General features: G+C 46.1%; 105 protein-coding genes and 1 riboswitch (2 of these 106 running past the window's edge). Of the genes, 68 read left to right on the top strand and 37 right to left on the bottom strand.

Going from position 1 to position 115,343, the window contains the following annotated elements; translation table 11 throughout:
* The 8 genes from AC1DFM_RS17870 to AC1DFM_RS17835 form a co-directional block, all read left to right on the top strand.
* Positions 1-789: the 3' portion of a fasciclin domain-containing protein gene (locus AC1DFM_RS17870; protein ID WP_477078102.1), read on the top strand. 264 nt of this gene lie to the left of the window's left edge; 789 of the gene's 1,053 nt are visible here — the last part of the coding sequence; the start codon falls outside the window, past its left edge; its stop codon occupies positions 787-789.
* Between the two features lie 21 nt (positions 790-810).
* The gene (locus AC1DFM_RS17865; protein WP_477078101.1) at positions 811-2,043 is read left to right on the top strand and encodes a fasciclin domain-containing protein; all 1,233 of its coding nucleotides are present in this window, start codon (positions 811-813) and stop codon (positions 2,041-2,043) included.
* Positions 2,043-3,038, top strand: a complete 996-nt coding sequence (locus tag AC1DFM_RS17860) for a fasciclin domain-containing protein (protein WP_477078100.1) — start codon at positions 2,043-2,045, stop codon at positions 3,036-3,038. The genes AC1DFM_RS17865 and AC1DFM_RS17860 overlap by 1 nt, the downstream gene beginning before the upstream one ends.
* A 24-nt stretch (positions 3,039-3,062) precedes the next feature.
* On the top strand, positions 3,063-6,323 hold the full coding sequence (locus AC1DFM_RS17855) for a TonB-dependent receptor (protein WP_477078099.1): 3,261 nt from the start codon (positions 3,063-3,065) through the stop codon (positions 6,321-6,323).
* A 25-nt stretch (positions 6,324-6,348) separates the two neighbouring features.
* The gene (locus tag AC1DFM_RS17850; RefSeq protein WP_477078098.1) at positions 6,349-8,535 is read left to right on the top strand and encodes an IPT/TIG domain-containing protein; all 2,187 of its coding nucleotides are present in this window, start codon (positions 6,349-6,351) and stop codon (positions 8,533-8,535) included.
* Positions 8,536-8,734: 199 nt separating this feature from the next.
* A complete protein-coding gene (locus AC1DFM_RS17845) occupies positions 8,735-9,586 on the top strand; it encodes a hypothetical protein (RefSeq protein WP_477078097.1) in 852 nt (283 codons plus the stop codon).
* A gap of 14 nt (positions 9,587-9,600) precedes the next feature.
* Complete coding sequence (locus tag AC1DFM_RS17840; RefSeq protein ID WP_477078096.1) at positions 9,601-10,266, top strand: tetratricopeptide repeat protein; 666 nt, start codon at positions 9,601-9,603, stop codon at positions 10,264-10,266.
* Positions 10,267-10,371: 105 nt separating this feature from the next.
* Positions 10,372-11,766 carry an MFS transporter gene (locus tag AC1DFM_RS17835; RefSeq protein ID WP_477078095.1) on the top strand — a complete coding sequence of 465 codons (1,395 nt, stop codon included), beginning with the start codon at positions 10,372-10,374 and terminating at the stop codon, positions 11,764-11,766.
* A gap of 5 nt (positions 11,767-11,771) precedes the next feature.
* Here AC1DFM_RS17835 and AC1DFM_RS17830 read toward each other — a convergent pair whose 3' ends face one another.
* The 3 genes from AC1DFM_RS17830 to AC1DFM_RS17820 are packed head-to-tail and all read right to left on the bottom strand — an operon-like array spanning position 11,772 to position 12,539.
* Positions 11,772-11,975 (bottom strand): helix-turn-helix transcriptional regulator, encoded by a 204-nt coding sequence (locus AC1DFM_RS17830; RefSeq protein WP_477078094.1) that lies wholly within the window; start codon positions 11,973-11,975, stop codon positions 11,772-11,774.
* A 10-nt stretch (positions 11,976-11,985) separates the two neighbouring features.
* The gene (locus tag AC1DFM_RS17825) at positions 11,986-12,336 is read right to left on the bottom strand and encodes a hypothetical protein (RefSeq protein ID WP_477078093.1); all 351 of its coding nucleotides are present in this window, start codon (positions 12,334-12,336) and stop codon (positions 11,986-11,988) included.
* 38 nt (positions 12,337-12,374) lie between these two features.
* Positions 12,375-12,539 (bottom strand): hypothetical protein, encoded by a 165-nt coding sequence (locus AC1DFM_RS17820; protein WP_477078092.1) that lies wholly within the window; start codon positions 12,537-12,539, stop codon positions 12,375-12,377.
* Positions 12,540-12,583: 44 nt separating this feature from the next.
* Between AC1DFM_RS17820 and AC1DFM_RS17815 the strand changes: the two genes are divergently transcribed.
* From AC1DFM_RS17815 to AC1DFM_RS17785, 7 genes are all read left to right on the top strand, one after another.
* Positions 12,584-13,174: a sigma-70 family RNA polymerase sigma factor gene (locus tag AC1DFM_RS17815; protein WP_477078091.1), complete on the top strand. Its 591-nt coding sequence runs from the start codon at positions 12,584-12,586 to the stop codon at positions 13,172-13,174.
* An 82-nt stretch (positions 13,175-13,256) separates the two neighbouring features.
* Positions 13,257-14,234 (top strand): FecR domain-containing protein, encoded by a 978-nt coding sequence (locus AC1DFM_RS17810; protein ID WP_477078090.1) that lies wholly within the window; start codon positions 13,257-13,259, stop codon positions 14,232-14,234.
* A 172-nt stretch (positions 14,235-14,406) separates the two neighbouring features.
* Positions 14,407-17,739 carry a TonB-dependent receptor gene (locus tag AC1DFM_RS17805; protein WP_477078089.1) on the top strand — a complete coding sequence of 1,111 codons (3,333 nt, stop codon included), beginning with the start codon at positions 14,407-14,409 and terminating at the stop codon, positions 17,737-17,739.
* A gap of 19 nt (positions 17,740-17,758) precedes the next feature.
* Positions 17,759-19,255 carry a RagB/SusD family nutrient uptake outer membrane protein gene (locus AC1DFM_RS17800; protein ID WP_477078088.1) on the top strand — a complete coding sequence of 499 codons (1,497 nt, stop codon included), beginning with the start codon at positions 17,759-17,761 and terminating at the stop codon, positions 19,253-19,255.
* A 36-nt stretch (positions 19,256-19,291) separates the two neighbouring features.
* Positions 19,292-20,356 (top strand): alkaline phosphatase, encoded by a 1,065-nt coding sequence (locus AC1DFM_RS17795; protein ID WP_477078087.1) that lies wholly within the window; start codon positions 19,292-19,294, stop codon positions 20,354-20,356.
* Positions 20,357-20,450: 94 nt separating this feature from the next.
* Positions 20,451-20,777, top strand: a complete 327-nt coding sequence (locus AC1DFM_RS17790) for a hypothetical protein (protein ID WP_477078086.1) — start codon at positions 20,451-20,453, stop codon at positions 20,775-20,777.
* A gap of 71 nt (positions 20,778-20,848) precedes the next feature.
* Positions 20,849-23,020 carry a TonB-dependent receptor gene (locus AC1DFM_RS17785; protein WP_477078085.1) on the top strand — a complete coding sequence of 724 codons (2,172 nt, stop codon included), beginning with the start codon at positions 20,849-20,851 and terminating at the stop codon, positions 23,018-23,020.
* 66 nt (positions 23,021-23,086) lie between these two features.
* Here the strand turns inward: AC1DFM_RS17785 and AC1DFM_RS17780 are convergent, their stop codons facing one another.
* Positions 23,087-24,421, bottom strand: a complete 1,335-nt coding sequence (locus tag AC1DFM_RS17780; protein WP_477078084.1) for an amidohydrolase — start codon at positions 24,419-24,421, stop codon at positions 23,087-23,089.
* Between the two features lie 185 nt (positions 24,422-24,606).
* Here AC1DFM_RS17780 and AC1DFM_RS17775 point away from each other — a divergent pair, with 185 nt between their 5' ends.
* The 5 genes from AC1DFM_RS17775 to AC1DFM_RS17755 all read left to right on the top strand — a co-directional run bounded on the left by AC1DFM_RS17775 (position 24,607) and on the right by AC1DFM_RS17755 (position 29,819).
* Positions 24,607-25,827 carry an amidohydrolase gene (locus AC1DFM_RS17775; protein WP_477078083.1) on the top strand — a complete coding sequence of 407 codons (1,221 nt, stop codon included), beginning with the start codon at positions 24,607-24,609 and terminating at the stop codon, positions 25,825-25,827.
* 277 nt (positions 25,828-26,104) lie between these two features.
* Positions 26,105-26,962, top strand: a complete 858-nt coding sequence (locus AC1DFM_RS17770; protein ID WP_477078082.1) for an AraC family transcriptional regulator — start codon at positions 26,105-26,107, stop codon at positions 26,960-26,962.
* Positions 26,963-26,976: 14 nt separating this feature from the next.
* Positions 26,977-27,429, top strand: a complete 453-nt coding sequence (locus AC1DFM_RS17765; RefSeq protein WP_477078081.1) for a hypothetical protein — start codon at positions 26,977-26,979, stop codon at positions 27,427-27,429.
* Positions 27,430-27,445: 16 nt separating this feature from the next.
* A complete protein-coding gene (locus AC1DFM_RS17760; protein WP_477078080.1) occupies positions 27,446-27,874 on the top strand; it encodes a hypothetical protein in 429 nt (142 codons plus the stop codon).
* 46 nt (positions 27,875-27,920) lie between these two features.
* Positions 27,921-28,132, top strand: a riboswitch (cobalamin riboswitch).
* A gap of 334 nt (positions 28,133-28,466) precedes the next feature.
* Positions 28,467-29,819 carry a DUF5074 domain-containing protein gene (locus AC1DFM_RS17755; protein ID WP_477078079.1) on the top strand — a complete coding sequence of 451 codons (1,353 nt, stop codon included), beginning with the start codon at positions 28,467-28,469 and terminating at the stop codon, positions 29,817-29,819.
* An 85-nt stretch (positions 29,820-29,904) separates the two neighbouring features.
* Here AC1DFM_RS17755 and AC1DFM_RS17750 read toward each other — a convergent pair whose 3' ends face one another.
* The 3 genes from AC1DFM_RS17750 to AC1DFM_RS17740 form a co-directional block, all read right to left on the bottom strand.
* Positions 29,905-30,402, bottom strand: coding sequence for a hypothetical protein (locus AC1DFM_RS17750; RefSeq protein WP_477078078.1), 498 nt, complete (start codon positions 30,400-30,402; stop codon positions 29,905-29,907).
* Positions 30,403-30,567: 165 nt separating this feature from the next.
* On the bottom strand, positions 30,568-31,680 hold the full coding sequence (locus AC1DFM_RS17745) for a tetratricopeptide repeat protein (RefSeq protein WP_477078077.1): 1,113 nt from the start codon (positions 31,678-31,680) through the stop codon (positions 30,568-30,570).
* A 150-nt stretch (positions 31,681-31,830) separates the two neighbouring features.
* Positions 31,831-32,385 (bottom strand): RNA polymerase sigma factor, encoded by a 555-nt coding sequence (locus tag AC1DFM_RS17740; RefSeq protein ID WP_477078076.1) that lies wholly within the window; start codon positions 32,383-32,385, stop codon positions 31,831-31,833.
* 120 nt (positions 32,386-32,505) lie between these two features.
* Between AC1DFM_RS17740 and AC1DFM_RS17735 the strand changes: the two genes are divergently transcribed.
* The 3 genes from AC1DFM_RS17735 to AC1DFM_RS17725 all read left to right on the top strand — a co-directional run bounded on the left by AC1DFM_RS17735 (position 32,506) and on the right by AC1DFM_RS17725 (position 38,660).
* The gene (locus tag AC1DFM_RS17735) at positions 32,506-33,669 is read left to right on the top strand and encodes a FecR family protein (protein ID WP_477078075.1); all 1,164 of its coding nucleotides are present in this window, start codon (positions 32,506-32,508) and stop codon (positions 33,667-33,669) included.
* A 71-nt stretch (positions 33,670-33,740) separates the two neighbouring features.
* The gene (locus AC1DFM_RS17730; RefSeq protein WP_477078074.1) at positions 33,741-37,118 is read left to right on the top strand and encodes a TonB-dependent receptor; all 3,378 of its coding nucleotides are present in this window, start codon (positions 33,741-33,743) and stop codon (positions 37,116-37,118) included.
* A 12-nt stretch (positions 37,119-37,130) separates the two neighbouring features.
* On the top strand, positions 37,131-38,660 hold the full coding sequence (locus AC1DFM_RS17725) for a RagB/SusD family nutrient uptake outer membrane protein (protein WP_477078073.1): 1,530 nt from the start codon (positions 37,131-37,133) through the stop codon (positions 38,658-38,660).
* Positions 38,661-38,713: 53 nt separating this feature from the next.
* Here the strand turns inward: AC1DFM_RS17725 and AC1DFM_RS17720 are convergent, their stop codons facing one another.
* Entirely contained in the window at positions 38,714-39,178 is a 465-nt protein-coding gene (locus tag AC1DFM_RS17720) for a hypothetical protein (protein WP_477078072.1), read from the bottom strand.
* Between the two features lie 61 nt (positions 39,179-39,239).
* Entirely contained in the window at positions 39,240-40,142 is a 903-nt protein-coding gene (locus AC1DFM_RS17715) for a LysR family transcriptional regulator (protein WP_477078071.1), read from the bottom strand.
* A gap of 98 nt (positions 40,143-40,240) precedes the next feature.
* On the opposite strand from AC1DFM_RS17715, the gene AC1DFM_RS17710 reads away from it, so the two are divergent.
* Entirely contained in the window at positions 40,241-40,852 is a 612-nt protein-coding gene (locus AC1DFM_RS17710) for an NAD(P)H-dependent oxidoreductase (protein WP_477078070.1), read from the top strand.
* Positions 40,849-41,136, top strand: a complete 288-nt coding sequence (locus AC1DFM_RS17705; RefSeq protein ID WP_477078069.1) for a putative quinol monooxygenase — start codon at positions 40,849-40,851, stop codon at positions 41,134-41,136. Before AC1DFM_RS17710 ends, AC1DFM_RS17705 begins: the two co-directional genes overlap by 4 nt.
* Before the next feature lie 113 nt (positions 41,137-41,249).
* Here AC1DFM_RS17705 and AC1DFM_RS17700 read toward each other — a convergent pair whose 3' ends face one another.
* A complete protein-coding gene (locus AC1DFM_RS17700) occupies positions 41,250-42,089 on the bottom strand; it encodes an AraC family transcriptional regulator (RefSeq protein ID WP_477078068.1) in 840 nt (279 codons plus the stop codon).
* Positions 42,090-42,226: 137 nt separating this feature from the next.
* Here AC1DFM_RS17700 and xylA point away from each other — a divergent pair, with 137 nt between their 5' ends.
* The gene (gene xylA, locus AC1DFM_RS17695) at positions 42,227-43,555 is read left to right on the top strand and encodes a xylose isomerase (RefSeq protein WP_477078067.1); all 1,329 of its coding nucleotides are present in this window, start codon (positions 42,227-42,229) and stop codon (positions 43,553-43,555) included.
* A gap of 207 nt (positions 43,556-43,762) precedes the next feature.
* Here the strand turns inward: xylA and AC1DFM_RS17690 are convergent, their stop codons facing one another.
* Complete coding sequence (locus tag AC1DFM_RS17690) at positions 43,763-45,082, bottom strand: serine hydrolase domain-containing protein (RefSeq protein WP_477078066.1); 1,320 nt, start codon at positions 45,080-45,082, stop codon at positions 43,763-43,765.
* Positions 45,083-45,402: 320 nt separating this feature from the next.
* Between AC1DFM_RS17690 and AC1DFM_RS17685 the strand changes: the two genes are divergently transcribed.
* The 4 genes from AC1DFM_RS17685 to AC1DFM_RS17670 all read left to right on the top strand — a co-directional run bounded on the left by AC1DFM_RS17685 (position 45,403) and on the right by AC1DFM_RS17670 (position 48,826).
* On the top strand, positions 45,403-45,867 hold the full coding sequence (locus tag AC1DFM_RS17685; protein WP_477078065.1) for a hypothetical protein: 465 nt from the start codon (positions 45,403-45,405) through the stop codon (positions 45,865-45,867).
* Between the two features lie 28 nt (positions 45,868-45,895).
* A complete protein-coding gene (locus AC1DFM_RS17680; protein WP_477078064.1) occupies positions 45,896-46,273 on the top strand; it encodes a DoxX family membrane protein in 378 nt (125 codons plus the stop codon).
* Between the two features lie 187 nt (positions 46,274-46,460).
* Positions 46,461-47,891 carry a glycoside hydrolase family 27 protein gene (locus AC1DFM_RS17675; protein WP_477078063.1) on the top strand — a complete coding sequence of 477 codons (1,431 nt, stop codon included), beginning with the start codon at positions 46,461-46,463 and terminating at the stop codon, positions 47,889-47,891.
* A gap of 149 nt (positions 47,892-48,040) precedes the next feature.
* Positions 48,041-48,826, top strand: coding sequence for a DJ-1/PfpI family protein (locus AC1DFM_RS17670; protein ID WP_477078062.1), 786 nt, complete (start codon positions 48,041-48,043; stop codon positions 48,824-48,826).
* 10 nt (positions 48,827-48,836) lie between these two features.
* On the opposite strand, the gene AC1DFM_RS17665 is transcribed toward AC1DFM_RS17670, so the two are convergent.
* On the bottom strand, positions 48,837-49,802 hold the full coding sequence (locus tag AC1DFM_RS17665) for a metallophosphoesterase family protein (RefSeq protein WP_477078061.1): 966 nt from the start codon (positions 49,800-49,802) through the stop codon (positions 48,837-48,839).
* 106 nt (positions 49,803-49,908) lie between these two features.
* Here AC1DFM_RS17665 and AC1DFM_RS17660 point away from each other — a divergent pair, with 106 nt between their 5' ends.
* Positions 49,909-50,601, top strand: coding sequence for a DUF2461 domain-containing protein (locus AC1DFM_RS17660; RefSeq protein WP_477078060.1), 693 nt, complete (start codon positions 49,909-49,911; stop codon positions 50,599-50,601).
* A 37-nt stretch (positions 50,602-50,638) separates the two neighbouring features.
* On the opposite strand, the gene AC1DFM_RS17655 is transcribed toward AC1DFM_RS17660, so the two are convergent.
* From AC1DFM_RS17655 to AC1DFM_RS17635, 5 genes are all read right to left on the bottom strand, one after another.
* Positions 50,639-51,160, bottom strand: coding sequence for an SRPBCC family protein (locus tag AC1DFM_RS17655; protein WP_477078059.1), 522 nt, complete (start codon positions 51,158-51,160; stop codon positions 50,639-50,641).
* A gap of 10 nt (positions 51,161-51,170) precedes the next feature.
* On the bottom strand, positions 51,171-51,623 hold the full coding sequence (locus AC1DFM_RS17650) for an SRPBCC family protein (RefSeq protein WP_477078058.1): 453 nt from the start codon (positions 51,621-51,623) through the stop codon (positions 51,171-51,173).
* Between the two features lie 31 nt (positions 51,624-51,654).
* Positions 51,655-51,969 carry an ArsR/SmtB family transcription factor gene (locus tag AC1DFM_RS17645; protein WP_477078057.1) on the bottom strand — a complete coding sequence of 105 codons (315 nt, stop codon included), beginning with the start codon at positions 51,967-51,969 and terminating at the stop codon, positions 51,655-51,657.
* Between the two features lie 119 nt (positions 51,970-52,088).
* Positions 52,089-53,333: an RNA polymerase sigma factor gene (locus tag AC1DFM_RS17640; protein WP_477078056.1), complete on the bottom strand. Its 1,245-nt coding sequence runs from the start codon at positions 53,331-53,333 to the stop codon at positions 52,089-52,091.
* Between the two features lie 58 nt (positions 53,334-53,391).
* Positions 53,392-53,733: a YciI family protein gene (locus tag AC1DFM_RS17635; protein ID WP_477078055.1), complete on the bottom strand. Its 342-nt coding sequence runs from the start codon at positions 53,731-53,733 to the stop codon at positions 53,392-53,394.
* 427 nt (positions 53,734-54,160) lie between these two features.
* Between AC1DFM_RS17635 and AC1DFM_RS17630 the strand changes: the two genes are divergently transcribed.
* A complete protein-coding gene (locus AC1DFM_RS17630; RefSeq protein ID WP_477078054.1) occupies positions 54,161-54,568 on the top strand; it encodes a DoxX family protein in 408 nt (135 codons plus the stop codon).
* 19 nt (positions 54,569-54,587) lie between these two features.
* Here the strand turns inward: AC1DFM_RS17630 and AC1DFM_RS17625 are convergent, their stop codons facing one another.
* The gene (locus AC1DFM_RS17625) at positions 54,588-54,965 is read right to left on the bottom strand and encodes a VOC family protein (protein WP_477078053.1); all 378 of its coding nucleotides are present in this window, start codon (positions 54,963-54,965) and stop codon (positions 54,588-54,590) included.
* Between the two features lie 381 nt (positions 54,966-55,346).
* On the opposite strand from AC1DFM_RS17625, the gene AC1DFM_RS17620 reads away from it, so the two are divergent.
* Both AC1DFM_RS17620 and AC1DFM_RS17615 read left to right on the top strand, forming a co-directional pair.
* Positions 55,347-56,015 (top strand): hypothetical protein, encoded by a 669-nt coding sequence (locus AC1DFM_RS17620; RefSeq protein ID WP_477078052.1) that lies wholly within the window; start codon positions 55,347-55,349, stop codon positions 56,013-56,015.
* Positions 56,016-56,093: 78 nt separating this feature from the next.
* Entirely contained in the window at positions 56,094-57,551 is a 1,458-nt protein-coding gene (locus AC1DFM_RS17615; RefSeq protein ID WP_477078051.1) for an aminoacyl-histidine dipeptidase, read from the top strand.
* A 73-nt stretch (positions 57,552-57,624) separates the two neighbouring features.
* On the opposite strand, the gene AC1DFM_RS17610 is transcribed toward AC1DFM_RS17615, so the two are convergent.
* On the bottom strand, positions 57,625-58,521 hold the full coding sequence (locus AC1DFM_RS17610; RefSeq protein WP_477078050.1) for an NmrA family NAD(P)-binding protein: 897 nt from the start codon (positions 58,519-58,521) through the stop codon (positions 57,625-57,627).
* A gap of 82 nt (positions 58,522-58,603) precedes the next feature.
* On the opposite strand from AC1DFM_RS17610, the gene AC1DFM_RS17605 reads away from it, so the two are divergent.
* On the top strand, positions 58,604-59,008 hold the full coding sequence (locus AC1DFM_RS17605; protein WP_477078049.1) for a winged helix-turn-helix transcriptional regulator: 405 nt from the start codon (positions 58,604-58,606) through the stop codon (positions 59,006-59,008).
* Positions 59,009-59,131: 123 nt separating this feature from the next.
* Here AC1DFM_RS17605 and AC1DFM_RS17600 read toward each other — a convergent pair whose 3' ends face one another.
* Positions 59,132-61,555 carry a TonB-dependent receptor gene (locus tag AC1DFM_RS17600; RefSeq protein ID WP_477078150.1) on the bottom strand — a complete coding sequence of 808 codons (2,424 nt, stop codon included), beginning with the start codon at positions 61,553-61,555 and terminating at the stop codon, positions 59,132-59,134.
* A 184-nt stretch (positions 61,556-61,739) separates the two neighbouring features.
* Between AC1DFM_RS17600 and AC1DFM_RS17595 the strand changes: the two genes are divergently transcribed.
* A complete protein-coding gene (locus tag AC1DFM_RS17595; RefSeq protein ID WP_477078048.1) occupies positions 61,740-62,444 on the top strand; it encodes a phosphodiester glycosidase family protein in 705 nt (234 codons plus the stop codon).
* 1 nt (position 62,445) lies between these two features.
* Here the strand turns inward: AC1DFM_RS17595 and AC1DFM_RS17590 are convergent, their stop codons facing one another.
* Genes AC1DFM_RS17590 through AC1DFM_RS17580 form a run of 3 tightly spaced genes read right to left on the bottom strand, consistent with a single transcriptional unit; the run spans position 62,446 to position 65,965 of the window.
* Complete coding sequence (locus AC1DFM_RS17590; RefSeq protein ID WP_477078047.1) at positions 62,446-63,195, bottom strand: LytR/AlgR family response regulator transcription factor; 750 nt, start codon at positions 63,193-63,195, stop codon at positions 62,446-62,448.
* On the bottom strand, positions 63,173-64,846 hold the full coding sequence (locus AC1DFM_RS17585) for a sensor histidine kinase (RefSeq protein ID WP_477078046.1): 1,674 nt from the start codon (positions 64,844-64,846) through the stop codon (positions 63,173-63,175). Before AC1DFM_RS17585 ends, AC1DFM_RS17590 begins: the two co-directional genes overlap by 23 nt.
* 18 nt (positions 64,847-64,864) lie before the next feature.
* Complete coding sequence (locus AC1DFM_RS17580) at positions 64,865-65,965, bottom strand: redoxin domain-containing protein (protein WP_477078045.1); 1,101 nt, start codon at positions 65,963-65,965, stop codon at positions 64,865-64,867.
* A gap of 147 nt (positions 65,966-66,112) precedes the next feature.
* Here AC1DFM_RS17580 and AC1DFM_RS17575 point away from each other — a divergent pair, with 147 nt between their 5' ends.
* Positions 66,113-66,961 (top strand): ester cyclase, encoded by an 849-nt coding sequence (locus AC1DFM_RS17575; RefSeq protein WP_477078044.1) that lies wholly within the window; start codon positions 66,113-66,115, stop codon positions 66,959-66,961.
* A 32-nt stretch (positions 66,962-66,993) separates the two neighbouring features.
* Here AC1DFM_RS17575 and qhpG read toward each other — a convergent pair whose 3' ends face one another.
* From qhpG to AC1DFM_RS17550, 5 genes are all read right to left on the bottom strand, one after another.
* Entirely contained in the window at positions 66,994-68,454 is a 1,461-nt protein-coding gene (qhpG, locus tag AC1DFM_RS17570) for a flavin-dependent monooxygenase QhpG (RefSeq protein ID WP_477078043.1), read from the bottom strand.
* A 16-nt stretch (positions 68,455-68,470) separates the two neighbouring features.
* The gene (locus AC1DFM_RS17565; protein ID WP_477078042.1) at positions 68,471-69,856 is read right to left on the bottom strand and encodes a radical SAM protein; all 1,386 of its coding nucleotides are present in this window, start codon (positions 69,854-69,856) and stop codon (positions 68,471-68,473) included.
* A 2-nt stretch (positions 69,857-69,858) separates the two neighbouring features.
* A complete protein-coding gene (locus tag AC1DFM_RS17560; protein ID WP_477078041.1) occupies positions 69,859-72,216 on the bottom strand; it encodes a hypothetical protein in 2,358 nt (785 codons plus the stop codon).
* A gap of 11 nt (positions 72,217-72,227) precedes the next feature.
* Positions 72,228-73,739 carry a ferritin-like domain-containing protein gene (locus AC1DFM_RS17555; RefSeq protein WP_477078040.1) on the bottom strand — a complete coding sequence of 504 codons (1,512 nt, stop codon included), beginning with the start codon at positions 73,737-73,739 and terminating at the stop codon, positions 72,228-72,230.
* Between the two features lie 225 nt (positions 73,740-73,964).
* On the bottom strand, positions 73,965-74,603 hold the full coding sequence (locus AC1DFM_RS17550) for a Crp/Fnr family transcriptional regulator (RefSeq protein WP_477078039.1): 639 nt from the start codon (positions 74,601-74,603) through the stop codon (positions 73,965-73,967).
* 78 nt (positions 74,604-74,681) lie between these two features.
* Between AC1DFM_RS17550 and AC1DFM_RS17545 the strand changes: the two genes are divergently transcribed.
* The 4 genes from AC1DFM_RS17545 (at position 74,682) to AC1DFM_RS17530 (ending at position 78,889) form a co-directional block, all read left to right on the top strand.
* Positions 74,682-75,377 carry an HAD family hydrolase gene (locus AC1DFM_RS17545; RefSeq protein ID WP_477078038.1) on the top strand — a complete coding sequence of 232 codons (696 nt, stop codon included), beginning with the start codon at positions 74,682-74,684 and terminating at the stop codon, positions 75,375-75,377.
* Complete coding sequence (locus AC1DFM_RS17540) at positions 75,374-76,018, top strand: CatA-like O-acetyltransferase (protein WP_477078037.1); 645 nt, start codon at positions 75,374-75,376, stop codon at positions 76,016-76,018. The genes AC1DFM_RS17545 and AC1DFM_RS17540 overlap by 4 nt, the downstream gene beginning before the upstream one ends.
* A 109-nt stretch (positions 76,019-76,127) precedes the next feature.
* Positions 76,128-76,685: a lipocalin family protein gene (locus tag AC1DFM_RS17535; protein WP_477078036.1), complete on the top strand. Its 558-nt coding sequence runs from the start codon at positions 76,128-76,130 to the stop codon at positions 76,683-76,685.
* 233 nt (positions 76,686-76,918) lie between these two features.
* Positions 76,919-78,889, top strand: a complete 1,971-nt coding sequence (locus AC1DFM_RS17530; RefSeq protein WP_477078035.1) for an FAD-dependent oxidoreductase — start codon at positions 76,919-76,921, stop codon at positions 78,887-78,889.
* A 65-nt stretch (positions 78,890-78,954) separates the two neighbouring features.
* Here AC1DFM_RS17530 and AC1DFM_RS17525 read toward each other — a convergent pair whose 3' ends face one another.
* The 3 genes from AC1DFM_RS17525 to AC1DFM_RS17515 all read right to left on the bottom strand — a co-directional run bounded on the left by AC1DFM_RS17525 (position 78,955) and on the right by AC1DFM_RS17515 (position 82,605).
* On the bottom strand, positions 78,955-79,086 hold the full coding sequence (locus tag AC1DFM_RS17525; RefSeq protein ID WP_477078034.1) for a hypothetical protein: 132 nt from the start codon (positions 79,084-79,086) through the stop codon (positions 78,955-78,957).
* A gap of 72 nt (positions 79,087-79,158) precedes the next feature.
* Positions 79,159-79,296 carry a hypothetical protein gene (locus AC1DFM_RS17520; protein WP_477078033.1) on the bottom strand — a complete coding sequence of 46 codons (138 nt, stop codon included), beginning with the start codon at positions 79,294-79,296 and terminating at the stop codon, positions 79,159-79,161.
* 180 nt (positions 79,297-79,476) lie between these two features.
* Positions 79,477-82,605, bottom strand: a complete 3,129-nt coding sequence (locus AC1DFM_RS17515; RefSeq protein ID WP_477078032.1) for a lantibiotic dehydratase — start codon at positions 82,603-82,605, stop codon at positions 79,477-79,479.
* Between the two features lie 253 nt (positions 82,606-82,858).
* On the opposite strand from AC1DFM_RS17515, the gene AC1DFM_RS17510 reads away from it, so the two are divergent.
* The 5 genes from AC1DFM_RS17510 (at position 82,859) to AC1DFM_RS17490 (ending at position 85,570) form a co-directional block, all read left to right on the top strand.
* On the top strand, positions 82,859-83,020 hold the full coding sequence (locus AC1DFM_RS17510) for a hypothetical protein (RefSeq protein WP_291927373.1): 162 nt from the start codon (positions 82,859-82,861) through the stop codon (positions 83,018-83,020).
* A gap of 10 nt (positions 83,021-83,030) precedes the next feature.
* A complete protein-coding gene (locus AC1DFM_RS17505; RefSeq protein ID WP_477078031.1) occupies positions 83,031-83,207 on the top strand; it encodes a hypothetical protein in 177 nt (58 codons plus the stop codon).
* 36 nt (positions 83,208-83,243) lie between these two features.
* A complete protein-coding gene (locus tag AC1DFM_RS17500) occupies positions 83,244-83,432 on the top strand; it encodes a hypothetical protein (RefSeq protein WP_477078030.1) in 189 nt (62 codons plus the stop codon).
* Between the two features lie 187 nt (positions 83,433-83,619).
* The gene (locus AC1DFM_RS17495; RefSeq protein WP_477078029.1) at positions 83,620-84,831 is read left to right on the top strand and encodes a lanthionine synthetase C family protein; all 1,212 of its coding nucleotides are present in this window, start codon (positions 83,620-83,622) and stop codon (positions 84,829-84,831) included.
* A gap of 124 nt (positions 84,832-84,955) precedes the next feature.
* Positions 84,956-85,570: a response regulator gene (locus AC1DFM_RS17490; RefSeq protein WP_477078028.1), complete on the top strand. Its 615-nt coding sequence runs from the start codon at positions 84,956-84,958 to the stop codon at positions 85,568-85,570.
* Between the two features lie 17 nt (positions 85,571-85,587).
* Here the strand turns inward: AC1DFM_RS17490 and AC1DFM_RS17485 are convergent, their stop codons facing one another.
* Positions 85,588-86,448 (bottom strand): universal stress protein, encoded by an 861-nt coding sequence (locus AC1DFM_RS17485; RefSeq protein WP_477078027.1) that lies wholly within the window; start codon positions 86,446-86,448, stop codon positions 85,588-85,590.
* Positions 86,449-86,668: 220 nt separating this feature from the next.
* On the opposite strand from AC1DFM_RS17485, the gene AC1DFM_RS17480 reads away from it, so the two are divergent.
* From AC1DFM_RS17480 to AC1DFM_RS17470, 3 genes are all read left to right on the top strand, one after another.
* Positions 86,669-89,083 carry an ABC transporter permease gene (locus tag AC1DFM_RS17480; RefSeq protein WP_477078026.1) on the top strand — a complete coding sequence of 805 codons (2,415 nt, stop codon included), beginning with the start codon at positions 86,669-86,671 and terminating at the stop codon, positions 89,081-89,083.
* Positions 89,084-90,057: 974 nt separating this feature from the next.
* Complete coding sequence (locus AC1DFM_RS17475) at positions 90,058-90,435, top strand: hypothetical protein (RefSeq protein ID WP_477078025.1); 378 nt, start codon at positions 90,058-90,060, stop codon at positions 90,433-90,435.
* Between the two features lie 45 nt (positions 90,436-90,480).
* Positions 90,481-90,981 carry a hypothetical protein gene (locus tag AC1DFM_RS17470; RefSeq protein ID WP_477078024.1) on the top strand — a complete coding sequence of 167 codons (501 nt, stop codon included), beginning with the start codon at positions 90,481-90,483 and terminating at the stop codon, positions 90,979-90,981.
* Here the strand turns inward: AC1DFM_RS17470 and AC1DFM_RS17465 are convergent.
* Complete coding sequence (locus tag AC1DFM_RS17465; protein WP_477078023.1) at positions 90,971-91,231, bottom strand: hypothetical protein; 261 nt, start codon at positions 91,229-91,231, stop codon at positions 90,971-90,973. The genes AC1DFM_RS17470 and AC1DFM_RS17465 overlap by 11 nt on opposite strands.
* Positions 91,232-91,290: 59 nt before the next feature.
* On the opposite strand from AC1DFM_RS17465, the gene AC1DFM_RS17460 reads away from it, so the two are divergent.
* From AC1DFM_RS17460 to AC1DFM_RS17410, 11 genes are all read left to right on the top strand, one after another.
* Positions 91,291-91,569 carry a hypothetical protein gene (locus AC1DFM_RS17460; protein WP_477078022.1) on the top strand — a complete coding sequence of 93 codons (279 nt, stop codon included), beginning with the start codon at positions 91,291-91,293 and terminating at the stop codon, positions 91,567-91,569.
* Positions 91,544-91,930: a hypothetical protein gene (locus tag AC1DFM_RS17455; protein ID WP_477078021.1), complete on the top strand. Its 387-nt coding sequence runs from the start codon at positions 91,544-91,546 to the stop codon at positions 91,928-91,930. Before AC1DFM_RS17460 ends, AC1DFM_RS17455 begins: the two co-directional genes overlap by 26 nt.
* A 12-nt stretch (positions 91,931-91,942) precedes the next feature.
* Positions 91,943-92,461 (top strand): hypothetical protein, encoded by a 519-nt coding sequence (locus tag AC1DFM_RS17450; RefSeq protein ID WP_477078020.1) that lies wholly within the window; start codon positions 91,943-91,945, stop codon positions 92,459-92,461.
* A gap of 167 nt (positions 92,462-92,628) precedes the next feature.
* The gene (locus AC1DFM_RS17445; RefSeq protein WP_477078019.1) at positions 92,629-93,132 is read left to right on the top strand and encodes a hypothetical protein; all 504 of its coding nucleotides are present in this window, start codon (positions 92,629-92,631) and stop codon (positions 93,130-93,132) included.
* Positions 93,133-93,212: 80 nt separating this feature from the next.
* Positions 93,213-93,587 (top strand): hypothetical protein, encoded by a 375-nt coding sequence (locus AC1DFM_RS17440; protein ID WP_477078018.1) that lies wholly within the window; start codon positions 93,213-93,215, stop codon positions 93,585-93,587.
* A gap of 48 nt (positions 93,588-93,635) precedes the next feature.
* Positions 93,636-94,142: a hypothetical protein gene (locus AC1DFM_RS17435; RefSeq protein WP_477078017.1), complete on the top strand. Its 507-nt coding sequence runs from the start codon at positions 93,636-93,638 to the stop codon at positions 94,140-94,142.
* A 118-nt stretch (positions 94,143-94,260) separates the two neighbouring features.
* On the top strand, positions 94,261-94,551 hold the full coding sequence (locus tag AC1DFM_RS17430) for a hypothetical protein (RefSeq protein WP_477078016.1): 291 nt from the start codon (positions 94,261-94,263) through the stop codon (positions 94,549-94,551).
* Positions 94,552-94,582: 31 nt separating this feature from the next.
* Positions 94,583-94,867, top strand: coding sequence for a hypothetical protein (locus tag AC1DFM_RS17425; RefSeq protein WP_477078015.1), 285 nt, complete (start codon positions 94,583-94,585; stop codon positions 94,865-94,867).
* A gap of 30 nt (positions 94,868-94,897) precedes the next feature.
* Positions 94,898-95,476: a hypothetical protein gene (locus AC1DFM_RS17420; protein WP_477078014.1), complete on the top strand. Its 579-nt coding sequence runs from the start codon at positions 94,898-94,900 to the stop codon at positions 95,474-95,476.
* Positions 95,477-95,573: 97 nt separating this feature from the next.
* Positions 95,574-96,455: an oxidoreductase gene (locus AC1DFM_RS17415; protein WP_477078013.1), complete on the top strand. Its 882-nt coding sequence runs from the start codon at positions 95,574-95,576 to the stop codon at positions 96,453-96,455.
* A gap of 33 nt (positions 96,456-96,488) precedes the next feature.
* Positions 96,489-97,274 carry a helix-turn-helix domain-containing protein gene (locus tag AC1DFM_RS17410; RefSeq protein ID WP_477078012.1) on the top strand — a complete coding sequence of 262 codons (786 nt, stop codon included), beginning with the start codon at positions 96,489-96,491 and terminating at the stop codon, positions 97,272-97,274.
* 20 nt (positions 97,275-97,294) lie between these two features.
* Here AC1DFM_RS17410 and AC1DFM_RS17405 read toward each other — a convergent pair whose 3' ends face one another.
* The 4 genes from AC1DFM_RS17405 to AC1DFM_RS17390 all read right to left on the bottom strand — a co-directional run bounded on the left by AC1DFM_RS17405 (position 97,295) and on the right by AC1DFM_RS17390 (position 102,468).
* Positions 97,295-98,203, bottom strand: coding sequence for a bestrophin family protein (locus AC1DFM_RS17405; RefSeq protein WP_477078011.1), 909 nt, complete (start codon positions 98,201-98,203; stop codon positions 97,295-97,297).
* 20 nt (positions 98,204-98,223) lie between these two features.
* Complete coding sequence (locus AC1DFM_RS17400; RefSeq protein ID WP_477078010.1) at positions 98,224-100,587, bottom strand: FdhF/YdeP family oxidoreductase; 2,364 nt, start codon at positions 100,585-100,587, stop codon at positions 98,224-98,226.
* 120 nt (positions 100,588-100,707) lie between these two features.
* A complete protein-coding gene (locus AC1DFM_RS17395; protein WP_477078009.1) occupies positions 100,708-101,496 on the bottom strand; it encodes an SDR family NAD(P)-dependent oxidoreductase in 789 nt (262 codons plus the stop codon).
* Between the two features lie 69 nt (positions 101,497-101,565).
* Positions 101,566-102,468 (bottom strand): helix-turn-helix domain-containing protein, encoded by a 903-nt coding sequence (locus tag AC1DFM_RS17390; RefSeq protein ID WP_477078008.1) that lies wholly within the window; start codon positions 102,466-102,468, stop codon positions 101,566-101,568.
* Between the two features lie 165 nt (positions 102,469-102,633).
* Here AC1DFM_RS17390 and AC1DFM_RS17385 point away from each other — a divergent pair, with 165 nt between their 5' ends.
* The 8 genes from AC1DFM_RS17385 to AC1DFM_RS17350 all read left to right on the top strand — a co-directional run.
* Positions 102,634-103,242, top strand: a complete 609-nt coding sequence (locus AC1DFM_RS17385) for a sterol desaturase family protein (protein WP_477078007.1) — start codon at positions 102,634-102,636, stop codon at positions 103,240-103,242.
* Between the two features lie 176 nt (positions 103,243-103,418).
* Positions 103,419-106,649, top strand: a complete 3,231-nt coding sequence (locus AC1DFM_RS17380) for a S41 family peptidase (protein WP_477078006.1) — start codon at positions 103,419-103,421, stop codon at positions 106,647-106,649.
* Positions 106,650-106,829: 180 nt separating this feature from the next.
* The gene (locus AC1DFM_RS17375) at positions 106,830-107,384 is read left to right on the top strand and encodes a sigma-70 family RNA polymerase sigma factor (protein WP_477078005.1); all 555 of its coding nucleotides are present in this window, start codon (positions 106,830-106,832) and stop codon (positions 107,382-107,384) included.
* Positions 107,385-107,483: 99 nt separating this feature from the next.
* A complete protein-coding gene (locus AC1DFM_RS17370; RefSeq protein ID WP_477078004.1) occupies positions 107,484-108,632 on the top strand; it encodes a FecR family protein in 1,149 nt (382 codons plus the stop codon).
* A gap of 414 nt (positions 108,633-109,046) precedes the next feature.
* The gene (locus AC1DFM_RS17365; protein WP_477078003.1) at positions 109,047-112,478 is read left to right on the top strand and encodes a TonB-dependent receptor; all 3,432 of its coding nucleotides are present in this window, start codon (positions 109,047-109,049) and stop codon (positions 112,476-112,478) included.
* An 18-nt stretch (positions 112,479-112,496) separates the two neighbouring features.
* Positions 112,497-113,921 carry a RagB/SusD family nutrient uptake outer membrane protein gene (locus AC1DFM_RS17360; RefSeq protein WP_477078002.1) on the top strand — a complete coding sequence of 475 codons (1,425 nt, stop codon included), beginning with the start codon at positions 112,497-112,499 and terminating at the stop codon, positions 113,919-113,921.
* Between the two features lie 8 nt (positions 113,922-113,929).
* Positions 113,930-115,015 (top strand): redoxin domain-containing protein, encoded by a 1,086-nt coding sequence (locus AC1DFM_RS17355; protein WP_477078001.1) that lies wholly within the window; start codon positions 113,930-113,932, stop codon positions 115,013-115,015.
* A 21-nt stretch (positions 115,016-115,036) separates the two neighbouring features.
* Positions 115,037-115,343: the 5' end (the start) of a redoxin domain-containing protein gene (locus AC1DFM_RS17350; protein ID WP_477078000.1), read on the top strand. 902 nt of this gene lie beyond the right edge of the window; only the first 307 of its 1,209 coding nucleotides appear in the window; its start codon is at positions 115,037-115,039; its stop codon lies off the right edge, out of view.

Raw genomic sequence — 115,343 nt, 5'->3', positions numbered from 1 at the left:
GCATCAGATTTTCAACGCCTCAATAAAGATAGTCTGAAAAAGGCCATGCAGTATCATATTCTTAGCCGCAGACTACCCGTGAATGAGATTCCTTCCAATGGAGTAGATGTAAGATATCTTAATCTGGCTGGGAAAGAAGTATACCTGACTTTTGCCAGTGCGCAAAACAATTTGTTTGTCAATGGCGCCTGGGCGGTGAAGAAAAACGTAGTGCTGGCAAATGGGATGCTGTACGTAATGGATAAGGTGATGAAATATATACCCGGCACCGTGCAACAATTCCTGGCGGCGCAACCGGAATACAGTGTGTATATGGCGGCGCTTAAGCAAAGTGGATTATGGGAACAGCTGTCAGGCGAAGGGCCGTTTACTGTTTTTGCACCGGACAATGCCGCGCTGGAAAGACAGGGCATCACCATGGAGACGCTAGCTTCCTATAATGCAGATAAGTATGTAACAGCCCGGCTTTTCGGGGTATATGTACTGCCTAAAAAAAGCCTGTTCCTGACTGATTTTCCGGCCTTGTATGCCATCTATGGCACAGAGGGATTGCAGACGAAGATTGCCAACGACAATTTCACTTACCGGATAACGGCTGTCAAGAATACGTACCTGGGCAGCGCTACAGAATACGCTTTTTCGTATATCGATCCTGCAAATCCGGCCTGGGGTAATCTGGGAACCGTGAATGGTAATACTTCCCGTAAAAACGACAATCTCACCGACAACGGTATTGTTCACTATATGCCCGACCTGGTGATCAAGCCAAACGTGGCATTAAAGAAATAATTAGTTCAAAAAGCTATTGATATGAAACGTATCATATTTTGTACACTCGCTGTGGTGGGGTTGATGACGGCCTGCAGGAAAACAGAGTTTCAACGCCCGCCGGTGGGAACGCCTGTACCATTTGTAGATAGCGCTACCAGCGATTTCAACGCCCTTTTAGGAAAGTCATCGCAGCATTTATTCTATGCCGCCTGGCAGAGAAGTCATATAGATTCTCTCCTGAAAGCCATGGGCGCCGGCGTTCGTTTTACCATCCTGGCTCCGGACGACGCAGCCATGACGGCAGCAGGCTTCTCCGCAGACAAGATCGCTACGGCAAAAGTAGTAGACCTGGATTCGCTGATGCTTTTTCACGTAATGTCTGAATATGTTGATTCCGCTATTTTAATGGCGCAGCAGGGAAATGTGCGCCACAATTCTTTGTTGAGAGACGGGACCATCAAAGAACCCATCACACGTTTGGGCTCCTCCGTGCCTTTCCCGGAAGCTTATGCTTACAAATTGTATCTCGGCGTAGCAACGGATGGATCATTGCTGATCAATGGAAAAAAGAGTGGTAAGATAACACCGGTGTATGCCCGGAATGGCGTGATTTATCCAATCAATCAACCATTGGTACGTCCGAAACAAACTGTGATAGATGTTATCAATACAGACCCGCGCTTTTCTATATTGTCAGGCATTTTTCAGGCCATGGACAGTAAGTGGGAGGAGGTGAGCTGGGGCGTGTTTGAAAGGAATCAGTACGCCGGTCTGACTACCCAGCGGGGTAACCTTATTTCAAGCGATGCTTTCTTTATCCCGACCAATGAAGCGTTTAAAAAATTAGGTTTCAATTCTGCAGAAGACCTGATGCAATTAAATGAGCGTTCTATGCCTTACCTCGATGAAGATTTGGGAGAGATGCGCAATGGACTGTTTGTAACCGATTCGCTGCTGGCATTTTCCATGTGGGGCCGGATGTACGCGCCGCGGAATTCTAATGGTGGCGGTAGCGGTGTCCCTGCCGTATTCTGGTCCAACGAGCTGAATAACGCCCTGCTGGGAAATTTTGCCCTGGTGACCAGTGGAAGTAATGCGGTACCTATCTACTATATGACCCTGGACTTTGGCACCAATGGCGCACAAATTACAGTAAAGGTAAAAGGTAGCAGCCATCCTGCCGCTAATATAGTGGAAGCTGATATCCCTACTCTGCAAGGGCCATTACATGTAGTAGATAACCTGATTCTTAGCGATAAAGTGAAGCTCTAATGAGAAAGTTTAATATCAATATAAAAGTAGCTTGTGGTATTCTCTTATTAACAGCAGCCAGCTGCTCGAAAGATAAAGACACTACACCCGCAAAAGATAATAACCGGATTGCACAGGTATTGGCCGATAACTTCAACCTCTCTATCATGAATACGGTGGTGAGTCGTTCCAGCCTGCGTGATGACCTGAATACTTCTGGTCCGTTCACGGTATTTGCCCCATCTGATGCGGCTTTTGCGAAAGCCGGCTATACTACACCAGTAGCCGTGTTAAGTACTTCTGTGGCATTTATGAGTGCTATTGGCGCTTATCATACGGTAGAAGGAAATTACGACCTGAATAAAATGCCTTTCCTCTTTAACCAGGAGATCACTTCCCGCGGAGGAAAGCTGTTTGTAACGCGCTGGATTAAAGACAATGATACCGTGCTGACCATCAACGGCAGCCGGCTGCTGGCGGCCTCCATTCCGGCTTCCAACGGGCAGGTACAGGTAATTGACCGCATGTTGCAACCTTATTTGTATGAAACTATAGGAGATGCCATTGCAGCGGAGACCTCCTTAACCTTGTTCTGGCAAGCGATACAGCGTGCAGGCCTGGTGTCACTGCTGAATGGGAAATCACCGGTGACGGTGTACGCACCCAATAATGCCGCTATGATCAGCAATGGATATGCTACGGTAGAAGCCATCAATGCCGCGCCTGTAGCAGAGATGGTCGCCTTTGCAAAATATCACATTGTAGCAGATCGTCGCTTTGTAAATGATTACATCCTGACAACCGTTGCCGGAAAAAATACTACCACACAGGGAATGCTGGATAACAACAGCGTGCTGGTAAAGCTCATCCCGAATCCGCAGCAACCCGGCGCCTTCACCGGTATCCAGCTGAGAGGCCCCGGCAACAAGGCAGATGTAAATCTGCTCAAACAGGATGTGAATGCAGGCAACGGCGTGTTGCATATTGTAGACAACGCCTTACGCATCACGCAATAATCATCATTAATCAAGCAATCAGACATGCAAGTTTTTACATTGAAACATATACGCTTCTTTTTGCTGTTGCTGATGCTGCCTTTCGCAGTACTGGCGCAGGAAACAGGCGGAGGCCTTACCGGTAAGGTACAAAGCGCCAAAGGAGAGCCCTTGCCCGGCGTCACGATTATTGCCGTTCATGGCCCGTCCGGAACAAAGTATCCCATCATCACCGACAACGGTGGTCGCTACCGCATCAATGGTATGCGCATCGGTGGCCCTTATAAGGTTACCGCTACCATGATGGGCATGGAACCGCAGGCAATCGACAATATTACCGTGAAGCTCGGTGAACCGCAGTTGCTGAACATCACACTGTCCGATCAAAGCACTAAGCTGGGAGAGGTAGTGGTGAAAGGCACCAAGGCCGGTCCGCGTGCCAACAACTTCGGCGCAGGACAAAACATCAGCAAGCAACAGCTCAATAACATGCCTACCGTGAACCGCAGCATACAGGATATTACCCGTATGGTGCCACAGGGGTCAAAAGATAACAGCTTTGGTGGTACCAACTTCCGCTACAATAACGTGACCATCGATGGCGCCATCAACAATGATGCGATCGGCTTCAGCCCCTCCAGCGGAGGACAAAGCGGTACCAGCGGTCAGCCGGGTAGCAGCACCCGCACCAACCCCGTTTCCCTGGATGCGATCGAAGACATGCAGGTATACCTGGCACCTTACGATGTGAAGATTGGTAATTTCACCGGTGGTAGTGTCAACGCCGTCACCCGCAGCGGTACCAACACCCTCACCGGTTCCGTATATGCCTATGGCCGCAACGCCGCCATCACAGGGAAAGATAAGGTAGGCACCTTAGGTAAAATGAACAGCGACTTTGAAGATTATCAGGCCGGTGTGCGCCTCGGTTTCCCTATCATCAAAAACAAACTGTTTTTCTTTACCAACGAAGAAATTACCCGCCGTACCGAACCCACACAACTGATGGCCGGTAAAGATGAAACGAGCCACATCTTCAGCGCTGCTGATGCAGACGCCATCCGTAACGAAACGATCAGCCGCTATGGCAAAATCTTCGATCCGGGAACAGCCGGCAGTTATAACGCCAACTCCAGGTCCACCAAATTCTTTAACCGCCTGGATTGGAACATCAACGACCGCCATCAGTTATCGGTACGTAATAATACCATCACTTCCAGCGCTGTGAACATGGACCGCGACCAGCAGGATTTCCGCTTCAGCAGCATGGCGTATAAACAAACCAACAATCAGAGCAGCACCGTATTGGAGCTGAAAAGTCGCTTCAATAATACGTTAAGTAACAGCTTCGTAGCAGGTTACAGCGCGGTGCATGATTACCGTGATCCGCTGAGTGATCCTTCACTGCCGCAGGTACAGATCATGGGCCGTACACCCGGTACCACCATCTATCTCGGTACAGATCGTGAAGCATCGATCTTCAACATGAAGCAACGTACGGTAGAGATCAGCGATAACGTGACCCTCACAAAAGGTAAACACACCTTCCTGTTTGGTACGCATAATGAGCTGTATCATATCGACTATGGCTTTGTGAACAGCTGGAATGGGAGAGTAGACTACCTGAGTATTGAAGATTATCTTAACAATAATCCTTATCGTGTGCGCGGTAGCTACAACTACGTCAATAACAGCCGCGATTACATCCAGGCTAATCCGGGCGCCAGGTTTAATATCAGTCTGCATAGCGTGTATGCACAGGATGAAATACAGGTGAGCGACAAGCTGAAGCTGATGCCTGGCTTACGTGCAGACTATACCTGGTTACCAGAAAAACCTGCATTAAGTGAGAAAGTAACTGATGCTCCGGCAGATCCCTACTTCGGAACTACTTATGCCTATACTCCGTTGAGCCGTGTCCGTAATCAGTTTTTTGATAAGGTGAAGATTTCGCCGCGATTGGGTTTCCGTTACGACTGGTTGGGCAATCAAAGCCTGATTCTGCGTGGTGGCGCCGGTTTATTCACTGGCCGTATTCCTTTTGCATGGCTGGCTTACGCTTATTACAACAACGGTATCGGGTATGGCTCTTTTGATCAGCGTGCCGATCAGAAGCCTTTTGCACCGGGATCAGATGCGATCAAACCGGGACCTGACGGTATTGCCGGTTTCATCAAAGACAATGGCACCATCATCAATAATCCCAATGCAGGCAAAACACAGGTAGACCTGGTAGATAATAACTTCTCCATGCCACAGGTGCTGCGCGCCAGCCTCGCGGTAGATTATACTACGGCAAATCAATGGAAGTTCTCGGTAGAGGGTATTGTGACAAAGGTGCTGAAGGATGTCTTCTTCCAACAGGTAAATATTACCGATAATCCTAAATATTATGCGTACGATAAAAACCGGGAGCAGCCTATCTATTCAGGTACTATCAACCCCGCGTTTTCCAATGCTTACCTGCTGAGTAATACCACCAAAGGTTTCCGTTACAATGTAACCGGTACCATTACTAAAACCTTCCCCTCCGGACTATATGTAACGGGTAGTTATACTTACGGAAAAAGTAAAGACCTGTTCAACGGTATCCGTAACTCGATGGAATCCAACTGGCAGCTGAACCAGGCGCTGAGCCCTAACAACGCAGGATTGGCATATTCCAACTTCGATATCAGACATCGTATAGTCATGAACGTTAACTACCGGAAGCAGTGGAATAAAGTGCTGGTCACCAGCCTGGGACTGTTTGGTACCGCGCAATCTGGTAGCCCGTTTACTTATGGTGTGGTGAACAACAGCGTGCAGGGGCTGCCACAGCAGGTGAGCCTGGCTTACATCCCCACCACAGCGGAAGCGATTAAGTTTTTCCGTGATGTAGAAGGCCATACGGCTGAACAACAGGCCGCAGCGTTCAATGCGTATGTAGATGGTAATGCTTACCTGCGTAGCAGACGGGGATTATTTACAGAAAGAAATATGGGTCGTACACCATGGAATATCCAGGGTGATCTGCACCTGGCGCAGGAATTCCATTTCCCTTCTCTGAAAACGCATTATATCACTATCAGCATGGACATCATCAACTTCACCAATATGCTGAATGGCAACTGGGGACGTCAGTACTTCTCTCCAAATACCTTCAACAGTACCGCTTCTGTGGGATTAACGCCTACGTTATATCCACCGGCGCAGGGTAAAGAAGGATATCCTGTTTACAACTTTGCAGATCCGGGTAAACCTTATTCTATCGATTACTTCGGCTCCCGTTACCAGATGCAGCTGGGTGTACGATATACTTTTTAATAAAATAGCTATAACATCCTGACAGATGAAAAAGATCATCACGTATTTATTTAGTCTTGTGCTGATAGTATCTATTGGTTTGATAGAAGGCTGTAAGAAGAAAGACTCACAAATTGTTATACCGCTGGCAGTTAACAGTTATCATCCTAACAGTGGTAATGCGGGCACGCTGGTCACCATTCAGGGTACTGGCTTGTCAGTKAACGGGAAGGTGATGTTTGGCGATAAAGCCGCCGAAGTGCTGAACGCCAATGACACTTCTCTGGTAGTACGAGCGCCTGAAAGCGTGGAAACAGTGAAGTTGACTTTTGTGACAGCTGATAAAACCGTTAGCATCGGTAACTATACTTACCAGCACCTGAGCGTTCACAACTTTTTCCCGATGAATGGCGCTGCCGGTATGCAAATAAGAATCAGTGGAGAAGGGTTTGGTAATGCTAATTCCCCTGCAGCAGTCACCATCAACGGCGTAAACGCCAATGTAGTGAGTGTGAGCGATACCCTGATTGTAGCAGAAGTGCCGGAGAAAGCCGGTACAGGTCCTGTAACAGTGGTAGTGAATGGGAAGACATCTTCCGGCGCTAACTTTCGCTTTCAGTCGGTTACTGGCATAAAGCCACTGACTGGCGGAGCAGGTACCAGGGTAGTAGTATCCGGAGAAGGCTTTGAAGGCGTGTTAACCAATAACGTGGTTGACTTCAACGGTAAGCCGGCAAAAGTGCTGGAAGCTTCCGCCACCAGGTTGCTGGTAGAAGCTCCTGCAGGTGTAGCCACCGGCCCGGTAGCAGTAATGGTGAACGGTCAGAAAACAATAGGGCCTGCATTTACGTTGGTGCCGCCGCCAGCTATTGTGTCGGTGACGCCGTTGAGTGGTCCTAAAGGGCTTGATATGACGATCTCTGGTTTGAACTTCAGCACCGTTGCCGATGAAAATATAGTAACGATCAATGGTACAGCCGTACCGGTGAAAACTGCTACACCTACAAAACTCACCCTGATACTTCCCGGTGGCACCGGCGACGGTAAAGTGAATGTAGCCGTGAACGATCAGAAAGTAGAAGGGCCGCAGTTTAAAGACCAGAACCTGGGTATTACGGAGGTGAGCCCAACTACCGGTCTCGCAGGTACGAAAGTAACCATTACCGGCGCTGGTTTCAGTACGGTGGCTACGGAGAATATGGTCACTTTTAATGGCGTACCTGCTACCATAGAAAGTGCTACAGAAACGTCCCTCGTGGTAATAACGCCTGCCAATCTTACTTCGGGTCAGCTGATTGTAAAACGCGCTGCACTGGAAGCGAAGGCGCCGAACGAGTTTTTCCGTGCCGGTGTGCAAACATTATTCGGAGGTCCGAACTCAGGCAGCTTTATTGATCTTTCATACAACAGTATTGCAGCAGATTCCAAAGGCAATGTATATGTCTCCAGCCGCTCAGATGGTACCATCCGTAAAATCACGCCGGATGGTAATGCTGCTATCTGGACAGGTAAGCTGAATGAATTTGGTAGCAAAAATGGCCCCCTGGCGGAAGCAACCTTCGGTGGCATCTCGGGCATTGTGATCGATGCCAATGATAATATGTACGTAGCGGAAAGTAATACTCCCAATAATATCCGGAAAATTACACCAGACGGCACGGTGTCTACCTTTAAAGCAGGACTGCCTTATTTCGGGCAGATATTCCTGAACAAGGCAGGCGAAGTATACATCACACAGATGTATTCCGGCATCCTGAAAGTACATGCCAATGGCGCTACTGAAAAGGTGTTTGGCGCTACCGTTGCAGATGTTTGCCGCCCTGTAATGGACCTGACAGGCAATATCTATTTCCTGAATGATACCTATAATTCCTTTGTCTCCCTGGTGCCTCCAACCGGACCTTATGTGCAGGAGTATATTGGTCAGTCATCCGATGGTTACCAGGATGGTCCCCGTTCATCAGCACTATTCGGCGCCGGACTGCCAGGTATGCTGTTAGACCAGGAAGGGAATTTGCTCATTTGGGATAAATGGAACAACAGCATCCGTAAATACACCATGGCCAGCGGAGAAGTAACTACGATGATGAAAGCTGCCCGGGGTTATGAGGATGGCGCCTTTGATAAAGCGAAATTCTCTTTCAGTATCGGAGGGCTTGCGATAGCGAAAGATGGAAGTATTTATGTATTGGATGTAGGTAACAGCGCGGTACGTAAGTTATTCCTGAAATAGTGGAGTGTTAATAGCGTAATACATTCGATAAAGGGTGAAGCCCTGTCTGTTCTCAGACGGGGCTGTTTGTTGTAGAAGCTATCTGTTCCCGGCGGATTATTGGAGGTAGTAGAAAACTTATCATGTCAGATTATTTCAACGGAATCGCTATCTTGGCGGGGAATCGCTTGATTGTAGTCTAATATTTTAAATGTAGCAGATGAAGAAGAGAAATTTATTATTGTTTGTGTTGCCCGTTTTTTTTGCCTGTAAACCCAAAGTGCCACAGGCGCCACTGCCGAAAGTGCTGGAGAAGAATTACGGTTTTGATATTGAAAAGATATCTTTCAATGAAGATGTGCCAAACTTGTATTCAAAACATGTGATGGGTGAGTTTGCAGAGTATGATAGTGCCCGTGATGGAAAATTAACCGACTCGGCTTTTAGGTATGAAATAAGCAATACCATAACGGACGTCATGAAGTTCAGGCTCCCCCAGAAAGATTTTGGATACCTTTATAAGAGTCCGGGAATAGATAGTATCGCGAAGTTTGGGAATGTATACTTCAACACGCTCAACACGCTGACCGACAAAAGCAGGAAGCCTGTTGCGTTTTATGCGGAAGCAAGATTTGACTCCGCGCGGTTGCGCGCACATTTTCTGGAGGAGTTTCGGAAAAAATATGGCGCACCAAAATATTCGTTTTATATCAGTCATGAATACAACCATTGCTCTTACGAATGGGATCTTAGCGACAGAACTATTCAAATTGAGACCTCGTTTGGATTTGAAGCCACATTTAGTTCAGATGGAAAAAATACAAACGGAAAATATTACCGGCTGGATATGCTTGTCATAGAAAATAAGCATAAAGATGAAATCTATAAGGCGCACCTGATGGACGTACCGGAGAAAATAATGTACGACGGAAAATTAAGGAGCTATAAAGATTTTCAGTTTGAGAAAGTATTGCTGGTAAAAGACGACTTTTATTTATTCTCTACAAACGAAACATTTATCAAGAACGAATATGGTGAGTATGGCATTGAAAATGCAGAAGCGGATGAGTAAATTCATTGAGATGAATGGCCATTGAATCAAATAACTTCAACGAATATACGATGTTAAATACCCTCAGTAAGAAAGAACAGCACAGGCAATTCCTCCTGGGTTATCATCTTGCTTTTCAATCACCCTCAAAAAGAAAGAACTGGCAGAAAATATATGCGCTTTGGTACGCTGCCGCCATCAATGGACATAAGCGTGCACAGTTTTATGTGGGCACTTGTTATGATTTTGCACGAGGCGTTGAAAAAAACACTTCGCTCGCTTTCGATTGGTATTTGAAAGCCGCAGATCAGGGGCATGTGGAGTCGATATATAATATTGGTTTCTTTCACAGGGAGGGGGAAGTGGTATCGCAAAACTATAAAAAGGCAGCGGAGTGCTTTGCTTATGCGGCAAAACGGGGAGATACTGAAGCACAAAGAGATTTAGGTGTTTGTTATTTTTATGGTAGAGGGGTGAAAGAAGATTATAAAAAGGCGGCTTATTGGTATAAGCTGGCAGCACGGAAAAATGATCTGAAGTCCTTTTATAATTTGGGGTTGTGCTATCAACACGGAGACGGTGTTAAACAATCAAATCGCTGGGCGATATATTATTTCGAAAAGGCAAAAAATGGTGGGCATAAAGGCGCCATCAGACAATTGAAAACTATGGCGCACGCAGCGCGCCATAGTTCAACATAATCTCACTTAAATATCCTCATCAAAAAAAATACTTGTCGTTTTTCCGGTTGCCAGCCGGATATGGTGCGCCTACTTTTGTATCGGTAAATAAAATACACCGATTATATGAGCACTACTCCAACTGCTATCAATAAGTGGTTTGCACTGTTGATTATCCTTACTGCGCCACTGTTATACGTGATAGACATCTTTATTATCAATATTGCTATTCCTACTATTAAAAGCAGTTTACATGCTACCGATGGCGAAGTACAGCTGGTGATAGCTTCCTATCTGCTGGGGAGTGCCTGTTTCTTAATTATTGGCGGCAGGGCAGGAGATTATCTGGGCAAAAAGAAAGTATTCTTCTGGGGCATGTGTTGGTTTACGCTGACGTCCTGTTTGTGTGGGTTATGTCAAACGCCTGCGCAGTTGAATATTGCGCGTTTTCTCCAGGGCGTAAGTTCTGCGTTCATGGTAACGCAGTCTATTTCGTTGATACAAGTGTTGTTTCCGGTGGCAGCAGAAAGGGCGAAAGCTATTGGCTGGTATGGAATCACGCTGAGCATTGCCGCTATCATTGGGCAAATGCTGGGAGGTTACCTGGCTGAAACACATTTCGTGATAGAAGGGTGGCGACTGATATTTTTTATCAACCTCCCTGTGGGAGCGGCGGCTATGTGGGCCATTCGGCGTTACCTGCAGGAAACGGAGAAGGTAACACAAGTACAATTTGATTATCCGGGAGCGGTAGTACTGACGGCGTCGTTAGGGTGTCTGATTTATTCCATTACCGAGGGACGCGAGCAACACTGGCCCTGGTGGAGTTTTGGACTAATGGTGTTGTCGTTGGTGTTGCTACGTTTTTTCATATATACTCAAAAGAAAAATGCGATGCCGCTGATTAATCTCCGGTTATTCAGGCAGCCGGCTTTTAACATCGGCCTGCTGGCGGTGCTGTTTCACTTTATGTTGCATACGGCGTACCTGCTGATGATGGCGGTGTTCCTGCAAAATGGATTGGGTATCTCTGCATTGGTCTGTGGCGCTTGTTTTATTCCACATGCGTTACTATTCATGTTGTCATCTGTGGTGGCTTCGCGGTTGCTGGTGAGGTATGGCAAGCGCGTGCTGCAGACTGGTTTATTGATCATCCTGGTAGCTTTTCTGTTGCAGATATTTTGTAGTCCTGGCCCGTGGTTATCGGTGTTGTTTATTGCAATATATGGGCTGGGTAATGGGTTGGTGCTGCCATTCTTGTTAAATATCGTGCTGGATAATGTGCCCGTGGAAGATGCAGGTGCAGCGTCTGGTATTTTCTCCACTTTCCAACAAACCGCTTCCGGATTGGGTATTAGTATTATTGGCGGGATATTTTTTGCGGTGTTGGAATCTAAGCAGCATCTGATGATATATGCCAGTGCATTGCGTTACGGACTTATGGCAGGAATTGGTTGTTTGATGGTAGTAGCGTTGATGTTGTATTGGTTGCCACGGAAAGCGCAGGAACCCGGGCACTAAATTTCTTACAAATCCTTCTCCTCCAACTTAAATATCTCGTCCACGGTACTATCAAAAAAAAGCGCAATCTTCAGCGCCAGCAAAGTTGACGGAATAAATTTACCGATCTCAATCGAGTTAATCGTTTGCCGGGATACATTTACTTGTGCTGCCAGCTCTGCTTGCGTAAGGTTTTTCTTTGCACGCTCCACCTTTATTGAATTCGTCATGTTGCGTTGATTATCTGAAAGAATAAAACCGGATATAGTAAATGGTCAGCGACAGTGAAAAAACCAATATCATAAAATGATTAACGTCTGTTAGGGCGAAGGGCAACGATAAATTTACTGTCAGCATCTTGAACACATAAGATAATATAAAAGAAAAATAAAGGGAAGAAGTTTTCAAACTCACGGATCTCTCATCTTCATATTTTCCGGGTGCAGTAAACAATATAAAGAGGCCCAATAACAACAGCATGTTGTTATGCGTATCAAAGAAAAAAACAGGTAGGGCGATGAGAATGCAAAGGATACCTACATATTTTTGAAACGTAAATAGCCGTGTAAAGCTTTTTGATTTGGTCAACATAATGTTAGGTTTAATTATCATAAAGATAAGCAAACATTTTAAAAAGACAAGTTTACTTTACATTTTTTTGAATAGTGCATAAAAAAAGCCCCACGGTTAATGAAAAGACAATAACAAATGACTACTTGATAATTTAAAACAGCTGCTCCTGCTTCATCTCCCCACATTAAATTATTGTAAACAGCTACTACTTTATCTTTCATACCAGAGCTTTGCTGACGCATTATCACACCTAACAGTAAGTAGCATGCGCGGATCAGATAGCAGAACAGGCGAACAATGCCGCCCCCATTTTGATGAAATTTATGAACTGTACTGGAAAGAGCTGTACGAAGCTGCCTGCCGGCGTGTATCTGCGCCCGATGCCGAAGATATCCTGCAGGAAGTATTCCTGTCGCTACTCAAAAATCCGCTGGTGATTACGCAGGAAGGGTCTATCCGTGCCTATCTGCACAAGGCGCTGAAAGGACGAATCATTGATTTTTACCGGAAGAATTTATTGAAAGAAGCTTTTGAGAGAAATGCGGTTTTCACCGCCCCCCGCTATATCGCACATACCGACGCACACCTGATGCGTAAGGAGCTGGAAGTTTTACTGGAGAAGGAAATCAGCAGCATGCCTGAACGGATGCAAACGGTTTTCCTGATGAGCAGAAAGAAAATGCTTTCCAACGAAGAAATAGCCCATGAACTGGCCATCTCTCATCAAACGGTCAGAAACCAGATCAGCGGCGCGATTAAAAGAATACGCAGAGTACTCTACCAATACAACCTGGCCAACGATGCCAGCACCTATATCATCATGGGAGTGGCGGCAGCACTGTTCTCCCGCCACTGAGCTATGTTACCTTAATGTTAAGCCTGAAAATCGACCGGTACATCCGTTAACGTTGTTCGAGTATGTTTATAAAAGAGCATAGGTGAACAAACGCGAACTACTTGATTTACTACAGAAAGAAGCGCAGGGAAATTGTACGCCCGAAGAAACAGCCCAGCTGGAAGCGTGGTATGCCTCCTTCGATCACCACAACCAATCCGCATTCAAAGATGCTGCAGAGCAGGAGCTGATACGCACCCGGCTGCGAAACCGCATCTATAGCCAGATAACGGCAGATATGCCCGATTTGCCAGCGCCAGCGCCAAAACGAAGGAATATGGTGTTTTACCGTATCGCGGCTGCTGTGTTGGTACTGCTGGGACTCGCCGGAGGTACTGCGTATTTCTTTCAACATCGGGCAACGGTTACACCAGTCGAAGCTCCTTTACTCAGCAGCGTTTCTCCCGCTGGTAAAATGCTCAAAGTGATATTGGCCGATGGCAGCGAAGTATGGCTGAACGCCGGTAGTACATTGAGTTATCCGTCCGGATTCAAAGGTGGGCGCCGCGATGTATACCTAAAAGGGGAGGCCTTCTTTAACGTGACAGCACATCCGGAACAACCATTTGTAGTGCATACGGATACCATCAGCACTATTGTATTGGGCACTTCTTTCAACATCAAAGCATATCCCGAACTGAACAACATCCGTATCAACGTAGCCACCGGGAAAGTAGGAGTGGTGATGGGAACCAATACCCTGGCCACTTTGCTGCCTGATCAACAACTGACCTACCACAAACCGGATCATACTTTTGCTACGGAAACAAAAGATGCCGACGCTGCGAATACCTGGAGAGCAGGAAGCATTCAGCTCGACGGCGTTTCATTCGACGAACTCGCAGCCATACTGGAACACAATTTCGGCTATCACCTGGAAACCAAACGAGCCGATATCCGGAAGGTACGTTTCTCTATGAACATCATGACCAGCAGTAAAATGGACGATGTGATGCGGATTGTATGTGGTATCACACAGGCGCATTATAAAATACAGGAGCGGGTCATCAGTATCTGGTAAATCATTGACAACAATAAAAAACGGAAGCTGCTGGAAACAACTTCCGTCCTCAGTTAGCGCGGTATTCAGTTCCCGGGAAGGTCTGTGAATACCGGCGTATTTAAACAGTTTATCACCATTTAAACGATTCGAAATTATGAAAAAAAACCTTTCGGGGTCCATTAAACATCTTATGAGAGTTTCTGTACTTCTTTTGGGTATCGTGGTGGCCGGAACACTTTGTTTGCATGCTGCTACCGGTACTGCCCAGGATCTGAGCCATATCAGGCTGCAGATTCAGTTGAAGGGCAAAACACTGGCCGCTGCCATCACGGAATTATCAGCCGCCAGCAAATTGTCTTTCGCTTTCGATAAGGCGGCACTGAATGAAAAGACCGTCGCCGAATCCAGCTTCAACAACGTAGCACTCAGCGATATCCTGCACCGGTTACTACGGAACAGCGGCTATCGCTATGAAATCATCCGGCAAACAGTGGTGATTGTGAAAGAAGTGAAGCCGGTAAAGATAAATCCGGGAAAGATCACCGGGAAGGTGACCGACGAAAAGGGCGACGTACTTCCCGGCGCCAGCATCCGCATCCCGGAGCTGAATAAAAGCACCGTCAGCGGCGCAGATGGCAGCTTCCACCTGGAAGCGCCTCCCGGCACATATACATTAGAGATCAGCTTCATTTCCTTTGCCCCGCAACGAATCCAGAAAGTACAGGTGGAAGAAGGCAAAGAACAGGAGCTATCTGTTGTCATGAAACCCGCTTCCAGCGCCCTGAATGAGGTGCTGGTGATTGGCTACGGTACCCAGGATAAAAAAGATATCACCGGATCAGTAGGCTCCATCTCCGGTGATCAAATTAATAACAGATCTGTAGGTAGCCTCGACCAGGCGCTGGTAGGAAAGGTAGCAGGACTCAGCGTTTCCAACAACTCCGGCGCACCCGGCACCGGCATGATGATCCGTATCCGAGGCATAGGTACCATCAACAACAGCGATCCATTGTATGTCATAGATGGTAATCCATTCGGCAATATCAATAACCTTGATCCGGAAGATATTCAATCCGTGGAAATCCTGAAGAGCGCTTCTGCAGCGGCTATCTACGGCTCCCGTGGGGCTAACGGGGTAGTGCTGGTCACCACTAAAAAAGGCAGCGCCGGCGCAATGAAAATTGATCTGCATACTTTCACCGGTATACAACAGGTATACAAAAAGCTCCCGCTTACAGATGCCGCTACCTATGTAAAATATTATAATGCCGCCCTGGTATCAGCAGGCATGGACCCGGTGTTTAAAAATGCGCCGGAAAGTTATGGCAAGGGCACCGACTGGCAGGATGCGGTTTTCCGTTCTGCACCGGTGAGCAAGTATGAGTTGGCTTTTTCCGGTGGAAAGGAAGGGTCTGTATATCGTATGAGCGCCAGTTACCTGAAACAAAAAGGAACGGTTATCGGTACCGACTATACGAAAACAGGCGTATCACTTAATAGCACACATCAGCTGAAGCGTTGGCTGAAATTCGGTGAAAACATGAACTATGCATTCACCACCCGCAACAGCGTTTCGGACTACGACAGCGACTCCAGAGGCATCATCAGCACGGCGATGCAGATGTCGCCCACCGTGCCGGTAAAGAACCCGGATGGCAGTTATGGCGTATCTCCTTTCGCCAATACCTATAACCCTGTTGCCGCGGTAGAGAATATCCAGCACCTCGATAAAAGATGGCTGCTGATGGGATCACTGTATGCACAAGCGGATCTCTTACCAGGACTGAATTTTAAATCACAGTTCAATATCAATGTAGGCAATGGCCGCCAACGCTCTTATATCCCCGTGTATTTTGTCTCCAACTCACAGAAAGAAGATGTGAGCAGCCTGGAAGAAGAAGCGTCTAATGGCACCGACTGGGCCTGGGAAAATACCTTGAACTACAGCCGCAGCTTCGGTAAGCACCACATCGATGGATTGCTGGGTATGACCGCACAACATTCCTACGATTCGTATATCCGTGCCTACGGACAAAACCTGCCGGCAGATGCCCGTTTAACGAAGTCGTTGCAGTATCTGGACCTTGCCTCCTCCGGCATGAACGTTGGCGGTGGCGGCGATGAGTGGGGTATGTTATCCTATTTTGGCCGTGTGAACTATAACTACCGAAACACCTATCTCGCTACGGTGAATGTTCGCCGGGATGGGTCTTCCAAGTTCGGCGCCAGCAACCGCTTCGGAACGTTTCCTTCTTTCTCACTCGGATGGCGTTTATCTAATGAGCCGTTCCTGCGTGATATGAAATTTATCAACGACCTGAAACTACGTGGCGGATGGGGTTCGCTGGGAAATGAAAGCTCTTTGTCTACCAGCGCCACCGTGTCTACACTTAAAGTGAATATCCCATATCCATTTGGCCGCGGCAAAGAGCAGGAAGTCCTGCTCGGCGCCACGCCTTCCAGCATTGGTAATATGAACCTGAAATGGGAAGCTACCAGGGAGACGGATTTCGGCGTGGATGCTACCTTATTCGATAATCGTATTACCGTGGGTGCGGATTATTATCATCGTGCAACTTCTGGTATTTTGGTACGACTCCCTATCCTGGCTTCTGTGGGCGTATCTGAAGCGCCGTATGTGAATGGTGGTAATGTGGTGAACAAAGGTTTTGAATTTACGGTAGGCTTCCATAGCAATCGTAAAAAGGATTTCGGATATGATATCTCTCTGAACTATTCCATTAACCGCAATGAAGTAACCAGCTTCATGAATGAGGGCGCTGCTTTCTACGCCGGTGAAATTACCAGCGGGGTAAGAGTAAGTAAAACGATGGCGGGTCATCCGATTGGTGGTTTCTTTGGTTATGTGACCGATGGTATTTTCCAGAATCAGCGGGAGATAGATAACGCTGCAAAGCAACCTGGCGCCGCTCCCGGCGACATCCGTTATAAAGATCTGAATGGCGATCATGTAATTGACGACAAGGACCAAACCTATATTGGTAGCCCATGGCCAACGCGTAACTATGGACTTTCCGCTTCTTTTTGGTACAAAAATTTTGACCTGAATCTGAGTGTCAGCGGTCGTGGTGGCAACCAGATTTATACTGGCTGGAAACATTACACCAATGCCTCGGGCATCTCCAACTACTTTGCGCCGGATAAGGAGCAATCGTGGACCAGCGAAGGTTCCGGCAACACACAGCCGCGCGTAACCCTCCTGGACCCCAATAACAACATGCGGCCTTCCGACCGGTTTATTCAGAACGGCAGCTTCCTGCGCCTCAACAGCCTGCAGCTGGGCTACTCTTTGCCGGCTTCGCTGCTGAAGAAATGGGGTATTGCTAAAGTGAGGGTATATGCAGGCGGAGAAAACCTGTTAACCATCACCAAATATCAGGGCTTTGACCCGGAAGTAGGTATGCGCGACGGTAATGATGGCGATCCCCTCGATGTGGGCATCGACCGGGCTTATTATCCGCGTCCACGCACACTTTCCGTTGGTCTGAATGTAAACTTTTAATACCGAAAATATTGATCTCATGATGAAGCGAATTACCATAACGATATTGTTGCTTGTAGCAGGTGTTTTTAGCGGATGTAATAAGTTACTGGAGATAGAACCGCACGGCAAGCAAACCACTGCTACATTCTTCACCACGCCTGCTACGGCAAAGCAAGGGCTGATTGCGGCATACAAAGCACTACAATCTAACTACCGTACTAACTATCCCGGCTATGTGAGATGGGTATTTGGCGATGTATGTTCGGATGACTGCAGGGCCAATGGCGGCGATAACCCCGATATGATCCAGGTAGAATTTTTTACTGCCAACGCTACCAATCCTTTCTACGAAAATGCCTGGTCTACTTTGTACCAGGGTATCCACGCGGCTAACATCGTGGTGGAGAAAGCGCCTAACGTAAACGGGATGAACGAAGAAACAAAGAAAGTATATGTGGCAGAAGGCAAATTTCTCCGCGCGTACTATTATTTCAACCTCGTGCAAATCTTCGGCGGCGTACCCTTGATGCTGAAGGAAATGCTGACCGATTACAACATCCCCAGAAACAGCAAAGCAGACATCTATAAACAAATAGAAGCCGATTTGCTGGAGGCAGAACCTGTATTGCCACAGAAGAGTGAGCAGGACAAATCAGACTACGGCCGCGCTACCAAAGGCGCTGCACAGGCCTTGCTGGCACGTGTATACCTCATGCAGGGGAAATTCACGGAAACAGAAACGTGGACGAAAAAGATCATCGATTCGCATCAGTATAGCCTGGACCCGGTATATTATCACAACTTCACGATTGATGGAGAGTACGGCGTAGAAGCCATCTTCGAAATCAACTTCCAGTATGACGCCCGCTTTTATGATGAAGAAGGCTCCGGCGACGGCGATGGCAGAACCCGCGGACCTTTATCCTATGGCTGGGGCTATGATGATCCTACGCAAGACCTGGTAGATGCCTTTGAACCGGGTGATCCCCGCAAAAAGGCCACGGTATACAAAACCGGCGATATCCTGCCAGATGGCACTATCGGCAATACCGGTACCAGTGCTACCGGTTACCTATGTACGAAATACCTGATCCTGAAAAATGAAATGCCGGATCAGCCTAAAAGCTCCGGCAAAGATCAGATCGTGTTCCGCTTAGGACAAATCCTCTTGTGGTATGCAGAGGCGGCGAATGAAAATGGCCACCACGAGGAAGCATTGCAGGCGCTGAACCAGGTGAGAGCCCGTGCGCGGGAAGGTAATACCGCGATACTGCCGGATGTAGCCACAACCGGTGAAGAAACACTGCGACAGGCGATCTGGAAAGAACAACGGGTAGAATATGCCACAGAAGTATTCCGCTTTTTTGACCTGGTACGTACGAATCGCGCTGCGAAGGTATTAAGCGATTTTGCGAAGAAATACAACAGCCAGAAGGGCGCGTCTTTTAAAGAAGGGGTGAACGAAATATTTCCGATACCGCAGTCGCAGATTAACCTGAGCCAGGGAGTATTAAAACAAAATCCTGGATTTTAATTACAGCCGTTGTATTTTATAGTATAAAAGCACTACATGAAAAGATACCATATAGTAGCCGCGTTCATCCTGCCAATGTTTGCAATGTCATGTGAACAGCCGGCAAAGCCATCTTTCCCTAAAATTAAAAATATCATTTTTATGGTGGGAGATGGCATGGGCACTACACAGATTTACGCGGGACTAACTGCTAATAAAGGTTCTCTGAACCTCGAACGATTCAAATGCATCGGCTTTTCCCGGACCAACTCCGCCAATAACTACATGACGGAGTCGGCAGCAGGCGCCACGGCTTTTGCGATCGGGCAGAAGACTTATAACGGCGCTATCGGCGTAGATACGGCGGGGCATCCGCAACCTACCATTCTGGAAATCGCCAAACAGCATGGGTTGTCGACCGGCATCGTAGTAACCACCGACATCACAGACGCCACTCCGGCTACTTTTGCTACCCATGAAAAATCCCGGGAAATGCAGTCGGAGATTGCGGCCGATTATGTAAAATCAGACGTAGATGTGCTGATAGGCGCGGGCCGTGAACATTTCGACCAACGGAAAGACGGCCGTAATCTGCTAACGGAATTTATGCAGAAGGGTTATCAGGTAAAGCATACTACGGAAGATATTACTGCCGTGAGACAGGGGAAATTGGTGGGCCTCGTAAAAGAGGAGCGGGTGGCCGAAAGAGGCAATCAGCTGGAAYGCACCACTAATACAGCCTTACAGCTATTGCAACAAAATAAGAAAGGCTTTTTTCTCCTGGTAGAAGGTTCCAAAATCGACGACGGTGGCCATGCGAACGATTTGCAATATGTTACCGAAGAAGTGATTGATTTTGATAAAGCCATTAAGGCCGCACTGGATTTTGCAGATAAAGACGGAGAAACACTCGTTATCGTGACCGCAGATCATGAAACGGGTGGCCTTACCATCTCCGAAGGAGATCTTACTACCGGCAAGATCAGTGGTAAATTTTCTACGGATGATCATACGGGCGTAATGGTACCGGTATTCGCCTACGGACCAGGAGCGGAGGCATTTATGGGCATTTATCATAACAATACCATCTTCGCGAAATTTATGCAGGCATTGAAGTTTTAAGGTGCTTTAGCCAACATACCATCCCCCGGAAAGCAGTGGCTACTCCGGGGGGATTTTTATTGCGATACTACCAGATCATCATTATATTTGTCCCATGAAGTGGTGGCTACTCCTATTCTCCATATACATATTAACGCTCTCGGCTGTTCCATGCTGTGGAGATGATTATTGTTGTGAAGAAGAAACTGCCTTTGTTCAAGGGGCGCCGCAACACCAGGAACATGAAAACCATCGCAAGCCGGAGTTGCCCTGCAGTCCATTTTTCTCCTGTAATACCTGTCATGGGGTAGTAGTACCGGAAATTGCAAAACCTTTGCCCACAGCAATGCCGCTGGCAAGGAACGTATACTACGATCGCAGAGAACCCGCTCTCCCTGAATTCTCCACCGTTATCTGGCAGCCTCCCCAGCTTTCCTGCTGATTATTCTCACACAGTTGATACTACGCGGATCGCGTAGCGTAACTCATTTATTGGATTTTATCAGAAGCAGCATGTTAAAGACACTTAGCACTATAGTAATGCTGTGTTTTGTTCACGTGTGTCTGGCACAGAACAAATTCACTGCCGTCATCAAAGACGCAGACAGCAAAGAAATATTGATAGGCGCCACGGTACAACTTACCGGTACAGGGAAAGGCGCTAAAACAGATGGTAATGGCATCGTCACCATTACAGGGATTCCCAATGGCCGGCATGCTATTACCTGTACTTATGTAGGATATCAGGAAAAGACGGATACTTTTTTGTTCCCCTTGACGGTTGATACAGTTACACTGTATCTTGAACATGCCGGGGAAGAAATGGATGAAGTAGTGATCTCTTCTACCCGCAGTAACCGTAGCATCCGGGATATACCTACCCGTGTTGAATTTATAGCGGGAGAAGAACTGGAAGAGAAAGGAAACATGAAACCCGGCGATATCCGCATGATGCTGAATGAAAGTACGGGTATTCAAACGCAGCAGGTATCTGCTACCTCTGCCAATTCCAGTATCCGTATCCAGGGCCTCGACGGCCGGTATACGCAGCTACTCAAAGATGGCTTCCCGCTGTACGCGGGCTTTTCCGGAGGTTTAGGATTATTGCAAACGCCTCCGCTGGACCTGAAACAGGTAGAGGTCATAAAAGGGGCTGCCTCCACATTATACGGTGGCGGCGCCATCGCCGGCCTGGTGAACCTGGTATCAAAAGTACCCACAACTGAAAAAGAGCTCCGGTTTCTTATCAATGGTACCTCGGCCGGAGGACTGGATCTGAACGGATTTTACGGACAACGCTTTAACAAAGTGGGCGTCACTGTTTTTGCTTCCAGGAACAGCAATAAGGCGTACGACCCTTCCAACACGGGGTTTTCCGCTATACCCAAATTCGAAAGGTACGTATTCAATCCAAAGCTGTTTATTTACTTCAGCCCGAAAACGCAGCTGGACCTGGGTGTTAACTTCATTACAGAAGACAGAACCGGTGGCGATATGCTGTATATCAAAGGCCGGGGCGACAGCACCCATAGCTATTATGAGCAAAATAAGAGTAATCGTTTCTCCACACAGTTGTCATTCAATCACGCGTTCAGTGAAGGCAACAGCTTAACGGTGAAAAATTCCATCAGCAGCTTCAAACGGACCATTGCTATTCCTGGCTACGTATTTGACGGGCAGCAGTGGTCTACTTACACAGAAGCTACCTGGCACCGGCAACGGGAGCGTATGGACTGGATTGGCGGAGTGAATGTATATACGGATCATTTTAAGGAGTTACAAAAGGATACACTGCCTAAGCGCGACTATCAGCAAAACACGTTAGGCGCTTTTGTGCAAAATACCTGGAAGGCCAGCGACCAGATACAGCTGGAAACAGGCCTGCGCGGTGATTATGTAATCGACTATGGCCTGGTACTGCTTCCACGTATATCTGCGCTGTTTAAAATATCTCCCAAGCTGACTTCCCGTATAGGAGGCGGACTTGGATATAAAACACCTACTATATTCACAGAGGAAACAGAACGTATACAATACAAATCTGTATTGCCGGTTAATCCAGACATGAATAAGCTGGAACGATCCTATGGCGCTAACTTTGATCTGAATTATAAAACGTCGCTGTTCAATGACAAAGTGAGTTTTAGCATTAATCAATTGTTTTTCTATACGCACATTAATCATCCTTTATTACTGCAGCGTGCTCCGGGAAATCTATACAGATTGGAAAATGCAGATGGGTTTATGGATACGAAAGGCTGGGAAACAAACGTCAAATTCGGATACGGCGATTTTAAACTATTTGTTGGCTATACATTCACAGATGCCCGCCTGAATGATCAGGGTGTTATCCGCGAAAACCCGCTCACCGCCCGTCACCGCCTGAATAATGTGCTGATGTATGAAAAAGAGGAAAAGTGGAAACTGGGGCTGGAAGCTTATTACTATAGTCAACAGACGCTTACTGATGGTACCACCGGCAAGCCTTACTGGATTTGCGGATTTATGGCAGAGAAGCTATGGGAGAAATTTTCCCTGTTCGTGAATTTTGAGAACTACCTCGATACCCGGCAAACCCGCTTCGACAGCATCYATACAGGGACCGTTACCCATCCTGTTTTCAGGGATATTTATGCACCATTGGATGGCTTCGTGGTAAATGGGGGACTGAAATTGAAATTGTAGATGTATAAAATCAAAGGCGGGGAAATAACTTCCCCGCCTTTCGCTCACTGTTCCAACACACTATCTTTAATACACTATTTGTCCTTTATTAATCAGCGATCTTACCGGAGATATTCTGGATACTGCTTCCGCAGAACAGCTGGCATCTACCAGTACCACATCCGCTGCGTCGCCGGCTTTAGGCCATTGTTGTACGCCTTTGTCGTCCAGTGGAAGCACATTGCCGGTAGCCAGTTTCAGGCTTCTGGACAGGTTGAATTCTGTAGAGTAGCCGTATAGCTGCGCCATGGTATGGGCTTTTTCCAATACGCTGCCTGATCCGAAAGTACTCCAGTGGTCTATGATACTGTCGTTGCCGGTCATAACGGTAACGTTGTGTTTGTAGAGGGTAGGTATAGGCATAATGAGACCGCCAAACGGAATAGTAGAAACGATACCGATGCCTGCAGCGCCTAGTTGTTCCGCAATTTCTTCCTGTTTCACTTTATCAATTCTTCCCAGCACAAAGCAGTGGCTCAGGAATGTTTTATTTTTCAGTGCCGGATTTTCGTTTACTTTTTTAATGAGATATTCTACCGTTTTGAGTCCGGATTCTCCTGATTCATGCAGGTGGATATCGATACCTTTTTTATTGTCCAGTGCCAGTTGTACGGTGAAGTCGATCGTTTTTTCGATAGCGCCGTCAATGGTGAAAGGGTCCAGTCCACCGATGAAGTCAATGTCCATTTTGGCAGCTTCTTTCAGATAAGGAACGGAATCAGTATAGAATACGCCATGCTGCGGGAATGCTACCAGTTCTGCACCAAAGGAGTTCTTCTTATTATCCAGTGCTTTTAACAGGTTGGTAAGCGATTGCAGTTTTGACGTAGGCTCAATATTTACATGGCTTCTGGCGAAGTTGGTACCTTTGGACTGCAGCAGCTCCATCAGCTTTTCTGCGCGGTAGGTGGAGGTTTTTAGCATTTCCGGGAGGATTTTCTGTTCCAGGGCAATCATCCCTTTCACCCCGCCGGGGCCTCTTCTGGTAGCTTGCCATGGGCCGCCATAGAATGTTTTATCGAGATGGATATGCATGTCCCGGAAGGCCGGTAACATCAGCCAGCCTTTGGCATCAATAGCTTTGGAGTCGTTCGGTTTATTGGCGGAAATGCTGTTCATTTTTCCGTCTTTGATTTCAACGCAGAATAACTCCGTGTTGGTGTGGACTACCTCTCCCTCTTCATACACAAATCCTGTTTCCAGCCGTACGTTTTTCAACAGGTAGCTTTTACCGCCGTTGCCAGTCGCCTCGCCGGCAAATGCCGTTGCAGATCCCAGTAAGCCGGAGGCGAAGGCTACGCCTGCCAGTCCTAATCCGGACATCCTTATAAATTCCTTGCGGGATATTTCCGTTTTACTCATCGTCCCAGTCATTTTTTTACAAAGCTAATATTCGCCGGCTTTTTTTCTGTGAAGGATTCATGACATGGCTTGAAAGATTTATCACTTTTTGGGAGGTAGTGATAAATCTTTCAAGTATCTGCATAGATCCTACAAAGTTCCCGGGCGATTAAGACCTTACTTTGCTATAGTAAAAAATGGAACCAATGGATAAAATAGCAAACGATAGTCACTATACATTTAAAAATGTATTGCTGGAAACGGGATTCGAGTATGAGGGAGAAGAAGTAGTGAAGACGAAGACCGCGCTTTTCTGTGTGGAAGTAGCGGAGGGGAAAATTAAAGCCATTACCCCCAATGATCCCTCCAAAACAGCCATTGATGCGAAGGGCTGGCTGATGTTGCCTGCCTTTAAGGACATGCACGCCCATTTGGATAAAATGCTTTATGGCTTGCCCTGGCAGGCGGTTTCGGCAAAAAGAAGAACCGTAAAGGATCAGATTGCGTACGAGCAAAAGATGATCCCGCAATGGCTGGAAACTTCCGTAGCGCGCACAGAGAAATTAATCGAATTTCTGCAGTCGAACGGTACCCACTTTATTCGTTCTCATTTCAATGTAGACCCAACTTCTGGCTTTGACTCCCTAAAGCACCTGGAAATAGCGCTGAAGCATAAAGAGAAAACAGCAGGAGCAGAGCTGGTGGCTTTCCCGCAGCATGGCGTGTTTTATACCAATACCGCTCCGCTGCTGAAAGAAGTCGTGAAAATGAACATCGATTTCATCGGTGGTGTAGATCCTTATTCCATCGATGGCAGCATCGAAAAAACAATGGACCTCACCACGCAGCTCGCCATAGATCATAATAAAGGCATTGATATTCACCTGCACGAAGCAGGCGAAACCGGTATCAAAACAATTGAATACCTGATCAACAAGGCCAACGAAAATCCCGTGCTTCGTGGTAAAACCTTCGTGAGCCATGCGTTTGCACTGGGACATTTATCCGCCGTAGAAACAGAGCGCATCGCAGCGCGACTGGCAGAAGCCGGCGTTGGTATTGTATCGTCTGTGCCTTTCGGCGGTACCATCATGCCTATTCCGGTGCTGAGAAAACATGGAGTAGAAGTACTGATCGGCAACGATAATATCCAGGATCACTGGAACACCTTCGGACCGGGACACATGTTGCAAAAAGCGAAACTTATAGCAGGCCTGTACGGCTATAGCTCTGAATGGGCACTGTCCAGAACATTGGGTTTTGCCACCCGGTATGTATTGCCTTTGGATGATAAAGGTAATCAGCAGTGGCCAAAAGCAGGCCACGAAGCCAACCTGGTATTCATGGATGCCTCCTGCTCTGCGGAAGTAGTATCAAGGGTTTCGCCGGTAAAATCATTAGTGCATCAAGGAAATATTGTATTCTGATAAATGCCCGTTATCTGCCCCGTGATAAATGTTACAAGCTTTGGGATGAAAAACGCAAAGCTTCGTCAGACGGGGCAGATACCTTTGTAGTGCTTAAAAATTTCATTGATATGAAGCATGTAAAAAAACTAACCGCCCATACACCAACCACACACGCGGAACCTAAGAAGTAACCGCATGATCTTATTGAAAAAATGGATTGGCCCACCGCCAATCCATTTTTTTTGCGGTAAATTGTCATATTTTACAAGTTCAACGGGCAACTTAATTCGCGGATATGATGATATATGACGACACCGGCTATATCCCTGTTCTGGGGCTACAGGAATTCAGAAAAGGTCAGCTGGCTGGCAGGGAGGAATTCCTCTTTAATGAACTCCATGGTGAACGGCATATTGAGAAGCCGCATAAGCACGACTTTTTTATTATCAACCTGTTTGAATCCGCTAAAGGCGTGCATAATATCGACTTCCACGACTATCCCATCGGTAATAAACAAGTACATGTATTATTTCCCGGTCAGGTACATACCTGGAGTATTAAGCCCAATACAACCGGTTATCAGCTGATGATACAGCAAAATTTCTTCGAGCGCTTTGCGTCTTTTTTTCGTTATTCGTTTTCGAATTATATGAATCACCCGGTGATCTCATTGACCAACGAAAATTTTCAATTGCTGAAATATGAATTTGATGCTATCAGGGATGAACTGAGTGCGCCAAATTCCGTACAGGAAGTGATCAGCGCCAGAGCCGCTGTGATTGCAGCTATTGTCAGCAAGGAAGCCGAGAATATTTTTACTGATCTGAAAGTATTCCAGTCGAACCCCAGGCTTGCAAAATTTAATATGTTGATTGATAAATTTTACAAGCAGGAAAAGCTAGTCGGGTTCTATGCTGCGCAGCTACATATCTCGGCCAACTATTTAAATATTCTTTGTAAAAATCATTTGCAGGTGTCCGCCACTAAACTGATTCAGCAGCGGGTATTGCTGGAAGCCAAGCGGCTGTTGCAAATCACTGAGCTATCCATTAAAGAAATCGCCTTTGAACTGGGCTTTGTAGATCATGCGTATTTTTCTAATTTCTTTAAAGCCCAGGCGGGGATTACGCCCACGCAGTTCAGAGAGGGATAATAAACTAATAAAAGATGCAGCGTTTTATACTAATGATGATCATTGCCGGGTTATGTTGTTTCCAAACCGTGTTGGGGCAAACCGGGACCGTAAGCCACATATTTCCTGCCAGCCATAAAGCAGCTAAGGATATATATCCGAAAGCAACGGGTCGGTTTACGCCTACCCCCGCGGAGGCAAAACGTGCAGCAGATATTGTCAGGGAAAAGCTCCAGCAAATGAACAATAAAACGTTAAAATCCCTCCGGAATAATTGGGATTTTTATGGCAAACAGTATGTTGGATTTATCGGTGAAAACGGGAAGAAAATTATCTGGATAAATTTCTTTTGGCCGGAGGACGAACTGAAAGCTAATCTGACAAAGCAAATTATTCAGGTAGAAGATGGCGGCACTTATTATTGGAATGTAAAGGTGAATCTTTCCAATGGCCGCGTGTTTGAGTTGAGGATTAATAGCAGGGCATGATCGCAAAAATAAAGTAATGACAACGACCTATGTTTCCGAAATAGTGCATCTGATTGATAGCATCATACGAAAGGATGTATGGCTGGATTTTCATGTTTATAAATATGACGGTCATAATTTGATCATTGCCGGCAGTACTGATTTGTGTTATTACCATCAGCTGGAAATTGTATTTGAGGGCGTCTTCTTTTTTCATGGATTCTTCTCCGGCTGGCATTCAGATACCAGTCAACCGGTTTTCGTACTGCCGGATAATGTAGATGAACTGAATCTGCAATTTGAAATAGAACAGGGGTATACGCTTTTTATGTTTAAAGCAGAAGATTACAAAAACAACGTGATCGTTGCTGCCGAAAAAATATCGTTTAATACGGATACGGTATTTTACTATTTGYGTGAAAACCTGGAGCCGAATCAGCGCATAGCGGATTTTGTTAAGCGGTAACCCATTCCTCTTTTTTATCTATCCTCTTCTTTATCAGGATTTTATCGTACTTTCACGCCGCATTAGGTTTTTAGCACCCATTTCAGGATGTTAAAATTAATAGGGAATCAGGTGGAAATCCTGAGCAGACCCGCTACTGTAAGTTCTATCACAACACTTTGACATTCTACTCGCCACTGTTTTTTAGCGAATAAAAAAATGGGAAGGCCGTCTAAAGTGAGAACCAGCCAGGAGACCTGCCAATGCAGATATATTTCAAAAGCTTTCGGGGATGAGGCTTTAGATAACAACTTGCACTGAAATAATTTCAGGGTCTTATTGTTTTCATATGTCGTCCGGCCAGGCTATCGGATCATTTTGGCCTACTGTCAACTGCACTAAAGACTTGTTTATAGCGTCTTTAAGCATTGATTCGTGTGCCCTGTAGCGAATGGAATTTTTATAGCGTAACACCTGCGAATACCGCGGGGAGGGCCCTTTTTGTGAAAAAATCTGAAGAGGTGAGGAGAGGGTACAACGGAAGATCGTAATAAGGTCAGTTTTTTTAAATATCAAAATAGCATCAAGAGAACAACCATTAGTAGTAAAATTTATGAAAAAAAGCGTTTTAGCCTCCGGGGCATTGATCGCCATTGTGGCAGCATCCTGTTCAAAAAAAGATAACACTGTACCAATGCCGAATGGAACAGGCCTGCAAATTGTAAACGTGCTTTCCCAAAACAGTGTGGCGCAGGAAGATACCTTGTTCTTTAAAGTGAAAGCAGATCAGGGCAGTACCTTCGCCTGGTTGGTAGATGGTAAGGATGCAGGAGTAAGTGATACCACTTTTAAATTTGTGTCCAATGATTTAGGAGAACATATCATTAAAGTAACCGCTTCTGGTAATAACCAGCAAACATCGGCGCAAGCAGCTATTACTGTATACGGAAAATACAAATACGGCACATTTGTATTAAATGAAGGAAACATGACCACAGAGAATGGATCATTGACCTTTATCAGTCCCCGCGGCATTGTAACGGACAGCGCTTATTTTAAAGCCAATGGTACTTATCTGGGCAATACGGCGCAGGATTTATGTATCAATAACAACAAAGTGTATATCATCTCCCAAAATGGTAAATCAAATGCCATGGGAAATTCTTTTAATAATGATGGGCTACTGGTAGTGGCCAATGCGGAAACATTAAAAAAGGAAGCGGCCTACAACGACGAACTGGCAACGCTCAGCTGGCCTACACATGTGGCGGTGCTGAATGAAGAAAATGTAATTATCCGCGACAATAACGGTTTGTATCGCTTCAACACCGTTACCAAAGCACTGACCTTCATCAAGGGAACCCGGTCTGCCGCAAAGATGACCATGGCCATTTCCAATAATAAGATCTTCGCCGCTGCCGGATCAAAAGTATACGTAGTAGAAGCTAATAAAGATACCCTCACTTATGCGCTGGATATGAAAGCCGGTGTGAGTGGCGTGATAAAAGCCAGTGATGGTAACCTCTGGGTATCTACCACCGGATCTCCCGCCAGAATTTCCAAAATCAATTACAGGGACTACTCTTTAATCAAAGCCAACGATATTACTGCGGGTAGTGTAAGTGCCGGTTGGGGCGCTACGCCAGGCATTACAGCCAAAGGAGATACACTTTACTTTAGCGGCGCCGGCACCAAAATATACCGTCATATTTTTAGCATGGGCTCCACAGAATTTATGGTGGATGCAAAATCAATGGTAGAAAACGCCAATATTGTGTATAACAACATTGCCGTGCATCCGGTGACTGGCGAAGTATATATGAATACCATGAAAGGCTATGGCTGGGATTACCTGATTAATAATATCAGCGTGTTTAACTTCAGCAATAAAGCTGCTGTAAGTGCTAATTATAAGAATTACACGAATTTCCCGGCGGGAATTTTCTTTACGTACTCTTTTAATTAGGCTAGATACAGATATAATGAGACTGTCCGGAAACCCGGACAGCCTCATTATATCTGTTAAAGGTAATATAGCTCTCCAATGAAAATTATTTCCAGGTAATTGGTAAGTCCTTTAACTCAAGACTAAAATGTCCGGTACCTGGAGCTGGGTCAAAGAAGTTAATAGGCAATATTTTTAGCATTTTCACAGCGGGCAATACTTTGGATATTTTTATGACTGTTTTAAGTGGTGTATCGGTATATAGATCATTGCTACGATCCTGCGTCCCCAGTAGTACTTCTTCACTTCTATACTCGTTGCCCTCAACGTCCACAACCCGGATAGGATCGACAAGTATGCTTCTGTTTGCATCATGATTCACTAGTGTTAGGATCACATTAATCGTTTGTGCTTTTGTATTTCCTTCGCAGCGGATGAAGTGGAAGTCAATCTTAGCCGCCGTGACCGTCTTAGTAGGCGTATTAATTTGCAATGACTTCTTTAAGTATTCATTTTCTTTCTTTAGCTCATCGCAATTTGTCTGGGCTATTACGATTTGACAGGTGAATACAAAAAAACAAGACAGTACAGCAATGGGTCGCATAAATGGTTATTTAAGGGTTAGAGAACAGGTTACTCATTAATACTTGAATATAAGAAATAAAAGTAAATTCTCCTACTCCAGAAATTACCGGGTAAATGGATCTATGATGACTATTGTAAGGATAAAGAACATAAAGAGCCCCATGGATGTTAATTCCCTTATAGATTATTCTTTCATGTATTTTTCAAAAAGCTTTACCGCCCAGGATTTAAGGTCGTCATATTTGGTGTCGTCATTTACACCAATAGCCGGATTCAAATGAGTGTTCCCTTTGGTGGCGCAGAGCAGGTATTTGGGACCTTTTAATTCAACAGAGATGGGCGAAAATTCGGTTTGTACACGCAATACGGTGTTGCCATCTTTATCCATTACATAGAAAAGCTGTTTGTTATAAATTCTGCCTTTGTTCTCATTTTCGTAACGCTCATAGACGATTACATCATAATCTTTCCATTTAAACTGGTCAATACAAAAATCATCTTTCAGATGATCCGGCAGCTTACCTTTTTTGGATGCCTCATAGAGTTTGTCTTTATACGGCTTAGCCTTATCATAGTCCTTTTGGCGATAATATATCTGTATTAATTTAGGATAAACACCTATATCGTCCGGACTCAATTGAAGTAGTGTTAAATAAGAGGTGGCTGCTTTATTAAGATCTCCATGCAGGTATTCCAATAGCCCGATATTGTACAAGGTATTGATATAGGAGGGAGCGTCCTGAGGTATCTTTGATTTTGCCACATAATAGGCTTCCAGTGCCTTGATGTGCTGACCTTTTTCTGTTAGGATTTGTGCCAGCATATTATAGGCTGCGTCAGGGCATTTATCAAGCGTAGTGGCTTTGGTATAGGCTGCTGTTGCATCATCCAGTTGTTTAAGGCCATAATAAGCACCTCCCAGGGCACTATAATTCTCGGCATCATCTGGTTGTAGACTGATCGCAGTTTTAAATAGTATAATGGCTTCGGTAAACTTCTCCATGTAAAAGAAGGTCATCGCCTTTAAGTAGTAAGGCTTTGGATCTTTCGGGTCTTTGGCAATAGAGAGATCCAGGTATTTGATGCAACCCTCACTATCCTCCTTCATGAAATATGCGGCTCCTATATAATAGAGTGATTTTGCCGTGTAGTCACTTACGTTACTGGTATACTTTTTAGTAATCTCGTCAAATTGTTTGCTTTCGGATAACGTTTTCAGTTCATCCGTAATTTTATCTTGTGCCCATATTGAAAGACTGGAGCAGGTAAGCGTTACAGCCAGCAGGAATGTTTTCATCTGTTTGAGTATAGGTATAATATGGGCAAATATATAAGATCAGCTGGAAAATCAGGAGGGTGGTAGCGCTAAATATAAGTTAATACATGGCGACAGCAAGAAGAACGGAACAGGAAGGTATATTCATCGACTTTGAACGCGCCAGACGGCCTATTGTTCTTTCAGCTGCTGCCGCAGTACATGCAGCGCCTTTACAATATGCTTCTCCACGGTGCTCACTGAAATACTCATTTTATGCGCAATAGCCTGGTGCGACAAATACTGCATCCGGCTTAAGATAAATGCTTCCCTGCATTTCTCGGGCAGTCCATTGATGATATAATGTATTTTCTCTTCCAGCTTTTTGCTGTCGATGGCTGGTTCACCGGCATGAGCAGATTGATACTGTGCCTGTTCTTTCAGGGCGGCATATTGTTTTTGTCGTAGTAGCCGTTGCCGGAAGCGGTCAATCATGCCATTTTTCAGCATGGTTTGCAGATAGGCGTAAAGATGATCGGTATTTTCTATCCCTGCACGTTTGGTATATAGCCGAACAAACACATCCTGCACCACTTCCAGCGCATCTTCTCTGTTACCCAGCAGCTTATACGCGGTATTCAATAAGCGGATGAAGTAACGGTCGTAAATGGCTTCGAATGCAGTAATATCCCCTTCTTTTAGTAACCGGAACAGATCGCTGTCGGTGATGTTGGAATACGGCTTCATGTTGTTGTTCACGTGCGGAATAAAAATACTCAAAAAAAAATCACAAATGCAATAGCGGTCTTTTCTTTTCTGTTCGTTTATAGATAGGTAAGATCAAAGTATTGGGACAGGATTTATATTTTGAATAATAAGATAGATATCAAAATATTGGGTAAGTACCTGGATGGTACTGCTTCTCCGGAAGAGCAGCTAATCATAGAAGCATGGTTGGCCGAATCCGGAGCGCATGCCCCGTTGTTTGAAGAAGAGGAGTCGCCCGATGCTATCATGTACAGAGACACTGCGAAAGCCGCGGTGTTGGAAAGGATGCATCTCCGGGGAAAACCGGATAAGGAGGACGTGCCGCCTCGTCGTAGCTGGCGGGTAGTAGCGCTGCGGGTGGCTGCAGCGGCTGCAGTGCTGGGCGCTATCGTGATATGTGGTTATCAGTGGAGGAAGCCATCTCCGATGGCGATGCGGGCGAAAAAGGAAACGGTTTCCCGTAACAGAGCCATGCTGGCGCTTTTTGATGGCCGGAAAATCACATTGGAAACGTTGGCGGTGGGACAAAAAATACAGGCAGGACCAGTAACTATCTCCAAAACAGATACCAACGAAATCCGGTATCAGGTAACGGGAACGGAATTGCCTCCAATAGCGGGTATCAATGAATTAACGGTGCCTCCATCATCGCAATATATGGTGGTGCTGGCCGATGGCACAAAAGTATGGCTCAATGCCGGCTCGTCTATCAGCTTCCCTGCTGCTTTTGCCGGGGAAAGCAGGAAAGTGGGGATTACGGGAGAAGCATACTTTGAAGTGGCCCAACAGCTGACAGCCCATGGCAGGAACTACCAACCCTTTAGTGTGGCCACAGCGAAAGTAGAAGTGCTGGTATTAGGAACGCATTTTAACATCAACGCATATACGAATGAACCGTCTGTAAAAACAACCTTACTGGAAGGAAGTGTACAGATAAAAACCGATAAACATAAAATACAAATCAGGCCTGGCCAACAGGCGCAATTAAATCATACCGGCCAGTTGTCGGTAGCACAACCAAATCTGGAAGAGGTAACCGCCTGGAAAAAAGGCTACCTCCAATTCGACGACACACCGCTGGAAGAAGTTTTCAGACAAATAGCACGCTGGTACGATGTGGACGTCATTTTTAAAGGAACATCCCCGCAGGGATCTTTCCACGGAAAAGTATATCCCGGCATGACCCTGCCGGAAATTCTGCGCGGACTGGAAGTAAACGGCGCCCGGTTTACCTTCAATGGAACCAAAATCATCGTAGAGTAGCCATTATTACGCTATGGCAGTGTGACCGCCTCATCAACGGCTTCATCATTCATCATTTAAATAAGGAAAGTATGAAACTACCTGTAAAAAGATTTCTTTTAATGGGACGTCATGTCCGTAAACGTTTGTTACTGCTTACCTGTATATTGACCTGCCTGTATAGCAGCACCATAGCTGAGCAGCAGGTAATCAAAATCAGTTTGGATGTATACGATCAACCACTCGACAAAGTCTTCAAAAAAATTGAAGCCAAAACAGATTATGTATTCTGGTACAAAATGGATGTGCTGAAAAAAGCACAACATGTAACGCTCAAAGTGAACAATCAGGATATCTTGCAGGTATTGGATAATATCTTTAAAAACCAGGTACTCACCTATAGCATCGAGAAAAACGTCATCGCTATTAAAGAAAGACCTGCGGCCAACTTAATGGATGCCAGCCTGGCCGCCGCCCCCGCCATGACTATCACAGGAAAAGTAGTGGGAGAAGACGGTAACCCATTGCCCGGCGTTATTGTAAGAACAAAAAACGGTAAAGCCGGTACCACCACCGATGACGCCGGACATTTCAGTATCAAAGCGGAATCCGGTGAAACACTGATCTTTTCCTTTATCGGATATGCCCCAACGGAAATGTTGGTAACATCTGCGGGGCCACTCACGATAACGCTGAAGTCATCTGCTGATAAATTATCGGAAGTAGTGGTAGTAGGTTATGGTACCCAAAAGCGCGCTAACTTAACCGGCGCAGTCGCCACTATTAATTATGACAAAGCCCTGGAAAACAGGCCCATCACCAATCCCAGCCAGGCGCTGGCCGGCAAGGTGGCMGGCGTTTTTGTAARCCAGAACTCCGGCTCTCCCGGCAGCGATGGCGCTACCTTACGTATCCGCGGCTTCGGTACCCTCAACAATACTGATCCMCTGATCCTGATTGATGGTATCGAAGGCAAGCTGGCAGAACTCAATCCGGCAGATATAGGCAGTATCACCATCCTGAAAGATGCGGCATCTGCTTCTATTTACGGTTCGCGTGCAGCCAACGGCATCGTGCTGGTAACTACCAAAAAAGGGAATTACAATATGGACCCCGTCATCTCTTACAACGGCTATTATGGCCTGCAACAGCTGGGCAGAAAATACGACCGTATCAATAACAGTGTACAATTTATGAACATGTGGAACACTGCTGTAGTCAATAGCGGCGGTGATCCCTTGTTCCCGAAAAATGTGATCGACGACTTCAGTAATAATCACGATCCTTATCTCTACCCCAACACTGATTTTTATAAGGAAATATTTCGCACCGCCCCCATTACAGAACATAATATTTCTGTAAAAGGCGGTTCTTCCAAACAGAACTTTTACCTATCTGCCAACTATCTTTCACAGGAGGGTATTATCAAGCAAACAGACAGTAAGCGCTATGGGGTTAACTTCTCACTCAATAATAAAATAAAAGATTGGCTGGAAGTAGGCGGCCGGGTACAAATTACCCGTAAAATCACTAACAGCCCGGTAGCGGGCATCGACCGCGTGTATTACATCATGTCTAATGGCGCTTATCCCTTTATTGCGCCTTATACGAAGGATGGCCGCTTTGGTGCTACCCAGGCGCTGAAACCCAACGGCTCGCCCATTGTGGATTCGCGTAACCCGCTCCCGGATTTATATAATGGCAGAAGTCAGTACGCTAACAACTTCTTCAGGGCCAACCTCAATGCTACCGCCAATATCACAAAAGACCTGACCTTTAAAACGATGTTTACCGGGCAGTTTAATAACAACCGCCAGGATAAATACAATCAGATGAATTTCGTGTATACCGCTGGTGGCGTGCAGGATAAAGTACTGGACTATCCTTCACAGATATCGCCGTATCGCGCTAACAACGAAGAGTTTTACTGGGTATTCTATAACACCCTCAACTATACGAAATCGTTAGGCGGCGGACATAATTTCTCTGCGATCCTGGGTACGCAATCAGAAGCGGATCAGCTGAAATCCATGTATGCCGGAAAATCTGATCCGCCAAAATCAGGCTTGAATGAGGTAGATGCCGGTACCAGCAATTTACAGGCTTCCGGTAATACTACCGAATGGGCGATGCTGGCATACTTCGGAAGATTGAATTATAACTATAAAGAAAAATATTTGCTGGAAGCCAATCTCCGCGCAGATGCCTCGTCCCGTTTCAGACAGGGCAACCGCTGGGGGTATTTCCCCTCAGTGTCTGCCGGCTGGGCCATGGAAAAAGAAGAATTCATCAAACATATTGCGGCCATCAGCCAGCTGAAATTACGCGCTTCCTGGGGCCAACTCGGCAACCAGAATATCAAGGACAACAACTATCCCTATATTGGATCTGTAACGCAGTCTAACGGTACCAGCTATACGGTAGGCGGACAATTTGCTCCCGGCGCCGCCATCACTTCGCTGGTAGATCCGAACATCAGTTGGGAAACCACTACCAGCACAGATATCGGACTGGATATAGGATTGTTTAACAATGCGCTGTCTTTTGAATTGGATTATTTCAGTAAGAAAACAGACAAGATCCTGGTACAGCTGCCGATCTCTACTACTTTGGGAGAAGTTACCGCGCCAATCCAAAATATTGGTAAGATGAGTAACGATGGCTTCGAGTTTTCCGTGAACTATCATTCCCCGGAATATGGCTCCGGCTTTAGCTACAATGTAGGCGCCAATGTGACCTATATTAAAAATGAAGTGACCAAATTCCGCGCAAATGCGCCTGATCAGCTGTGGTTGGTGAGAGAAGGCGTGCCTTATAAAATGTTGTATGGCTTTAAATCTATCGGTGTTTTTCAGTCAGATAAAGAAGCCGGTGACTACATGAAAAATAACGGATATATCCCCAAAGCCGGTGATTTGAAGTATGAAGATGTGAACGGCGACGGCAAACTCGATTTCAACGATAAACAATCACTGGGTAATACCTTGCCTAAATATACCTATGGCATTACCCTCGGAGCTAATTATAAAAACTGGAGCCTGAACATCGTTACGCAGGGTATGGCAGGCATATATGGCTACAATCAAAGCGCCTGGACCACCCCGTTGGGTATTTCCGGCGGTACATTGCTCACCCGCTGGAAAGACGCATGGACACCAGAGAATCATAGCAATACCATGCCGCGTATTGTGGTAAATGATACCTGGAATCGTTATGAATCTTCTTTCTGGGTACAGAACATGAGTTACTTCAAAATTAAAAATATCCAGTTGTCTTATTCGTTGCCAAAGGCATTGCTGGAAAGGATTCGTTTCAAAGGAGGTAGTGTGTACATCAATGCGCAGAACCTGCCATCCTTTACCACAAAAGGATATATCGGCTTTGATCCTGAGCAGGACACTTTCGGCAATGGCGGCGCCGTGTATCCAACACCTTTCATCACTTCTTTTGGTATTAATCTGCAACTCTAAACAAAACGGACTATGAGATATATATTTTTGATAGCCACGGTCATGGTGTTACTGACAACCAGCTGTTCCAAATCATTCCTCGAAAGAACACCGGATGATAGAATCACTACCAGCAATTTCTGGGCAGGTGAATCTGATGCTAACCTGGCCTTATATGGCGTTTATAATACTTTGCATGAATCATTTGTATATGGCTATGGCGGCGGTTTTGATGCCTGCTCGCCCAATGCTTATCAGTGGGCTTATTGGGAAGGTATGGAAAAACAGGTAGGCAATGGTACCATCTCCGCCAATGATGGCGGTATTGTAAGTGGCCGCTGGCAACAATGTTATACCGGTATTAACCGCGCCAACACTTTCCTGGAAAACATCGGGAAAGTGCCCATGGATAGTGCGCTGAAAGTACAGATGACCGGAGAAATTTATTTTTTAAGAGGCGTGTTCTATGCGCTGCTGGCAAATTCCTACGGAGGAGTACCCGTATTTACCAAATCCATTACCGCAGATGATGCCCGTGCGCTGAAACGCAACACAGAAGACGAAACCTGGACGCAGGTACATACAGATTACGATGAAGCCATTAAGCGTTTAGGGGTTACCGCGCCTATAACGGGTAGGGCTACACTGGGAGCCGCCTATGCTATGAAATTGCGGGCATACCTCTATAAAGCCAACTGGGATAAGGTGCTGGAGTACGCGGATAAAATAGATGGACTGAAGAAGTATAGCCTGTTCCCCAGCTATCATGGCCTGTTTCAGCTAGCCAACGAAAACAATGCAGAAGTAATGTTTGATGTGGAATATATGGATGGACCATTTGAACAAGGCAGTTTCTTTGATCGCCACTGGCAGCCACAGAATATGAAATATGGTATTGATGGATCTAATTCGGTGGCGCCTATTCAAAACCTGGTGGATGCTTATGAAACGATCGACGGATCACCGATTAATCCGGCAACACCCTATGCTAACAGGGACCCGCGGCTGGACTTCACCATTCTGCGTCCGGGCGCTTATTTCCAGGGACAACTATACCCGGTGGAAATTAAAAACCATACCGGCCAGAAAGTAGGTTTCGGTATCCGGAAATATACCATTGAAACGCAGCAGGTAGTGGCAGGGCAGGAGCCATTGAATTTTATTATTTTCCGTTATGCCGATGTGCTGTTGTCCAAAGCGGAGGCGTTGATTGAAAAGGGAACGGATATCTCTGGGGCGCTGCAGCTGATTAACCAGATTCGTACTTCCCGCACGGATGTAAAGATCACGGCGTTGCCACTGAATTTATCACAGGCAGATGCCCGGACAAAGTTAAGGCATGAGAGAAGGATTGAATTTGCTTTGGAAGGACTGTACTGGGACGATGTAAGAAGGTGGGRGATAGGTCCGGATATTTATCCGATTGAAGTACGTGGCGCTGATGGCGGGTTGATTGAAACGAAGTTTGCGAACGGTTATGACAAAGCGAAGTTTATGTTTTTGCCGATTTCCAATAATGAGATTTCATTGAATAAGAACCTGACACAGAATAAAGGCTACTAATAACCCATAAAAAAAGCGACAGCCTCGGGGCTGTCGCTTTTTTTATGATCGTATTATTTTTCTTTAGGCTCAATTTTGATGTTACCATCTTCCAATCCACACACGAGGGAAATAACTTCTTTGCCCCGGGTAACACTGGCCGTTACCTCATTGGGGTTATCGGGCGCGAATTTTTTGTCGAAAAGCGCTTTGTATAGCTGCAATAACATTTTCTTATCTCCCCAAATGAGAATATTATTTACCGGACCCAGTTGGAAAACAGCATATCGGATATAGAGATTAGCTTCTTCCTTTTCTGCATCTTTGAACGACTGTATATAATCTCCCTGCTTGGGATTAGAAAGCGGCATCACCACGGTGAGGTTCAGCGCCTGGGCTACCTGTGTACTTAATACAGTAGCTTCTTTCAGGTTAACGCCGAGGAGCTTGTTATTACCAGTTTGCCMGGTTGCTTTGCCAAAGGATAATGCCAGAACGAGTACTAATGCCAGTCGACAGGTCGTAGTGAAAAATTTCATTTCAGTCCGTTTAAATGATAAAGTTGCGCATAAAAGTAATAGAAACTGGCTGACAATATCACTACTTCATCCATTTTTCTTTCAGCAACGTTTCCAGTTGTGTAATTTCCTTTTGATACATGGTTTTTTTCCGCGTGCCAAAATGCAGTGTATTCTCTACTGGTGTAGTGCCTTCCCATATTATTTTTATCTTTCCTTCTGCAATCGCATCTGCACATAGAAAATCAGGTACTAAAGAGAAACCAGTGTTGTTGCTCAGACAGCGGATAATAGAACAGATATTAGGCACAATGAAGTTGGGTCTGAAATCGGGATGTTCTCCAAATTGTTTCATCCAAAAACCTTTCAGGTGTTCCATATCGGCAGCGGTACTGTACCAGCGTTGTTGTTTCAATACCCCGGTGGCTTCTTTCAATTTACCTTTGGCCAGCAAGGCTTCCAGTTCGGAAGTATCTGTTTTGTTACCGGCAATCAATACGATCTTTTCTTTGGAAAAGGGGACGTATGCTATATTCTGTTGATTCCCGGTTTGCGGGGTGATGATCAGATCCAGGGAGCCGGTATCCAGGTCGTGTTGCATTTGCGGATAGTCGCCGAATTTGATGATCAGGTTAAACGGAAGGCTGGCAATATGTTCTTCCAGTGTATATTGGAAGGTTTCGAAGCACATGCCCAGGCTAATGGTCACCCGTTCATCTTCCGCGCGTTTATAAAACTCTTCTTCCCCCGTTTCCAGCTTTTTCAGCGGGTCCAGTATATAGTTGTATAAGATTTTCCCTTTTTCAGTAGGCACCATTTTCCGCGCTGCGCGGTCAAACAGCTTATTGCCGGTATATGCCTCCAATGAGTTCAAATGGAGGCTTACGCCAGGCTGGGAGATAAAGAGCGCCTGCGCTGCTGCGGACAGCGTTCCTGTTTCATAGATGGCTTTAAACGTTCTCAGCCATTCCAGATTCCATTGCATAACTATAATTTTTCTGATAGATGAGTGTAATTTAAGTTATTTGTGTGATATAAAAAACTGATAGAAATTTGCACTATCAATCATAAAAATAATAAAACATGAAAATATTTATCGTTAACGGAGGACAGGCAATGGCGCATTCAGGTGGCCGGTTTAATGAAACAATAGCCAATTGGACCACCCAGTTCGTTTCCAGCCTGGGATATGAGTTCCGGATATCTAATGCCAGCCAGGATTTCGATCCGGTAGCCGAAGTGGAACATTTCAAATGGGCTGACCTGGTTATCTATCAGGTGCCGGTATGGTGGTTTCAGGTACCTCACGGCTTGAAGAAATATATAGATGAAGTATTTACTGCAGGTCATCAAAACGGAATGTATGCCAGCGATGGCCGCAGCAGGAAGAACCCCGCCATCAACTACGGTACCGGCGGATTAATGCAGGGGAAAAAGTATATGGTGAATACCACCTGGAATGCACCCGATACTGCTTTCACGCTTCCCGGGGAGTTTTTCGAGGAGCACTCCGTAGACGAAGGGGTGATGTTTGGCTTTCATAAAATGAACCAGTTTGTAGGCATGGATCGGGTACCCGGATTTCACTTCCATGACATGGAGAAAAATGCCACACAGGAACGGATAAATAATTACCACGATGAATATCTGCAACATCTGGCCACCGTATTCACTTCAGAAAAACAATTAGCATGAACATCTATCTAACCGCTGTGATCAAAGCGAAACCAGCATACCGCCACGAAGTATTAGCCGTATTGCAAAATATGGTTACTGAAACCAGAAAGGAGGCCGCCAGTATTCAATACGACCTTCACCAGGGAACCACCGACGAAAACGTGTTTGTGTTCTATGAGATATGGGAAAACCAGGAAGGACTGGATAGCCACGGGCAACAACCGTACATCCTTGCGTTTGGCGCTTTGGCAAAAGAAAAATTACAGGAAGCACCTCAGATTTATCTGACTAAAAAATTATAGAAACAGCATATAGCTTAAAACATTGGAACACCTGGTGTTCCAATGTTTATCCTTTATAGAGAATAACATCTTCATTGCCATCGTCATCCATCATTGGGAGTTCACTCTCACTTTTAAGGTAAATACATTTTTCGATACTGACTGGGTGTTTGTTGCTTAACCTCTTTGAACTGCTTACTGAAATGCGCCCAGCTTTTATATCCGCTTTCGTAACAGATGTCCAATATGGGTTGGGTGGTAGCCGTGAGCAGTTTACAGGCATGACTGATCCGCAGATCTCTCAGAAAATCGAAATACGTTTTCTTGATATTCTTCTTGAAAAAACGGCAGAAGTTGGGTACGCTCATGTTAGCCATGGCAGCTACCTGTTCCAGCGTTACCTTTTCCTGGTAATGCTTAAAAGAGAAGTCAATAATTTTTTCGATGATGGGATTTACTACGTGGCCAGTATCGTTGAAGTCTTCCGTCAGAATTTTATATTGTGTGGAAAGTCCTATCTGGTGCAGGCATTGCAGGAGCAACATCAATTTCTCAAATCCTTTTTTACGGTGCATCAGCTGCATGCTTTCAGCGATCTCTTTTTTCAAACCCTTCTCCAGTTGCAGGCCATTATTCTTTTGCAACAGGGATTGAATCGCTTTCATCTCTGCCATTTCCAGTAATCCATCTCCCCAACAGTCATTGGTAAAATGGATGACCAGTGCGGCCCCCGTCATTTTAGGCTGATTTTTTCTAAACCAGTGGGGAAGGTTGCCGGCAATAAAAAAAAGATCGTTGACGGAATAGTCGCTCACATAGTCACCTATCATTGCCGTGCCATGCCCTTTTAATATGAGGATCAGCTCATACTCCGGATGCTTATGCCAGCTGGTTTCAAACTGAGGCGTTTGATATACCCTGCAGGCAAAACTCTGGCTGGTATCATTGGTGATTTTCTGAAGAATTGTTTTCATGGTCCGTAAAATGGCTCATTTTATCAAACAAACTACTAATTTCTGGTAATTTTTGATAAGATAGCATATTTTCTTTCAAACATAGCGGTTGCAAACGGTTTAAAATCGTTCAATATTTGCTAAACTAAAGCACGATTATGAAAATAGTTACAGGAAATAAGGAATTCTTTGCCGGCATTCCGGCCATTCAATATGAGGRTGTACAAAGTGACAACCCGCTGGCATATCGCTGGTATGATGAAAACAGGATAGTAGCCGGCAAATCCATGAAAGAATGGCTGCGTTTTGCGGTAGCTTACTGGCACTCTTTCAACGGTACAGGCGCCGATCCTTTCGGTGAAGCCACCCACATCTTTGAGTGGGATAAAAATCCTGATCCCATTGCACGTGCAAAAGATAAAGCCGATGCGGCTTTTGAAATGATTACCAAATTAAATCTGCCTTACTATTGCTTCCACGATGTGGACGTAGTAGATTATACCAACGATATTAACGAAAACGATAAGCGCCTGCAAACGCTGACACAATACCTGCAGCAAAAGCAGGAAGAAAGTGGCGTGAAGCTGTTATGGGGTACCGCTAATCTGTTTAGCCATCGCCGTTATATGAATGGTGCCGCTACCAATCCTGATTTCCATGTACTCACACATGCGGCCGCACAGGTGAAAGCCGCATTGGATGCTACCATTGCTTTGGGCGGTGAGAACTATGTTTTCTGGGGAGGCCGTGAAGGGTACATGAGCCTGTTGAATACTGATATGAAACGGGAAAAAGAACACCTCGCGAGATTCCTGCAGGCATCCAGAGATTATGCCCGCAAAAAAGGATTCACCGGTACGTTCTTTATTGAACCTAAGCCTTGTGAGCCTACCAAACATCAGTACGACTACGATGCTGAAACAGTGATCGGTTTCCTGCGTCAGTACGACCTGCTGAACGACTTTAAACTCAACCTGGAAGTCAACCACGCTACATTAGCGGGTCATACCTTCCAGCATGAATTGCAGGTAGCCATTGATGCCGGCCTGCTCGGCAGCATGGATGCCAATCGCGGCGACTATCAGAATGGCTGGGATACGGATCAGTTCCCGACCAACCTCAATGAACTCACAGAGTCGATGTTGATTATCCTGGAAGGCGGCGGCTTCAAAGGAGGCGGTATTAACTTCGATGCGAAAATCCGCAGAAACTCCACAGATGCAGCAGATCTTTTCCATGCACATATTGGTGGCGTTGATACTTTCGCCCGTGCGCTGATTACCGCAGACGCCATCCTGGAAAAAAGCGCTTACCGCAGCATCCGTCAGGAACGCTATGCTTCCTTCGATAGCGAGGCCGCAAAAACCTTCGAAGCCGGAAAGGCAACGCTGGAAAGCCTGCGTGACTTTGCCGTAACTAACGGTGAACCAGCTACGAAGAGCGGCAGACAAGAGTATATAGAGAATATCATCAATAATTATTTGTAGTAGTATTCAATTTCGACGGCATAAGGCCCGTTGCATTTTAGTTCCACGTTATAGTTATCTATTTTTCCATGTTATGACGCTACCGCCGTATTGGCCGGGTCCATAAATTTTCCTGCACACAGGGTCGTGCAGATGACAGCTTTAAAATTCAAAGGGACAGATTTGCCTCGGCAGATCTGTCCCTTTCTCATGATATCTAAAAGTCATTTACTCTCTGTTGAATAGATAGTCTGTGCCACCCTGTTGCAGTGTTAGCTGCTTCCTATCCTTGCTAAAAATGATCACCACACCTGCGGGCTCAAACTGGAAACTATCAGAGGACGTAGCTTCCAGCGGAAAGGCAGATTGTCCGGTAGCCTGTGCAAATAGTTTATTGTCTTTTTTCGTGATGGCGAGTTTTAAAGGCACCTGTGCACTGCTATAATTCCCCGGAAACGAATCCAGTGCTGCTGCGCTGAGGGTAATAGATGTAAAAGTAGGAAGATGGTAAGGCTGATGGAAGTAGCTACTTAGTGCACATATCAGGATGTTGTTGAGCGGATAGCCATCTCCGTTAGCTGTTATTGCGATCGATAACTTTTCTTCCGGGAAATAGTTGAGTACAGACCGGAATCCATCAATACCACCGGTATGCCCATAACATTTTTTGTCGAGGTAAGGATATTCAAAGATGCCCATACCATAGCCATTTTGAATGGTTTTCATGCGGGCGAAGGCCGAATCACTGATGATTTTTCCGGCGAAAAGCTGTTCAATAAAAAACGTTAAATCTGCAGGCGTTGACACCACCGCGCCGGCGCCCATCGGGATAGAGGGATCTGTTTCGGGTTGCTTCACCCATTTGTCTGTGAACAGATAGGAATAGCATTCATTGTTTTGAAGTTTGACGTGGCCGCCGAAATAAGTATTTTTTAACCCAATGGGCTGCGTGATTTTTGTTTGGAGAATTTTCGCATAAGGCTGCCCATAGAGCTGTTCCAGTATATAGCTTAAAATAACATAGTTGGAATTGCTGTAAGCGCTTTTGGTACCGGGCTGAAAATCGCTTTTCCCTTTGGCAATAATATCCACCATTTCTTTGGCAGATTTCGGCGTTGTAAAATACGTCAGGTACGTTTTATCGTTGGTGAAGTTATGAATACCACTGCTGTGATTCAGTAACTGGGCAATCGTTATTTTATTCGAGTTTTCAATTTGCGGGAAATATTTGTCGAGCGTTTGTTGCAGAGATAATTTCTTTTCTTCTACCGCTTTAAAAATCAGAGAGGCGGTGAACATTTTAGAGATAGAACCAATCCTGTACCGGGTATTGGTGGTTGCTTTCTTAGCGGTGGCGATATCAGCAAACCCGATTGCTTTGGTGTAAAGCAAGTGTCCATTTTGCGAAATAGCGATACTACCGGTGAATTTATCGTGTTGCGCTAATAGCGTAAACAGGCTGTCCAGGCGGGAGGGGTTGATCGTTTGCGCAAAGGTAGTACTGCTGAAAGCTATTACCAGGGCGAGCGTGAGGATTCTTTTTAGCATTATTTTTCTGGTGTTAATGAGAGGACAAATATATAGCAAGGGGTATTCCGCCAGCTGTTGTAGTGACGAACTCCACTATAATCGTGATGAAAATAAGCTAAAGGCAGACGGCGGCCAAAATAACATAAGTATTTGAGTAGATCATCTCATTTATATCGGTCAGGGGGCCGCTGATGGGGAGTGTATTAGGGCTGATTGGATATATATGCAATCCCTTTGTAAATGCTTGGGCACTGGCCGGGGGAGCGAAAATAATCACTGCTTTCATCAGTTCTATATTCCTGATTCCGTATCCTGTTTTGCCTAATCGGGCGGGGGCATTGTTTCCTTTCAATTCTCCGGCATGGTCACTGTTTATGGAGTATCTGGCCAATATCGTTTATGCGTTGGTGTTATATAGAATGAAGCGGATGTGGCTGGTGCCGGTAACGATAGCCGCGGCTGTTTGGTTGTGTATGGTAGGGCATCAGCAGGGGTGGTTGATTGGCGGCTGGGATGCGCCTACCTGCGTAGATGGCATTGCGCGGATCAGCTATTCTTTTCTCGCAGGGTTATTGGTATTCCGGTTTTGGTTGATGATAAAAAACCGGTTGAATTTTATCTGGCTGGGACTATTGCTGATGGGGGCTTTCTTTTTTCCGCATGTCAAACAAGATGGACTGGCAGAAGCAGCGATTGTGTTGTTTTTCTTCCCACTGTTGCTGACCATAGGCGCTGGTGCCAACGTTTCCGGCTGGTGGAAGCAGGTTTGTATTATTAGTTCGTTGTATATTCGACAAAATTAAATGTATTTTTGCGGTAAATTTTATCACTATGAAAAACAAAATTCTATTTGTCGTATGTCTGTTGTTTGGTTTAATGTTCATTAATGCGGGGCTCAACAAATTCTTTAATTACATGCCGGTGCCTAAAGATATGCCGGAAGCCATCGTGAAAGCCATGGGCGCTTTTATGTCTATTGGCTGGATCATACCGCTCGTAGGTGTGGCCGAGGTGTTAGGAGGCTTGCTGTTTATTATACCGAAAACCAGGGCTTTGGGTGCGCTGGTGATTTTACCAGTGATGGTGGGGATTATGCTGACTAACATATTTCTTGACACGTCAGGATTGATGATTGCGCTGCCCTTGTTCCTGATTAATATTTGGGTAATTATCGAAAACCGTCATAAATACTTACCGATGGTAAGTTAAGTTGACAATATAATAGTTGTGTAAAAGCAGATGTCCCCCGGCATCTGCTTTTATTTTTTTAGGGAGATGAATAACGTATGCTGACCGAAAAATAATAATTGTCAATTTGACGATTAATAAAAAAGATGTAGTTTTAGCACAGAAAGTATCCATTTAAAATAGGGAAGGGGCGGCAATAATTCCAGTTATGAAACAGGTGAACCACTATGCCGGCATCATGCGCCGTCGTTTCCTATCAGCCATAATTATGATGCGTATAAAAATGAACGGAACGCGATATTTTTTGATAGCCAGCTTCCTGCTGATAGCGATGCACCTGCGGGCACAAACCAGCGGGAAATTTCATAGCTGGGCGGCCACGCCTCCCATGGGCTGGAACAGCTGGGATTGTTTTGGGCCTACCGTCACGGAAGCGGAAGTAAAAGCCAATGCCGACTACATGGCTACACACCTGAAGCCATATGGCTGGAATTACATCGTAGTAGATATCCGCTGGTATGTGGGCAACGACAAAGCCCATGGTTATAATGAAACCAATCCGGACTATGTACTCGACGAATACGGCCGTTTTTTACCGGCCACCAATCGTTTCCCATCTGCCGAAGGCGGCAAAGGATTTAAACCACTGGCCGATTACCTGCACAGCAAAGGGCTGAAATTTGGAATTCATATCATGCGGKGGATTCCGGTGCTGGCAGTGAAGCGTAACCTGCCGGTGAAAGGAACAACGGTAACGGCCCGGGATATTTACTCGGAGAAAGACCAGTGCCTATGGCTGCACGATATGTATACCGTTGTGCCGGAGAAACCAGGTGCACAGGAATATTATAATTCCCTCTTTGAGCTGTACGCCAGCTGGGGACTGGATTTTGTAAAGGTAGATGACCTGTCTTCTCCTATATACTTTGAGAAAGAAATTGAGATGATCCGGAGGGCCATTGACCGTACCGGACGTAAGATTATATTAAGTACATCTCCCGGAGAAACACCCATTGCACACGCTCCGCATGTACAGCAACACGCCAACATGTGGCGCACTGTAGGTGATTTCTGGGATAACTGGCCACAACTGAAAGAACATTTTGCCGTGTTTGAACGCTGGAATAAATGGCGGGCCTACGGCGCCTATCCTGATGGCGACATGCTGCCACTGGGACGCATCGGTATCCGCGCAGAAAGAGGGGACCCTCGTATGAGTGGCTTCACCCATGATGAGCAATATACACTGATGACGCTATGGAGCATTTTTAAATCGCCCCTGATGTTCGGGGGGAACCTGCCAGACAATGACGCCTTTACCCTGTCCCTGCTCACCAACCGTGGCGTGCTGAAAGTACTCAATGAAAGTACCCACAATCGGCCATTGTTTACGGATGCGGAAAAAGTGGCGTGGATGGCCGAAGCACCCGGTACCGGCGCAAAATACCTCGCTGTTTTTAATACCGGAGATAACGGGAAGAAAAGTATCGCCGTGAAGTTATCGGCGTTGGGATTAGCCGGGAACTGTCAGGTAAGGGATCTCTGGTCTGGTAAGGTATGGGAAAATGTAAAGGAGGAGTTTGCACCGGAAATTAATCAGCATGGAGCAGGGCTGTATAAGATAGTGCCACAAAAATAAGAGGATCGATCAACAACAGGCGCCCCGGTATGCAGCAGTATGCCGGGGTTCCTTTTTTTTGCACGGCGGGGATATTGTCCCGTTTAATAATAGCATTGTCCCGATTAATATGGCCGGTACCCGTTAGCTTTGTCCTATAAATTACGCTTATGAAACCATTCTTTTTATTCCTGTTATTATTTCCTTGTATTGCCTTCGCACAAAACCCTTCCCTGTTATATGTTTGTCCGCCCTGTGGCCCCTGTGATACCCTGGTATTTCAGCAGCCGGGGAAATGTCCGCATTGTGGTATGGAGCTGATCAGCAAAGACGCCAAAGACACGGCCAACAATAAGAGAACCACTATTTGTTTCTATCTCTATGATGGGGTAGAGGTATTGGATTTTGCGGGGCCGATGGAAGTATTTTCCTATGCGGGGTTTAAAGTATTCACGGTAGCTAAAACCCATGCACCGCTGTTATCTCAGGGTATCCTGAAAATAACGCCGGAGTATAGTATCCAGGATGCGCCGCCCGCCGATGTATTTGCCATTTTTGGCGGCCAGGAGCAGGTCGCCGCTGATGATCCCGAGGTGATCGATTGGATTAAATCACGGGATAAGTCCTTCTCTCACTATTTTTCTGTTTGTACCGGCGCTTTTGTGCTGGGTAAGGCCGGATTGCTGGATGGGTTGACCGTTACCACTTTTCACAGTGCCATTCCCGGTTTGCAGAAACAGGTACCTAAAGCCAAAGTATTGCAGCAGGTAAGGTATGTAGACAATGGACGGGTGATTACTACCGCGGGTATTTCCGCTGGCATTGATGGTGCGCTGCATTTGGTGGCAAAACTAAAGAGCAGGGAGGAGGCCTTGCGGATTGCACAACTCATGGAGTACGATAAGTATGTGCCGGAGCAAGGCCTGATGGTATCGCATCCGAAGACTGGCAAATAACTTTTGCCAGCTATAACCGGATGTTGTGGTCACTGATAGTAGTGGGGAACTGGGCTTTGACTTTGTCAGACACGGCATCCCGGTAGGAGGTACTACGTCCGCTGATATGTAGCCAGCCCGAAGGGTCCAATGTAATGAATGCAAACAGTGCTTCTTTGTAGTAGTGCGCACCAGATTCCGTATATACATAGGAGGCGCTGTTGAGCAGAAAATAATGTACGCCATTTCTTTCTCCGTAGCGGTCGTCGTGATCATGACCCATAAATACGGCAGACACACGGGCACGGCTACCCGTATTTTTTGCCGCGAGGTTGGCTTCATCAAAGATGGCCAGGATTTCATCCGCATTGCCCAGCTCCTGGAAAAAGTCGCTCAGAAAAACGGGTTGATGCATAAATACGATCACAGGATACTTAGCGGTGGCCAGGTCCTGCTTGAGCCAGTCCAGCTGCGGCTGATCGGTAAAACTCCGCATAGGCGCAGGTAAGGGGCCCCAATTGCTGTTATTATAATCTTCCAGTGTTTTATCTTCTCTCCGTAAAAAATTCCTATCCATGACCACAAAATGATACCTACCCTGGTCGAAAGAATAATACGGCTTTTCCATGCCCCACAGTTGCATGATGGTGGCTTTGTCGCAAACATCCATGTCGTGGTTGCCCAGCACGTGATATTTGGGGCCGGTAAACCGGTTCCATTGCGACATAATTGCCTCGGATTGCTTAGGGCGGCAAAAATCACCGCATTGGATAATGAAGTCCGGTTGTTCTTTCATCACGGCATCCATAAAAGCGGTGAGGCGGGCTACTTCGGGTACGCCGAATTGCAGGTGATGCAGGTCGGAGATAACACCTATCCGTAGTTTTTTACCGGTTGCGGAAGGCTGGCTGATAGGAACAGACCAGCTATTGGAGGCCATTAAAAGACCGGTGCCTGATAAGCCAAGTTGCTTCAGGAAATTTCTGCGTTTCACCATTCACTGTAATTTATAGTGCCGGAAATTACGCGGATTATTTTGTATTTCACTCATTATCGGGTGAGTGGTCAATAGGTTATATTTGCGGTGTCTTTAAAAATTAACCATGGCTAAAAAAACAGCACCGGCACAGATACCTGCTTCCAGCTTTGATTTTCTGAATAAGCTGAAGCAGCATAACAACAGGGAATGGTTTAACGAACATAAAACCCGTTTCCAGGAGGAGCAAGAACAGGTAGAGATTTTTGCAGAAGGATTACTGGAACAGCTGTCGGCCCACGATCTGATAGAAACGCCTTCCGGCAAAAAGAGTTTATACCGTATTTACCGTGATGTCCGTTTTTCGCATGATAAAACACCTTATAAAACCCACTGGAGCGGCAGTTTCAAGCGGGCTACCAAAAGCCGCAGGGGAGGTTATTATTTTCACATAGAGCCGGGCAACAGCTTTATTGCCGGCGGCTTCTGGGGCCCATCGCCGGCCGATCTGAAACTCATCCGTGATGATATTGCTTTTGACGCCGCACCGCTGCGGAAAATAATTAAGAGTAAAGCATTTATCAATACGTTTGAATCGCTGAAAGGAGAGCAGCTGAAAAGTGCGCCCAAAGGTTTTGAAGCGGATCATGAAGCCATTGACTTGCTGCGCTACAAACAGTTTCTGCTGATCCGGCCTTTCTCTGATAAGGTGGTACTGAGCGAAACGTTTTTAAAAGAAGCCAGCGATACCTTCCGGCATATGCGGCCACTTTTCGATTATATGAGTGAGGTGTTGTCGTCTAATCCGAATGGAGAATAAAAAAACCGGCGGCACGTTGCGTGCCGCCGGTTTGCCACTATATGATTTCTTTGTAAGCGGCTTCTAATACTTCGTGTGTTTTCCAGAATGGCTGAGGAGTAGTGCCTTCCAGGTTGGCGATGAGGATGCCCACATGGTTATGCCATCCGCTGGCAACACTCAACAGCTGGGATTTCTTATCGCCCAGTTTGCGATGGGTAATGACCATCTGCACCCGGTCGGCCTGTTCGGCTAATTCGAAGGTCACTTCTGATCCGCCGCCCCAGGTAAAGGATAATAAATGCGGTGCAGCTATCTGTAATACCGTACCAGTAAACTGATGTCCCTCTTCCATATCCTTATATTTTTCCGGGATAGTATCCGGCAACGGACTTAACTCGCTATGCATGAAGGATAAGTGTACTTTCCCGCCTTCAAAAAGCTCCATGTCGCCTTTGGCGAGCCACTTGCCACGTTTTTCTGATTCCGTGAGATAAGCCCAGACTCTCTGGATAGGACCAGGCAACGAACGTTCGAGCCGGAGTGTGCCCGGCGATGTGATACGACCAAATTGTTCCATAAAAATTAATTTATCGTTTTGGGAATTTATCTGCCACGAGGTGCAGATTAATATTATGTTCGAGATAAGCTTTCAGGCCATCAACTACAGTAGTAAAGCCGCCAGTGGAATCATTGATTTTACGTATCAGGTCATCGCCCTGTTCTGTAAATCCGTAGTTGGAAATGCTAACGTAGGTGGTACCATCTCCCAAATCTTCAAACATAAAATCAATGGCGGTAGCCGGTTCGCCCCAGTTGACCGCGATTTTTTTATTGGGTATAATTTCTTTTACCACCGCCTGGGTACTTACCTGGTACATTTCCCATTCCCAGGTCACCGTTTTTCCCGCGACCAGCTTATCGCTGCCTTTGGTAAACCAGAAGTGTTTCGTTTTTTCCGGGTCAATGAAAGCATCAAATACAATGCTTACTGGCTTCCGGATGAGCATTTGTGCTGTTACTTCGGGTGTGTGCTTTGCCATGTTGCATAGTTTATGGTGGAATAAGAAATACTTAGTCTGCTTCGTTCAATAAGTTTTCGAGTGTATCCAGTCGTGCGTTCCAGAACGACTGATACTGCGCTGCCCAACGGGCCACTTCTTCCAATGCCTTGAAATTGGCGCTACAGTGCCGTTCCCTGCCTTGTTTTACGATCATCACCAAACCGCATTCTGTGAGGATACGCATATGTTTGGAAATGGCAGGCTGACTCATATTAAAGTTCTCCGCCACCGTGTTCAGCGTTTGGGTTTGTTGCGCTAATAGCCCAATAATAGCCCGCCGGGTAGGGTCTGCAATAGCCTGGAACACGTCTCTTCTAGCTTTCATTCGTTGTTGTTTAAATATACATAACCATTTGGTTTAGTAAAAATATACATAACCATTTGGTTTAGCAAATTTATTTTTCATCCCTGCCATAACGGGAAAACAACTTTGAGTGAAAAAAGTTAGGATTGTGCAGGCGTTGTGAGGGCTTGTATTTTTTGCTGAATGATTTTTTTATCGGCGGGAGAGTGGGCCAGATCGAGGGCTGTTTTCAGGGAAGCGAGTGCCTGCGCATGATCCGTGCCGGTATATAATTCGCTTAACAGTACATGGTATAGGTGATAGCCGTCGAGGTTTAATTTCAGGGCTTCTTCCAGTGCTACTGCTTTACCTTTTGCTTTTGATAAAGCATAGGTTCTGTTGAGTGCGGCCATGGGAGAGTATTCCAGTGCCAGCAGGTGATTATATAACTGCAGGATGTTATTCCATTTCTCCGGAGTATCTGTTTGATTCGTATGTCCGTAAGCGATACAGGCCTCGAGGTGATAGCGCGATAGTTTAGGGCCACTGGCGGACCTGGTTAAAAAATCTTTGCCTTGCTGAATGAGGGCCTGATCCCAGCGACTGGCATCCTGATCATTGTAGAGGATCATTTCACCGGCATCGTCCATTCTGGCATCAAACCGGGAGGCCTGAAAACTCATCAGGGCCAGCAGCGCATGTACTTCAGGCTGATTGGTATTTTCATTTTCCGTGAGCAGGAAGGTGAGACGCATGGCTTCCACGCAGAGATCTTTCCGCAGCGTGGTGTTATGGTTGCTGGAATAATAACCTTCATTAAAAAGCAGGTACAGCGTAGTGAGCACATTATCCAGGCGCTTGCCGATTTCGGATTTGCCGGGGAATTCAATCTTTATTTGTTCCGCCCTTAGTTTGTCTTTCGCACGTTGCAATCTTTTGGCAATGGTTTCTTTGTTGGATAAAAAAGCCGTGGCTATTTCGTCGATACCAAATCCACAAAGGATACGTAGGGCCAGTCCGATCTGTGCTTCGGCAACAATGGCCGGATGACAAACCGCAAACATCATCTGTAATTGGCTGTCGTGGATATTTTGCGCGGAGAGGTCAATTTCCGGTATATCCGTTTCCGTAGTGCCGCGTTTTAATTCGCCCGCCACTTTCTGCTGGAAAACCGCTTCGTGCCGCAGATAGTTCCTGGCTTTATTTTTAGCAACGGCATACAGCCACGCGGTAGGATTCTCCGGTAACCCTTTTAATCCCCATGTTTCATGGGCGGCTAAAAAGGTGTCGCTGGCTATATCTTCGGCCACACCGATATGCTCGAAGCCAAACAGCTTACATAACACCGCTGTAATTTTCGTGTATTCGGTTCTGAACAGGTGTGGTATCAGTTGATTCTTCTCCATAAAATAAAAGCCTTTGTAATATTACAAAGGCTTTAGGAATTTTAAGGGTGAAAAGATGTTACATGGCGTGGATTTCTCTGATCTCCAGGCTGCCTCCTGCTTCATAGATAGGGCAACCTTTTGATAATGCTACGGCTTCTTCCAGTGAGCCAGCCTTTATTAAGGAGTATCCTCCCAGTGTTTCCTTCACTTCGGTGAAAGGGCCGTCGGTGATTACCTGATTGCCTCTTACCACTTTGCCGGTAGGATACAGACGGTTGCCCGCGTCTACCAATTTGTTTTGTGCGGCGATGCCGCCGATCCAATCCATCCATTTTTGGGTGTTGATCTGTACTTCTTCAGGAGAACGTTGAGCAACAACGCTCTGGTCAGCTCTGTACACAAACAGGAAATCTTTCATGGTCTTAAGTTTTAATTGTTGTAAAACAGTATAACACGCCAACATCACCGGGATGGACACCTCTGATATATTTTTTTATAGTTATACTGTAAGGCTCATGTAAATTAATAATTTATGCTGATTGTTTCGTGGCCTGTCCCGGCATTATAGGAACCGTTTTTTGATATCCTCCGGGGTAAGTAGTACTACTGAATTATAAAGCTACGTTGTCTTACTAAGCGCTGATGCCTTTACCCTGCTTACTTTTGCGACGTTACCCCAATAAGGGTGTTGTGGTAACAGAAGCATAGGGTGATAAAGATCAGGCAGCCTTCAAATCAACAGATTTGGAGGTTGTTTGTTTTAAGGGTATGGTTGAAAAATACCTGTTTCGGGGTATGGTTTCCACGGCGGGCCTTCTTATATTTATTATTCAACCCTAACCCGCATGAAACGTTATCCTTTTCTGTCGCTTAAACAAACGCTGCTGCTGCTTCGTATAGCCATTGCCATTATATTCCTGGCCCATGCATTGGTCAGAATTGGCAACGGCACCATTCCCCGCTTTGCAGAATTTCTGACCGGCAAAGGCCTGCCTTTTGGAACGGCGCTGGTATGGGGCATTACCGTATTTGAAATAGGAGGGGGTATATTATTAATGCTGGGCTACTATACCCGTTGGGTAACGGCCGGCTTTATAGTGCTGTTACTAATTGGTATTGGACTAATACATGCAGAGCAGGGCTGGTTTGTAGGGGAGCATGGTACCGGTGGCTGCGAATATAGCTTCCTCCTGATTGCAGCCTTGATCGTAGTGGCGGCAGACAAGCGCTCCAATGCCCTGCCTGCCGGATGAACTTTATATTCCTTTTCTGCTACATCTGGAAAACATTGAATTTATGGCCGTCAGGATCTGCAAATACAAACCCATAGTAGCCATCTCCAAATGCTTCCGGCTTTGAAACAATAGTTCCTCCGGCTGCCTCCACCACTTGCTCCCATTGATCCACCTCTTCCCGGGTATCTGCGGAAAGCGTGAATATAATTTCGTTGCCATCGCTAAGAGGGCCTTTCATGGCGGGCTCCAGTATATCCTTCAAAAAGAAGTGGATGATAAACTCCTTATCGCCAAAGAAGAAGCTGGTCAGTTGAGCCGACGAGCCGTTGGGCTTAAATCCAAGTTGTTGATAGAATTGCGTAGTCCGTGCTAAATCCTGGACACCGAAGTTGGCCCATATCCTTTTGGGTTTCATATGCAGATGATTTTATGGTGAAACGTTTTTGTGACTCGCTGCTGAAATCGTGCCGGAGTAATGCCCGTACTTTTCCTGAAAATTCATGACGATATGAAGTTAAACAAAAACGATTGTTGAAAAAATAGCCTGAAATTTTTAACAGATGCATACAAAAAAGTCATCGAAAAAATGGCAGTAGTATTGTATTTCATGATGATAGTATGCGAACTTATCTCTCGAAAAAAAATAGTAACCCGAATAAATTTTTGCATCAAAATACGAACGACCTTTGAATTACAATTCACTTTAATGCTACGCCCTAACCGTTGGTATGCCTATACCTTCACGTCCCTTTGCGCTATTATTTTTGCTGCCTGTAAACAGAAAACGCAGCACGTTGTGATCGAAACTTTAAAGACACCTGGCTATGGTGCCGTGTTTAAAGGAGATGCTGGGGTGATTATTAAAAAGCCTGCCTGGCCTTATCTTATAGCCGCTAAATTGATTGATACCACACTTGTTACCGACTGGAGTTACACAGAAGATACTGACACCATTGGCAAATATTACCGGTTGAACGATGAAGATGCCTATCTCGCCTGCATATTAGACCACGCCGTTGACGGAAGAGAAAATTTATTATTGTTTGAAACCAACCCACAAGGTGTTGTCACCAAATCCTTTCACTATTATTATGGAGAAGCCCATTGCTGCTGGGTAAGTACATTTGATGGCTTCGGGCGCATGGGAAATTATTTCTTTATACGAACCTGCGGTACCGGTACAGCCATGTGTACCAGTGACCTGTATTTGTTTAAAACTGCGTCCCCACAGGAAGCACAACAGCCCATTTCAGAATGGTACTGGATGGGTAGCAATGCCGCTGATCCGGCCATTCATGGTGTGTCTTCTGTGCTGAAGGTGCAGGGCGATAGTGTACAAGTGCATTATACGGTAGAAGCGGGCGTAGCAGCGGTAACAACGGATAGCTTTGACGTTACTTATCATCTGCTGCAAGGCAGATGGGTGGCAAATGATAGCACCGCATTCCACAACGGCCGATATTAACTCCCTTCCCGCATTCCTCCTTTTTTGATCGTTTGAAATGATTTGTATACTTTGCCATCTTTAATAAACAGGTTACAGATGGAATTAAAAGATTTATCTCCGCAACCATTGTGGCAGCATTTTGCCGCATTGAATGCCGTGCCCCGCGCTTCCAAAAAAGAAGGCGCTGTGATTGACTTCATGCTGCACTTCGGTAAAAGCCTGGGGTTGGAAACCAGCCGCGACGCCATTGGCAATGTGGTGATTAAGAAGCCCGCCACACCAGGAATGGAACAGCGTAAAACGGTGATACTGCAATCACACCTCGATATGGTACATCAAAAAAACAGCGATGTGAATTTTGATTTTGCTACACAAGGAATTGATATGTATGTAGACGGCGACTGGGTAAAAGCCCGCGGCACTACACTGGGCGCGGATAACGGCATTGGCGTGGCGGCTATCATGTCGGTGTTGTCAGCTACCAATCTGGCACATCCCCCTATTGAAGCCATGTTCACCATTGATGAAGAAACCGGCATGACCGGCGCCAAACAATTAGATCCATCGCTTTTTACCGGTACCATTCTCCTGAACCTGGATACCGAGGAAGAAGATGAACTGACCATTGGTTGCGCCGGCGGTATGGATACCAACAGCAACGCTACTTATAAAGAAGTGCCTGTTCCCGCAGGTAGCATCGCTTATAGCATTGGTATCAAAGGCTTGATGGGCGGACACTCCGGCATGGATATCCATAAAGGTCGTGGTAACGCCAACAAGCTGATGAACCGCTTGCTCTACAAAGCTACGCAATCCGTGAACCTGCAATTGGTAAGCATAGACGGCGGTAGTTTACGCAATGCAATCCCGCGTGAATCAGTAGCCGTTGTAACGCTGCCAGCTGCAGATAAAGCGGCATTCACCGCTTTCCTGCAGCACTTCCGCGAAGTGCTGACAGCAGAGTATCAATCTATCGAAAAAGATTTGCAGATAGTAGCCGACGAAGTACCGGTTCCCGCCAAAGTAATGGACCCTGCTTATTTCACGCCATTGCTGCGCGCTATCTACGCCCTGCCTAACGGCGTATTCCGCATGAGTCCCGATATTACCGGCCTGGTAGAAGCCTCTTCCAACCTGGCGCGGGTGATTGTGAAAGACGGTGAGTTCATTACACAATCGTTGCAACGCAGCAGCGTGGAAAGTACCAAAGAAGATGTAGCTACTGCGGTAGGTGCCGCCCTGGCAAATATCGGTTGTGAAGTAGCGCACAGCGGCGAATATCCGGGCTGGAAAGCAAATCCGGATTCAGCCATTCTCCGGTTGTTACTTGCTTTATACAAAAATCATTTCACGCACGAACCAAAAGTAGGTGCTTGTCATGCTGGTTTGGAATGTGGTATCCTGAATGGTCACTTCAACGGTAAGCTGGACATGATTTCCTTTGGACCGATCATCCACGGCGCGCACTCGCCCGATGAAACGGTGAACATCGGTTCTGTAGGCAGGTTCTATGATTACCTGCTGCATATACTGAAAGAGATCCCAGCGAAATAATCAAAACGATATCATTGACAAAGCCCTCTGCAAAATACGCGGAGGGCTTTGTTGTTCAAGGGTACGGGCGCGTTTATTGGTGACCGTTATAGGCGAATGCAAATTCTTTTGCGAAGTCTGTGAAGCTCCTTTCTCCAAAAGCTTGTTGCTGATGTTGACGATAATCAGTGAACAGGGTGTCTTCCCGTAAGGCTACACCTATTTCTATGATATATACTTTCGCCATTTGTTCGCTCATGCCGCTCTGTAACATGCCTTGCAGCAGATCGTTATCGGAAAATCCTATCCAGGCTAAGTTAGGCTGGCCGATGGCGTTGCCGAGGATAGTAGCTATTTCACCACCTGTTTTTTCATCGCTGGCTACATAGCGAACGGTTTTGCCGTTGAAGTCAAGGCGGTCAAGTGCCGTAGCAATGGCCGTGGCAATGTCTTCCGGATGCGACATTACGATGGTAGTGCCAGCATCGAAGTTATTGCCGATGATGTGCTGGTGACGGATCATGTCTATGGCGCCATAGAAGTTGGAGTAGAACATACCGGGGCGTACGTGCAGTACGTTGGTATTTTCCAGGGCATTTAAGTGCTGTTCTATATAATAGTTAGCGCTGGTAGGGCCCGGGCCATCTGCTTTATGGGCGCCGATGGCGCTCAGGTTCACCACGTGTTTTACACCGCTTTGTTTGATGGCGTTGGCATAGCGTTCACCTGTTTCTTTCATATATCCGCGGATATCGTTGGTCTGATAATCCGGTGGGATCATGGTATATACGGCGTCTGCGTTGGCGAAGGCCTGCAGTAAAAAGTTGGTGTCGTCTACGGAGCCGATAGCAGGGATGGCGCCGAGCGCTTTTATGGCGGCGGCTTTCTCTGGTTGACGGCTTATAATAGTGACCTGGTGGCCTTTTGCGATCAATTGTTGTGCAAGTGGTTTGCTGATGTTTCCTAAAGAACCTGTAATAGTGATGTTCATAAAATGATGTTTTAAATTTTTCTTTGACAAAAGTAAATCAGTACTTACTTTTGTACAAGTACTTACCCTAAAGTATGTATCTATGACAAAGACAAAAGAAAACTCTACGATCCAGGAAAATAAGAAGAACGCTTTCCAGGAATGCCCGGTCACTTATGTAATGGAGAAGATCGGCGGCTATTGGAAACCGATCATCTTGTTTCAGTTATTATCTGGTAATAAGCGCTACAGCGACCTGAGAAAAGCGATTCCCACTATTACAGAGAAAGTATTGATCCAGCACCTGAAACAGCTGGAAGCCGATGATTTGATATTGAGAAAGGCCTTGCCGGTAGTGCCGCCGCATGTAACGTATAGTTTAACCAAAGCCGGGGCAGCATTAAAGCCTGTATTATTTGCCATGGCCGTATGGGCAGTAGGAGATAGTAAAGAGAATGGGGCGACGTATAAGCGGAATTTGCAGAGCTTTCCAGGGTTTGCGGGATAGGAAATAATTACGAATTACAAATTACGAATTACGGATTTGTGGGTAGATGGTAAACGCGAAGATTGTCTTCGCTTCTATCTACCCACAAATCCGTAATTCGTAATTTGTAATTCGTAATTCACTTTAGTGGATACGGCCCCTTTCTTCCTCATTGCCGGTATCCTTGTTCACTGCCTTATGCTCGCTGCTACCAAAGCGATAAGTAAGCCCCAGCAACACGAACCTGTTCAGCTGGAAGTTGGTGAACTTTTGTGGTACCCCATTAATAGTAGTGGTCACTGAGTTGGCGCTGGTCAGGAAAATATCGTTCAGCGTTAAAGCGATATCCAGCTTCTTCTGCAGCACAGACGCTTTCAGCCCCATATCCACTTTGTAATACGCATCCGCTTTACCAATATGATCTACTTCAGGGAACTGATACCAGGCATTTACTGCCGCTGCCAACGTTTTGTTTTTGTTGAGCCAGATATTATTGTTGGTAGCCAGGTACAGCCCGAAGCCACTTACATCCTTAATAAACGGAAGGGTCGATTGCGCCTGCGTATAATAGAAAGTAGCCTGGTTATTGTTATCCAGCCAGGAGAACAACTGCAGGGCAATGTTTTCTGAAACACCATACCGGTAGGTTCTCAGGAAGTTTAACGGTTTCGTATATACGAGATTGGTATCTACGCTGGCAATAATCAGGTTATTGAATCCATTGTTGGTCACATTGAAAAACAGTGCGGAAGTCAGCATACTTTTATAAGTATGAGATACTTCGAAGTTGGTGCTGTATTCCGGATTCAGGTAAGGATTTCCTTCTCCATAGCTATACGCGGTATAAAGCGATTTAAACGGATTCAGGTTCCAGAAGGAAGGCCGGTTTACGCGCTTGCCGACAGTCAGCGCCAGGCTGTTATTGGTGTTGGCCTGGTACGACACGGACAGGGAAGGGAACAACCGGAAATATCTATTAACGGTGGTTTGATCCAGCGTATGGGAATAACCTTTGGTTTGGGTTAATTCCCCTCTGAGTCCCGCTTCATATTTCCATTTGCCGGCTTCTCTGTTCAGACTAACGTACAGGGCCTGTGTATTTTCTTTGTAGTCAAATTCATTGCTGAGGTCTGTATCGTAGGTCAGTTCACCCGTTGGACTTTTCTTATAGTAGAAAGCATTGCTGTAGTTATCAATAAAACTCAGTTTGGTACCGAACATGATTTTGGCAAAAGACGTTGGTATTTCTGCATCTGCTTTAAACGTATAGATGTTGAAGTTTTGTTTGTTGTTATCGTAGTAGCGGGTGGTGCGGAAAGGATGGTGTAAGTCGCTGCCCAGATAGTTATTGCTTTCAAAGTCAGATTTATCGGTGCGGTAGTAATTGATATAATCTGCATTGAGCAATAGTTTGCTGCCGCTGCTATCCAGTTTGATAAGGGAATGCAGGTTGATGGAATTGCTGCTGGCCTCCGGATAGTAGGTCGCATAGGTTCTCAGCAGGGAGTCCATGTTCCCGGTTTTGTTACTATAAATGGGATTGTTGACATGGTCTGATCCATCGTATACATTTTTACCACCCTGATAATTGATACCAATGGAAGTGTTTTTGCTGACCTGGTAATCGAGGCCTGCTACTACACTGATGTTACGATATTTATAGTCGCCGGTATCGCCCTGCATCCAGGTTTGGTGGGGATAGCTAAGGGTGGTTTCAAAACCTTCCAGGTGATGATCCTGGTCGAGGTTCACGCTGCCATAAGCCGACCAGCGGTTTGCGTTGTATTGCAGGTTGGCGCTGATGTTAGCGGCTTCGTAGTTGCGGGTACCAAAGGCTTCAGCGGGACTGTACAGCATATACTTGCCATTGGCTTGTATGTTGCCGGAGTAGCCCTGTTTCTTACTTTGTTTGGTGGTGATGTTAATCAGGCCGGCGTTGCCGTCTGCATCGTAGCGGGCGCCTGGATTTTTGAGCACTTCAATTTTCGATATCTGATTAGCGGACATCGACTTCAGGTAACGAATCAATTCCAGGCCGGACAGTTGCACCAGCCGGTCGTTGATCATTACTTTCAGCGCGCCTTTGCCTGCGATACTGATGTCATTGCCGTTTACTTTCACGCCAGGTACCTTCGCGATGGTGGTCAACACATCGGCGCCGGTAGCAGCGATGCTGGAAGATACGTTGTACACCAACTTATCAGGACTATCACTGATAGCCGGTTTGGTGGCGGTGACCACTACTTCATTCAAGTCCTGATCAGTACTATGAATGGGTAAAAAAATAGTGATCGCCGTATCTTTCGACAACCTGAGTTGAAGTGTGACTCGCTCAAATCCTATCAGAGCGGCTTTTACTTCGTACTGTCCGGCCTTCAGTTGGCGGAACTGGAAATGCCCGGCACTATCGGTTTGCACCGTTTGTGGCGAGGAACTGTGTTCACGTTGAATACTAATTATGGCGCCGGGAAGACCGGGTTCATTGTTACTGTACACTGTTCCTGTAAGGGTTGATTGGGCAAAAACATGGCTACATGTAAGGCTGCATAGGAGCAGCGGGAAAAGCAATTTCAACTATAACGGAATTTATATCAAAGATTGAGTATCGATCCAAAATTATAAATATCAGAAGTAGGGCGGCAAAAAAGAGGATAAGCGGTAAAATCACTATCGGATCTTTATCTGGTCACCATAAATATTTTATTGTGGAGTCCGGAATAAATAGTACGTTAGATGAGCAAAACACGTTATTATGAAAGTTGTTCTACTGGCGCTGCTTTCTTTGATGGGCTTCTCCTCATCGGMTCAGGACAAGATTATCTCCTACCGTGTAACCAATCAGCAATGTATTCACTTTTACTGGAAGTTGTTGCCAACGCAGTCATTCAGCACTATTGAACAATTGAAGGCGCATGTGGCGGCAAAAAAAGATACCCTGGTTTTTGCTATGAATGGCGGTATGTTTAAGCCGGATTATTCGCCAGTAGGTTTGTATATCAGGCGGCAACAGGTGATAACGCCTTTAAACACTACTTCGGAAACTGGCAACTTCGGCATGCAGCCCAATGGCGTGTTTTATCTTACTACAGAAAATGTAGGCGTTGTTTGCACTACGGAGGCATTCCGGAATGATGGTCATATCAGGTATGCTACGCAATCCGGACCTATGCTGGTGATCAATGGCGCTATTCATCCATCTTTTAAAGCTGGTTCGACTAACCTGAATATCAGAAACGGGGTGGGGATTTTACCCGATGGCAGTATCTTGTTTGCTATCTCCCGTGATCCTGTTAATTTCTATGATTTTGCCCTGTTTTTTAAAGAGCAGGGTTGTAAGAATGCGTTATATCTTGATGGCGCTATTTCGCAGATGTATTGCCCGGCAAAAGATATGTTGCAAGCCGATGGCCGGTTCGGTGTGATCATTGGTGTAATAAATGCTGCTGCGGGACTATAGTTTACATCAATCCTTTTTTTATATCATCGCGTTTAGCCCTGGACACCGGAATTATGCTGCCATCCTGCAATAGGAGGTAACCGCCGCCGGATTCTTTCACCATGCTTTTCACCATTTTTTTATTCACGAGGTGCGACTGATGACAGCGCAGAAATCCATAGGGCGCCAGCATTTCCTCATATTCGTATATAGACACTGCCACCATTATTTTTTCTCCCTCTTTCAGGTAGATGTACGTGTAGCTGTTGCTGCTTTCGCAACGAACAATGTCCCGGGTGTATACAAAGCGGGTTTCTTTCAAAGAAGGCAGTGCAATGCGATGCTCTTCTTTCTGTTGTCCCTGCTGTAATATTTCTACCAGGTATTGCATTTGCTGTTGTTGCTTTTTTTGTGAGATGGCTACCGCCGCTTTAGCTACCGCTATTTTAAGCTCAGCTACATCTACGGGTTTCAGGAGGTAATCCATCGCTGCAAACTTTACCGCTTGTATGCCATATTGATCATAGGCCGTTACAAAAATGAGGGCAAAGTTGGGCGTGGGTATTTCCTTTAGCATATCGATGCCGCTTTTTTCCGGCATCTGGATATCGAGGAACACCAGATCCGGCCGGAGCCGCTGAATGGTGAGGATGCCTTCAGCGGCTCCGGTAGCGGTGCCTGTTACCTGTACATCCGGACAATGTTGTTCCAGTAGTCGTTGCAGGTTAATGATATTAATGGGTTCGTCATCAATGATCAGTGCGTTCATCATCTATCCAGTTTGAAAAGCGGAAGGAGCAGCGGGTACCGGCGGCAGTACTGCTGATGGTCAATATTATTTTCCGGTGCCGATACATCCGGTTAAAGAGTGCAATACGTTCTTTCGTCAGCGCAATACCATGGCCGGTTACGGCATTGTCCGGATTAAAGCCGTTGCCGTTATCGGTGATGATCAGCAACAGGTCTGATCGTTCTCTGGTGATTTGAAGCGTGAGCAAGCCATTTTCTCTTTTGCCGGAAAGCCCGTGTTTAGCGGCGTTTTCGATCAGTGGTTGTGCCAGCAGCGGAGGTACATTAATATCATCGGCCGGCAGGCCGGGTAAAATATCCTGCTCATAACGAAAGCCAAACCGCAGTTGTTCCAGCGCAATATAGTTATTCAGATCTTTCAGGTCTATGCTGAGTGGCACCAGTTCTTTCCTGCCTTGTGACACCGCACTGCGTAGCAACGCTGCAAATCCGGAGAGGTATTTATTGGCTTTATCGGTTTGTTGATCGTTCATGAGTCCTTGTATGGAACTGAGCGCGTTAAACAAAAAGTGCGGATTCATTTGTGCATGCAACGCCTGCATTTCCAGTTGGTGGTATTTCAGGCGGCGTTTATTTTTCCGGTACCGGGCTACCAGAAACCATAGCAGGAGGAGCGCTACCAGCAATGCAGCAGTAATAACTTTGCACCAAAGTGTTTGGTACCACAGTGGAGTGGTATAAAAAGTATATACAGAGGATTGCCCATGGTCATCCGCGAATTTTATGTCCAGCCGGTAATGCGAATTACTACTGAGCCCCGTCATAAATATCGTTCCATCTGTGTATCGCCACGTGGTATCTGTATATCGGCCACCAACAATACGATAAACAAAAATGGAATCTTTAGCGGTTCTATTTCTGAAGTAGAAAACCATGTTGTCTTTGGGGGAAAGAAGCGTATTGTTATAACTCAAACCAGATCCGGGCCAGTCTTCGTAAAACAAATTGCCCCTCACATATTCCCGTCTGTTCATTAGCTGGTCGCTGATGAAAGCCGCTTCTGTCAATGAATCATTTTTTCCGAAGGACATCAGAAATGGCTGCGTATTACCATCCTCCCGCTTCAGATGCAACCGGAAAAAAGGTGTAGCGGTATCCCTTCTTAGTTCTATCAGCATACAGTCGCCGAGTTTCAATTGCTCATTTAGCAGCCAGTAACTGGTGACAGGCAGATGAGGAGGCGCTTTATACCTGATAGCCGTATCTTTAAAGAAAGGCAGGTGAGGGATGTATTGCCAGTCGTTTAGCAGCGTATCATTTCTGAACGTTCTTACCTGTAACTGCGCTATAGGAAATGCTTGCCGATCCTGGAGACTGCTGTCCGCAAAGAAGGTTCCTTCGTAATACCCTGTGTCTGTAAGGCTATCACATTTAAAGGCACTTAGTATCGTATGGGCGCCATATACGACCATATATAAGTCTTCAAATGGTAGCTGCATTTCATTATCCGCGTATTCGTAACCAGGAATAGTAATGTGATGGTTAGATAAGGTCATTTGAAAGCCTGGCCATATGAAATGGGTACCCATTTTGTGATAGGGCTTCAATTGTGCCGTGGAAACCTGTATACAGGAACATAGTCCGAATAAGGCCAGGAGTAATCCCTTCTTCATAATAGCTTAAAGATATATTTATTTAAGTAAGGCCGGTAATAATTGAGAAAGGTCCGGGTCCACTGCTACTACTTTTCCTGTCTTATCCACCAGAATAGTCGTGGGGATAGCAGTGATGTTGTATTGTTTCGCCGCCTTACTTTTCCATCCCTTCAGGTCAGATACCTGTGGCCACGGCATCTGATATTTATCAAGCGCATTTTTCCAATGGTCAGCTTTATCATCCAGTGAAATGCTAACTACCGACAACCCCCTGGTGTGCCAGGTATTGTATATCTCTTTCATTTCTGGAATAGCAGCTACACAGGGCTGGCACCAGGAAGCCCAGAAATCAATAAGCACGTACTGGCCACGAAAGTCTGTTAGCTTCACTATGCGTCCGCTACTATCGGGAAATTCAAATGAGGGGAGTTGTCTGCCCGGTTCCCGTTGATGAATAGCGGCAATGATTTCCTGTAATCCTTTCCCCTCTGGCAGGCGCCGGAGGGATATGGACAGTCCTTTAAACAGGCTATCCAGCAGGGACGGCGACAACGAGGAAGACAGATCATAACGAAGCCAGAATAAGGAAATGTAATCGTTGGGTCGTTCCCGTATGAAACGAATCTTTTTTTCTTTAAGGACAGTTTTCTCTATCGCCAGTGTTTTCTTCAGGCTGTCCATCACAGCAGGAGGCGCCCCGGCATTTTCCATGCTGTCGAGTTGGCGATACATCCGGTATACAGGTGTTGCGGTAGCGGCTTTCCAGGCATCATATTGTTTGGTAAGTGGATTGTTGATGGTTTGTATCCGGGGAATAGGGTGGCTGCTGTCCCGCAATATAGCCGTAGCTGTTATATCCCTGTTTTCCACCAGTAGTTGCGCAAAAAATGTCCGGATGTCTTTTAAATAGATGGAGGCCAACAGTCCCGGTGTTTGCAGTTGCCCGTGGAAATCAAAGCGGCCGTCGGTAATTAAGGAGGAGTCCACAATTTTGGGATTCAGGTTGGAGTAGTCAATGCCATAAAGGTAAATATAGGTGCCATTCTGCGAGGCCGGGATATGACCTTTGATGTGATAGCCTTGTGCAAAGGTTATCAGAGGAAGTAACAGGAGCAAAAGCGTTAAGGTTCTGTACATTCTTTTTAGGTAAAAATGCGTTGTTGCGGCGATAAAAGAACACTGCCTTTTGAAACCAGCCCTTCCGGGTTTGAATCTGGCATAAATCAATGATTTTTTACAATTCCAGGTCTGGCCGCCGGGCTACTTTTGTGTAAAATAAAAACGATGAAAACAAGCACAGTAAAGATATCCCTGCTATTGGCCAGTATGATGACATCCGGAATTGCAGGAGCCCAGCAAACGAACAAACCTTTTCACACTACAAAAACAATTACCATGGAAAACAATAAAGCAATCGTTGAAAAATTATACACCACCGTATTGAACCCAAGACAATTTGAATTACTGCCCGGTTACATCGCCGATACATTTGAAGGCCCCGGTGGAACAGGCATAGAAGGATTTAAGAACCCATTCCTGGCGCTGTACAACGGTTTCCCGGATCTTCACTGGACATTAGTAACCCTGGTAGGCGAAGGTGATAAAGTAGTAGCTCGTTGGAAATGGACGGGTACACACAACGGTACTTTCCGCAATGTTCCCGCTACCGGCAAAGCCATTACCGGCAATGGCGTGTCCATCTATGAGTTAAAAAACGGAAAAATTGTTAGCGTGGATGCGCACATCGATCGTTTCGGGATTTTACAATCGCTCGATGCTTTGCCGGCAGAAGTCTTAACAGTGGCGCCTTTAAAAGACCAGGTACAGTTTATCGATAAATTTGTGGTACCAGCTAAAGCCATCGCGGAATTCCAGGAAAGAACCACCGTGAATCGCCGGTTCATTAAAACCCTGCCCGGATTTATTACCGATGCGGAATATAGCTTCACCGATGAGCAGGGAAATCTTCACTGCATTACAGTAGCGAAGTGGGAGAGCAAAGAAGCCCTGGCGAAAGCGAAAGAAAAGGTGCAGGCTTTATACCGTGAGCAAGGATTCAATCCCGGTGAAATGTTGCAGCGGTTGGGCATTACGATGGACAGAGGTATTTACACCACCGTATCAGCGAACTAAAAGAAAAGTGCACCGCCGGGGCGGTGCACTTTTTATTGGGGCAGCAATACCTGTTTATCCCACAGGTAGATCGCCATTTTCGCCGCTTTATTGAATGGCATCAGCTGGCTCCAGGCGGTCACCAGGCTTCCGAAAGTGGGGGTATGGGCCGCCATTTCCAGCAAAGGATATATTTCCATGGTGTCGAGAAAAGCCATGGCCCCCGGTAAATTAGGATGTTTAATCGCCGTTTTCATTTCCAGGCAATCGTTTACTACACAGGAAGACGGTACATAGCTGATGGCCGTAGATACCATTGGTTTCCCGTCCCAGAGTTGTTGTAGCACGTAGTGAATGTCGATAGCTTTTTCAGCAGCAGCCGGTGTTACCGGCTTTTCTTCCTGCAAAGCGCTGCTTAATTTTTCCGTAAAGGGAGTGGGTATATATTTTTCCGGGAGATAACTACTGCCGTGTTGCTGCCAGAAGCCGTGAGCAGTTCCCGGCCATGCCTGCGCATAGTATTGCTGCGTCCAGTGGGTGTGATTCACTACGGAACCGATGATCCTGTCTTCATAAAATTCCTGCGCTACTTGTGGATCTCCACCTTTCAAAATAGTGTTCACGGCAATCACGGCCTGTAAGGCACAACGCATGGCTTTTTCAACGCCGGTAGACGATAGTGGATCAATGGCAAAAGCGGCTTCGCCCAGTTGCAGCCGGTAATGCTGCCAKGGTTGTGTATGAGCGTAAGCCGCCACTGCACATGATTGTAAAGGGTGTAAAGCTTTGTTTTGCCGGAATAAATGCGACTGTTGCAACAATCTGTTATAAATATCGTGCAGGCGTTGCCGTTTGATGGTGTCGGCAGCGGCAAAAGTAATGATGCGGTATCGCCCGTCGTGTAGGGGCGCGCCCCATATCCAGCCATCGGGCACGGCTTCTACGCAGGTATGGGCGGGCCTCCGGGAGGCGTGTACATTGGCCCAGATAGCGACCATCGATGGCGCGGTGAGCAGGCGTTGCTGCTGCCGGATCGCTTTTCTACCCCGTGCATCCAATATAAAGGTGGTATGTAAGGTCAGGGCGTCTTTGTTAAATGGCCGGATGTTCACCTCCCAATGTTGGCCGTTATGCCGGCTGCTTTCGTACCTGGCTGGCTGAAATACTTGCAGCCCGCGCGATATGGCCAGTTGCAGTAAATCTTTATCCAGTATCCCCCGGTCTACCATCGCGCCGTGACCACGTGTTTGAGGCGTTAGTACAAGCGGTTGCTGTGATTCCCATATGATTTCCGCCGGCAGCTGATGCTGACAATGTGCGGCCATCAGTAGGTTGGTGGCCCCGAGGTATTCAAAAATGCCGTGGATACCGGGCGACAACGATTCGCCAATTTGTGGCCGCGGAAACGCATTGCTTTCTACCAATGCTACCCGGTAGCCGAGTGATAATAATCGCAGTGCTGCACAAGTGCCGGCGGGTCCGGCTCCAATAATCAATATGTCGTATACTTCCATGTAGAATTTAATGTGACTATTTGTACCAATCAGGCGCCAGTCGGCTCAGTCGTTCATGGGCCTGCATGGTATAGTGCAACCAGCCACGGATGTAGTCGCAGGCGTGGCGGCCTTTTTCCAATACTTCATGATGACAGCCACCTCCGCATAAATATTTTGCCCAGCAGCTATTGCAGGGCTCTTGCTGGTGTACATGCCGGGAGGCCAGCCAGTTGTTTTGCAGCGTGGCATCTACGCCATCGCGGATATTGCCCATGCTGCCGGCGGCTTCGTTCACAAAACGGTGACAGGCAAACAGGTCGCCATCCGCGGAAACGCCCATGTATCCTGCTCCTGCGCCGCAGGGGTAGGGGCGGTGCGTGCCTTTGGCGATTTCTTTTAATGCATTGATCATGTTTAAAAAAGGAAAGCGTTTGCCCTGCATCACATGTTGTTCAAACAATAAACCGCAGCCAATCATGCCTTCCAGCATCACTTCCAGGTCCTGCTTCGTCATTTCATCGCGGCCATTGGCAGCGCGTAATAGCGGTGAAAAGCCGATGCTGTGAAATCCCATGCGTACAAATTCAAGTAAAGTATTCCCCAGGTCTTTTTGGGTAGGCGTTACCGTTACCCGGGCGGATACCTGCATCCGTCGCTGTAGCGCAAGCAGGGGTTGTATTTTTTCGATGATGCGTTCATAAGATCCGGCGCCGTTTTTCATGGGGCGTTGCTGATCATGTTGTGCGCCGATGCCATCCAGACTGATGGTGACGGCAAAGCCATGCTCTTCAAAAAAGGCGGCATCTTCTTGCCGGAGCAGGGTGCCGTTGGTGGTCAGCGAAAAATTAACCTGTACATTTTTTTTCGCGCCTTGATTGGCGGCATACAGCGTGGCAGCTTGCAGGGAAGTGCGGTTCATCAGAGGTTCGCCGCCGAGGAAAGTGAGTTGTACCCGACCTCCGGGAGCCACGTCTTTCAGCAGCAAGTCAATGGATTGCATCGCCGTGTCCAGCTGCATATTTTTCGAAGGCCCGCCAAAGTCGCCCTGGTCGGCGTAGCAGTAGGTGCAACCCATATTGCATTTCTGCGCAATGGCGAGGGAGAGGGCATGTACCGGCGGACTACTCAGCGGGGTATCATCAATCAGTACCCGCTGCTGCATGCCCAGATCGGCCAACGCTGCTTCAATGCGGTCTTCATCCTGTTCCGCGATGAGTTGCTGAAAGTATTGGGCTGTTTCCGGAGGGATGATATGTAGCCGGCTGCCATTGCTCACAAACAACTGCGTACGGCCGGTAGACGGTACCACGTGTATTTGAGAAGAGCCCGGCAATGATTGCCGGGCTATCTGCGATGCCAGTTCCCTGGCAATCGTGTTAAGTGGATGTTTGGTTGTATTTGAGGGAGAAGGAGCAGACATAATTATTGATTTTTTCGTTTATCCGTGGTCACTGCCTGTTGTTGTTCTTTTTTACTCCAGGGCCACGCGTCGTGCTCGCCACCGGTAATATGACGGCCATCCGTAGGCATGTGTGGGGAAACGCCACTACTCAATGCATCACGACCATTGATGATAAAATTGAGTTCGCCTTCCCAGTTCTGGAATAAATCGTTGTAAGAAAACAGGCGGGTGTCTACCCGGTTATCCGGTACATATTCGCCGGTGCGTTTTTTCGCCAGCCACATATCTCCTTTGCTGAGGCCATTTTCGCCGGGCGTAATGTTTACGTAGTCCGGACGGGTGGCGGCCCAGTAGTAACAGGCGCATTCGCGGTAGTCGTTTTGCCAGGGTGCGCACAAGCCTTGTGTGAGCTCTCCGGGGCGAAGGATGTCCGGTGAAATAGCTGCCGTGTTGGGGGTGAAAATTTCCCTGACCACAAAAGAGAAGGTGGGGAAGTTGGTGGTGTTTTTCAACTGATCGGCCGTTACCAGTACCGGGAGGGTTGCTTCTCCAGGGGTGAAGTGCAGGGTAACCGTATCACCACTTTTCAGGTGCAGCGAGGCAATGAGATTGGACCATTCCATGAACGCGGCGCCATTGGGGTTGTCGCTGGTGGTGAGTGTTACGTTATCACCGCCGGGGAACACAGGACCTTCTCCTTTCACCATCGTAGGCTGGCCATTGATGCCTACAATGCGGCGACCGGCCAATCCTTTCAGGGCAGGCGTTTCTTCCAGCACATAGTTATCATTTTCGCTGATGGTTAATCCCTGGAAGAGGTAGCGCCACAGGTTTCTGAAATCAGATTCCAGTCCGGGGAAGCAGTTGGAGATCGCTGCCCTGGACAATACGCTGTAAGGGTTGCCTTCACCGCGGTAATGTATTTGAGAGGGGAAGTCGTTCACCGGAATGCTGCTGGTGGCCAATGGTCTTAACGTACTACCGTCCACGTTATTATCTTCAAACATGGCGTTGGCAGCGGCTTTTATCACTGTATTGATCATGCGCCAGGTGAGAGTGAGTCCGCGGCCATCGGCGCCCCGCATCAGGCCGGGCATTTTACGCCGTTCTTTGTCGGAGAGGTCACCGATTTTATAAGGGCGACGCAGCGCATCCGCAAACCAGGCGGCCATGCCGGTACTGAGTCCGTTGAATACGCGTTCATGCAAGGCCTGCAACGCCAGGTTGTCTACAATAGAACCCGCCATGATAGGCTCGTACAGGCGGCCAAAGTCGTTGGTATCCTGCCGTACCATAGTGCTGGCCACATTCCACCTGCCGTTGATGGGGTTGCCGTTCATCACGGCGGTATTCATGAGGGAAATGGATTCAAACGCACGGCGCACTATTTCCTCCGCTTCATCGATAGATACTTCGCAGTCTCTTTCTGTACCCAGCAGGATTTGTTCCAGTTCATCGGAGATGGCGCGGATAGGGAGTATGTCCGGCGCAAAGGCCGGCGGACCGGCACATACGTGCGCACTGGCCACCAGGTCGGGGCCTATGGTAACCGTAACCGTGCCATCGCATTCATCATCGATATACCCCCAGCTATATTGATTGCCGTCGCTGTCGGAGTAGCCCGCAAAAATCTGCGCCGGCATGGTATACCTCGGATTGAAGTTGGGCGATTCACTATAACCCACCCAGGGTTTATCCGGATTGTACAATATCTGGTCCTCGCTGGTGATGTTGGGATCAAGGGAAGGTGCCTGTCCTGGTGCTTTGATGCTATAGCGGGAGGCCCCATATACTTTACCACCACCGGGCGTATAACGGAGACGGATACCCGGAAATTCGGCGGAGGGTTTTATAAATTGTAAGGTACCCAGTGGAAGTTGTTTTCCGGTGATGAAGTTGGTACAATCAGCCAATACTTTCTTCGGCGTGAAATCGTTTTGGATCACTACCTTGGCGAAGATATTATCATCGGGATCACCGGTTCTGCGCATGATTTTGGAGTTGTACAGGTGTACATCCCAGATCAGGTCAGACAGGGCGAATCCTGCCTGTTCCAGTAAGGCAGGGGTGAGAGGTACCAGCACACCGGGTTGGGTATCGGTAACGGCAAATACTTCCAGAAAAGGCGCTACCGGGCGGATGGTGCCGCTGGTATCGGTAGTGCTGAGGGCATCTTTAAAAATAATTTCATTGGGAGTATCCACACTTAACTCATGTGTAGTGGGATCTATGGTAAATGTAGGTTGAGGTACAATTTTGCGGAAGCCCAATGGTTTGTGCGGAGGTACTTCCAGGTCGTATGCCGCTACCGGAGTAGATGATGAACCCAGCCGGGCAATGGCAAAAGGGGGCAGTATGCGAACTTCAGTGATTTTCATAGTCAGTAATTTTAGCGTGAATGACAGGTGTTAGCCGCCAGCATGTCTTTGATGATGTGTAACAGTTTATGATCTGCTTCTTTCAACGCGTAGAGGTAGCGATGATTTTTTTCCGGTGTAGTCAGTAGCAGCGTTTGGATGATGGTAGCGGAAGCCTGTAGCAGATCAGCGTGTGTGCGCCAGCGGTTATGCTCTCCGGTAGGCAATGCCAGCGTGTAAGGGGTGAGGAAAGGAGGGCCGGCCGTTTTGTTGGTTTCGCCGTTATGCAGCGGCATTTGTACCATGGCCGTAGCGATGCTCCGGAGGTTATACATTTCTCCGAAAGTAGAATTAATGATAAGCCCTCTCGGTGTCATGTCGCCAACGGCGTTTAACCCATCTTCCAACACAAAACTATGTGTGAGGAAATTTAACAGCATCCGGTAGCGCAGGTTAAAGAGGTGTCCCCAGTTTTGCGCTTCGGGGTTGGTAATTTTATCGCGTTCTTCGTCGGAGGTTTGTCCTTCGGAAGGGTCGGCGCTTTCGTCATCTGTATCGGAGGGGATATACGGGTTGACGGCTACGGATCTGGCAGGGTTCCAGGCGGCGCCGGATTCTTTGATCACGGCGCTCATTTCTTCATACACTTTTTTGAAGCGGATAAAGTGGGAGGGTTCGCCGGATTCCGTGGTATTATCTTCTCCCTGTTCAGCAATGGCATTGAGGGCATCGAACGCATCATCTCTGCTGGCCAGTGGCATCACCAGTACATCAGGGGCGCCGGCTGGGTTACCCTGATGGGTATTGCCTCTTTGCCCGCCTTTATATCCGCGGCCCCATTCATCAAATTTGGCCTGGAAGGGGTAGGTGTCGGCCTGGAATACAACATCACTGATGACTTTAGGGTCCTGTATCAGGTGCAGCAGCACGTGAAACAGGGCGCCCACGGTATTTGGGTTCGCTACTTCTGCATGTACGCGGGCTTTGATTTCCTGGGCCAGGGGATCATCGCTTTCAATGAAACTGGCGGGTGCTTCCGCGTATACATATTTGGCCAGTGAGTCGAGGGTCAGTGGCTCCAGTTTGAAAGGGAACGGATAAAACGGGGTATCCCAGGGGTAGTCTTGTCTTTCGAAATGTAACGGGGCGCCAATGAGTTTCAGCACATTTTGTACCGATACAAAGTGTCCCATTTCTTCTTTGGCAATGCCCAGGATGATTTCCTGCCACGTGCTTACCTGGTCCCGGTATTTTTCCGGCACCTGCGGACCGCCAAGGCTGTAGGCGGCATAGAGGTATTGCAGCATTAGCCCGTGTTCAATTTCCGCATCTATATGGAGGAGGAAGGTGACGTAATCTTTCCCGTTGAATTCCGGTGGAATGACAATGGGTTGCTCATCGGCCAGTATTTCTTCTGTCAGGAACGTTTGGAATCCTTCCTTTCCGCCGAGGAGAGCGGATTGTCGTTTTATTTCCGCCCGGCGTGCGGCAATTTGCGCTCTTTTGAAAACCGGGCCAAGGAAACGCTGATAGTTACTTTGCATAAAAAGTAGGTAGTTATTGGTTATAATGAGAGCGTAGAAAACTTTGCTGGTCGCCGTTTATAGGCACAAAGGGGTATGCATGACACTAATTTTGAGTGGTTATTTTGAGTGGTCCTGGTGTTACTTGAGTGAAATAAAATAAGGTCATTTTTGCGACGTGGCAAAATTAATTTCGGGGGATAGGGATGCAACCGATGGCGGATAATAGCAGGCGGGACAGAACGGCTATTCTTCAAACCGTTTTAAAATATTTTCCAGTTGTTGCTTCGTCAGGTCGATGTGTAACCCGGTGGTATGCATGATGTTCCGTTCTCTTAATTCTTTCAGCGTGCGGTTAAAGCTCCTGACGGAAATACCGAGGTAGGCGGCCATGTCTCTCTTGGCCAGCAGCAGGTGTTGATCAGCTTCCAAGGTGAGTAGCCGGAGCAGCGCGTATTCCACGGGGTATAGTTGCTGATAGGAGGCACGGATACACGTTTGACTGATACGCGTGGCTAACTCCTGCAACAACAGCTGATTGAAAGTGGGGTTGCTTTGTACGAGGGCCGTGAACTGGGAATGCGGAATGGCGTATGCCTGTACCGGCGTAATAGCTTCAATATTACATAAGCAGGCACCTTTGTTAATCGCTTCCAGTTCTCCCGTAATTTCTCCTTTACCCAGGAACTCGAAAATATAGTCTTTCCCGTTATCTTCTGCGATATAACACTTGGTGATACCATCCAGAATAATATATACATGCTTGATGGTATCGCCCTGGCGGATCAGGCGGGTGCCGGGTGCAAAGGATTTCTGTATCACCGCCGGGTTATTGGCGGCATATGTTTCCATAAAATTTAAAAACTCCTGATTGGTCCGTAACATATATCCGGGTTGGGACAATTGTCCCATTTAATTCAGTGATGCGGTTTATTTTTGCATCCATAAAATGTAAAAATAACGATGATCAATCATATTAGCGTCATAGCTTTTGATGCAGACGATACGCTTTGGGTAAATGAACCCTATTTTCAGGAAACGGAAGCCCGCTTTTGCAGCCTGCTGGAAGATTACCTGCCACATCATACCGTGTCGCAGGAATTATTTAAAACGGAAATGGCTAACCTGCCTTTATATGGCTATGGCATTAAAGCCTTCATGTTATGTATGATAGAAACGGTGTTACGGGTAACGGAAAATACGGCCCGCCCGGAAATAGTGCATAAGGTGATTGAATACGGCCAGGAAATGCTGAATAAGCCCGTTGAATTATTAGATGGCATAGAAGGCGTATTGCAGGCGTTGTCCGGTAAATACCGCCTGGTGGTAGCTACCAAGGGCGATCTGCTGGATCAGGAGCGTAAGTTGAAAAAATCCGGCCTTGCCCATTATTTCCATCACATAGAAATTATGAGCGACAAAAAAGAAGCGGATTATACCAAATTGCTGAAGCACCTGGATTGCCAGCCGGAAGAATTCCTGATGATTGGCAATTCCCTGAAGTCGGATGTGATGCCGGTACTGGCTATTGGTGGCCATGCGGTACATATTCCGTTTCATACCACCTGGGCGCATGAGCATGTGGATGCCACCATTGAAGATCCCCGTTTTTATCAATTTACCACAGCAACAGAACTGTTACCGCAATTAATCGCATGAAACAATTATTAAACCTGGATACCTGGCCAAGGAAAGATCATTTTCAGTTCTTTGGCCGTTTTGAAKAACCCTTCTTTGGTGTTTGTACAGAAGTGGACGTAACTGTGGCCTATGAGCAGGCAAAAGCAACCGGCAGTTCCTTTTTCCTGTGGTACCTGCATAAATCGCTGGTAGCCGCCAATGAGGTAACGCCATTTCGCTACCGTATTGTAGATGATGCCGTGTGGGTATACGATGATGTACATGCGTCGCCGACGATTAACCGTCCGGATGGCACCTTTGGTTTTGCCTATATGGACTACTATAAAGATTTTAACKAGTTTGCGCTACACAGCACCAGGGAAACAGAACGGGTGAGGAACAGCACCGGCCTGGTACCTGCCGTATCCGGTGAAAATGTGATCCACTATTCTTCTATGCCCTGGATTAATTTTACATCCGTATCGCATGCCCGTAGTTTTTCTTTTAAAGACAGCTGCCCGAAAATTACTTTTGGGAAGATGACCACCGTACATGGGCGGAAGGTAATGCCGGTATCTGTACATGTGCATCATGCACTGATGGATGGTTATCATGTAGGGCAGTTCCTGGAGATTTTTCAGCAGCGATTAAATAACGAGGTGCATATTCCCGGAATGTAGCAGAAACGCCACAGTGATGTCAGGCCGTTTATTGTCAGGGCCCGCTAGTAGCGGGGCATAGTAAAGGCAATGTATTTGCATGCATAACTCCGACAAAACGGAGATCTGTATGAATAACAAAAAGTTGCTTGCCATTGCGGTAACAGCCGGCGTATCTGCCGCTGCAGCTATTATTTTATACAATAGCTTGAAAGTATCTATTCCCCGCGGCGCCAGGGCGGTGTCGCCCTTTGATGTGCGCAGATACCTGGGTACCTGGTTCGAAATAGCCCGGCTGGATGATAAATTTGAACGCCACCTGACCAACGTTACAGCCACCTATTCCTTTAATGAGGACGAGGAGCTGGAAGTAAATAATAAAGGATTTAGCCCGGATAAACAGCTGTGGCGGGAAGTAACCGGTATTGCTAAATTTGTGGAAGCCCCGGATGTAGCGCGACTGAAGGTATCTTTTTTCGGACCCTTTTACGCCGGGTATACGGTCATCGATATCGATGAACATTATAAACATGCATTGGTAGTAGGCAATAACCGGAAGTATCTTTGGATATTATCCCGCACCACTACGATACCGGCATTGACTAAAAAACGTTTCCTCGACAAAGCCGAAGCACTGGGCTATGATACCGATGCGTTGATCTGGACAAAGCACGATTTATACGCCTGATGAAAAGAAAAAATAAGATTTGGATTTACTAAAAAAATTAGTATTTTTGTAGCAGAAAGCAAATGAATAATGCGAAGAAGTCTTAAATGCCATGCTGTAGTGGTGTTTGAGGCTTTTTCGTTTTTATGGAATACTAAATAAATTAGTGTCCGTTTGATAGAGAAATAACAGCATTTCCTTTTTTACATAAGGAGCGGTATATTGATCTGTTTTCATCAACAGTAAATATTACTATGCTCCTGAAAAAAATCCTGACGCTACCTGGCGTTCTGTTACTGTCAGTAAGCCTGGTCCACGCAGGCGCTCCCAAAGAAGTAGATGTTTGTGTATACGGTGGAACCTCCGCCGGTGTCATTGCCGCCTATACGGCAAAACAACTCAACAAAACGGTATTGCTGGTGTCACCGGAGAAACAACTCGGCGGACTCAGTGCTGGTGGTTTAGGTTACACTGACATTGGCAATAAATCCGCTATTTCCGGTGTTTCCCGCGATTTTTATCGCCGGGTGGGTCGTCACTACGGAAAGTTCGAACAATGGATTTTTGAACCTCATGTAGCCAGCGAAACCTTCCAGCAATATATCCGGGAAGGAAAGGTAGAAGTGCTGTATGATGCCCAGCTCAGCAACGTTAAAAAAGAACAGGGCTATATCACAGAAATACAACTGGGCGACCAGGTGGTGAAAGCCAAAATGTTCATCGACTGCTCTTACGAAGGAGACCTGATGGCAAAAGCCGGCGTGGCCTACACGGTGGGCCGTGAAGCCAACAGCCGCTATCAGGAAACATACAATGGTGTGCAGCTAAAAAAAGAGCACCAGTTTGCCGACGGTATTGATCCCTACAAAGTACCAGGCAAGCCCGAAAGCGGATTGCTATGGGGCATTAGTCCGGCTACACTGGATGCTCCAGGCACCGGCGATAAAAAAGTACAGGCCTATAACTACCGCATCTGCTTAACCAATCAGCCGGATAACCAGGTCCCTATTACTCAGCCGGCTGACTATGATCCGGCACGATATGAATTGTTGCTGCGCGTGGTGAAAAAGATTGACGCCAAAGTCCTCAATAATATCCTTATCATTAGCAAAATGCCCAATGGGAAAACGGATATCAATAACAACGGAGCATTTTCTACCGACATGATTGGTATGAACTATAATTATGCGGAAGGAGATGTGGCTACCCGGAAAAAAATCATCGCCGACCACGAAGCCTATACGAAAGGATTTTTATATTTTATTGGCCATGATGAACGCATGCCCTTACATCTGCGCCAGGAAATGCTGACCTGGGGCTATCCTAAAGATGAGTATGTGAACAACGGACATTGGTCGCCACAACTCTATATCCGGGAAGCACGACGCATGGTAGGCGCCTACGTGATGACACAGGCCAATTGCGAAGGCAAGGAAACCGTTACCGATGGAGTAGGGATGGCTGCGTATACCATGGATTCCCATAACACGCAGCGTATAGTCGTGAACGGTATGGTGAAAAATGAKGGCGATGTACAGGTAGGTGGTTTCGGCCCGTATCCGGTTTCTTATCGTTCTATCATCCCACAGGCGACCGATTGTAAGAACCTGTTGGTACCGGTTTGTTTATCTGCTTCCCATATTGCCTATGGTTCCATCCGCATGGAGCCAGTGTTTATGGTGCTGGCGCAATCTGCCGCCACTGCCGCTGTGGAGGCCATTAACAGTAAAACCACGGTGCAAACGGTAGATGTAAAAAAAGTACAGCAACAATTGAGGGATAACCCACTGGCGAATCACAGTACGCCGGAAATCCTGGTGGACAACGACGATGCTACGCAGGTAACTATTACCGGCAATTGGCAACGCATTACCTGGGGCGGCTATGGGCCTTCCCTGCTGAAAGCTGATCCTAAAGATGGTGGAGAGAAATCGGTTCGTTTTACGCCGGTGATTAAAAAGGGTGGACGTTATCACCTGTATACGTATGTGCCGCGTGTTGATGCACATGCTACCAGCACAGCTATCCGTGTAAACGATGGGAAAACTGTTAAGGCAGTGCCTTTGTTATCTGAGTCGGTGAAAGTAGAAGGGCAAACTTCCGGAGAGTGGGTAGATCTTGGTACTTATCAGCTGAAGGTGGGTAAAAATGCCTTTGTGGAAATTAGTAACAAGGGGGCTGATGGAGCCGTAGTGGCCGATGCCGTGTTGTTTATACCAGAATAATATAAAATACCGGGTAACCTGGCTACTGTAGGAGTAGGTAAACCAGGCTACCCGGTAATTAGTGTTTAGCAGTCAAACGTACGATGAGTCGTCGTTGTAAAAATAGTATGATCTTTTTTACCTGCTTCGTTAATAGCGTTTAACTTAGCCACCTTAACGGAAACCAGTTTCATTTTCTTCTCGATTTTCTTTTTCATAAAAGCTGTTTTTAAATAGATAAAAAAATGTGCTCTTAAGCTGTTATTGACAAAGATCAATCACAGTTGGAATCAGCAGAAGTCAGTGCAGTTAAGACTAACATGCGTCAGGATGGTGTGGTATGTTTTACCTGACCGTTCGGAGGCGCCATTTAATTTGGCCACCTTCACGGAGCCAAGTTTCATTTTCTTTGCGGTTTTCTTTTTCATATAAGATTGTTTAGCAATCAAATGTTCTGTGTGTGGTGGTGGTGAAAATAGTAGTGGTAGGCATTTTACCTAATTGCTCATTCGTAGCATTTAACTTAGCCACTTTAACTGAACCGAGTTTCATTTTCTTTTCGTTTTTCTTTTTCATACAATTTGTTTTTAGTGAATAAAAAAAATGTATTACGGTACAGCTTTAGGTTGTTTTTTGGCAATGGCCAGCATGGATTCATAATATCTGCTCAGGAAATGATAGAGTACCATTTCATGTTTGCGCTGGTTGGATAATAACATCCGGTTGAGGAACATATGAATATAACTGCCCAGTAAATCGTCCCGCTGTTCGGGTATGAGCATGGGCAGGTGTGGCTTTATTTGTTGGGAGCGGGCGGCAAAGAATGCGGCCGCTTCTTCCAGGTTATTGGCGGTATCCTGTGCCCGATCGAGGATACTGTTGATTTCCCGCATTTCATCGCGGTATTTGTTGTTGAGTTGCAGCAATAAAGGTTTGCCTCCGCCAAATTCTTCATAGAAGCCCTGTTGCAGCTTTTTTAGTAAAGCTGATTTTTCGGGCAGGGTATAGCCAAAATCATCGAGCAGCGTATCTATGCCGCGTAAAGAAAGCAGCCATCGATAATGTTCGCCTTCTTCATCGTCCAGCAGGTTGAGTACCTGTAATACACAGGCGCTGTCGAAGTGGAACACGGTTTCGCTGAAAGTCATGGTAGCAGCGCCATAGCGTTCAATTTCCCGCTCGTAGGTATCCGTTTGTATGCGATAAATATTGTCGGTAGATGCTGCCAGCGTATCGTATAATCGTTCCAGCACGATCTTCCAGAAGTCCTTGCGCTGTCCGTGATGAAACCGGATTCTCAGGTGGTGTTCCGGATCTGAATAACGGATAAAGAACCATTTGTCAATCACATCTTCTGCTATCAGCTGTTCCGTGAGGGGGAGGAGCACTTCCTTCAGCATATTTTCTGCGCTGCGGGTGCCGGTATATAACTTTACGTATAGCCATTCACTGCCGGTAATAAATTTACGTATAGGGGTTTCTGTTACTACTTCCGTTATGGGAGCAGGTTGTTTTTTTATTTTTTCGGGAGATGTAAACCGCAGTGGTATGATTAATTCGTTGGTATATTTCCCATCGGGTCCGGTTACCCAGCACTGATCGGGTGTATGGAGAAATTCCTGCAGGGTAATTTGTTCTTTTTTGAGCAGCTGTGTGATCAGCAGGTGCACGGCTACTTCATGATGGAGGTCAGCAGGCAGTTCGTTATCACCTTCGGTGATGACCACATAACGCGGGAGCCCCAGTTGTGTGCTGATCTTCCGGAAAATTTCCATATAATCAGCGGGAGCAGCCTTACTTAATGCAGGATAGTTTTTTTTATGCAATATCCAGCTGCTTTTGCTCAGGATAATATGGCCGTATTGTACCCTGGGGAAGAAGGATACTTCGCCGGGAAGCTGCCATTGCCAGGCGATGCCGCTGTGGTGATCCTGGTTTTGCAGGTCGCAAAGAAATTTATACACGGGTAAGCCGTGGCGATAGTTATGAGCGGTGCTTAACCGGGGAATAATGATTTTGTTCAGCTTTTTGGAACGGAGTACTACTTTGCCGCGTTGTACGCTGACCATGAGGTCGGAAAGAGGTAGCTGATCCGCTTCCGGCGCCAGGCTGTTGGCGAGGTATACAATTTCGTACTGCCGTAGCCGTGGCCGCATCAGGATGTTGCCGGTTCTGGATTCGGGGAGGTGTACTACTTCCGCATAAATTTTCTCCGGATCAGCGGCTTCTTCTGCGGCAAGTGCTGCTTTTACATGGGCGCTTAGTGCCTCATCGCCGTGGCAGAACCTGCCGAGCAGGTTAGCAGCGGAAGGGCCGCTACAGCCGTTCATATCAAAGAGGTAGTTACCGTTGTCGATAGCGGCGGCATCGGTGCTGAGGATGCTGCCCATGAGGTACAGGCTGTGTGGGAGCGCAGGCGTATCGCGGTCTTTCAGGGTATCCAGCTGTTCTTTGGTCAGTTGGATCACCTTTTGACCGGTATGTAAACACTGGAGCAATTGCTGTAGCTGGAACTCCTGCATTTTGGTACGGGGGCTGCCGGTAGCCGGGCCCTTTTGTACTGCTGCAATGTCATCTACCAGTGGGGTATGATCGGCACTGTGCTGGCTGTGTGGGCCGTAGCCAATACCGGCTTCGGTATCGAGCGCCAGGCTCAGTGGTACTTCMTGTTCATCATAGCGTTGCTGGAATGCCTGGCGGAAATTTTGCAGATCGGTGTTGCTGTTGATAGGCGACAGTTTCCAGAGTTGCCCGATTTGTGCGGCTAATTCATTGATAACGGTATGACTTAGCGCGTTGGCATGGGTAGCAAGGAAGAGATCTGTTTGTACCAGGTCTTTGCTGTTGGTATTGGTGAGCATGGATTTCACCAGGGCATGTGTCACGGTGTATTTGTCGATGCTGGCATGTTGTTCCTGTAACAGCTGCTGAATACGGGAGAGCGGGTTGGTAAATTCTTCCGTACCCCTCAGCTGGTGTAACCGTTGGGTCAGGTGTACAAAAAACTCAGTTCCGGTAACGGTAGGTTCCAGTTCGCTGACCAGTAGCTGATTTTCCAGCAGTTCGGTAATGAATTCGTCCGCTTCGGCTTCGCTGATATCGTCTTCTTCGCTGACGATACTATTACGTATATCCTTTAACGTTGCTCCTCCTGCTACAGTGTGTAGTATTTTGTCGAGGTAAGGGCTTTGATTAACGGCGGTCAGGTAATAGCTACGGATTTTATTTTTAACGGTATAGGCGGCGTAGCGGTATTGTTTGCCGGTAGCATATAAAGAGTTGTTGGGGTAGTAGCGCAGTTGTTCCCGGATGTCGGGAACGGCGGTGATGGCGGCGGCCAGTTCGGCCACGTAGTTCATGTCGAGGCGGCCATGTTTTTTATGCGCCTGTTTAGGTTGCAGCTGAATGTTGGTATAGTCGGCCGGTTCCCCGGTAGCACAGCCGGCGAAGAGCCCGTATGGCGTGCAGCGGGTACTCATGCGCAGCAGGTAACGGTAGAGGGAGGAGGCCAGCTTGTGGTGATCTTTTTCATTAACGGACGTGCCCTGCCACCACTTCTGCAATTCCATATATAGCTCAGGAGAAGCAATATAGATGGCTTCCTGCAGGTATTCATCCCGGAAAATTTCTTTAATGGTATCAGCGAGTCTATCGTTGGTAATATGTTGTAATGTAGTGATGGTATTCACAGGTAACAGTGGTGTTCTTACAACATAAAAATTTTCTGCTCTGATCATGGCGCCGGTCAACATTAGGTGTTGAAGGTAGCGGTTTCTTCTATACCTCGCTATCACGTAAAACAGGGAAATTTTATGTTTAAACACGCTTTTAAAAAATCACGCTTTTACGTGAGTAGGAGTTAAACAGTTTCTGCCTACTTTTATGATAACCTGTAACGATGATGATGAAAACCTGTATTTTTTTATGGCCCTATTTTAACGACCTGCCAAACAATAGTCTTTATTTTTTCAACCACATAAATTTGCTATTATGAGAAAAGAACCTGCTAAAAAATTAGCCCTGGGTAAACTGAAAGTTGCCAAATTAAGCATCAGCAGCCTGGATCAGGCAGATGTAAAAGCACCTACTTACAATGGTTGCAGCCTGATGGCGAAATGTCCTCCTCCTATTTCAAAAGATACCTGTTTCTAAACTACGCATGATGAAAAAGCTATCAGCAAAAAAATTAAGTCTTGGTAAAATAAAAGTTGCCGACCTCAGTAAAGCCAATGTTAATGAAGATGCATTCCTGCTATCACTTCGTTGCGTGCCAAGTGAAAAAATCACTTGTCTGAGCCAGGGTTCGCCCATGTGCAGCGCAGACATTTGCCTTTTCTAATTATTTCATTTACTGTACTGCTAAAAATCATTTGTTATGAAAAAGCTATCAGCAAAAAAACTAAGTTTGGGTAAAATAAAAGTAGCTAGTCTTTCAGCAGTTTCCGGCCAACAGGAAATGGCCGCAACAGCGGGCACCTGCACTATTTTGTGTTCCCTGCGTATCTGCACAGATAATATGAGCCAGGGCGCTCCTATTTGCAGTGTAGATTCCTGCCGCTACTAGCCATTAGCTGTTAGCGGTTAGCTTTTAGCAAATGCAGCGAATACTGACATATTATGTTCTTCGCTACATTTGCTAAAAGCTAAAAGCTAAAAGCTAACGGCTTTATCAACCTGACTGTATGGCAAAACATGTATGCACTAAGCAATACATGTTTTGCCATTATATATTTATAAAGGCAAAACAGCTTATGAATCATAAGGAAGAAGTAAGGCTACTCTTACAAAGGATCTGTACGGAACTGGATGAGTTTACTACCGCCAATAACCACAGTGGCCTGTTAGGAGGTTATACCGGGGTGGCATTGTTTTACGCCTATTATTACCAGCTCACGGGTGATGAAGCACATCAGGGAAAAGTATACGAGATTATAGAAAAATGTTTGGAAGACTTGTCAGAGCAGCCAATGAATGGTTCCCACTGCAGCGGTATTGCAGGCATTTCCTGGTGTATACAGCATTTAACACAGATGGGGTTTATTGAAGCGGATGAGGAGGCCGACAACTTCGCAGATATCGATACGCAGATAGCGGAATTTATGCGTAATGAATTATCCGATGGGCGGAATGATTTTCTGCACCAGGGATTGGGCCCAGCACTGTATTTATTGGAAAGGTTGCCCGCCGCCACTGCTCACACGGAGTTGGAAACGCTGGTGCAGCAGCTGGAAAAAAGTGCGATGACCGTTCCCGGAGGCATTGCCTGGAAGGATCATTTTTCCAGTCGCAGCCAGGACATCCCCGACAAGGATTTATTTAACCTGGGCCTCGCACATGGCACCCCTGCCATCATTGATATACTGGCCCGTTGTTATGAAAAAGGAATTGCCAGAGAAACCACCTTGCCACTCATAGAAAAAAGCATACAATGGCTGCTGGAAATCCGGCAACCAGCGCTTTCCGGACATTCCCTTTTTCCTACACTGGTAGACACCACCAACCAGGTGATGGGAGAAGCCCACAGCCGGCTGGGCTGGTGTTATGGTGATCTGGGCATTGCCACTATGCTCTGGAACACCGGCAAACGGCTCCACAGAACGGATTATCAGCAGGAAGCCATGAAGATATTGCAGCACGTCGCGCAATACCGGAATGTAAAAAATGGCGCCGTACATGATGCCTGTTTATGTCATGGCAGCGCCGGCATTGCACACCTGCTGCAACAAACCGGACTGGCCACCGGAGATCGTCTCTTACTAGATGCATCACAGCAATGGCTGCATACCACGTTACAAATGAATACCTGGGCAGACGGCCCCGCGGGATTTAAATTTTATCATCATCCGAACTATGTCAGCAGTCATAATATGCTGGAAGGAATTGCAGGAATCGGTTTGTCGCTGATCAGTTTTGCAGATCCTGAAATTAAACCTGACTGGGGTGCTTGTATGTTGATGGTTTAAACTTGTCTTGTCGTTAAACCGACGGTTTTTTTCACTATCTTAGATACCTGGTTAATGACGAGTTCACTTGTTTACCCAACATCATTATGCCATCGATACCAACGTTACAGCAAACTGAAAAACCATGATTCGTTTATATTTTGTTGATGATCACCCATTGATTTTAGAAGGACTAAGATCCCTGCTCAGCCTGGAATCAGATATTCAACTAGCGGGTGAAACCAGGAACGGCGTTTCCTGTCTTCATTTCCTGGACCACCATACTGCAGATGTTGTTTTACTGGATACCCTGTTACCTGATATCAGCGGCGCCGCATTGTGCGCCAATATCAAAAAACGCTACCCCGAAGTAGCCGTACTGGGATTAAGCTATGATAAAAACGACAGCGGTATCGCAGAAATGTTGGACAGTGGCGCCAGCGGTTGTCTGATGAAAAATGCTGATAAAGAAGAACTGTTAAAAGCCATACGCGATGTATATTCCGGACGTACCTATCTCTCAGCAGCATTAAAACAGGCCCTCAAAACAGATGGAATAGGGCAGTTACATATTACCAAGCGGGAGAAAGAAGTATTGTGGCTCATTGCCAACGGACATACCAATCATGAAATAGCAGAAAAACTGTTCATCAGCTCGGATACGGTGGACAGCCACCGGCGCAATTTACTTGGCAAATTCAATGCACGTAATACTGCTATGCTGATCAAATGTGCAGTAGATAATAAAGTACTCATTTAAATAAAAAACCGCTGGCATTATTCGCCAGCGGTTTGATCTCCACCAGGAACCGGTGGTAAAGACAACAACGGGATATTGGAATTATAAGCAAGCTTTTTTGAAATACTGCTTTTAAATAAGGACGAGAGGAAACCGGTTTTTCTCGGAATCACTACAATCATGGAAGCATGGTGCTGATTGGAGTAGGAGAGAATACCATCCACGGTATTATCGTCGTTGATATAATCGAAAGTAGCTTCATACTTTTCAAAAATATTATGCAGACTGGCCATCGTATTCCGTGCTTCTTCTGAATATTTCTCCGGCGCCCCTTTTTGTACATTTACTACCTGCACCGGCACCTGGAAAGCATCCAGTACTTCATATAACTGGTGCACGGGAATCACCGTATGATCTCTCAGGTCTGTKGCGAAGACCAACGATTTCAGGCCTCTGCCGATATGGGTATCTTGCGGTACAATTAATACCGGCACTTTACTCTGTTCAATCATCATGGAAGTGGTGTTACCCAGGAGCAGTTTTTCGAGGCCTGACCGGCCGGACACGCCCATTACCACGATATCTATTTCTTCATGTTTACATAACTCGTCAATATAGGTGGGCAAAGAATAGTTTTCCGTACGCAGGTCTACCCGGATGTCCTTTATCAAAGACTTCAGCCGATCCTGTACCATGGCCAATTGAGAGATACTGTCCAGATACATCTCCTGCGTACCCTGTGAATTGCCGATAGGCAAATCTGTACCACCGATCCCCGTTTGATAGGCATGATATAACAGGATGCGTTGAATCCCCAGCGCACTGGCTATTTCTGCAGCATATTCGGCAGCACGGAAGGCATTTTCAGAAAAGTCGGTCAGAATGAGCATCGTTTTCATAAATATGTGTTTAATTAGATATACAGCTACCTAAATGGATAAACAAATTATAGAAGAGGATGTTCGGAAAAGGTGATCCGGATGTCCATTTCTGTGCTAAGGTGTCCGTATTTGAACATCTGCAGCTCCCATTATACCAGCTATTCCGCTGTGGTACTGAGTGCTGTTAAATGGCATTTTTTTGGCTGACGGAAGCATACCTTGTTATAATCTTGTTTCTATGATCAAAAATTATATAAAGATCGCCTGGCGCAGTCTTTCCCGGAGTAAAGTATATGCGCTGATCAATATCACCGGTTTAACCGTAGGTATTGCTTGCTGCGTACTCATTATGTTGTACGTAAAAGACGAACTCTCTTATGATCGTTATCACCAGCATTATAATGAAATATACCGCGTAGTGCAGGCATTCCGCAATCCTACAGGTCAAAAGGACACAGCACCACCAGCACCGCAGGAATACCAGGTTTGGGGCTGCGCGCCAGTAGGACCTGCTTTGAGTGCTCATTTTCCCGAAGTACTAAAGGTAACGCAGTTTACCAGTCCGTTGACGGTGCTGATGCAGAACGGCGATAAGCGTTTTCAGGAAAGCAATCTGCTGTTTGCCGACTCTTCTACCTTCGATATCTTCACCTGGAAAATATTATCCGGCGACCGGACCACCGTACTCAAGAATCCCTACAACATTGTGCTGACGCAGAGTATGGCGAAGAAATATTTTGGAGATGCAGATCCTGTTGGAAAGGCGCTGAAGGCAGATAATATTACACTGACGGTATCCGGTGTAATGGAAGATGTGCCTGCCAATTCCCACTTTAAATTTTCCGCGCTGGTATCTATGAGCACCTTCCGGAAAATACGTCCGCAGATTTTTGAGGAGTGGGGATATGTAGATTTTTACACCTATTTCCTGGTGCCGGAACATACGGATATAGCCGCCATGCAGGCTAAGGTGCCGGGGTTTTTAAAACAATATAATCCGGCTGAAACGGAGAACACCTATACTATTGCTTTTGAGCCGCTAAAAAATGCTTACCTGCATTCCTCTGCCATGCGGCAACCCGGACCTACCGGCAGTATGGCCAATGTGTATATATTTTCGCTGGTAGCAGCTTTCATCCTGTTTATAGCAGGGATTAACTTTATCAACCTGACAACAGCCCGCTCTATGGAAAGGGCAAAAGAAATAGGCGTACGTAAAGCAGTAGGGGCTTATCAGCAGGGGCTTATTTTCCAATACCTGACAGAAGCCGTATTGATTGCTGCGCTGGCTACCATTGCGGCGTTGGGCCTGGTGTTGCTGTTATTGCCACTGGTGCGGGAGCTGTCTGGCAAGCCGCTGGCTTATGCGGATCTGCTCAACTGGAAAATGGGATTAATGCTGGCAGTAACACCATTGCTGGTAGGAATACCCGCAGGCATTTATCCTGCCTGGGTATTAGCCCGCTTTAAGCCGGCACTGGTGCTGAAAGGAAAGTTTGATAGTTCCACCAAAGGAATACAATTGAGAAAGGGGCTGGTCGTGTTTCAGTTTAGTTTGTCCATTGCCCTGATAGCCTGCACTGCCATCGTATATTCTCAGCTGGATCACCTGCGAACCCGCAACCTGGGCTTCCGGCAGGATCAGATGCTGGTGATCGATTACGGCGGCGATGCTACTGTTAACAAGAATATAGAAACCGTGAAAGCGAGGCTGGCAGAGAATCCTGCCGTGCAATCCATCACCGCGTCGCGCGCTGTGCCGGGCGACTTCTTCCCCAACGGAGGTACAGCCATCGCTGGCCCCAGTGGTGAAATGGTGCATTTTGCGCCTGCTATCTACGAAGTAGACAACGATTTCTTCAAAGCCTATGAAATGAAGATGGCGGCGGGTCGCGCTTATGCCAGGGAGTTTCCCGGAGATACCGCTTATTCCCTGATCTTAAACGAAGCTGCCGCCCGGCAGTTTGGTTACGCTAAACCGGACGAAATCATCGGCAAAAATTTTGAGCAATGGGGCCGTAGAGGCACCATAGTAGGGGTGGTGAAAAATTTTAATTATCAATCGCTCCACAAGAAAGTAGAACCACTTGCTATCCGGATGGCGGACGATGACAGCAAAAATAAAATATCCCTGCGCATCAAATCTGATAATCTCCCTAAAACCATCGCGGAGCTGGAACACACCTGGAATGCGATGGAGCCACAGCGGCCATTTCGCTACAACTTCCTTGATCAGGCATTCAACGAGCAATATGAGCAGGATGTGCGCTTCGGGCAAATATTCGGCGCCTTTGGTAGCCTCACTATCTTCATTGCCTGTTTAGGCTTATTTGGCCTGGCCACTTATTCCACAGAAAAACGACTCAAAGAAATTGGTATCCGTAAAGTATTAGGGGCTTCTGTTACCAACATCGTTGCGTTGTTATCAGGTGACTTTGTAAAACTTGTCCTGATAGCCATATTGATAGCCACCCCACTGGGATGGTGGGGCATGCATCGCTGGCTGGAAGGTTTCGCTTATCGTGTTGATATTCACTGGTGGACTTTTGGGCTGGCAGGTTTGGCGGCGGTGCTGATAGCACTGCTGACAGTAGGGTTCCTGGCGCTGAAGGCAGCGATGCTGAATCCGGTGAAATCGTTGAAAGCAGAGTAGGAGCGGAAAAAATATGGCAGAAAGCTATTGTTGCGTTCATTTCGCAGCAATAGCTTTTTGTTTTTTTGAGAAGAATTTTATTTTATCTTTCAGAATAGAAACCGGGAGAATGAAGAAAGGCCTATATCTGGGGATGATCATCATGAGTTTATCTTGTGTGAATCGTTATCATACTAAGTCATTAATGGAAAGCAAGTTAGCCAGATATGAATACTGGCTCCCTGTAGCAGATACGACTGCCAATCAGTCAAATGATCAATATTGCTTTCGGATTGGACATGAAGATGCCTATGACCTGGATTCGTTTAATATAGCGATCAGGATGGGGAATAAGGTAGTTTATAGTGGTATTTACAAAGAGGCGATTGTTGTAAATTTCAATAAGCAGGATCATTTGTATACTGTAATTTTTTACGCTTATAACCCCAAAAAGAAGGTACTCTTCCGGTGGCAAAATAAAGACTCGTATACTCTGGAGACCTATCCGAACAAGTGTTACAGGATTCTTTTATTGGGTCAGAAATCGATAAATCATAGTGAGTGTTTGATGCTGAGGATGTATTAAATAGTAAAAGTAATAGTAGCAAACGTTTAGAAGGAAAAGAATCTACTCCATATGGGCATATATAATACCCTACACCTGAAGAATGTTACCTGTCTTAATTGCCAGCATACGCAGAACTGGATCGCTCAGTTTCATTATGGAGACTGCTGGCAATTTGAATATCAGTTATTTGATGAATTACGATGGAACGGAAATGATACCGGGACTCCTGGAGCATCCATTGTACTCGTGGAAGGGATTACGGAGAATGTTTGCCAGCATTGTTCCTCGCAGTTTTACGTACGCATTTTTATTGATGATAATAAAATAGTTTCTGCATCTTTTGCGGTGAAAAACATTTTGTTTCCGCAAGATATTGAAGGAGACTATTTGGTAATAAATTGATTGTTTAAGAGAAGATCCAAACTATATGAAGCTCAATGGCAGCATAACAGAGCAGGAGTATCGGAAGTGGCTTATCAGCTCCCATCAGGGCCTGTTTGGCCCTGATCAAAGAGGGGCAGGGCTAGTAGCTGTTTTAAAGGCGCATTATCCGCAGATGATGACGGCTTATGTCATTGACTGGATTCCTGAACAGGGAGAAGATCTTTATACAGTATTAATTAATGATGAACTGATAGTGAATGTAGAACTTAGCCATGATAGTCTTGTTGCGCCAATCGTTGATTCGATAACCGTTAAACAATATTTACATAAGCTTAGCAAAAGTAAACAGATACAATTGGCGGTAGCGCTGGATCTGGTTAAAAATGATCTGGCGGGAAATAAGTTAAAGAATCATCGTTAATTGCTAATGTTATCCTGGCGAAATTAAAATTGAGATACAGTAACTATGGACACATGGAGATACACGGCAATAAGTGTCACTAAGTATGACCCTTTAGTAGAAAGAGACTACAGAATCGCTGTACCTCCCGAGGAATGGACGTCTTATTTCGATGTCGGAAAGAAATTCAATGGCATTGAACTGACGAGGGACGAGTATTTAGCAACAGAGCAGAACTATATCAATGCGGTGTCATTGGTGCTTAACCCGAATAGCTGTCACCAGGTAGTAGTCAGGGAACTAGAAAAGTATTCTGCAGAAGGGCTATCCGGAGAGCTATTGGAGCTCTATGAAACAATCGGCGACAGCTATATGGTCAATCTCGAAAAAGTGCCGATGCTAATGAGGCTGATACTGAGAGAATATATGTGGTGTGAGATGCACTGCGCCGTGAATGATATCTGTGTAAGATTTGGCTACGACTATTATATGTATGTGAATGGGCTAGGGAAAGGAGACGCGATTTGGCAGGAGATAGCAGATAAAACAGGTTTGTTTATTGGTTAAAGGTGATGCCGGGGAATTGGAGCTTGAGCATCTGCATAAATTCATTGAAATCAGACATCTCTATCACCTTTTCGTCTTTATAGTTTTCTTCATCGAAAACGTCATTACCATCCAGGAAGTAGGAATGTGATTTAAATAGTCCATGGCTAAAGCTTAGGTGGATGGTGTAGCTGATGTAGTCGGATTTGCGGTAGACAGTAGTGATACCTGCTCCATTTTTGAGGCGTAAAAATATTTTCCTGGTAGTCATTTTGTAATTGATGGCAGTTTAGAAATGAATATGACTGTTTTTAAAAAATAAGAAATATAATGAAAGAAATTTTAAAACGAATCATCAATAAGCCAATTGATACCGTAACACTAGATGATTTGATGAATTGTTTTGAGTTGATTAAAGATGACGGAGATATTGCTATGATTAAATTCGACGGGCCCAGGGAAATAGATCACTATACGGTTGTATTTATAATTCAATCTTTGAGAGAGGGAAGTGTTCGTATCGATGACGCTTCCTTGAAAAGTGCTGCGATGAAAGCATTAACCAGGTACTATAATTTGAAGTATGCCTCGTCAAACGGAAATGCCTGATAGTATGATGAATAGACTAGAAGGAATGCTTGCCGGACGATCTAATGTGATGATCAATCACTATGATAATGATATATCGGAGATGGCTGTTGGTATTGTATTTCTATATGCTGGTTGGAGTCCCGGTTTTCTTCAGTTAAGACATTTGCGGCAATCATTGGAAAATTATCCGTGCATTCCTTTATATATTTTTGATGTAGATGAGGAGGGCGCTTCTGATTTTTTTATAGAAAATGGGTTGGCTTCTCATGGATGGGGTGAAACTTATTGGATAAAGGGCGGAGTAATCATTGCATCTATGGATAAGTATACAGAAAAGCAGCAGCAACAATTGCTTAGTAATCATAAGCTGTTCATCTAAAAGAAAGAAAAAATGACTGAAGTTGAAAAGGAATTGATAAGTGATTTTTCAGATGATTTATTTACGCAGGAAGAGTTTCTTACACGCTACCCCGTCACCATCTGTGACCTCAAACGATACGTATTCACGTTGTTAGTGGCTTCATTCGTCGATAAAAGGAGAGATGACGTTATTTATGGACTATTGCTGGGGTTTTGTTTGAAGGAATGCCCATTTGATTACAGCTTCCTGGATGTAATGCATCGGTTGCTTGAAGCTGACTGGCATTATAGCCACGAGGACATAGTATCCATTGTACGGGATATAAATCATCCTCTTAGTATAGAAGTGTTGTATAACACCGCTTTAAATAAGATTGAATTTTTGCCATCGGATTTTTTCTTTGGGCTGCCGCGGAAATGTATTAAAGCCATTTCAGCCATTGGTGGTGATGATGCCATCAGGTGTTTGAGATTATTATCACAGCATGATGTAGCGGAAATCAGGGGATTTGCTATTAAAGAGTTGAAGTATAAAGGGTTGAATATTTGAGGGGCCTGAAACGGGTGGCAAGGATTTTCTATATCGCCGGATACCTCCTGATTTAAAAGTTTTGCAGGAAAATATGAGAGAAGCTGTATGTTTTGTGCAGGGGCTAAAGGAATTAAATGATGAAGAGATACTGATAATGGAAAAGAATAGTTGATAACGCTGAAACAATGAACATAATAGATTTTCAAAACAGACTGACTGATATAGTGAGCAACTATCCTCCGGATGTTGACAATAATTGGATATACGATTTGTATAGACCCTTAAAACGAAATCCTGACGCCATTCCCTGTGGAGATTTATTAAAGGATTTATTTGAATATCTCGACTTGTCAAAGCTGGATGCAATGGGCTTTTGGTTTTCACAGAAATGTGTCGGGGATGAACGTTATATTTACTTTGGAGCTAATGATACTAATAAGATAGCCATTGATAAACTAAATAGTGAAGTCGTATTAATAGATGCAGATGACACATTGCTGTATGTATTAGCAGGTAATCTATCTGATTACTTGTCTGTTTTTATAGCTTTCTCAGAATATAGTATAAAAGGGTACTACGGATATAAATTTACGGAAGAAGATCGGGTTGCTTTTGGTAAAGCATGTAAAGGAATGGTAAAAGATAAAAAATTCTTTGGGTTTTATGAAGAACATTTTTCCGTTGATTGATTTATCAATCTGTTCCCAAGAAATAATGAATAATATTCGAAATGTTTGGGATAAAATCAAACCTTCAAATCAATAGTCTGATGTATAGTTTAATAATTAAAGATTGCCTAAGCGATGACCAGATTTTAAATTGTTTGATATTATTCTTTAAAGAGTATAAAGTATCTATATCGCCTTTTGATGCAGACGAGAATAAGCAAGATGGGATTTTGTTTGAGAAGCAGTTGATAAAAGGTGATTTTTGCATTCAGCTTTTTTTATTTACCAAAATTGCATTAGAAATAGAAAAGCTCGCAAAATTTATTTGTCAAACTTTAAAAACGGAGATTTTAATAAGTGATAATGATCCTAATCCATTTTCTTGGATCTTAATTACAGAAAAGGATAAGCGGTTGGTCTATCAGAGAATAGATGAGGACGACGAGGGATTATTTTTAATAGCGGAGGAGTCTTAATTGATCAACTATTTTGTATTTATCTATTTTTAACAAACTGAGGAGATTATGACAATACAAGAAAAGCAATTAATACTAGGATTGACATTGAAGAAAATATCTAAAGAAGAATTTATAAAAAGCTATGACCATGATCTATCTCAAGAAGGAGATTACATATTATCTTTATTGCATAATGCCTATGAACAGCAAAAAGCAGAGGATATAGAATATGGATTAATGCTGTTGCCTTTGGATGATTTTTGGAAATCTAATAAGTATGTATCTATATTAAACAAGCTTTTGGTAGTAAGTTGGCATTTTAATCATGAAGATATAGCAGCGTTGCTGCAAGGGATCAAATCTGCTGAAAGTGTTAATGCGCTATATGAGGGGGCCATGAAGAATTACGATTATCTGGATTATGATGAAACATATCAATTGGCGCGGAAATGTATAAAAGCACTTGCGGATATAGGGAATAGTGTGGCGGTAGACAAACTAAATTTACTGGCTGAATCTGATACTCCTGCAATACGACAATATGCTCAAAAAGAACTAAAGAATAGAGGATAATAGAAAATAGGATTGGAATCATAGGAACTGTTTGTTAAATGATAAAACCCGCACATTGTAGTAGGCCCAAATACAAAGAACCTATTTATAACTTTGAAAGTGCTAATTAAAAGTGATTATGAGAAAGTGGATTTTATTTTTTATACTGGTTGGGGTGTCGTTTATGATGGCATTTTTAATGTCTTATTCACTTTTGGATATTACCCCTATATACTATGATATTTTCGGTAATACGCTAGTTGTAATGGGAGGGATTTATTTGATCATAGGCTTAATATTGCTTGCATTGAAAAAGAAGGGTAGTCATCTTTTTTTTAAGGTAGCTGCAACTGTATTAATAATTGGGATTATCATGTCATTCTATTTTTATGGATATTCTTCATCTGCGCCAGATACAAGGAATGTATGATGATATTAAACTTGAATAACCTAATCAAGCGATGAGAAAAGTTGTCAAGTGGCTCGTCATAACTATTATTGTCTTCCTGATACTTTGTGGGATCAGCTATCACAACAGCCTAAACAACGACGGTAGCCTCTATTTCGGTTTCCCCAAAGAGATATACCATAAAGCTGCGTTGGTAATGTTTGCTGATACCGGCGAAATTAGTGGCACAGAAAACTTTTATGCGGGGCATCTGGTAATAGACATCTGTTTCGCTGCTATCATTGCAATGATATTGGTTGGGGGATATAAAATGTGGCTCAGACGAAGGAGAGGGTAAGCTATATTGTTTATAATAATTATTGTTATAATGAAGATAAAGTTTGAAGTAGAAACACTAGGGTATATAACCGCCACTTTTTTTTCTGAAGATAAGAAAGTTAAAGTCTTTCATAGTTCCGATTATGGTGACGGCTTTCAGGAATTGTTGAACCAGCTGTTTTTTATATACGACATCGTGATAAATAATGAGCAACAGTATTACCCATACGCATTTGAAATGCAATGGCGCGACCATTTTGTTGCTTTCTCCTGGAATGTTAGTATGAGCACCAGGAATGCTAATCTTGTGATAAAGATGGATGAATTATCGCCTGCTAACGACAGCCACAAGGTTGAACTCTTGAATATCGAAATTTCTTTTGCGGATTTGTTTGATGATATCTATTTATCCCTTGAGGATATATTCAATAAGTTTGGGTTTGTAGGATATAAAAAGAAATGGGAGGTGGGTAATTTTCCAGTGTTCGAATATGTTACTTTAAAAAGTAAAGTACTGGGATTGAACTTAATCCCTGCAAAGTATGATAACAAAGAAGATGAGTGGACAGGAAAAATAGCCACAGAAGCGGAGGCGAATATCATACAACTTTTATATAAAAAAGAATAACAACCCCTGAGCCGCCCAACAAACCACATTTGAGCCGTTCAACAAAACCCCGCTCCCCATTCCTCCCGACCTTTGTCTCAACAAAAAAGAAATCATCATGACAAAGATTTGGTTTATCACAGGAAGTTCCCGCGGCCTCGGACGTAGCCTCACTGAAGCAGTATTGGCAAAAGGCGACCGCGTTGTCGCTACCGCCAGAAACACTGCCGCATTACAAGACCTCGTAGACACATATGGAGAGCAATTGCTCGTACTAAAACTGGATGTTACCAGTAACGCCGATATTCAGCAAGCCGTAACCGCCGCCATCGCACACTTCGGCCGGATAGATGTCCTCGTTAATAACGCCGGCTTCGGCATCTCCGGGGCAGCGGAAGCGTATACCGAGGAACAAGTGCGCAGCCAGCTGGAAACGAATCTGTATGCACCTATAGCCATTACACGCGCTGTATTGCCTCACATGCGCCAACAACGCGCCGGCCGTATTTTACAAATCAGCTCTATCGGCGGAAGAGTAGGTAATGCCGGGTTAACGATGTATCAGGCGGCTAAATTCGGATTGGCAGGCTTTACGGAAGCATTGGCGAAAGAAGTGGCGCCATTAGGTATCCATGTTACCTCCGTAGAACCAGGTGGCTTCCGGACCGACTGGGGCGGCGCTTCCATGACTTACGCTCCTAAAGTAGAAGGATATGAATCCACGGTAGACTGGGTCATTGAATTTTTGAGAACCAGCAACTATACGCCTATCGGGGACCCCGACAAAGCCGCAAAGGTGATGGTGCAGCTGGCAGATCATCCGAACCCGCCGGTACATCTGGTACTGGGTAGTGAAGCCGCTACCATATTGAAGAAAGCGGATGAAACAAGAAAAGCAGAATTTGAAGCATGGCTGCCGGTAACCACTTCCACGGATCATGATGATGCCGTTGACTTCCTTGACACGGAAGCAGGACGGGCATTTACCGCGAAGCAATAAGCGTAGGCGTTAAAATTAGTATCTTGTAGTAGTATGTCGAAGCAAATAGTATATTCCTGTTATGCAAACAGGAGCAGGGAAGGGGAACAGTTTGTGCCGGAGCACGTGTTTAGTTACCAGATCTCCGGTACCATCACTTTCAATGATGGGCAGCAAACAATTGTTCGCGAGGAAGGCGGCTTCGGCTTCTTCCGCCGGAATAGCCTGCTGAAATTCATTAAGCAGCCGCCGGAGCATGGAGAGCTTAAAACCATTTCCGTCTACCTGGATGAAGATACGCTTCGCGAATTTAGCATGGAATATGGCTATACAGCCAGCAAGCAGGTCAATGCGCCTGTTGTAACCCTGCTGAAGCCGCACCCGCTGTATGCCAGCTATATACAATCCCTGCAGCCATACGACGCACTGGATAGCGACGGCAACGAACACCTGATGAAGCTGAAATTAAAAGAAGCGATTTTGTTGTTGCTGAAAGTCAACCCTGAATTGAAAGATATCCTGTTCGACTTCAGCCTTCCCGGTAAAATAGACCTGGAAGCGTTTATGCAGCAAAACTTCCACTTCAATGTAGAGCTGAAAAGATTTGCCTATCTGACGGGGAGAAGTCTGGCTACTTTCAAACGCGACTTTGAAAAAATATTCCATACGGCTCCCAGTCGATGGCTACAGCAAAAACGCTTACAGGAAGCCTATTACCTGATTAAGGAAAAGCATCGCAAAACATCCGATGTATACCTGGAAGTAGGCTTTGAAGATCTCTCTCATTTTTCCTTTGCATTTAAGAAGGCTTATGGGGTAGCGCCGTCGGCAATACAATAGGATAACATCGGATGCAGCTATTAATCTATAATATGCCGGTGGATCTTCTGAGTCGCTTCATGTGGCAGGTCCGCCAGTTCATAGATGGTATGTTCAATCATCGCGCACATATTATTCAACGGAAGATCATTCGCATCCGTCCCAAAAGGTTCTTCGATTTCATCCGCTATTGCTTCAAAGGCCACAAACGTATAGGCAACAAAAGCGACAATAAATGGGGTAAACCATCCCAGGCTATCCACCAGCCCGAAGGGGAGTAAGAAGCAATAAATGTACACAGTACGATGCAACAACACACGATAGCTGTAGGGGATCGGTGTAGATAGAATCCGTTCGCAGCCTCCTACAATTTCTTCCAGTTTGTCGAAGTTCTCATCAAAGCGGGCTTGCTGAATAGCATCAATTTTATTTTCGGCTCGTTTTTGCTGTACCCATTCTGCCATCAATCTGGTTAATACGACCGGTTTATATTTTGCGGCGGCTACGACTGCAAATTGCTGTTTGTTCAGGCGAGTTTCCAGGTCTGGCCGGGCATCAGTTCCCCGTAGCTGGTGTTTGAGGGCATAAGTGAAGGCACTGAGTAGGGGTACGAAATCCGCTACAGCCGTGGAATTATTGCCTAATGTCAACGCCTGTCGGGTGAGTGATCGTGTGTAATTGAGCAAAGACCCCCATAGCTTGCGGCCTTCCCAGAAGCGTTCGTAGCTGGCGCTATTGCGGAATCCCAGAAATAGCGCTAACACAAAACCAAATAAAGTTAAGGGGGCAGGATTCAACGGAACTTTAAAAGTAAAGATAGTTCCATGAAGATATACTACCACAAAGGATAACAATAACAACAGGATCAGCCGGGGGAGCAATCGTGGTAATACCGAGCCATGCCAGACAAAAAGCATCCTAAACCAATGTTCTTTATTTCTTATAATCATACTATAAAATCCTATTACTGCTACTGTGGTAGTTTCTGGTATACGCCAGGATCGTGTTTCTTTATTTTTATTCTTACATATTTGGAAGCGGGCATATTGCTGCCTTTCACCACGTTATTAATGGAAACCAATACATTGGTTTCCGGAAAATAAGTAACGGTACTCTTCTGCGGAATACGATACGAAACAATAATAAACAACGGGGCAATACGCTCTATGCCATCATCATAATTATACAAATCTACTTTATCTCCTGCTTTAAAACCTCCATTGTCGATATCTTGTTGATTCATAAAAATGACGCGACGCTCATTTTTGATGCCTCTGTAGCGGTCATCCAGCCCATAGATGGTGGTATTAAACTGATCGTGGGTTCTGGTGGTAGCCATCATGTACTCATCTGCCTCCAGATGATTAGTGGGAATGGCGGTTAGGGTAAATGGTGCACGGCCTCCGAATTCATTGGCAAAATGTTGTTCATCTCTGGCACTATTAGGAAGATAGAAACCTCCTTTTTGACGAACACGGTTATTGTAATCTTCAAATCCCGGAATACATTGTTCAATGGCGTCTCTTACTGCATCATAGCTATCATGGTAAAGTTGCCAGTCGACAACAGATGTAGCCCCCAGTGTAGCTATTGCCATTCGGCAGACAATCTGCGTTTCATTCAGCAGGTTCTTAGAAATAGCATCCAGTACTCCTTTTGACGCCTGAACAACCCCCATGGAGTTCTCCGTGCTGATAATCTGCAGGGTTCCGTTAACGATGTCTTTGTCACTTCGGCCATAGGTAGGCAGAATCAATGCCTCTTTTCCGTGAACCAGGTGACCTCTGTTCAGCTTTGTTGAAACACAAACCAACAGGTTCAACTTTCTTAACGCTTTGGCGGTATAAGTAGTATCTGGTGTTGCTGAAAGAAAATTACCTCCCATGCAAAACATCACTTTAACCTGCTCTTCATGAATGGCTTTTATCACTTTCACTACATCATAACCGTGTTCACGCGGCATTTTAAAACCATAGTATTGCTCCAAACGGTCAAGCTGTTCATTGGTAGGTTTCTCATCAATGAGCATCGTACGATTTCCCTGTACATTACTATGGCCTCTCACTGGGCAAAGTCCTCCTCCCGGAATACCGATACTTCCCTTTAGCAATATAATGTTCAGAATCTCCTGCAGCATGTCTACGCCATTAGGCTGCTGAGTGAGTCCCATGCCCCAGCAAAATATAATCCTTTTGCTAAAAGCCATCATGGTGGCGGCCTGGTATAAGTCATCCGGAGAAACGCCACAAAGCTCTGCTAGCTTATCCAGCTGATAATTGCCGTTTTTAAACTGTGCCGCATATACTTCGTACCCCACTGTTTTGTTGGCGATAAATGTTTGGTCCAGTACCTTTCCCGGGAACTTATCTTCCATTTCAAAAAGCAGGAGTGTGATCGCTTTTAGCAATGCCATATCTCCATTAATCTTCACAGGCAGATATAAATCTGCCAGTTTTATTCCGCCGCCAATGGCTCCTTTAATCGATTGTGGATTATGAAAACCCATTAGGCCGGCTTCAGGAAGTGGGTTAATAGCAATAATTTTTGCGCCATTTTCCTTTGCTTTGGCCAGGGCGCTCATCATCCGTGGTGCGTTGGTGCCTGGGTTCTGACCGATGATAATAATCACCTCTGACTCATAAAAGTCTTCCAGCGTTACCGTGCCTTTTCCGATGCCGATGGTGGGTCGTAATGCAGACCCCGACGTTTCATGGCACATGTTGGAGCAGTCGGGCATATTGTTGGTACCATATGCTTTGGCAAATAACTGGTATACAAACGACGCTTCATTACTGGTCCTGCCGGAGGTATAAAAGGCGGCCTGATTGGGATGGTCTAATGCCTGAAGATGTGCGGCTATTTTTTTAAATGCATCTTCCCAGCTGATAGCCTCATAATGGGTACCTCCCTGAGGCATATAAAGCGGGGCTGTTAGCCGTCCCAGTTTTCCGATGTGGTAATCGTCCAGTTTGGATAATTCGTATACGGAGTTTTCTTTGAAAAATTCGGGTGTGATTTTTTTAGAGGTAGCTTCTTCTGCCAGGGCTTTAGCGCCATTTTCACAATATTCACCAATGGGAGAGCGCTCATCATCCGGGTCCGGCCAGGCGCAACTCGGACAGTCAAATCCTTTGAACTGATTCATGCTAAGCAATGCCCTGTTGCCTTTGAAAAATGCTTTTGCTTCCACCAGGTCAGTCATCGCCGCGATCACCGCAGGAATGCCGGCTGCCCATTTCTCCACTGGCGTTAGTTTCAAATGCAATAGCGCATAAGGATTCTCAGCATCCGGTTGCTGTTTTGCTTTCTCTTCTTCATGCTGATATGCTCCCATGACCTGTTATTTTGTTTGATGGAATAATAACATGCAAGGTTGGACTTCGTAGAATTGTAATGAAGGAGGATGAATACCTGCCGAATCCCTCTGATATAAATTTAATCAAAATGGAGGACTCTACCATCTTTGTCCGCCAATGGCCAGACCGCCATCTATCAGCATACTTTCCCCGGTAACAAAGGAAGCGGCGGGACTGCTTAACCATAATACCAGCTCCGCTACTTCTTCCGGTTTCGCAAAACGGCCAACAGGTGCATGTTTCAGGAAGGGAGCCATTAGCTCCTCCGTATTTTCGGCGCCAGCGAAAAAGCGGTCGAACATAGGGGTATGAATATAGCCGGGTTGAATATTGTTGATGCGGATGCCTGATGGACCGCCTTCCAGGGCCAGGGAGCGGATCATGCCATCCAGCCCGGCTTTGCTGGCGGAGTAGGCAGCGGAACCAACGGCCGCGCCGCGCGCCAGCCAGGAAGAGGTATTAACAATGGCGCCACCGGTACCTTGCTTTATAAATTGCTCCATTTCATATTTCGCGGATAACCAAACGCCTTTCAGGTTGATAGCGATCACCTGGTCGAACTCTTCTTCGGTAGTAGCGGTGATAGGGGCAAAATGTCCTTCTATACCGGCATTGTTAAATGCAATGTCCAGTTTGCCGAAACGTTGTACCGTTTCCGTTATCAGTTGTTGTACGGCTTTGCTTTGGGAAACATCGGCTGCCACAAAATGAATATCCGGGCTGATGGCTTGTAGTTGGGCTACGGCTGCTTGTCCTTCTTTCTCACGACGGCCTGCAATGACTACTTTGGCGCCATTTTTAAGAAATAGCGCGGCTGTGGCTAAACCTATGCCTGTAGTACCGCCGGTGATGAGGGCTACTTTGTCTTTTAACATCTCTTGTGTCATATTCGTTTTGTTTATGACACAAAGATAGCGGGCCCCATCCCCCGGAAATTATGCGAATCAAACAGCTAGTTATGAAATGGAAACAGTGGCTTTCCGGAACTGATTAGGTGTTTGTCCCGTTTGTTTTTTGAAGAAGATGTTAAAGTTGGAGGCATGCTCAAACCCCAGGCAATAGCCAATTTCCGCGATATCGTAGTGGCTGTGCAACAGCAACGCTTTGGCTTCCTGGCTGATTTTATCAGCAATCCATTCACTGGTGGTTTTGCCCGTGGTTTCTTTTAATGCCCGGTTCAGATGGTTGGTATGAACGGATAACTGCGCGGCAAACTCGTTGGCATTTTTAAAGCGGATCACCCGGTGCGGTGGACTGGCAGGAAACTGTTTTTCCAGCAGGTTTTGGAACAGGTCACTGATGCGCTGAGCGGCATTGCCGGCCTGGTAATAAGTATCAGGCGCCTCCATTTTCAGCGCTTCATGCATCAGTATCTGTACGTAGCTCCGCAATAAATCATGTTGATGGGCATAGCTGGTGCTGGTTTCCCGGATCATGCTTTCAAAAATGTTTTGCAGGAAGGCGGTTTTTTCAGCATCAGGAAAGAAGACATGATTGCCACCCGCTTTAAACAAAGGAGATTGCGCGAGACCGCCATTTTTTAAGTGCTGATCGATGAATGTTTCTGGAAAGAGACAGAAATATCCCGTTTGATGCGCCACATCTGGTTCCCAGGAATAGGGAATCATCGGGTTCATAAACGAAAGGGCGGGTCCCTGCATAGGGAGCGATTTGTCCGCATAAGATAAGGTGCCTCCACCCTGGATAATCAGCGAGATCTTGTAGAAGTCCCGCCTGCCGGATGGCAGGTTGGTATCACTGCAACCAAATTCTTCCAGCCGGTTTACGGTAAAGAGTTCCCCGGAATGGGCCTGTCCATGTAACTCAAAAAATTCCGAAACGGTTTCTTTCGCTTTCATCTCTCAAAGTTATGCCCTTCAAATGTAAAGGAAAATAGGACAAACGATCTGCGGATGAATGTCTTTTTTCTGCAACTCATCTCCCTAATCCAACAGCTCATCAGAAATTGGCTGGCTACATCCTGTAGGGAATACAATTTTGTAGCAGCTATCAAACCCGCTGCTATGAAGTTTGAGAAAATACATAATAAAGGACAGGCACAGATCTTTAGCAACCGGTACCTGGAGTTTTTGACCAAAACCCATCCCGTGGTGATCTTCGGGATGTACCTGCCGGTGATCGGGTATATGTTGTATTACAGCAAAACTTCCCTGGGATATAGTTATGCCCGCATTGCAGGGGTATACCTGCTGGCGGTGCTGGGCTGGACACTCTTCGAATACATTGCACACCGCTTCCTGTTCCATTGGGTCAGCGATCACCCGGTAGCCCGTAAAATAACCTATACCATGCATGGCAATCACCACGAGTATCCGCGGGATAAACAACGCCTGTTTATGCCGCCGGTACCCAGCGTCATCATATCTTCGGTGCTTTTTGCCGTGTTTTATGGGGGCATGCGGGAAAATGCTTTTGTATTCTTTCCCGGTTTTATTTCCGGCTACCTGGCATATGGTAGTATGCATTATGCCATCCATGCCTGGTCTCCTCCTTTTAAATGGCTGAAACCCCTCTGGCGTAATCATCACCTCCACCACTATAAAGACGAGGCCCTGGGTTTCGGGGTCAGCTCCACATTATGGGACCGCGTTTTCGGTACCATGTTTCGTTGATATTCGCTGTAGTCACTCGCTACAATAGCTTTTTGCTTTTTGCTTTCTGCTTTCCGCCTTCGGCAACTGTTTCCGTCCACTTGTCCCTATCATGTTTGTAAAGCGCAGGGCTTTTTTTTACTTTGGAGCATCGGCTCGTTATCGCCGTTTCTACAACAGAACTAAAGAGAGCGCTTATGAAGAAACTTTTATTTGGATGTGCCGCCTTTTTAATGGCTGCCACCGCCTATGCCCAGGAAAATGCCTTGTGGCTTAGAAATCCCGCTATCTCCCCCGACGGCAATACCATTGCCTTCGGCTATAAAGGGGATATTTACCGGGTAGATGCAAAGGGTGGGGTAGCGGTACCACTGACCATCCATGAAGCCCACGACATGCTGCCGGTATGGAGCCACGATGGTAAATCTATCGCCTTCGCCAGCGATAGATATGGCAATTTCGATGTGTTTGTAATGCCCGCTACCGGTGGTACCCCGGTGAGATTAACCAGCAACAGCGCCGGAGATTATCCATACGACTTCACCCCGGACAACAAACAGGTACTTTTTGGAAGTGTTCGCAATGCCCCCGCTGCCAGCGTAAGATTTCCCTATCGCGTCTTCCGGAATATGTACACTGTACCGGTTACCGGCGGACGCTCCGTATTGGTCAGCGCAGCTGGTGCAGACGTAGCCCACTACAACAAAGCCGGTAACAAAATTATTTTCCAGGACCGCAAAGGCTATGAAGATCCGATGCGTAAACACCACGTATCCGCTGTTACCAGGGATATCTGGGTAATGGATGTAGCCAAAGGCAGCTATGAAAAAGTATCTMCTTATGAAGGAGAAGATAGAGAGCCTGTTTTTGGTAATGGCAATGATATCTACTATCTCAGCGAAAAAGGCGGTATCTCACAAAACCTCTTTAAAGCATCGCTGACCGATAACAGCAACATGCAACAGCTGACCAGCTTCACCAAACACCCGGTGCGTAACTTGTCTAAAGCAGATAATAATACCCTGTGTTTTACCTATAACGGGGAAATATATACGCTGAAAGAAGGAGAACAACCCCGTAAGCTGGCGATCAATATTTTCAACGATGGCCGCGCCACCGTCGTGAAAAATGTACCCGTGAATGGCAATACCACCGAATTTGCTATGAGCCCCGATGGTAAGGAAATGGCCTTCATTGCACGTGGCGAAGTATTCGTAACCAGCGTGGAAGGCAATACCACCAAGCGTATCACCAATACTCCCCAACAGGAAAGAATGGTAGCCTGGTCGCCCGATGGGAAGAAACTGATCTATGCGGCAGAACGCAACGGCAACTGGGATATCTATCAAACCACCAAAGTACGCAAAGAAGAACCTTACTTTTTTGCTGCCACCCTGCTGAAAGAAGAACCTGTGATTGCTACAGTTGCAGAAGAGTTCCAGCCACTGTTTTCGCCGGATGGCAAAGAAATCGCCTACATCGAAAACCGCAATGTGCTGAAAGTATTCAACATCGCTTCCGGCAAAACACGCACGCTGTTACCGGAAGGAAATAACTACTCCTATTCGGATGGCGACTGGAGCTTCGAATGGAGCCCGGACAGCAAATGGATACTGACCGACGATGCGCAAGGCAATTTCTTCTACTCCAACGCCGCACTGATACCTGCTGATGGCAAAGGTACATCCGTGTACCCCGTACGTAGCGGCTTCGGAGAAGGCAACGCCAAATGGGCCGCTGAAGGTAAAATGCTTACCTGGACCAGCGACCGCGAAGGCCGCAAATCCCTCGCCAACCAGGGCAGCCGCGAAGTTGATATCTTCGGCGTATTCTTCGATCAGGATACCTACGATAAATATAAATTGTCGAAAGATGAATTTAACCTGCTGAAAGAAAAAGAAGCAACCGGTGGTAAAGCCGCCAAAGATTCTGCATTAAAAGCCAAAGATTCTTCCGACAGCAAAAAAAGTTTCCAACCCGATTTTAATAATCTGGAGAACAGGAAAGTAAAATTAACTATCAACAGCGCTTCCATTGCTGATTATGTGCTGAGCAAAGATGCCAGCAAACTATATTACATGGCCGCCTTTGAGAAAGGATACGACCTGTGGGTAACAGAACCCAGAACCGGGGAAACAAAAATCCTCGCCAAACTGGGTGGTTCTCCAGGCAATATTGCCCTCAGCAAAGATGGCAACACACTCTTTGTCAGCAACAGAGGCAGCGTGGTGAAAGTAGAAACCGGCAGCGGAAAAATAACGCCGGTATCTATCAGCACGGAGTTGTCGCTTAATCAGGAAGAAGAACGTCAGTATATTTTCTGGCATGCCTGGAAACAGGTGAAGGAGAAATTCTATGATCCTACACTTCGTAACATGGACTGGAAAATGTATGGCGACAACTACGCCCGTTTCCTGCCTCATATCAGCAACAACTACGACTTCGAAGAATTGCTGAGTGAGATGTTGGGCGAACTGAATGGCTCCCATACTGGTGGCCGTTATTCGCCACAGCCGGTGAATGGCGATAATACCGCGTCGCTCGGACTGTTGTACGATGAAGCATCTACTGCAGATGGACTGAAAGTAGGAGATGTGATCCCCGGTGGTCCGTTTGACAAAGCCATCAGCAAAATTAAAAAAGGCGACATCATTGAGAAAATAGATGGCGAAAGTATTACGAACAAATCCGACTGGGCAGCGCTGCTGAATCGTAAAACAGGCAGCAATGTATTGGTAAGTCTTTACAGCCCTGACACCAAAGCCCGTTGGGAAGAAACCGTAAAACCAATCAGCGCCGGCGAAGAAAATGCACTGATGTACAAACGCTGGGTAGCCCGTACCCGCGCCATGGTAGATAAACTCAGCAATGGTAAAGTAGGATACGTACATGTACAAGGCATGAACGACGCCAGCTTCCGCACCGTGTATGATGAGGCGATGGGACGTAACCGGGAAAAGAAAGCCCTGATTGTTGATACCCGTTTCAATGGCGGTGGATGGTTGCACGACGACCTGTATCATTTCCTCAGTGGCAAAAGCTACCTGAAATTTGCACCACAGGGCCATGTACTAGAAAGAGGAGAACCCGGTACCAAATGGGTGGCACCGAGCTGCGTACTGATGAGTGAAGGGAACTACAGCGATGCATTCATCTTCCCATATGTATACAAACAAGGGAAAATAGGTAAACTCATTGGTATGCCCGTACCTGGTACCGGTACCGCCGTATGGTGGGAAACCCAGATAGATCCGACCCTGGTATTCGGTATTCCGATGGTAGCTACCATTGGTAAAGAAGGACGTCCTACAGAAAATTTACAGGTGGAACCAGATATCCGCGTGCCACTCCGCTATGAAGAATTCCTGGCGGGCGAGGATGCACAGCTGGAAGCAGCCGTGAAAGAGATGTTGGCAGAAATTAAGTAAGAAATATTTTATATAGAAAGCCCCCATAGCAATATGCTGTGGGGGCTTTTTCGTGCATATTTTCCGCGAGAAATCGTATTATTACAGGGTCAGGGTGTTGTTTCTCTTTAGATGAAACGTTAGCTTTGAGATAGCAGGTGAACATTATATGATCAACCAATCATTAGTATTACGCTAGAGATGATGACCKATTACGCCCATTATGGAGATGACACGCTGGTGCAGATGATGAGCGATGATGATCATGACGCCTTTACAGAAATCTACAACAGGTATTGGAAACGCCTGTATGTGCTGGCATATGATCGTTTACGCTCGCGCGAGCTGGCGGAAGATGTGGTGCAGGATGTGCTCACAGGATTGTGGCAGCGCAGAGGGCAATCCATTATCCGGTCGTTACCGGCCTACCTGGCTACTGCCAGCCGGTATGCTGTTTTTACACAATTGTCCAAACTGATACCGGTAACCGATGTAGCCGCCTTGCCGGAAGCCATTCAGGCGGTAACCGATGATACCGCCCAACTCCATTTTCTGCAGCAATCTATGCAGGACCAATTGAAGCAGCTCCCTGAAAAATGCAGGATCGTTTTTGAGTACAGCCGCAATAAAGGATTCTCTAACAGGGAAATAGCCACGGAACTCAATATCTCCGAGAAAGCCGTGGAGAAGCATATCAGTAAAGCGTTACAGCGCCTGCGTCTTCAATTCCGGAATTATTTTCATGCCTTGTTCTGAGCCGGATTCCCATCTCCTAAAAATTTTTTTTCTGCCGAGGTAGGGTAGCTCTCTTTTTTCCAGACTTAACTATATAGCACCTGTAAATCACAAACACGGATGAACACAAATGAACTGGCTTTACTATCGAAAAAGTACCTTGCCGGAGTGGCCAGTGAAGGGGAGAAAGAGCAGTTACTACAATGGTATAATGCCTATGATGAACAGTCGCTGACCGTTCACCTGCTGGCCGATGATAACGAAACAGAAGCCCGGTTGGAAGCGCGGATGCGTCAGCGCCTGCATACGGCCACGCAGCCCGCAGCAACGCCGAAGCTGTTGCCCATGCAACGTTTCAGTTGGAAAGCGGCGGCAGCTGCCTTGTTGTTAATATCAGCAGGCGCCGGTTTTTATGCATGGCAGTATCGTCCCAAAGCGGCGGTGGTGGAGAAAGTTCAACCCATTTTGCCGGGCAGCGATAAAGCCACTCTGACACTGGCAGATGGTACGGTAGTAAACCTTGACAGCGCCGGCACGGGTGTATTAACGGTGCAGGGCAGCACGAAAGTAGAGAAAACAACACACGGACAAATCGTGTATAAACATAATGCCTCCGCAGGAGCAGGAGTAGCTTACAACGTACTCCGGACGCCACGCGGCGGTCAATATAAAATTACGTTGCCGGATGGTACGGATGTATGGCTGAATGCTAATTCTTCCATCAGCTATCCTACTGCTTTTGCAGGAAAGGAAAGAAATGTAAGTATTACGGGAGAAGCCTACTTTGAAGTAGCTACCGACGCGGAACGCCCTTTCACGGTGAACGTGAACCGCATGGAGGTATTGGTGCTGGGAACGCATTTTAATATCAATGCCTACGCAGATGAAAGTACCATCAATACCACGTTGCTGGAAGGCGCCGTGCTGGTAAGAGCAGGTAGCACCGCGAAATTGCTGATGCCCGGGAAACAGTCCAGGGTAAGCCAAACAGGCGCCATCACCAACGAAGTGGCAAAAGTGGATGCGAGTAATACCGTGGCCTGGAAAAATGGATATTTCTCTTTTGAAGAGGCGGATATCCCAACCGTAATGCGACAACTATCAAGATGGTATAATATAGAAGTGAGATATAATGATAAGGTGCCGGAAGGTACATTTACCGGGGAAATAGGAAGAAGTTTGACACAGGAGCAACTGTTGAAAGTTTTATCGCAGGCGAAAATAAACTTTAAAGTAGAGGAGGGCAGACGGATTATTATCTATCCATAAACTAACAGCTAACTAAATTAAATACCAACCATCGCTGATACCACCAATATCAGCAAACCAACCATCTGACGGAGCAGACCAACGCCCGGACAGATAACTATCCTTAAAATCATGTTATGAAGTAATGAGGTCCACCGGACACGGAGATCTTATGTTCGTCCATAAAAAAAACCTGGTGCACAGGATTGGCGTCCGCACCAGGTTTGGAAAATGGTTAACCCTGTTTAGGAAAGCTTTTCACGACTACCTGTAAAAGGTGGGTGAGAATCAATTGTCAACCAAAAACCAATCTAAGGTATGAAAATTAATGTTGTTCGCAACCTGCATGGGAGATCCATGCTATTGGTTGGTTCACTTGTTCACAGCGAGTCCCCTCAACCAGGGACTGATTATGTAACCAAAATCTGGCGAGTAATGAGAATGACCGCAGTTTTATTAACGGTGCTGGCTTTGCACGTTTGTGCCAGCGGGGTATCACAAACGGTAACTGTCACCTGTAAGGAAATGCCGCTACAACAGGTATTTACTGTCATCAAACAACAAACCGGTTACGTCTTTTTCTACCGGAGCAAAGATTTATCAGACGTAACACCCGTATCGGCCAATCTGAAAGAGATGCCGCTGAAAGTGGCGCTGTCCAGGCTTTTGCAGGACAAGCCATTGAGCTTCGACATCGAAGGTAACACCATCGTTATTTCACGGAAAGCAGCAGCTGCACCGGAAAATCACTTGAACAACGAGCTGGCGCCACCGGAGGATATCCGGGGTAGAATCCTGGACGACAAAGGACAGCCCATACCCGGCGCCACAGTACGCGTGAAAGGTAGCGACGCTGCCGCCATCACCGATCAGGGGGGCTATTTTATTTTGCGCAATGCCGGCACCCGGCCGGTATTGCTGATCACCTGTGTGGGCTTTGAGCCCCAAAGCCTTAACACAGGCGGTAAGCAGTCGCTCGAGGTAACGTTACACGCCAAAGTGGATGACCTCAATCAATACGTGGTAGTAGGTTACGGCAGCACCAAAAGAAAAGACCTCACCGGCTCCGTCGCTTCCGTGAATGTAGACGAAGTGAAGAACGTACCTTTTACCAGCATCGACCAGGCGCTTACCGGTAAAGCGGCGGGCGTACAGGTAACGCAGGCAGATGGCTCTCCCGGTGGTGTGGCGAAAATTCGCATTCGTGGCGGTACCTCGCTGATGGGCGGTAATGATCCGCTCTATATCATCGATGGGGTACAGGTAACGATCCAGAACAGGTATATACAAAATCAGGCAGAAGTGGTGAATCCGATTGAAAGCGGTGGTAGCGATGATCGCAATAGTGGGGTATCCGGCTCTTACTCCCGTGGATTAAACAGCCTCGCCGGTTTAAATATCAATGATATTGAAAGCATCGACATCCTGAAAGATGCCTCTGCTACCGCCATCTATGGTTCTAAAGCGGCCAATGGCGTGATTATAATCACTACCAAAAAAGGAAAACTGAACCAGAAGCCCATACTGGATGTGAACTATTATGCAGGTGTAAGCAGCCCTATAAAAGAAAAGTTACTCAATGCTACCGATTATGTATCCCTGTTGAAGGAAGCGGCTAAAAACCTGAATGATTCCCGGGCGGCGTATGGCTATCAACCCAGTGCCAAAGCCAATTCAATCCTGAATGATCCTTCCTTTTTGGGTACGGCAAATACCGATTGGTTAAGCCTCGTATTGCGTAATGCGGTGTCTCAGAATGCAGACATCTCTGTACGTGGCGGTGGTTCAGGCTCCCGCTATTATACCTCGCTGGCTTACAACAAACAAAACGGCGTAGTATTGGGAACAGATTTTTCCCGCATTTCAGGAAAGATAAGTCTGGACAACGAAATCACCAGTAAGCTGCGCATCATCACCAACCTGGATTACGGATTTACCAAGAATAATATCACCAATGGTATCTATGCTGCGGCATTTTATGCACCACCCACTTTGCCGTCGCGGAATCCTGATGGTAGCTACTATCGGTTCATAGGTTCTCAGATTGGCGGCTACGATTACCAGGGATATCAAAATCCGTTGATCCTGCTGGATGGTATTAACGAGGGAAAAACATCTTCTTTGCTGGGATCACTTTCCGGCGATTATGATGTGTTGAAAGACTTGAAATTCAGGTCCACCGTTTCGGTGAACTATAACAACTATCATCAGTTGAACTATGTGCCAAGTACAGCAGGTATCGCTTCTTCCAATGGAATGAGTGATTCTAATGGCGGTACCGGATCACAGGGACAAACAGAAGAGGTAAACCTGTTTTTTGAAAACACCCTCACCTGGGACAAACAGTTCAATGAAAATAACCGGCTAACATTATTAGGCGGAACCTCCTGGCAGAAATATCGTTTTAATTCTTTCTCCGCCAGCGGGCAAGGTTTTCCGGATGATAAATACCTCAACAACCTGTCTTCTGCTGCGGTTACTTTACCAGCGACTGGTGTTTCCGGCCAGAATTCTCTGCTGAGTTTTTATGCACGCGCGAACTACGCACTCAAAGAAAAATACCTGTTTACCTTCACGGGTCGCTCTGATGCATCTTCCAAATTCCCGGCGCATAACCGCGTAGGGTACTTCCCTTCCGGTGGTGTGGMCTGGCGTATTTCCGAAGAACCGTTTATGAAAAGCGTTACCTGGTTGAACGAATTGAAACTGAGAGCCAGCGCGGGATATACCGGTACGCAGAATTTCGGCGACAACCTGTATTATACCTTATATACACCAGGTTCATATGGCGGAACAAATGCGCTGATACCTACGCAATTGGGTAACGACAAAATCAAATGGGAATCTACCCTGCAAAAAGATCTGGGGCTGGATTTTGAAATGTTTGGTTCCCGCCTGCGTGGTGTGTTCGGCTACTATGAAAAAAATACCACCGGGTTGTTAATGGCTACGCAACTGGCGCCCAGTTCTTCTTTCAGCAGTGTGATTTCTAATCTGGCCACGATTAATAACAAAGGATTGGAACTGGATTTGCGGATGGATTTCATTAAACACAAACATTTCCAATGGACCGGCGCCCTGAATATGTCTGGCAATAGAAGTAAGGTAACCGATATTACAAGCGACTTCACCGATGCCGGTAAAACCGATTCTTATATACAGGGGAACTCTATTGTAAGGAAGGGCGAGCCACTGGGTCTTTTCTATGGCTATAAATTCAAAGGCATTATCCAAAATGAAAAACAACTGGCCGACTATAAAAAAGAATATCCCTATTATCAGTACTTCTCACCTTTTATGGCAGTTGGAGATCCTATGTATGAAATAGGTGATGATGGATTCCCTAAATATGATGTTATTGGTCATTCCCAGCCTAAATTTTTTGGAGGCTTCACCAACACCTTTACCTATAAGAACTTCAGCCTGATTACCCTGACTACGTTCTCATACGGCGGAAAATTACTTTACCTGGCAGACATTCAAAATAAGGCGTTCGATTCGTATGCCAACAGAGGCGCACGCATTAAAGATCGCTGGACGCCGGAGCATCCCAGCAACGATCGGCCACGGCTGATACTGGGACAAAATTATGGCGCCACTGCCAGCGACGATGTATATGATGGTTCCTATCTCAAACTAAAATCCGTCACGCTTACCTATCAACTGCCGGTGAAAGTAGCGCATACCCTGCATATCCGCGATGCGTCTATGTATGCTTCTGCTACTAATCTGTTCACCATTACAAAGTATCCGGGTCCTGATCCGGAAGTAAGTAACAACCCTTACAGCTTAATCAATGGCAGCACAGATGTGAGCACATTTCCCACTACGAAGCAATATAATATCGGTCTTCGTTTTGGATTCTAAAACAACAAAAAAGAGATTATGAAAAGGATCATATATGTAATGCTGGGTGCGGTGTTGATCACAGGAGTATCCTGCAAAAAGGAGTTGGGAAAGTTACCCGAAAATGCCAAAGTTGACGGAAATACCATCATTGATCAGCGTACATCTGAAATAGCGCTGAATGGTGTTTATTACCGTTTTGCCAACGTAAACGCCGACAATAATGTAACGAATTGGCAGAACAATGAAGTAGGACCCGCTATCTATGCTGGCTATCTTGGATATGGTTATGACGAAGATGATGCAGAAAATAATAATTATACAAACCGGTCTTCTTTCTCAGCCATCTACTGGGCGCCTTCTTACCAAACCATCAACGCTGCCAACGGCCTGATCAAAGGTGTAACTGCCCTGGAGGATAAAGCCTTTGTTGGCAACCGTAAAAAGGAAATTCTGGCGGAAACACATTTCCTCCGTGCTTACAGCAACTTTAAATTGCTGAGTTATTTCGGCCAATGGTTTAATTTAAGTAGCCCTTACGGTGTTTTACTGCGGGATGAATTTGTAACAGTAGGAGGGGTATCCAAAGCACGTAGTTCTGTGAAAGACAGCTATACAGCTATCCTTGCAGATGTCGACGATGCTATTGCCAATGCACCGGCGAAGAACCCGGCATTTTATGCTACGCGTTGGACCGCTATGGCCTTGAAGATGCGGGTGTTGATGAGCCATGGTCAGCCGGCTGATTATCCGCAGGTGATAGACCTGGCCGACAGCATCCTCCTCAATGGTGGATATACACTGGAACCACAAACGAAAGATATTTTTTATACAAAGGGACTGTCCAGCCCGGAAGTGATGCTCGGTATCAAACCACAGCAAAATCAGGAAAGCTTTTACTATAACGTTTCCAAGCAATTCTGGCCGGGTGCTTCTTCTTTGTATATAGCAAAGACTGCACTGAAAGACCTGCTGAAGAATGATCCGCGTGGCGCCTGGATGATAGGTTCTGCCAATCCTGATTTGGATGACACCTACTTTTTCCTGAAATACATTAAGGAGGGGAGTACACCTACAACGGTGTCAGAAACTGCCTATGCCTTCCGCCTGACGGAAGTATACCTGCTGAAAGCGGAAGCCATCGTGCGTAGCGGTGGTAGTATTGCCACCGCCCGCGGTATCCTCAAAAATATCCTGTCACATGCAGGAGTAACAGATTTCACGGCAGTAGACAACGCCAATAGCACCAACGATATGCTGAAACAACTGTACCTGGAAACCTCCAGAAACCTGGTGGCAGAAGACGGACAGGAATGGATGGCGTTACTGCGTCTTCCGCCGGCAATGATCAAGGAACTGCGTCCTACTGCAGCAGATCCTATCAAATATATCTTGCCCATTCCGCACCAGGAATTTGTGTCGAATCCAGCTATTGGTGATCAAAACCCAGGTTATCAAAAATAATAACACATATGAAGATCCATGCTAAATTACTTTCCGCCGCTGCTTTACTCGCTGTCGCCTGTCATCAGCCACAGCAGCCCGTGGCCAGCATCAACGCCACCATCGCCGGCCTGAAAGATTCCGTAATATATCTGTCTATCCCCGTAGCAGATAGCGCTAAGTCAGATACCGTACGGGTAAAAGATGGGCAGTTTACCTGGACCGGCAACATGGAAGCACCGCAGAAAATTTATATCATGACCTCCTCCCGTTATATAGAGTTGTTCATGGAAAATGCGGCGGTAACCATCAAAGGCAACATTGATTCGGTAGATCAACTGCAGATCACCGGCTCCGCTTCACAGGACGCTTATAAAGCCTATCAGAAATCAGTAGAAGATCTTTCTGCACAGCGCGATACGCTCTATTCAAAATACCAGACCGTGCAAGGGAATGATACCGCTGAATTAGCGCTGGAAAACCAGATTGAAGCGTTGCGGGCGCAGAACAGGGCGCGCTCCGTGGCTTATATAAAAGCACATCCGGAAAGCCCGGTGAGTTTAGATCTCGTGTCTGAGATGGCCACCTTCGGAGAATATGCACCAGTAGACAGCGTATACCAGTTATTATCACCGGCCGCAAAACAAACGGCGGTGGGTAAACGAATCGCCACACGACTGGCCGTGATTAAGAAAAGCGCTATCGGTCAGCCGATGATCGACTTTACACAGGCAGATGTGAACGGGAAGCCCGTGCGCTTGTCCGATTTCAAAGGCAAATATGTACTGCTGGATTTCTGGGCCAGCTGGTGCGGTCCTTGTCGCGCTGAGAACCCCAATGTGCTGAAAGCCTATAATAAATTCAAGGATAAGAACTTCACCGTCGTAGGTGTATCACTGGATGACAAAGCCGACAAATGGAAAGAAGCCATTGCCAAAGACGGCATGCCCTGGATGCAGTTATCCGACCTGAAAGGCTTCCGCAATGAAGTAGCCCGGGAATATGGCATCCAGGCCATTCCCTGTTCTTTCCTGATAGATCCGCAGGGCATCATTATCGCAAAGGAATTAAGAGGCGCTAAGCTACACACCGAATTGGCCGCAATACTTAAGTAATAATTTATTAAAATAAAATCCATGAAGCATACTTTATTCGCTGTTCCCCTGGTACTACTGCAAGTAGCTGCTATGGCGCAACAACAACAACCATTTACCCTTAAGGGAGATATTAAAGGGCTGCCTGACCGCTACGTATACCTCAGTTATGCCAACGGTACGGATAGATACGGGATGGATAGCACGATGTCTAAAAACGGAAAGTTTACTTTCCATGGACAGCTGGTGCAGCCGGTAGAAGGCAGGATGTTCGTCGATAAAAAAGCCGCGATGTATGGAAAAGGGGACTTCACCTCTTTCTTTATGGATGCGGCACCCATGGAGCTGA

The organism is Chitinophaga sp. 05T412 (assembly GCF_056396465.1).
The sequence above is the reverse complement of the archived record's forward strand: the minus strand, read 5'-3'. Positions and strand labels throughout refer to the sequence as shown.

What these genes read in the sequence shown, in the direction of transcription:
- AC1DFM_RS17865 (WP_477078101.1), top strand. Translation starts at nt 811, where the DNA reads ATGAAACGTATCATATTTTGTACACTCGCTGTGGTGGGGTTGATGACG.
- AC1DFM_RS17860 (WP_477078100.1), top strand. Translation starts at nt 2,043, where the DNA reads ATGAGAAAGTTTAATATCAATATAAAAGTAGCTTGTGGTATTCTCTTA.
- AC1DFM_RS17855 (WP_477078099.1), top strand. Translation starts at nt 3,063, where the DNA reads ATGCAAGTTTTTACATTGAAACATATACGCTTCTTTTTGCTGTTGCTG.
- AC1DFM_RS17845 (WP_477078097.1), top strand. Translation starts at nt 8,735, where the DNA reads ATGAAGAAGAGAAATTTATTATTGTTTGTGTTGCCCGTTTTTTTTGCC.
- AC1DFM_RS17840 (WP_477078096.1), top strand. Translation starts at nt 9,601, where the DNA reads ATGGCCATTGAATCAAATAACTTCAACGAATATACGATGTTAAATACC.
- AC1DFM_RS17835 (WP_477078095.1), top strand. Translation starts at nt 10,372, where the DNA reads ATGAGCACTACTCCAACTGCTATCAATAAGTGGTTTGCACTGTTGATT.
- AC1DFM_RS17830 (WP_477078094.1), bottom strand. Translation starts at nt 11,975, where the DNA reads ATGACGAATTCAATAAAGGTGGAGCGTGCAAAGAAAAACCTTACGCAA.
- AC1DFM_RS17825 (WP_477078093.1), bottom strand. Translation starts at nt 12,336, where the DNA reads ATGTTGACCAAATCAAAAAGCTTTACACGGCTATTTACGTTTCAAAAA.
- AC1DFM_RS17820 (WP_477078092.1), bottom strand. Translation starts at nt 12,539, where the DNA reads ATGAAAGATAAAGTAGTAGCTGTTTACAATAATTTAATGTGGGGAGAT.
- AC1DFM_RS17815 (WP_477078091.1), top strand. Translation starts at nt 12,584, where the DNA reads ATGCGCGGATCAGATAGCAGAACAGGCGAACAATGCCGCCCCCATTTT.
- AC1DFM_RS17805 (WP_477078089.1), top strand. Translation starts at nt 14,407, where the DNA reads ATGAGAGTTTCTGTACTTCTTTTGGGTATCGTGGTGGCCGGAACACTT.
- AC1DFM_RS17800 (WP_477078088.1), top strand. Translation starts at nt 17,759, where the DNA reads ATGATGAAGCGAATTACCATAACGATATTGTTGCTTGTAGCAGGTGTT.
- AC1DFM_RS17790 (WP_477078086.1), top strand. Translation starts at nt 20,451, where the DNA reads ATGAAGTGGTGGCTACTCCTATTCTCCATATACATATTAACGCTCTCG.
- AC1DFM_RS17780 (WP_477078084.1), bottom strand. Translation starts at nt 24,421, where the DNA reads ATGAGTAAAACGGAAATATCCCGCAAGGAATTTATAAGGATGTCCGGA.
- AC1DFM_RS17775 (WP_477078083.1), top strand. Translation starts at nt 24,607, where the DNA reads ATGGATAAAATAGCAAACGATAGTCACTATACATTTAAAAATGTATTG.
- AC1DFM_RS17770 (WP_477078082.1), top strand. Translation starts at nt 26,105, where the DNA reads ATGATGATATATGACGACACCGGCTATATCCCTGTTCTGGGGCTACAG.
- AC1DFM_RS17765 (WP_477078081.1), top strand. Translation starts at nt 26,977, where the DNA reads ATGCAGCGTTTTATACTAATGATGATCATTGCCGGGTTATGTTGTTTC.
- AC1DFM_RS17755 (WP_477078079.1), top strand. Translation starts at nt 28,467, where the DNA reads ATGAAAAAAAGCGTTTTAGCCTCCGGGGCATTGATCGCCATTGTGGCA.
- AC1DFM_RS17750 (WP_477078078.1), bottom strand. Translation starts at nt 30,402, where the DNA reads ATGCGACCCATTGCTGTACTGTCTTGTTTTTTTGTATTCACCTGTCAA.
- AC1DFM_RS17745 (WP_477078077.1), bottom strand. Translation starts at nt 31,680, where the DNA reads ATGAAAACATTCCTGCTGGCTGTAACGCTTACCTGCTCCAGTCTTTCA.
- AC1DFM_RS17740 (WP_477078076.1), bottom strand. Translation starts at nt 32,385, where the DNA reads ATGAAGCCGTATTCCAACATCACCGACAGCGATCTGTTCCGGTTACTA.
- AC1DFM_RS17715 (WP_477078071.1), bottom strand. Translation starts at nt 40,142, where the DNA reads ATGCAATGGAATCTGGAATGGCTGAGAACGTTTAAAGCCATCTATGAA.
- AC1DFM_RS17710 (WP_477078070.1), top strand. Translation starts at nt 40,241, where the DNA reads ATGAAAATATTTATCGTTAACGGAGGACAGGCAATGGCGCATTCAGGT.
- AC1DFM_RS17705 (WP_477078069.1), top strand. Translation starts at nt 40,849, where the DNA reads ATGAACATCTATCTAACCGCTGTGATCAAAGCGAAACCAGCATACCGC.
- AC1DFM_RS17700 (WP_477078068.1), bottom strand. Translation starts at nt 42,089, where the DNA reads ATGAAAACAATTCTTCAGAAAATCACCAATGATACCAGCCAGAGTTTT.
- AC1DFM_RS17690 (WP_477078066.1), bottom strand. Translation starts at nt 45,082, where the DNA reads ATGCTAAAAAGAATCCTCACGCTCGCCCTGGTAATAGCTTTCAGCAGT.
- AC1DFM_RS17680 (WP_477078064.1), top strand. Translation starts at nt 45,896, where the DNA reads ATGAAAAACAAAATTCTATTTGTCGTATGTCTGTTGTTTGGTTTAATG.
- AC1DFM_RS17670 (WP_477078062.1), top strand. Translation starts at nt 48,041, where the DNA reads ATGAAACCATTCTTTTTATTCCTGTTATTATTTCCTTGTATTGCCTTC.
- AC1DFM_RS17665 (WP_477078061.1), bottom strand. Translation starts at nt 49,802, where the DNA reads ATGGTGAAACGCAGAAATTTCCTGAAGCAACTTGGCTTATCAGGCACC.
- AC1DFM_RS17660 (WP_477078060.1), top strand. Translation starts at nt 49,909, where the DNA reads ATGGCTAAAAAAACAGCACCGGCACAGATACCTGCTTCCAGCTTTGAT.
- AC1DFM_RS17655 (WP_477078059.1), bottom strand. Translation starts at nt 51,160, where the DNA reads ATGGAACAATTTGGTCGTATCACATCGCCGGGCACACTCCGGCTCGAA.
- AC1DFM_RS17650 (WP_477078058.1), bottom strand. Translation starts at nt 51,623, where the DNA reads ATGGCAAAGCACACACCCGAAGTAACAGCACAAATGCTCATCCGGAAG.
- AC1DFM_RS17645 (WP_477078057.1), bottom strand. Translation starts at nt 51,969, where the DNA reads ATGAAAGCTAGAAGAGACGTGTTCCAGGCTATTGCAGACCCTACCCGG.
- AC1DFM_RS17640 (WP_477078056.1), bottom strand. Translation starts at nt 53,333, where the DNA reads ATGGAGAAGAATCAACTGATACCACACCTGTTCAGAACCGAATACACG.
- AC1DFM_RS17635 (WP_477078055.1), bottom strand. Translation starts at nt 53,733, where the DNA reads ATGAAAGATTTCCTGTTTGTGTACAGAGCTGACCAGAGCGTTGTTGCT.
- AC1DFM_RS17630 (WP_477078054.1), top strand. Translation starts at nt 54,161, where the DNA reads ATGAAACGTTATCCTTTTCTGTCGCTTAAACAAACGCTGCTGCTGCTT.
- AC1DFM_RS17625 (WP_477078053.1), bottom strand. Translation starts at nt 54,965, where the DNA reads ATGAAACCCAAAAGGATATGGGCCAACTTCGGTGTCCAGGATTTAGCA.
- AC1DFM_RS17615 (WP_477078051.1), top strand. Translation starts at nt 56,094, where the DNA reads ATGGAATTAAAAGATTTATCTCCGCAACCATTGTGGCAGCATTTTGCC.
- AC1DFM_RS17610 (WP_477078050.1), bottom strand. Translation starts at nt 58,521, where the DNA reads ATGAACATCACTATTACAGGTTCTTTAGGAAACATCAGCAAACCACTT.
- AC1DFM_RS17605 (WP_477078049.1), top strand. Translation starts at nt 58,604, where the DNA reads ATGACAAAGACAAAAGAAAACTCTACGATCCAGGAAAATAAGAAGAAC.
- AC1DFM_RS17590 (WP_477078047.1), bottom strand. Translation starts at nt 63,195, where the DNA reads ATGATGAACGCACTGATCATTGATGACGAACCCATTAATATCATTAAC.
- AC1DFM_RS17585 (WP_477078046.1), bottom strand. Translation starts at nt 64,846, where the DNA reads ATGAAGAAGGGATTACTCCTGGCCTTATTCGGACTATGTTCCTGTATA.
- AC1DFM_RS17580 (WP_477078045.1), bottom strand. Translation starts at nt 65,965, where the DNA reads ATGTACAGAACCTTAACGCTTTTGCTCCTGTTACTTCCTCTGATAACC.
- AC1DFM_RS17575 (WP_477078044.1), top strand. Translation starts at nt 66,113, where the DNA reads ATGAAAACAAGCACAGTAAAGATATCCCTGCTATTGGCCAGTATGATG.
- AC1DFM_RS17565 (WP_477078042.1), bottom strand. Translation starts at nt 69,856, where the DNA reads ATGTCTGCTCCTTCTCCCTCAAATACAACCAAACATCCACTTAACACG.
- AC1DFM_RS17560 (WP_477078041.1), bottom strand. Translation starts at nt 72,216, where the DNA reads ATGAAAATCACTGAAGTTCGCATACTGCCCCCTTTTGCCATTGCCCGG.
- AC1DFM_RS17555 (WP_477078040.1), bottom strand. Translation starts at nt 73,739, where the DNA reads ATGCAAAGTAACTATCAGCGTTTCCTTGGCCCGGTTTTCAAAAGAGCG.
- AC1DFM_RS17550 (WP_477078039.1), bottom strand. Translation starts at nt 74,603, where the DNA reads ATGTTACGGACCAATCAGGAGTTTTTAAATTTTATGGAAACATATGCC.
- AC1DFM_RS17545 (WP_477078038.1), top strand. Translation starts at nt 74,682, where the DNA reads ATGATCAATCATATTAGCGTCATAGCTTTTGATGCAGACGATACGCTT.
- AC1DFM_RS17535 (WP_477078036.1), top strand. Translation starts at nt 76,128, where the DNA reads ATGAATAACAAAAAGTTGCTTGCCATTGCGGTAACAGCCGGCGTATCT.
- AC1DFM_RS17525 (WP_477078034.1), bottom strand. Translation starts at nt 79,086, where the DNA reads ATGAAAAAGAAAATCGAGAAGAAAATGAAACTGGTTTCCGTTAAGGTG.
- AC1DFM_RS17520 (WP_477078033.1), bottom strand. Translation starts at nt 79,296, where the DNA reads ATGAAAAAGAAAACCGCAAAGAAAATGAAACTTGGCTCCGTGAAGGTG.
- AC1DFM_RS17510 (WP_291927373.1), top strand. Translation starts at nt 82,859, where the DNA reads ATGAGAAAAGAACCTGCTAAAAAATTAGCCCTGGGTAAACTGAAAGTT.
- AC1DFM_RS17505 (WP_477078031.1), top strand. Translation starts at nt 83,031, where the DNA reads ATGAAAAAGCTATCAGCAAAAAAATTAAGTCTTGGTAAAATAAAAGTT.
- AC1DFM_RS17500 (WP_477078030.1), top strand. Translation starts at nt 83,244, where the DNA reads ATGAAAAAGCTATCAGCAAAAAAACTAAGTTTGGGTAAAATAAAAGTA.
- AC1DFM_RS17495 (WP_477078029.1), top strand. Translation starts at nt 83,620, where the DNA reads ATGAATCATAAGGAAGAAGTAAGGCTACTCTTACAAAGGATCTGTACG.
- AC1DFM_RS17490 (WP_477078028.1), top strand. Translation starts at nt 84,956, where the DNA reads ATGATTCGTTTATATTTTGTTGATGATCACCCATTGATTTTAGAAGGA.
- AC1DFM_RS17480 (WP_477078026.1), top strand. Translation starts at nt 86,669, where the DNA reads ATGATCAAAAATTATATAAAGATCGCCTGGCGCAGTCTTTCCCGGAGT.
- AC1DFM_RS17475 (WP_477078025.1), top strand. Translation starts at nt 90,058, where the DNA reads ATGAAGCTCAATGGCAGCATAACAGAGCAGGAGTATCGGAAGTGGCTT.
- AC1DFM_RS17470 (WP_477078024.1), top strand. Translation starts at nt 90,481, where the DNA reads ATGGACACATGGAGATACACGGCAATAAGTGTCACTAAGTATGACCCT.
- AC1DFM_RS17465 (WP_477078023.1), bottom strand. Translation starts at nt 91,231, where the DNA reads ATGACTACCAGGAAAATATTTTTACGCCTCAAAAATGGAGCAGGTATC.
- AC1DFM_RS17460 (WP_477078022.1), top strand. Translation starts at nt 91,291, where the DNA reads ATGAAAGAAATTTTAAAACGAATCATCAATAAGCCAATTGATACCGTA.
- AC1DFM_RS17455 (WP_477078021.1), top strand. Translation starts at nt 91,544, where the DNA reads ATGCCTCGTCAAACGGAAATGCCTGATAGTATGATGAATAGACTAGAA.
- AC1DFM_RS17450 (WP_477078020.1), top strand. Translation starts at nt 91,943, where the DNA reads ATGACTGAAGTTGAAAAGGAATTGATAAGTGATTTTTCAGATGATTTA.
- AC1DFM_RS17445 (WP_477078019.1), top strand. Translation starts at nt 92,629, where the DNA reads ATGAACATAATAGATTTTCAAAACAGACTGACTGATATAGTGAGCAAC.
- AC1DFM_RS17440 (WP_477078018.1), top strand. Translation starts at nt 93,213, where the DNA reads ATGTATAGTTTAATAATTAAAGATTGCCTAAGCGATGACCAGATTTTA.
- AC1DFM_RS17435 (WP_477078017.1), top strand. Translation starts at nt 93,636, where the DNA reads ATGACAATACAAGAAAAGCAATTAATACTAGGATTGACATTGAAGAAA.
- AC1DFM_RS17430 (WP_477078016.1), top strand. Translation starts at nt 94,261, where the DNA reads ATGAGAAAGTGGATTTTATTTTTTATACTGGTTGGGGTGTCGTTTATG.
- AC1DFM_RS17425 (WP_477078015.1), top strand. Translation starts at nt 94,583, where the DNA reads ATGAGAAAAGTTGTCAAGTGGCTCGTCATAACTATTATTGTCTTCCTG.
- AC1DFM_RS17420 (WP_477078014.1), top strand. Translation starts at nt 94,898, where the DNA reads ATGAAGATAAAGTTTGAAGTAGAAACACTAGGGTATATAACCGCCACT.
- AC1DFM_RS17415 (WP_477078013.1), top strand. Translation starts at nt 95,574, where the DNA reads ATGACAAAGATTTGGTTTATCACAGGAAGTTCCCGCGGCCTCGGACGT.
- AC1DFM_RS17410 (WP_477078012.1), top strand. Translation starts at nt 96,489, where the DNA reads ATGTCGAAGCAAATAGTATATTCCTGTTATGCAAACAGGAGCAGGGAA.
- AC1DFM_RS17405 (WP_477078011.1), bottom strand. Translation starts at nt 98,203, where the DNA reads ATGATTATAAGAAATAAAGAACATTGGTTTAGGATGCTTTTTGTCTGG.
- AC1DFM_RS17400 (WP_477078010.1), bottom strand. Translation starts at nt 100,587, where the DNA reads ATGGGAGCATATCAGCATGAAGAAGAGAAAGCAAAACAGCAACCGGAT.
- AC1DFM_RS17395 (WP_477078009.1), bottom strand. Translation starts at nt 101,496, where the DNA reads ATGACACAAGAGATGTTAAAAGACAAAGTAGCCCTCATCACCGGCGGT.
- AC1DFM_RS17390 (WP_477078008.1), bottom strand. Translation starts at nt 102,468, where the DNA reads ATGAAAGCGAAAGAAACCGTTTCGGAATTTTTTGAGTTACATGGACAG.
- AC1DFM_RS17385 (WP_477078007.1), top strand. Translation starts at nt 102,634, where the DNA reads ATGAAGTTTGAGAAAATACATAATAAAGGACAGGCACAGATCTTTAGC.
- AC1DFM_RS17370 (WP_477078004.1), top strand. Translation starts at nt 107,484, where the DNA reads ATGAACACAAATGAACTGGCTTTACTATCGAAAAAGTACCTTGCCGGA.
- AC1DFM_RS17360 (WP_477078002.1), top strand. Translation starts at nt 112,497, where the DNA reads ATGAAAAGGATCATATATGTAATGCTGGGTGCGGTGTTGATCACAGGA.
- AC1DFM_RS17355 (WP_477078001.1), top strand. Translation starts at nt 113,930, where the DNA reads ATGAAGATCCATGCTAAATTACTTTCCGCCGCTGCTTTACTCGCTGTC.